General features: G+C 62.0%; 99 protein-coding genes and 1 pseudogene (2 of these 100 only partly in view). 42 read left to right on the forward strand and 58 right to left on the reverse strand.

Annotation, left to right across the window (positions count from 1 at the left end):
- The 5 genes in view from C5J24_RS24160 to C5J24_RS24180 are tightly spaced (at most 25 nt apart) and all read right to left on the reverse strand, a layout consistent with a single transcriptional unit that may run on beyond the window.
- Positions 1–960: the 5' portion of an ABC transporter substrate-binding protein gene (locus C5J24_RS24160; protein WP_105421533.1), read on the reverse strand. 306 nt of this gene lie to the left of the window's left edge; 960 of the gene's 1,266 nt are visible here — the first part of the coding sequence; its start codon is at positions 958–960; the stop codon falls past the left edge of the window.
- A 25-nt stretch (positions 961–985) separates the two neighbouring features.
- Positions 986–1,822: a carbohydrate ABC transporter permease gene (locus tag C5J24_RS24165; RefSeq protein ID WP_105421535.1), complete on the reverse strand. Its 837-nt coding sequence runs from the start codon at positions 1,820–1,822 to the stop codon at positions 986–988.
- Positions 1,819–2,751, reverse strand: a complete 933-nt coding sequence (locus C5J24_RS24170; RefSeq protein ID WP_105421537.1) for a carbohydrate ABC transporter permease — start codon at positions 2,749–2,751, stop codon at positions 1,819–1,821. The genes C5J24_RS24165 and C5J24_RS24170 overlap by 4 nt, the downstream gene beginning before the upstream one ends.
- Complete coding sequence (locus C5J24_RS24175) at positions 2,744–3,913, reverse strand: ABC transporter ATP-binding protein (protein WP_105421539.1); 1,170 nt, start codon at positions 3,911–3,913, stop codon at positions 2,744–2,746. Before C5J24_RS24175 ends, C5J24_RS24170 begins: the two co-directional genes overlap by 8 nt.
- Complete coding sequence (locus tag C5J24_RS24180) at positions 3,910–4,740, reverse strand: metallophosphoesterase (RefSeq protein WP_105421541.1); 831 nt, start codon at positions 4,738–4,740, stop codon at positions 3,910–3,912. Before C5J24_RS24180 ends, C5J24_RS24175 begins: the two co-directional genes overlap by 4 nt.
- A 267-nt stretch (positions 4,741–5,007) precedes the next feature.
- Here C5J24_RS24180 and C5J24_RS24185 point away from each other — a divergent pair, with 267 nt between their 5' ends.
- The gene (locus C5J24_RS24185; RefSeq protein WP_105421543.1) at positions 5,008–5,301 is read left to right on the forward strand and encodes a DUF982 domain-containing protein; all 294 of its coding nucleotides are present in this window, start codon (positions 5,008–5,010) and stop codon (positions 5,299–5,301) included.
- Between the two features lie 65 nt (positions 5,302–5,366).
- On the opposite strand, the gene C5J24_RS32060 is transcribed toward C5J24_RS24185, so the two are convergent.
- The 5 genes from C5J24_RS32060 to C5J24_RS24210 form a co-directional block, all read right to left on the reverse strand.
- Positions 5,367–5,699, reverse strand: a complete 333-nt coding sequence (locus tag C5J24_RS32060) for a hypothetical protein (RefSeq protein ID WP_172724124.1) — start codon at positions 5,697–5,699, stop codon at positions 5,367–5,369.
- Positions 5,700–6,530: 831 nt separating this feature from the next.
- The gene (locus tag C5J24_RS24195; RefSeq protein WP_105421545.1) at positions 6,531–7,793 is read right to left on the reverse strand and encodes a type II toxin-antitoxin system HipA family toxin; all 1,263 of its coding nucleotides are present in this window, start codon (positions 7,791–7,793) and stop codon (positions 6,531–6,533) included.
- On the reverse strand, positions 7,790–8,020 hold the full coding sequence (locus tag C5J24_RS24200; protein ID WP_105421696.1) for a helix-turn-helix transcriptional regulator: 231 nt from the start codon (positions 8,018–8,020) through the stop codon (positions 7,790–7,792). The genes C5J24_RS24195 and C5J24_RS24200 overlap by 4 nt, the downstream gene beginning before the upstream one ends.
- A gap of 226 nt (positions 8,021–8,246) precedes the next feature.
- Positions 8,247–8,573 carry a hypothetical protein gene (locus C5J24_RS24205; RefSeq protein ID WP_105421547.1) on the reverse strand — a complete coding sequence of 109 codons (327 nt, stop codon included), beginning with the start codon at positions 8,571–8,573 and terminating at the stop codon, positions 8,247–8,249.
- Positions 8,574–8,808: 235 nt separating this feature from the next.
- Positions 8,809–9,882, reverse strand: coding sequence for an ABC transporter ATP-binding protein (locus C5J24_RS24210; RefSeq protein ID WP_105421549.1), 1,074 nt, complete (start codon positions 9,880–9,882; stop codon positions 8,809–8,811).
- A gap of 97 nt (positions 9,883–9,979) precedes the next feature.
- Between C5J24_RS24210 and C5J24_RS24215 the strand changes: the two genes are divergently transcribed.
- The 7 genes from C5J24_RS24215 to C5J24_RS24245 all read left to right on the forward strand — a co-directional run bounded on the left by C5J24_RS24215 (position 9,980) and on the right by C5J24_RS24245 (position 16,609).
- A complete protein-coding gene (locus C5J24_RS24215) occupies positions 9,980–10,657 on the forward strand; it encodes a GntR family transcriptional regulator (RefSeq protein ID WP_046665516.1) in 678 nt (225 codons plus the stop codon).
- Entirely contained in the window at positions 10,654–11,637 is a 984-nt protein-coding gene (locus C5J24_RS24220) for an alpha/beta hydrolase (protein WP_245446769.1), read from the forward strand. The genes C5J24_RS24215 and C5J24_RS24220 overlap by 4 nt, the downstream gene beginning before the upstream one ends.
- 26 nt (positions 11,638–11,663) lie before the next feature.
- Positions 11,664–12,863: a sugar ABC transporter substrate-binding protein gene (locus C5J24_RS24225; protein WP_105401749.1), complete on the forward strand. Its 1,200-nt coding sequence runs from the start codon at positions 11,664–11,666 to the stop codon at positions 12,861–12,863.
- 66 nt (positions 12,864–12,929) lie between these two features.
- Positions 12,930–13,853 carry a carbohydrate ABC transporter permease gene (locus C5J24_RS24230; RefSeq protein ID WP_105421550.1) on the forward strand — a complete coding sequence of 308 codons (924 nt, stop codon included), beginning with the start codon at positions 12,930–12,932 and terminating at the stop codon, positions 13,851–13,853.
- Positions 13,850–14,680, forward strand: coding sequence for a carbohydrate ABC transporter permease (locus tag C5J24_RS24235; protein WP_105401751.1), 831 nt, complete (start codon positions 13,850–13,852; stop codon positions 14,678–14,680). Before C5J24_RS24230 ends, C5J24_RS24235 begins: the two co-directional genes overlap by 4 nt.
- A gap of 55 nt (positions 14,681–14,735) precedes the next feature.
- Positions 14,736–15,617, forward strand: a complete 882-nt coding sequence (locus tag C5J24_RS24240) for a sugar phosphate isomerase/epimerase (protein ID WP_105421552.1) — start codon at positions 14,736–14,738, stop codon at positions 15,615–15,617.
- On the forward strand, positions 15,614–16,609 hold the full coding sequence (locus tag C5J24_RS24245) for a Gfo/Idh/MocA family protein (RefSeq protein ID WP_105421554.1): 996 nt from the start codon (positions 15,614–15,616) through the stop codon (positions 16,607–16,609). Before C5J24_RS24240 ends, C5J24_RS24245 begins: the two co-directional genes overlap by 4 nt.
- A gap of 127 nt (positions 16,610–16,736) precedes the next feature.
- On the opposite strand, the gene C5J24_RS24250 is transcribed toward C5J24_RS24245, so the two are convergent.
- From C5J24_RS24250 to C5J24_RS24295, 10 genes are all read right to left on the reverse strand, one after another.
- A complete protein-coding gene (locus C5J24_RS24250; RefSeq protein ID WP_105421556.1) occupies positions 16,737–17,252 on the reverse strand; it encodes a ferritin-like domain-containing protein in 516 nt (171 codons plus the stop codon).
- Positions 17,253–17,316: 64 nt separating this feature from the next.
- Positions 17,317–19,953, reverse strand: a complete 2,637-nt coding sequence (acnA, locus tag C5J24_RS24255) for an aconitate hydratase AcnA (protein ID WP_105421698.1) — start codon at positions 19,951–19,953, stop codon at positions 17,317–17,319.
- Positions 19,954–19,983: 30 nt separating this feature from the next.
- Positions 19,984–21,318, reverse strand: a complete 1,335-nt coding sequence (locus tag C5J24_RS24260) for an aminotransferase class III-fold pyridoxal phosphate-dependent enzyme (RefSeq protein ID WP_245446773.1) — start codon at positions 21,316–21,318, stop codon at positions 19,984–19,986.
- A gap of 42 nt (positions 21,319–21,360) precedes the next feature.
- The gene (locus C5J24_RS24265) at positions 21,361–22,803 is read right to left on the reverse strand and encodes a M20 family metallopeptidase (RefSeq protein WP_105421558.1); all 1,443 of its coding nucleotides are present in this window, start codon (positions 22,801–22,803) and stop codon (positions 21,361–21,363) included.
- Between the two features lie 18 nt (positions 22,804–22,821).
- Positions 22,822–24,027, reverse strand: coding sequence for an ornithine--oxo-acid transaminase (gene rocD, locus C5J24_RS24270; protein ID WP_105421560.1), 1,206 nt, complete (start codon positions 24,025–24,027; stop codon positions 22,822–22,824).
- Positions 24,028–24,078: 51 nt separating this feature from the next.
- Positions 24,079–25,686, reverse strand: a complete 1,608-nt coding sequence (locus C5J24_RS24275) for a dipeptide ABC transporter ATP-binding protein (RefSeq protein ID WP_105421562.1) — start codon at positions 25,684–25,686, stop codon at positions 24,079–24,081.
- A complete protein-coding gene (locus C5J24_RS24280) occupies positions 25,686–26,501 on the reverse strand; it encodes an ABC transporter permease (RefSeq protein ID WP_046606521.1) in 816 nt (271 codons plus the stop codon). Before C5J24_RS24280 ends, C5J24_RS24275 begins: the two co-directional genes overlap by 1 nt.
- Complete coding sequence (locus tag C5J24_RS24285) at positions 26,498–27,451, reverse strand: ABC transporter permease (RefSeq protein WP_105421564.1); 954 nt, start codon at positions 27,449–27,451, stop codon at positions 26,498–26,500. The genes C5J24_RS24280 and C5J24_RS24285 overlap by 4 nt, the downstream gene beginning before the upstream one ends.
- A gap of 3 nt (positions 27,452–27,454) precedes the next feature.
- Positions 27,455–29,026, reverse strand: coding sequence for an ABC transporter substrate-binding protein (locus C5J24_RS24290; RefSeq protein ID WP_105421566.1), 1,572 nt, complete (start codon positions 29,024–29,026; stop codon positions 27,455–27,457).
- A gap of 36 nt (positions 29,027–29,062) precedes the next feature.
- Positions 29,063–30,223 (reverse strand): C45 family peptidase, encoded by a 1,161-nt coding sequence (locus C5J24_RS24295; protein ID WP_105421568.1) that lies wholly within the window; start codon positions 30,221–30,223, stop codon positions 29,063–29,065.
- Positions 30,224–30,327: 104 nt separating this feature from the next.
- On the opposite strand from C5J24_RS24295, the gene C5J24_RS24300 reads away from it, so the two are divergent.
- Positions 30,328–31,212, forward strand: a complete 885-nt coding sequence (locus tag C5J24_RS24300; RefSeq protein WP_105401761.1) for a GntR family transcriptional regulator — start codon at positions 30,328–30,330, stop codon at positions 31,210–31,212.
- A gap of 58 nt (positions 31,213–31,270) precedes the next feature.
- Here the strand turns inward: C5J24_RS24300 and C5J24_RS24305 are convergent, their stop codons facing one another.
- The 7 genes from C5J24_RS24305 to C5J24_RS24335 form a co-directional block, all read right to left on the reverse strand.
- Positions 31,271–32,149, reverse strand: a complete 879-nt coding sequence (locus C5J24_RS24305; protein ID WP_105401762.1) for a galactose mutarotase — start codon at positions 32,147–32,149, stop codon at positions 31,271–31,273.
- Positions 32,136–33,323, reverse strand: coding sequence for a galactarate dehydratase (locus tag C5J24_RS24310; RefSeq protein ID WP_105421570.1), 1,188 nt, complete (start codon positions 33,321–33,323; stop codon positions 32,136–32,138). Before C5J24_RS24310 ends, C5J24_RS24305 begins: the two co-directional genes overlap by 14 nt.
- 11 nt (positions 33,324–33,334) lie before the next feature.
- Complete coding sequence (locus C5J24_RS24315) at positions 33,335–34,567, reverse strand: mandelate racemase/muconate lactonizing enzyme family protein (RefSeq protein WP_105401764.1); 1,233 nt, start codon at positions 34,565–34,567, stop codon at positions 33,335–33,337.
- On the reverse strand, positions 34,564–36,324 hold the full coding sequence (locus C5J24_RS24320; protein WP_105421572.1) for an ABC transporter ATP-binding protein: 1,761 nt from the start codon (positions 36,322–36,324) through the stop codon (positions 34,564–34,566). Before C5J24_RS24320 ends, C5J24_RS24315 begins: the two co-directional genes overlap by 4 nt.
- A 7-nt stretch (positions 36,325–36,331) precedes the next feature.
- Positions 36,332–37,453 (reverse strand): ABC transporter permease, encoded by a 1,122-nt coding sequence (locus C5J24_RS24325; protein WP_105401766.1) that lies wholly within the window; start codon positions 37,451–37,453, stop codon positions 36,332–36,334.
- A gap of 9 nt (positions 37,454–37,462) precedes the next feature.
- On the reverse strand, positions 37,463–38,449 hold the full coding sequence (locus tag C5J24_RS24330) for an ABC transporter permease (protein WP_037085996.1): 987 nt from the start codon (positions 38,447–38,449) through the stop codon (positions 37,463–37,465).
- 140 nt (positions 38,450–38,589) lie between these two features.
- A complete protein-coding gene (locus tag C5J24_RS24335; protein WP_105401768.1) occupies positions 38,590–40,539 on the reverse strand; it encodes an ABC transporter substrate-binding protein in 1,950 nt (649 codons plus the stop codon).
- A 195-nt stretch (positions 40,540–40,734) separates the two neighbouring features.
- Between C5J24_RS24335 and C5J24_RS24340 the strand changes: the two genes are divergently transcribed.
- The 6 genes from C5J24_RS24340 (at position 40,735) to C5J24_RS24365 (ending at position 45,850) form a co-directional block, all read left to right on the forward strand.
- The gene (locus C5J24_RS24340; protein ID WP_105421574.1) at positions 40,735–41,019 is read left to right on the forward strand and encodes a hypothetical protein; all 285 of its coding nucleotides are present in this window, start codon (positions 40,735–40,737) and stop codon (positions 41,017–41,019) included.
- Positions 41,019–41,738, forward strand: coding sequence for a FadR/GntR family transcriptional regulator (locus C5J24_RS24345; RefSeq protein ID WP_105401770.1), 720 nt, complete (start codon positions 41,019–41,021; stop codon positions 41,736–41,738). The genes C5J24_RS24340 and C5J24_RS24345 overlap by 1 nt, the downstream gene beginning before the upstream one ends.
- 45 nt (positions 41,739–41,783) lie before the next feature.
- A complete protein-coding gene (locus C5J24_RS24350) occupies positions 41,784–42,614 on the forward strand; it encodes an NAD(P)-dependent oxidoreductase (protein ID WP_105421576.1) in 831 nt (276 codons plus the stop codon).
- Positions 42,611–43,492, forward strand: coding sequence for an SMP-30/gluconolactonase/LRE family protein (locus C5J24_RS24355; RefSeq protein WP_105421578.1), 882 nt, complete (start codon positions 42,611–42,613; stop codon positions 43,490–43,492). Before C5J24_RS24350 ends, C5J24_RS24355 begins: the two co-directional genes overlap by 4 nt.
- A 10-nt stretch (positions 43,493–43,502) precedes the next feature.
- Entirely contained in the window at positions 43,503–44,429 is a 927-nt protein-coding gene (locus C5J24_RS24360; protein WP_105421580.1) for a dihydrodipicolinate synthase family protein, read from the forward strand.
- A 284-nt stretch (positions 44,430–44,713) separates the two neighbouring features.
- Positions 44,714–45,850, forward strand: coding sequence for a polysaccharide biosynthesis/export family protein (locus tag C5J24_RS24365; protein WP_105421582.1), 1,137 nt, complete (start codon positions 44,714–44,716; stop codon positions 45,848–45,850).
- 2 nt (positions 45,851–45,852) lie between these two features.
- Here the strand turns inward: C5J24_RS24365 and C5J24_RS24370 are convergent, their stop codons facing one another.
- The 14 genes from C5J24_RS24370 to tssA form a co-directional block, all read right to left on the reverse strand.
- Positions 45,853–46,782 carry a serine/threonine-protein kinase gene (locus tag C5J24_RS24370; RefSeq protein WP_245437505.1) on the reverse strand — a complete coding sequence of 310 codons (930 nt, stop codon included), beginning with the start codon at positions 46,780–46,782 and terminating at the stop codon, positions 45,853–45,855.
- The gene (gene tagF / locus C5J24_RS24375; protein ID WP_105421584.1) at positions 46,775–48,139 is read right to left on the reverse strand and encodes a type VI secretion system-associated protein TagF; all 1,365 of its coding nucleotides are present in this window, start codon (positions 48,137–48,139) and stop codon (positions 46,775–46,777) included. Before tagF ends, C5J24_RS24370 begins: the two co-directional genes overlap by 8 nt.
- A gap of 10 nt (positions 48,140–48,149) precedes the next feature.
- Positions 48,150–51,647, reverse strand: a complete 3,498-nt coding sequence (tssM, locus tag C5J24_RS24380; protein WP_105401777.1) for a type VI secretion system membrane subunit TssM — start codon at positions 51,645–51,647, stop codon at positions 48,150–48,152.
- Complete coding sequence (tssL, locus tag C5J24_RS24385; RefSeq protein WP_105421586.1) at positions 51,644–53,188, reverse strand: type VI secretion system protein TssL, long form; 1,545 nt, start codon at positions 53,186–53,188, stop codon at positions 51,644–51,646. The genes tssM and tssL overlap by 4 nt, the downstream gene beginning before the upstream one ends.
- Positions 53,185–54,525, reverse strand: a complete 1,341-nt coding sequence (tssK, locus tag C5J24_RS24390; RefSeq protein ID WP_105421589.1) for a type VI secretion system baseplate subunit TssK — start codon at positions 54,523–54,525, stop codon at positions 53,185–53,187. The genes tssL and tssK overlap by 4 nt, the downstream gene beginning before the upstream one ends.
- Positions 54,515–55,711 carry an FHA domain-containing protein gene (locus tag C5J24_RS24395; protein ID WP_105421591.1) on the reverse strand — a complete coding sequence of 399 codons (1,197 nt, stop codon included), beginning with the start codon at positions 55,709–55,711 and terminating at the stop codon, positions 54,515–54,517. Before C5J24_RS24395 ends, tssK begins: the two co-directional genes overlap by 11 nt.
- Positions 55,701–56,765, reverse strand: coding sequence for a type VI secretion system baseplate subunit TssG (gene tssG, locus C5J24_RS24400; protein WP_105421593.1), 1,065 nt, complete (start codon positions 56,763–56,765; stop codon positions 55,701–55,703). Before tssG ends, C5J24_RS24395 begins: the two co-directional genes overlap by 11 nt.
- Positions 56,766–56,786: 21 nt before the next feature.
- The gene (tssF, locus tag C5J24_RS24405; protein WP_105421595.1) at positions 56,787–58,565 is read right to left on the reverse strand and encodes a type VI secretion system baseplate subunit TssF; all 1,779 of its coding nucleotides are present in this window, start codon (positions 58,563–58,565) and stop codon (positions 56,787–56,789) included.
- Entirely contained in the window at positions 58,558–59,067 is a 510-nt protein-coding gene (gene tssE, locus C5J24_RS24410; RefSeq protein WP_105401783.1) for a type VI secretion system baseplate subunit TssE, read from the reverse strand. The genes tssF and tssE overlap by 8 nt, the downstream gene beginning before the upstream one ends.
- The gene (locus tag C5J24_RS24415; protein ID WP_105401784.1) at positions 59,060–59,890 is read right to left on the reverse strand and encodes a type VI secretion system accessory protein TagJ; all 831 of its coding nucleotides are present in this window, start codon (positions 59,888–59,890) and stop codon (positions 59,060–59,062) included. The genes tssE and C5J24_RS24415 overlap by 8 nt, the downstream gene beginning before the upstream one ends.
- Positions 59,887–61,275, reverse strand: coding sequence for a type VI secretion system contractile sheath large subunit (gene tssC / locus C5J24_RS24420; RefSeq protein ID WP_105421597.1), 1,389 nt, complete (start codon positions 61,273–61,275; stop codon positions 59,887–59,889). Before tssC (C5J24_RS24420) ends, C5J24_RS24415 begins: the two co-directional genes overlap by 4 nt.
- 121 nt (positions 61,276–61,396) lie before the next feature.
- The gene (tssC, locus tag C5J24_RS24425; RefSeq protein WP_105421600.1) at positions 61,397–62,878 is read right to left on the reverse strand and encodes a type VI secretion system contractile sheath large subunit; all 1,482 of its coding nucleotides are present in this window, start codon (positions 62,876–62,878) and stop codon (positions 61,397–61,399) included.
- 123 nt (positions 62,879–63,001) lie between these two features.
- Positions 63,002–63,517, reverse strand: a complete 516-nt coding sequence (gene tssB / locus C5J24_RS24430; protein ID WP_046635796.1) for a type VI secretion system contractile sheath small subunit — start codon at positions 63,515–63,517, stop codon at positions 63,002–63,004.
- Positions 63,518–63,606: 89 nt separating this feature from the next.
- Positions 63,607–64,677 (reverse strand): type VI secretion system protein TssA, encoded by a 1,071-nt coding sequence (gene tssA, locus C5J24_RS24435; RefSeq protein ID WP_105401787.1) that lies wholly within the window; start codon positions 64,675–64,677, stop codon positions 63,607–63,609.
- 233 nt (positions 64,678–64,910) lie between these two features.
- Here tssA and tssH point away from each other — a divergent pair, with 233 nt between their 5' ends.
- From tssH to C5J24_RS24485, 9 genes and pseudogenes are all read left to right on the forward strand, one after another.
- Entirely contained in the window at positions 64,911–67,691 is a 2,781-nt protein-coding gene (gene tssH / locus C5J24_RS24440; protein ID WP_105421602.1) for a type VI secretion system ATPase TssH, read from the forward strand.
- A gap of 43 nt (positions 67,692–67,734) precedes the next feature.
- The gene (locus C5J24_RS24445; protein ID WP_041365441.1) at positions 67,735–68,211 is read left to right on the forward strand and encodes a type VI secretion system tube protein Hcp; all 477 of its coding nucleotides are present in this window, start codon (positions 67,735–67,737) and stop codon (positions 68,209–68,211) included.
- 136 nt (positions 68,212–68,347) lie between these two features.
- Positions 68,348–69,430: a hypothetical protein gene (locus tag C5J24_RS24450; protein WP_245441143.1), complete on the forward strand. Its 1,083-nt coding sequence runs from the start codon at positions 68,348–68,350 to the stop codon at positions 69,428–69,430.
- A gap of 94 nt (positions 69,431–69,524) precedes the next feature.
- Positions 69,525–70,370 (forward strand): hypothetical protein, encoded by an 846-nt coding sequence (locus C5J24_RS24455; RefSeq protein ID WP_172724125.1) that lies wholly within the window; start codon positions 69,525–69,527, stop codon positions 70,368–70,370.
- 28 nt (positions 70,371–70,398) lie between these two features.
- Positions 70,399–72,723: a type VI secretion system tip protein TssI/VgrG gene (tssI, locus tag C5J24_RS24460; protein ID WP_105421606.1), complete on the forward strand. Its 2,325-nt coding sequence runs from the start codon at positions 70,399–70,401 to the stop codon at positions 72,721–72,723.
- A gap of 7 nt (positions 72,724–72,730) precedes the next feature.
- Positions 72,731–73,798, forward strand: coding sequence for a DUF2169 domain-containing protein (locus C5J24_RS24465; protein ID WP_105401791.1), 1,068 nt, complete (start codon positions 72,731–72,733; stop codon positions 73,796–73,798).
- On the forward strand, positions 73,798–75,429 hold the full coding sequence (locus tag C5J24_RS24470; RefSeq protein WP_172724126.1) for a DUF4150 domain-containing protein: 1,632 nt from the start codon (positions 73,798–73,800) through the stop codon (positions 75,427–75,429). Before C5J24_RS24465 ends, C5J24_RS24470 begins: the two co-directional genes overlap by 1 nt.
- 1 nt (position 75,430) lies before the next feature.
- On the forward strand, positions 75,431–76,063 hold the full coding sequence (locus C5J24_RS24475) for a hypothetical protein (RefSeq protein ID WP_105401793.1): 633 nt from the start codon (positions 75,431–75,433) through the stop codon (positions 76,061–76,063).
- Between the two features lie 310 nt (positions 76,064–76,373).
- Positions 76,374–76,729: pseudogene (locus tag C5J24_RS24485) on the forward strand (transposase); the annotation flags it as partial.
- A gap of 177 nt (positions 76,730–76,906) precedes the next feature.
- Here C5J24_RS24485 and C5J24_RS24490 read toward each other — a convergent pair.
- On the reverse strand, positions 76,907–78,319 hold the full coding sequence (locus C5J24_RS24490) for a S8 family serine peptidase (RefSeq protein WP_105421612.1): 1,413 nt from the start codon (positions 78,317–78,319) through the stop codon (positions 76,907–76,909).
- 121 nt (positions 78,320–78,440) lie between these two features.
- On the opposite strand from C5J24_RS24490, the gene C5J24_RS24495 reads away from it, so the two are divergent.
- From C5J24_RS24495 to C5J24_RS24520, 6 genes are all read left to right on the forward strand, one after another.
- Entirely contained in the window at positions 78,441–78,983 is a 543-nt protein-coding gene (locus C5J24_RS24495) for an RNA polymerase sigma factor (RefSeq protein WP_105401796.1), read from the forward strand.
- A 29-nt stretch (positions 78,984–79,012) separates the two neighbouring features.
- Positions 79,013–79,720: a hypothetical protein gene (locus tag C5J24_RS24500; protein WP_245437503.1), complete on the forward strand. Its 708-nt coding sequence runs from the start codon at positions 79,013–79,015 to the stop codon at positions 79,718–79,720.
- A gap of 75 nt (positions 79,721–79,795) precedes the next feature.
- Positions 79,796–80,512, forward strand: coding sequence for a DUF6065 family protein (locus C5J24_RS24505; RefSeq protein WP_105421616.1), 717 nt, complete (start codon positions 79,796–79,798; stop codon positions 80,510–80,512).
- Between the two features lie 180 nt (positions 80,513–80,692).
- Complete coding sequence (locus tag C5J24_RS32065; RefSeq protein WP_172724127.1) at positions 80,693–81,052, forward strand: hypothetical protein; 360 nt, start codon at positions 80,693–80,695, stop codon at positions 81,050–81,052.
- Between the two features lie 32 nt (positions 81,053–81,084).
- Complete coding sequence (locus tag C5J24_RS24515) at positions 81,085–82,563, forward strand: SLC13 family permease (protein WP_119796990.1); 1,479 nt, start codon at positions 81,085–81,087, stop codon at positions 82,561–82,563.
- Between the two features lie 143 nt (positions 82,564–82,706).
- Entirely contained in the window at positions 82,707–83,882 is a 1,176-nt protein-coding gene (locus C5J24_RS24520) for a glycerate kinase (protein ID WP_105421620.1), read from the forward strand.
- A gap of 98 nt (positions 83,883–83,980) precedes the next feature.
- On the opposite strand, the gene C5J24_RS24525 is transcribed toward C5J24_RS24520, so the two are convergent.
- Complete coding sequence (locus tag C5J24_RS24525) at positions 83,981–85,021, reverse strand: LacI family DNA-binding transcriptional regulator (protein WP_105401879.1); 1,041 nt, start codon at positions 85,019–85,021, stop codon at positions 83,981–83,983.
- 164 nt (positions 85,022–85,185) lie between these two features.
- Between C5J24_RS24525 and C5J24_RS24530 the strand changes: the two genes are divergently transcribed.
- Together C5J24_RS24530 and C5J24_RS24535 are read left to right on the forward strand one after the other, a co-directional pair.
- A complete protein-coding gene (locus C5J24_RS24530; protein WP_172724128.1) occupies positions 85,186–86,133 on the forward strand; it encodes a dihydrodipicolinate synthase family protein in 948 nt (315 codons plus the stop codon).
- Positions 86,134–86,372: 239 nt separating this feature from the next.
- On the forward strand, positions 86,373–87,755 hold the full coding sequence (locus tag C5J24_RS24535; protein WP_105421624.1) for an MFS transporter: 1,383 nt from the start codon (positions 86,373–86,375) through the stop codon (positions 87,753–87,755).
- A 218-nt stretch (positions 87,756–87,973) separates the two neighbouring features.
- Here C5J24_RS24535 and C5J24_RS24540 read toward each other — a convergent pair whose 3' ends face one another.
- The 10 genes from C5J24_RS24540 to C5J24_RS24585 all read right to left on the reverse strand — a co-directional run bounded on the left by C5J24_RS24540 (position 87,974) and on the right by C5J24_RS24585 (position 100,935).
- A complete protein-coding gene (locus tag C5J24_RS24540; protein ID WP_105421626.1) occupies positions 87,974–89,260 on the reverse strand; it encodes a diguanylate cyclase in 1,287 nt (428 codons plus the stop codon).
- 88 nt (positions 89,261–89,348) lie between these two features.
- Positions 89,349–91,778 carry a PAS-domain containing protein gene (locus tag C5J24_RS24545; protein ID WP_105421628.1) on the reverse strand — a complete coding sequence of 810 codons (2,430 nt, stop codon included), beginning with the start codon at positions 91,776–91,778 and terminating at the stop codon, positions 89,349–89,351.
- A gap of 178 nt (positions 91,779–91,956) precedes the next feature.
- Positions 91,957–92,829, reverse strand: coding sequence for an N-formylglutamate amidohydrolase (locus C5J24_RS24550; RefSeq protein ID WP_105421630.1), 873 nt, complete (start codon positions 92,827–92,829; stop codon positions 91,957–91,959).
- Between the two features lie 10 nt (positions 92,830–92,839).
- Entirely contained in the window at positions 92,840–94,390 is a 1,551-nt protein-coding gene (locus C5J24_RS24555; protein WP_205836972.1) for a gamma-glutamyltransferase, read from the reverse strand.
- Positions 94,387–95,064: an RraA family protein gene (locus tag C5J24_RS24560; protein WP_105401808.1), complete on the reverse strand. Its 678-nt coding sequence runs from the start codon at positions 95,062–95,064 to the stop codon at positions 94,387–94,389. Before C5J24_RS24560 ends, C5J24_RS24555 begins: the two co-directional genes overlap by 4 nt.
- A complete protein-coding gene (locus C5J24_RS24565) occupies positions 95,061–96,713 on the reverse strand; it encodes an ABC transporter ATP-binding protein (protein ID WP_105421632.1) in 1,653 nt (550 codons plus the stop codon). Before C5J24_RS24565 ends, C5J24_RS24560 begins: the two co-directional genes overlap by 4 nt.
- On the reverse strand, positions 96,710–97,549 hold the full coding sequence (locus C5J24_RS24570; protein ID WP_105421634.1) for a creatininase family protein: 840 nt from the start codon (positions 97,547–97,549) through the stop codon (positions 96,710–96,712). The genes C5J24_RS24565 and C5J24_RS24570 overlap by 4 nt, the downstream gene beginning before the upstream one ends.
- Complete coding sequence (locus C5J24_RS24575; protein WP_105401811.1) at positions 97,546–99,123, reverse strand: ABC transporter substrate-binding protein; 1,578 nt, start codon at positions 99,121–99,123, stop codon at positions 97,546–97,548. Before C5J24_RS24575 ends, C5J24_RS24570 begins: the two co-directional genes overlap by 4 nt.
- Positions 99,124–99,164: 41 nt before the next feature.
- The gene (locus tag C5J24_RS24580; protein WP_105401812.1) at positions 99,165–100,004 is read right to left on the reverse strand and encodes an ABC transporter permease; all 840 of its coding nucleotides are present in this window, start codon (positions 100,002–100,004) and stop codon (positions 99,165–99,167) included.
- Positions 100,005–100,014: 10 nt separating this feature from the next.
- Positions 100,015–100,935 (reverse strand): ABC transporter permease, encoded by a 921-nt coding sequence (locus tag C5J24_RS24585; protein WP_105421636.1) that lies wholly within the window; start codon positions 100,933–100,935, stop codon positions 100,015–100,017.
- A gap of 125 nt (positions 100,936–101,060) precedes the next feature.
- Between C5J24_RS24585 and C5J24_RS24590 the strand changes: the two genes are divergently transcribed.
- The 3 genes from C5J24_RS24590 to C5J24_RS24600 all read left to right on the forward strand — a co-directional run bounded on the left by C5J24_RS24590 (position 101,061) and on the right by C5J24_RS24600 (position 104,250).
- A complete protein-coding gene (locus tag C5J24_RS24590) occupies positions 101,061–102,038 on the forward strand; it encodes a LysR family transcriptional regulator (protein WP_245446775.1) in 978 nt (325 codons plus the stop codon).
- A gap of 109 nt (positions 102,039–102,147) precedes the next feature.
- Positions 102,148–103,686, forward strand: a complete 1,539-nt coding sequence (locus C5J24_RS24595; RefSeq protein WP_105421638.1) for a tannase/feruloyl esterase family alpha/beta hydrolase — start codon at positions 102,148–102,150, stop codon at positions 103,684–103,686.
- A gap of 303 nt (positions 103,687–103,989) precedes the next feature.
- Positions 103,990–104,250 (forward strand): hypothetical protein, encoded by a 261-nt coding sequence (locus C5J24_RS24600; protein ID WP_105421640.1) that lies wholly within the window; start codon positions 103,990–103,992, stop codon positions 104,248–104,250.
- 64 nt (positions 104,251–104,314) lie between these two features.
- Here the strand turns inward: C5J24_RS24600 and C5J24_RS24605 are convergent, their stop codons facing one another.
- The gene (locus C5J24_RS24605) at positions 104,315–105,283 is read right to left on the reverse strand and encodes a tripartite tricarboxylate transporter substrate binding protein (protein WP_105401816.1); all 969 of its coding nucleotides are present in this window, start codon (positions 105,281–105,283) and stop codon (positions 104,315–104,317) included.
- Positions 105,284–105,363: 80 nt separating this feature from the next.
- Positions 105,364–106,755: a glucarate dehydratase gene (gudD, locus tag C5J24_RS24610; protein WP_371674814.1), complete on the reverse strand. Its 1,392-nt coding sequence runs from the start codon at positions 106,753–106,755 to the stop codon at positions 105,364–105,366.
- A gap of 154 nt (positions 106,756–106,909) precedes the next feature.
- On the opposite strand from gudD, the gene C5J24_RS24615 reads away from it, so the two are divergent.
- Positions 106,910–107,632 (forward strand): FadR/GntR family transcriptional regulator, encoded by a 723-nt coding sequence (locus tag C5J24_RS24615; RefSeq protein ID WP_105401817.1) that lies wholly within the window; start codon positions 106,910–106,912, stop codon positions 107,630–107,632.
- An 81-nt stretch (positions 107,633–107,713) separates the two neighbouring features.
- Here the strand turns inward: C5J24_RS24615 and C5J24_RS24620 are convergent, their stop codons facing one another.
- Positions 107,714–108,736 carry a GntR family transcriptional regulator gene (locus C5J24_RS24620; protein WP_105421641.1) on the reverse strand — a complete coding sequence of 341 codons (1,023 nt, stop codon included), beginning with the start codon at positions 108,734–108,736 and terminating at the stop codon, positions 107,714–107,716.
- A gap of 210 nt (positions 108,737–108,946) precedes the next feature.
- Here C5J24_RS24620 and C5J24_RS24625 point away from each other — a divergent pair, with 210 nt between their 5' ends.
- The 5 genes from C5J24_RS24625 to C5J24_RS24645 all read left to right on the forward strand — a co-directional run bounded on the left by C5J24_RS24625 (position 108,947) and on the right by C5J24_RS24645 (position 113,660).
- Positions 108,947–109,690 carry an SDR family oxidoreductase gene (locus tag C5J24_RS24625; protein WP_105421644.1) on the forward strand — a complete coding sequence of 248 codons (744 nt, stop codon included), beginning with the start codon at positions 108,947–108,949 and terminating at the stop codon, positions 109,688–109,690.
- A gap of 23 nt (positions 109,691–109,713) precedes the next feature.
- On the forward strand, positions 109,714–110,769 hold the full coding sequence (locus C5J24_RS24630; RefSeq protein WP_105421702.1) for an Ldh family oxidoreductase: 1,056 nt from the start codon (positions 109,714–109,716) through the stop codon (positions 110,767–110,769).
- Between the two features lie 62 nt (positions 110,770–110,831).
- Positions 110,832–111,827, forward strand: a complete 996-nt coding sequence (locus tag C5J24_RS24635) for a C4-dicarboxylate TRAP transporter substrate-binding protein (protein WP_105421703.1) — start codon at positions 110,832–110,834, stop codon at positions 111,825–111,827.
- A gap of 42 nt (positions 111,828–111,869) precedes the next feature.
- Positions 111,870–112,367 (forward strand): TRAP transporter small permease, encoded by a 498-nt coding sequence (locus C5J24_RS24640; protein ID WP_245446777.1) that lies wholly within the window; start codon positions 111,870–111,872, stop codon positions 112,365–112,367.
- 9 nt (positions 112,368–112,376) lie between these two features.
- Positions 112,377–113,660, forward strand: coding sequence for a TRAP transporter large permease (locus C5J24_RS24645; RefSeq protein WP_105421646.1), 1,284 nt, complete (start codon positions 112,377–112,379; stop codon positions 113,658–113,660).
- A 120-nt stretch (positions 113,661–113,780) separates the two neighbouring features.
- Here the strand turns inward: C5J24_RS24645 and C5J24_RS24650 are convergent, their stop codons facing one another.
- Positions 113,781–114,257: an Hsp20 family protein gene (locus tag C5J24_RS24650; RefSeq protein ID WP_105401822.1), complete on the reverse strand. Its 477-nt coding sequence runs from the start codon at positions 114,255–114,257 to the stop codon at positions 113,781–113,783.
- A gap of 205 nt (positions 114,258–114,462) precedes the next feature.
- Between C5J24_RS24650 and C5J24_RS24655 the strand changes: the two genes are divergently transcribed.
- On the forward strand, positions 114,463–114,687 hold the full coding sequence (locus C5J24_RS24655) for a hypothetical protein (protein ID WP_105421648.1): 225 nt from the start codon (positions 114,463–114,465) through the stop codon (positions 114,685–114,687).
- Between the two features lie 35 nt (positions 114,688–114,722).
- Here C5J24_RS24655 and C5J24_RS24660 read toward each other — a convergent pair whose 3' ends face one another.
- Positions 114,723–115,343 carry the 3' end of an amylo-alpha-1,6-glucosidase gene (locus tag C5J24_RS24660; protein ID WP_105421649.1) on the reverse strand. It continues 1,590 nt past the right edge of the window, so 621 of the gene's 2,211 nt are visible here — the last part of the coding sequence; its start codon lies beyond the right edge, outside the window; it ends in the stop codon at positions 114,723–114,725.

The following is a 115,343-nucleotide window of genomic DNA, read 5'->3' on the forward strand; positions in this document are numbered from 1 at the left end:
CTTGGCGAACTTCCAGGCGGCCTGCTGCTTTTCGGCATTGCGGGCGAGGATGACGACGGCATTGCCGCCGGTCGGCAGCTTGCCCTTGACCGGATCGATCAGCGGGATCTGCGCGGTGCGCAGTTCGAACTTGTCGCCTACGCTCTTGATCGTGTTGCGCAGGGCGCCGGTCGTCTTGAACTCGATGCCGACCTTGCCGGCGAAGAATGCCTGTTCACCGGCCTGGGCGGTGAAGACCGGCAGGCCGCCTTGCTTGACCATGCGGTCGAGGGTTTCGACAGCCTTCAGGCCTTCCGATCCGGCGAAAGCGACGGATTTTTCGTCGGCGCTCAGCATTTGGCCGCCGGCGCCGAACAGAAGTGCCGAAAACATCCAGTCGTCGCCCTGCCAGCGGAAATCGATGCCTTCCACGCCGTTGCCGAGCGCCTTGATCTTGGCGCCGAGCGCGATGACTTCGTCCCAGGTCTTCGGCGGAACGTCCGGATTGCCGCCCGCAGCCTTCACGAGGTCGGCATTGTAGTACATGATCGGGTTCGACGTGGCGAAGGCGAGGCCGACCTGCTTGCCGCCCACCTGCGCGAGCTTCAGGATGTTGCTCGAGAAGCCGAGCTTGTCCATGTCGCCTTCCTTGGCGACGAATGGGGCGAGATCGACCGGCAGGTCGCGCTCCTGAACCATGCGCAGGCGGTTGAGGCCGATGAAGGTCAGGTCCGGCATTTCCGCCGTGCCGGCCTGGCGCATGATCAGCTGGATGCCTTCTTCATAGGTCGCGGACGGGTTGGCGAACCGGATCTTGATGTCCGGATTTTCTTCCATGAACTTCTTCGAGATCGTGTCCATCACGTCCTTGAAGAAACCCGGCATCGGATAATGCACGGTCAATGTCGTTTCGGCATGGGCCGGAAGCGACACCGTCATGGCAATCGCCGCGGCGGCGAGGATGTTGGTGAGATGCTTCATCGCATAGTCTCCTGGTTGATGCCGGTCAGCCTTTGAGACCGGTCATGGTGATGCCCTCGACGAAGCGCTTCTGTGCCAGAAGAAAAGCAGCAACGAGGGGAGTGGTGATGATCAGCGTGGCGGCCATTAGGGCGCCGTAGTCGTCGCCGGCCTCGGCGGCGCGAAAATAGAGAAGGCCGAGCGGCGGCGTCGCATAGGTCTGGTTGGAAACGACGATCAACGGCCAGTAGAGGTCGTTCCAGTGGGCGACGACCGAGAAGATCGCGAATGCGGTGATCGCCGGCCAGGCATTCGGCACGATCACGCGGCCGATAATGCCGAGCTCCGACATGCCATCGAGCCGGGCGGCATGTATCAGGTCGTCCGGTATTGCGCGGAAGAACTGCAGGAAGAGGAAGATGCCGAAAACGGAGATGGTGAAGGGGGCAACCAGCGCGAAATAGCTGTTGAGCACGGCCATGCGGTCGAAGGCGACATAGAGCGGCAGGGCGGTGGCGTGGATCGGTACCAGCAGGCCGAGCATGACCAGCACCATCATCAGCCTTGCCGCGCGGAACTTCAGCTTCGCCATGGCGTAGGCGCAGGGAATGGCGATCATCACCTGGAAAACGAAGATCAGCGCGCAGACGGCGACGCCGTTGAAAAGCAGCCGCGTCATCGAGACGCGCGTCAGCGCCTTGGCGAAGTTGGCGACATAGGACCAGTGCTGCGGGATGAGCGACAGCGACGAGGAGAAGATGTCGCTCTGCGCCTTGCCGGCGGTCGAAACCATGAAGACGTAGGGGGCGAGAAATATCGCCGCACCGAAGATCAGGATCGACAGGCGGACAGCGCGCCCGAGGGTGAAAGCTGAAGCATTCATGAGTAATGCACCTGCTTGTCCTGGACGCGGTATTGCAGGAACATCAGCACCACCAGGATGGCCAGGAAGACGACCGTCATCGCCGAGGCGTAGCCGACCTTCAGGTAGACGAACCCTTCCTGGTAGATGGTGAAAAGCAGCACTTCGGAAGCCTTGTTCGGCCCGCCCTCGGTCAGAGTCTTGACCGTTTCGAAGACCTTGACCGCATTGATGATGCTGATCGTCGTGACGAACAGCGTTGTCGGTCCGAGCATCGGCCAGGTAACCAGCCGGAACCGGTCGAAGGCCGAGCGGGCGCCATCGACATGCGCGGCGTGATAGAGCTCGCGGGGGATTGCGGTGAGGCCGGCCAGGAACAGGACAAGGTTGAAGCCGACCGATTGCCAGATGCCGATGATCGACAGGCTGTAGAGGACGGATGTCGAGGCGCCGAGCCAGTTGGGACGCGGCAGGCCGCCGAGCGCCAGAAGCGCGTTGATCGGGCCGATCGTCGGATGGAAGAGATATTGCCAGACCGTCGCCATCGCGACGAGCAACGAGGCGACCGGCAGGAAATAGGCGGTTCGAAAGAAGGAACGGCCGATATTCTCGCTTTCGATCAGCATCGCAAGGCCGAGCGCCATGAAGATCGAGATCGGCGCGACGATCGCGGTATAGACCGTCGTGTTCCAAAGCGAGCTGCGGAAGGTGCGGTCGGTAAAAAGCTCGGTGTAATTGTCGAAGCCGACGAACCGGAAACCCGCATACCCGAGTTCGTAGTCGGTAAATCCGAACAGGATCACCACCGCGACCGGCAGCAGGATGAAGACGAACAGGAGAACCATAGCCGGCAGCGACAGCACGAGTGCCGCGCGCGCCTCCTGCCGCTCCGCAGCCGAACGGGCAGGTTTTCCGATGAGGGGGAGTGCAGCAGCGACCGCGTCAGCCATGGGCCGTCTCCCGCATGACGGCAGCATCAACCGGTGTCGAGGGCAGGCGATGGCCCTCCTCGGCAAAGACGAAGAGACGGTCGGCGGAGAAGTCGAGACGCACTGGCATGCCGGCGACAAGGCCGGCGCCCTCGGCGGGTGAAAGTTTGGCGACCACCGGTTCGCCGATCGCATCCAGGCGGCAATAGAGGACGATCTCGGAGCCCAGGAACTCGATGCGGTCAATGCGTGCCGGCAGGCCCTGCTGGCCAGTGCGGTGGACGCGGACGAATTCCGGGCGGATGCCGATCGTCACCGGCGCGCCGGCTGCGACCGTCTCGCGGGGCAATCCGACCCGGATATCGCCGAACGCTAGCGTGCCATCGGCCCCGACCTGCGACGGAAAGAGGTTGATGCGCGGCTGGCCGATGAAACGGGCAGCTTCGACATGCGCCGGATCGTCATAGATCACCTGCGGTGAGGCGAGCTGCAGCAGCGAACCGCCGATCATCACCGCAACGCGATCGGCCATGGACAGTGCTTCCGCCTGGTCATGGGTGACATAGAGTGTCGGCACGCCGGCGCGGCGGTGCAGTTCGACGATCTCTCCACGGGCGTGGACGCGCAGGTTGGCATCCAGGTTGGACAGCGGTTCGTCCATCAGGAAGACGGAGGGACGGCGCACCATGGCGCGGCCGAGCGCGACGCGCTGGCGCTGGCCGCCGGACATCTGGCCGGGTTTGCGATCGAGCAGGTGATCGATCTTCAGCGACACCGCCATCTCGCGCACGTCGCGCTTGATCGCCGCCACCGCCTTGCGCTGGCCGGGCATCAGCGGGCCGACCAGCGGCAGGCGCTGCGCCCGTGTCAGCTTGCGCATGACCATCGGCACGGCGATGTTCTGCGCCGCCGTCAGGTGCGGATAAAGCGCGTAGGACTGGAACACCATGGCGACGTTGCGGTCGGCCGCCGGCACCGGCGACAGGTCGCGGTCGCCAAGCATGATCTCGCCGGCGTCAGCGCTTTCGAGACCGGCGAGGATGCGCAGCAGCGTGCTCTTGCCGCAGCCGGAAGGGCCGACGAGGGCGATGAACTCGCCGGGACCGGCGTCAAAGCTGACGCCCTTGAGGATCGGATTGCCGGAGAAGGATTTTTCGATGCCGCGAAGCGAAAGGGCGGTCATTCGACGCTCTCCGTTTGCTTGGCACTGGTCGGGTAGACTTCCTCGATGACGTCGTCGAGGACATAGGCGGTCATGCCGGGCACGGCGACGATGTCGCTTTCAACGTCGTTGCCGAATTCATGCACGACCGCGCCGACCAGCCGCTCGCCCGGCATTTCGCGCACCAGCTTGTCGAGGATGAAGGCGGCAGACGGAGCCCAGGTAAGCGCGGTGTTTTCGAAACGGCCCTGCCAGGCCCAGTGCAGATGGCCGCTCGCGAAAAGCGCCACGTCATGGGCGGCGATCAGGTCGTAGAGACGCTTGCGTTGCGCCGGGCGGACGCTCCAGTAGCCCGTGTCGCCCTCATGCGGTTCATCGACGAACAGCGGCTTGTGGGCAAACAGCGCGATGCGGCGGCCACGACGCTCTTCGAGGGTTCCGCGCAGCCATTCGAACTGGGCTTCCTCCTCATCGTCCTCATGACCGAGCAGGAGCGAATTGAGGCCAATGAGACGCCAGTCGGCGGTGTCCTCGAACCAGCGGTCCTCGCCGACGAGGTCCCGCCAGCGGGCAAGGCGCTCGGCATTGACGGGCTGTTCGCAACCCGGCAGGTGGCCGACATCGTGATTGCCCGGCAGGATCAGCATCGGGATCGAAGTCTGCCGCATCAGGTCCATGCAGAAGGTGATGTCGCCCGGCTTATCGGCGCCATCGACGGTCAGATCCCCGGTATGGATGATGAGATCGGCACGGGTATCCTCGATCCATGTCAGCAACGGCGCCCAATTGCCGTTGAAATGCGACGTCTCCGGGCTGAAATGGGTGTCGGTAATCTGGATGATCTTCACGGCAGCTCTCCGGTCTCGCATGTACCTTCCGCAGGTGGGAAGGCTTTTACGGTTCCTTAGAGCGCTATCGTGTCAGGCCGGTTACAGAGTTTTCCAGCTTTCTTTCATTTCCGTCACAGGACTGTAAAACAGGCCGGTTTCCGCTTGGTGGATCGCTTCATCGCACATTCAAAATGCCCTCGGGCGAACAACCTCGGTGTCTTGAACCCACGGTCCCATTTCCTAAATCAATCTGCGGTCCACGGCGAAAAAGGAAAGGAGGTCGCGATGGCTAACACGTTGTTTGACAAACCGCTGTTTGTGAAAACATCTCGCTATGTTCTAGAGCTTGCCAGCCTGGAAGACGTCTTCGACTTTCTCGACGAGTGGCCGATCGACAAAAGGGGCGACACATACGAGGTGTTGTCGAAGGCTTGTCGGATGGCCGCTCAAGGCATCTTCCCCTTGCCGGCAATCCGAGAAAACGTGCGCCGGTTCCTGCTGAAGGAGCGCGTGTTGGCGAATATCGAGGAGGTGCCTCTGTTTACAGGGCGCACGACCGACCGCAATCTCGGCTCATGAGACAGAAAAGCCCCGCAGCCGGTTCGGGTTACGGGGCTTTAGACGAACGAAATTGCCCGGTCGTGTCAGCAGGAATTTGCCTGGTTGGTCGGGCTGTTCGGGTCGGAGGTAGACGCGTTGGTGCCGGCCGGCCCCGCAGTGGTTGGGCTCTTGCCGCAATTGGAGTTGCTGCTGCCGGCCGTACCTGCGCCCTGGGTGTTGGCGGTACCCGTTGCTGCCGTACCGGATGTTGCCGTGCCTCCGGCACCAGTGCCCGGGACTGCGGTCGATGTGCCGGTGCCCGAAGCGCCGGTCGAACCTGAACCGCTGGTGCTGGAACCGCCGCCAGCACCCTGTGCGAATGCAGAAGTAGCAAGACCGAGCGCGAGAGTGCTCGCAGTGAGAAGTTTTACGATCATGAAGTGTTTCCTCTCTGTTTTTTGTCACCGCCTCCTAACCGCGGGTCGTATCGAAAGTTCCCGTCACTGAACCATTCGGCCACAGGCTGGAACCGTGAGAGTTTCGGCGTTGCGTCAGGCACACCATAGGTCGCCTCCGCTAGCGGAACCGTGGGGCAATCGCCCGAGCTGCACCAGAACCTCGACCGGAATTCCGGCTCGATAAAAGTCGGACATTTTTGCGGGTTCATAGGCCTTGCGACTCAAAACCGGAATCTGGAATCCGTCTGGATTGGGCGGCGTTGGTTTAGTGCTGTGCCATCTTGGCATCAGACCAGCCGAGATTGCCATCGACGGATGTCGGTCGCGCCGGCCTCGGCGAGAATGGTTGCGGACGCCCTTTTGAGGCCGTGTGACGAGCATTCCGGCAAATCGGCATCTTGCGCCACTGGCGCATCTTGTTTCCGAAGCCGTTCCGCCGAATACCTCGCCGTGGTCGGTGATGAGGAAGGTCGGCTGATCATGCGTGATCGCGTCCAGCGCCTCGATTGGCTCGTCTGTGATGGGCAGGCTGAGAGACTGCGCATAGTTGCCAGAACCCTTCTCCGGCATGAAATTCGGTGCGCTCGCCGACCAGGTTCCGCCAGCCGAGCTTGACGAGATCGGACCGCCGGACCCCGAAATTGACCATGAGTTCCATCGCCAGCCGCGCAGTCCTGCCGAGCGAATAGGCGGCGCGAAAGCGCCAGTTCCGCCTTGCTTTAGGTGTGGAAACCGGGCGATCTGTGAATTTTTGTGACGCTGTTTGCCGGATTGAAGGTCGCATCTGCGGAGATGGCTGGCACCGTTGAGCTAAATGGTCAGCGCTACGAGTTTCGCACGGTTCGCAATCAAAGCTGTCACGTGATTTAGTGGCACAGGATCTGCGGCAATTGGCGATATCTTTTCTGATAATTGGGAAATCGCTTTTCCTGTGGCATCGGCTAGCTCCTTCACCCGCCGGCGTACCAAGAGCAGGCCGACACCCGTCTCCTTCGAGAAAGCCTGCCAACCAGCGGCGTCCATTTCTGCAAGCGTTGCGCGTTTTCCGACCCGCATAGCCATTTTCGGAGAAAGGCCTGGATAGGCCACCGTCGACAGCAGATCATACAGCGGAGCCATTCGTGCTCCCCGATCATCATAAAGGATTGAGAAATTCTTGCCGTGAGCGTCCGCATTTCCGACAATGAGATTGAAGATCGCAGCATCCAGGAGATTTGCGATGTCCGAGCCCGGCCGCTCAGATACCCGCCGCAACAGCTCAAAACAATCCCTGAAGGTCGGCCCGCCCTCGCTTGCGTACTTTGATTCAGGTGGCACACCGAGTGCTTGGCAAAAGTCTTCCTGATGGATGCGGCGAGCCACACCGTCGGCATCGCGGTAGCGATCGTATCGCTCGACCGAAAGGAAAGGGCGACCATTCGCGGACTTCGGCTCGACAGGAGCAACGGCGAGCCCGATTGCGGCAGCAAGCCTCATCACCAAGGCCTCATTCTCGGTGGTCCCTGGAAGTCGCGCAATTGGTGGCTTCAGGATGTGCGTCGTCGCCTGGCCTGGAAGCGGAAGCGCGACTTGGCCATCGATGAGAAGAACTGGAACTTTTGATTGGGCGCCCGCAAGCGACAGCCTCAAGCCCTCCTGGCCGGCCAGTAGCGGCCGTGTCGGAAGTGCGTCCATTATCCGAACGATTCCCGCCTCATCCAGAGGTGCCGTTTGCTGATCCGCAATCGGTCCTGCCCCGATCGGTTCCTGATCTTCAGGCAAAAGCTGAAGCGCGCCGGCGACGTCGCCGCCCAAGCGATCAAGAAGCGCGAAGTCGTTGGCAGGTGAAACACCCAACGCCTGCGCCGCAACAAGACGCTGGTTTTCTTCGGGCAGCAGACCGCCGAAAAATGGTCGGCATTCAGGGCGAGAGAAACGCTCCGGACGCTTTGGAAGTGAGACTGACAGTGGAAGCGTCTTTTCGTCATCAAGCCAAGCTTCAGTGTAGGCGAAGCCGATATCGCCATGCTTATCTTGGGTGAATTGTCCGACAATGCGAGCATCCCACCAGACGTTGAGAACCCTTGCCGTCATTTTTTACGTTCACCAGGGGCCAGAATATCAATCGAACAACCGAGCGTTTGCAGAACCTGCAAAACCTTTCCTATCTGAGCTGTCGGCTTGCCGGCTTCCAGGTCCACAATGAACCGGAGGCCAACTCCAGAGACCCCGGCAAGCTCGTCCTGTCGCAAGTTTTGCTCCTTGCGGGCGCTGCGTACCAAGGCGCCGATATCGGCTGGATTTTTAACTCGTTTCGCCATCTTTATTCCCGATCGGGAAAACAGCAGCACATCAGCCGTCTTGTCGAGAGAAATTTCCCGATCGGGAAAATGGCCCACCCAGATGGTCCATATCCGGAAAAATTTCCCGATCGGGAAACTCAAGTGGACCCGTGCAATACCGTGAACTTCGGCGGATTGGGAGTTTAGGTTCTGCTGATTGGGAATGGCATCGGTTCCTGCCCCTCCGGAAGCCTTGCAGACCGAATCACACCACCGGATTTCCATTCAACGGCACGTAGCCACGGCTTTTTCGGTCCAGCCAGTCGAGCCTGGATTTACCGGACGCCCGGAGATAGGCGGCTGCTTTGAGGACAAGCGGATGACGCAAATCCTGTTTTTTCAGCCAGTTCCTTGCTTTGCCCCTGTACCACCCCATCAGGGCGGCCTTTTCCGGTTCGTCGCTGTATGCGCGCACCAGAAGGGTCAAAACTCCGTCTGAAAACTCATAGACATCGTATTCGTAATGGTAGTCGTAGAACCCGTCGCCGTCAGGTTCGGATGCATCGATATGATGCGAGACCTCCACCGTCATGGGCCACGCCGGGGCGCTCTGCCCGCGGAGGGCGGAAATCCGCCACAGGGCCACCCGAACCGGGTAATACAGTCGTTCAATCTGGGACAAATTCACCCGCCAACAAGTTTGCCTGCAAGGCACTGCATTTTACCCAAAGCGCTCGAAACCGCCGCCACGACTTCAGTCCTCCCGGCCTGTACCTCTACGATGGTCGTCTTCGATGGCTGCCAGACGATCACCAACGGCTCCGGGCTTAGTTCAGCCTTTTGCCGGTCTCGGCGTCGAACAGGTGCGCCCTCTCGGGATTGCCCTTCACATGTATCATTTCGCCGACGGCGATGTCGCGGTCTCGGGGGAACTCGACGGTCAGCATTTTCGAATGGCCGACTTCGACATAGCCGTAGGTCTGGCTGCCGAGCCGTTCGGCCACCATCAGTTCGCCGCTGAACCAGGCCTGTTCGGGGGAACAGGGGGTCAGTTCTTCGGGCCGAATTCCGAGCGTGACTTCCTCGCCGGCAAGCGTCCTTGCGCCTGGAATGCTGCCGGCCGCCGTCTTTCCCAGAAGTTTCAGGCTTTCTCCATCGGAGGCGATCTCCGCTGGCAGGGCGTTCATGGTCGGGCTGCCGATGAAGCGGGCGACGAACAGGCTCGACGGGTTGTGATAGAGATCGAGCGGCTTGCCGATCTGCTCCACCACGCCGCCGTTCATCACCACGATGCGGTCGGCCAGCGTCATGGCCTCCACCTGATCGTGCGTGACATAGACCGTGGTCGCCTTCATGCGGTTGTGCAGTTTTGCGATTTCCAGGCGCATCTCGACGCGCAGCGCAGCGTCGAGATTGGAAAGCGGTTCGTCGAACAGGAAAGCCGCCGGCTCGCGGACAATCGCACGGCCCATGGCGACCCGCTGGCGCTGGCCGCCCGACAATTGTGCCGGCCGGCGATCAAGATAATCCCTGATCTTCAGGACATCGGCAGCCTGACCGACGCGGCTTTCGATTTCACGGTCGTCGCCGCCGCGCATTTTGAGGCCGAACGACATGTTTTCCCGAACGCTCATATGCGGGTAAAGAGCGTAGTCCTGAAAGACCATGGCGATATTGCGCTCGGCCGGCGGAAGCAGGTTGACCGTGCGGCCTTCGATATCCAGTTCGCCGCCCGAGATCTCCTCCAGCCCGGCGATCATGCGCAGCAGCGTCGATTTCCCGCATCCGGAAGGGCCGACGAGAACCAGGAATTCGCCGCTTTGGATCTCGATATTGATGTCGTGGATGACCTGCAGGGCGCCATACGACTTCCGGATCTTCTTCAACGCTATGCCAGCCACGAGGTCCTCCCGAATATTTTTCAAGCTTGACGTCACTTATCGATATCAATATCGATAATGATAACTTTGGAAATGCGCAACCGGCTGGATGAGTGAGATGGCCTATTTTTCCGCTAGATCGACATCGGTCAGATCGCCCAAGGCGGGCGCCGCCTTCAATGCGTTGAAGCGCGACATCATGCTCGGGACGCTGGCGCCGGGGACCGGCCTTACGGAATTGGAACTGGCGGCCCACTTCCAGTGCAGCCAGGGCACCGTCCGGGAAGCGCTCCTGCAACTGCAGGAGGAAGGGCTGGTCCGTCGTCGCGGGCATCGTGGGACGCAGGTTTCCGAGTGCACGGAAGACGAGGCAATCGAGATGTTCCGGCTGCGCCAGCAGATAGAGGGCAACGGCATGGCGCGCGTCATGCGCGCTCGCAGCCGCACGCTGGTCAAGGAACTCGAGAGCCTGCTCGACAAGATGCTGCTTGCGGCTGCGGCGGGTGACGAGTTGGAGCTTGCGGCCTTCGACCGCGATTTCCATCGGCGCATCTTCGAGGATGCCAACCTGCCGGCGCTTGATCCGATCCTTCATCGTTGCCTCGTGCATAATCACCGGTTCAAGATTTCCCGCAGCCCGATGGCGCGGGATCTCGAGGCGACGGCATTGCGGCATCGCAGCATCATCGACGCGATCGAAAGCGGTGATGCCGGGCGGGCGACCGCCGCCATGCGTCATCATATCGCGACCATCGTCGATCTCGGGCCTGAAGTTTTCCCGGAGGCGACACAGTGAACGACCTCTCTCAACTGTCGGACACGCTTTCGGACGAAATGCTGGCGCTGACGCAGCGGGTTGCGGCGGATCTCGGACCTCTGCCGGATCCGACGACCCTTCCGCCGGCGGAAGGTCGTGTACAGACGCTTGCCGCCAATGTGCGATGGAATGTCAATCTGCCAGCCATGGCAAATGTCGGGGAGGTTTGGGTAGCGGAAGATGCGCGCCTTGGTTCGGCCCGCTGTCGCCTCAAGGTGTTCGTGCCGCCGGATGCCGCGGATGGCGCCATCCTGTTCGTGCATGGCGGCGGCTTCGCCTTCTGTTCGCCGGAAACCCATGAGCGTTGCGCGCGGGTTCTTGCGCTGGAAAGCGGCATGCCGGTCGTGATGCCCGATTACCGGCTGGCCCCGGAAGCGCCCTATCCGGCCGGGCTCATGGATGTCGTTGCGACGCTCCGAGGTCTTTTCGAGGCGACCGCCGGCGAAGGCGTCCGCCCTGGCCCCCTGGTCATCTCCGGCGACTCGGCGGGAGCCAACATTGCTCTGGCAGCGATACTGCATGAACAGGCCGAGGGCCGACGGCTGCCGGATGCCGCGCTGCTCTTTTACGGCACTTATGCGCGCTCTTTCGAAACGGCATCTTATGTCCGTTTCGCCGAAGGCCCGGCACTTACGCGCGGCAAGATGCAGCGCTACTGGTCGTTCTATGCCGGTCAGCGCGCAGTCGAGGACGATCCGCTTGCCTGCCCCCTTGCGGCGTCCGATGCGGCCTTGGTGGCGCTGCCGCCGCTTTATCTGATGGCGGCGGCGGTGGACCCGCTGCTTTCCGACACCGTGAGCCTGAGCCAGCGTCTCAGGGCTCTCGGCCGGGACGACGAGCTGCACGTCGTGCCGGGCGTCATCCACGGTTTCCTGCAGAACACCAATGAACTTTCGGCCGCGCGGGAGGCGTTGGCGGCCGCAGGCAGTGCAGCAAGGCGACTGACACAACGTCGATGACGTGAACGGATCAAGAGGAGGAGACTATGAAATTTCTGAAGACACTCGCGCTTAGCGCCGCTCTTGCGGCTTCGGCCGCATTCGGTCAGGCGAAAGCGGAAACCGTCCGCTTCTGGTACCATTTCGACAACCCGGCAAACCCGATGTCGGACCTGGTCAAGAAGTTCGAGACAGCCAATCCCGGCATCAAGATCGAAGCCGAGAACGTGCCGTGGAACAGCTACTACGACAATCTTTACACTGCGCTGGTTGGCGGCAATGCGCCGGATGCGGCGATGGTGAAGCTCTTCGCCCAGCCCCGGCTTGCGGAAATGGGAGCGCTGGAGCCGATCGGCAAGCAGCTGGACGCGTGGAAGGGCAAGGCCGACCTGCTGGACAACCTGCTCGACCTGAACAAAGGTCCGGACGGAAAGCAGTATTACCTGCCGATCCAGTACGTGGTCCTTTATCTCTATTACCGGACCGATCTCTTCCAGGCGGCCGGTCTGCAGCCGCCCAAGACCTGCGAAGATTTCCGCAATGCGGCGATCAAGCTCACCAATGCGCCGCAGACCTACGGCTTCGGCCTGCGCGGCGGCAAGGGCGGCTGGGACCAATGGGGCGCTTTCGTGCTCTCCCAGGGCGCCGAGCTGAAGCCGGGTGGCCTGACCAAGCCCGAGGCGATCGCCGCCAACCAATGGCTGGTCGACCTCTTCCAGAAGGACAAGGTCATTCCGCCGTCCGCGCCGAATGACGGTTTCCAGGAAATTGTCGCCGCGTTCAAATCCGGCAAGACGGCCATGACCATCCACCATATCGGTTCGTCCAAGGATCTCGTTGCGGCTCTCGGCGACAAGGTGTCCGCCGTGCCGGTTCCGAAATGCGGCAATGGTCAATGGACGTCTTACGGCGATGAGTCGCTTGCGATCTTCTCCTCGTCCTCGGTCAAGGACGCTGCCTGGAAGTGGATCTCCTTCCTGGCCGAGGGCAAGAACAACGTCGCCTTCAACGGCGCGACGGGCCAGCTGACCGTCACGAAGAGCGGCTCTGCCGACTGGAAGCTCCATGAGCGCCGTTTCGTCGAAGCGACCGTCCAATCCCTGCCGTTCGCCAGGGTGCTGCCGCAGAACTCCGCGGTCTCGGAATTCGTCAACACGGCCTGGCAGACCAACATGCAGCGGGCGTTGACCGGCCAGATCACGCCCAAGCAGATGATGGAACAGTTGCAGACGCTGTTTGCCCAGTAAAAGTCGCCTCCGGCCCCGGCACGTCCTGTGTCGGGGCCTCTTTCCCCGCCTCGAGGCTGGATCCGCATGTCCCGATCGAACCATTCTACCGTGGAGCGCCGCACGCTGTTCCGCTGGCATTCGGAACGGCTTCTGCCGTACTGGCTGCTTGCACCGGCTGTCGTGGTGACCCTCGTCATCGTCTTCATGCCGATGGTGCAGGCCGTCTTCACGAGCTTCTACGACTTGATCCTGTTTCGCCCCAATGCCAGCAAGTTCGTGGGCTTCGGCAACTACGTCAAGCTGTTCAACGATCCGGTCTTCTGGACGGCGTTGTGGAACACCGTCATCTGGATCGGATTGACCGTGCCATTGCAGATGGGGCTCGGGCTTGTCGCGGCCCTGCTCCTCAATCGCGAGTTTCCCTGGCGTGGGTTGGCACGGGCGCTCATCATCATTCCCTGGGCGCTACCGAGCGTTGTGATCGCGCTGATGTGGCGCTGGATCTATGACCCGAATACGGGCGTGCTCAATGACATCCTCATCTACCTGTCGATCGTCCAGTCCGCAGTTCCGTGGCTCGCCGATCCCAACGTGGCGATCTATGCGATCATCGCCACCCTGACCTGGCAGGGCTTTCCTTTCTTCGCGGTGATGATCCTTGCCGGCCTCCAGGGTATTCCGCGCAGCCAATATGAAGCGGCGTCGATCGATGGCGCCTCCACCTGGCGGCAGTTCGTCCATATCACGCTGCCGGGCATCGCGCCGGTGCTCGCAACGGCCGGTTTGCTGCGGGTGATCTGGGTCGCCAATTCCATGGACGTCATCTTCGTGATGACCGGCGGCGGCCCCGGTTATGCCACGCACACCCTGCCGCTTTATGCCTTCATCAAGGCGCGCCAGAACCTCGATTTCGGCTACGGCACCGCGATCGCCGTCACCTTCACGATCCTGCTCGGCGCCTTCGTGGTTCTCTATCTCTCCCGTACGATGCGCGAGGTGGAACGATGAAACAAAGTGCACTTCGCCGGATCATCACCACCGACCTTCCGGTCCTGCTGATCGTCCTCTTCGCCATGGCACCCTTCGCCTGGATGATCCTGACATCGCTGACGCCGACCGCGGTGTTGAATGCCACGGGCGTGTCGCTTTCGCCGCTCGGCTGGAGCCTCGACAACTACGTGCGGCTCATCGAGCAGACATCCTTCCTCAAGAACATGCTGGACAGCCTGATCATCGCCGCCGGCACGGTTGTCGTCGGGCTGATCGTCTCGGTCACGGCGGCCTATGCCTTTTCGCGCTTCCGGTTTCCGGGCCGCAAGCTGCTGATGCTGCAGTTCCTTCTGATCAACATGTTCCCGATCGTGCTGCTCATCCTGCCGCTCTTCGTGCTGATGCGCCGTTTCAACATCCTCGACACCCATTTCGGCCTGATCCTCGCCAATGCGACGGTGGCGATCCCGTTCGCGGTGTGGATGCTGACAAGCTATATCGGCGCCATCCCGAAAAGCCTCGACGAAGCGGCCATGACCGACGGATGCTCGCGCCTGACGGCGCTGCGCAGGATAGTCCTGCCGCTGACCATGCCGGGCATCATCTCGACCGGCATTTACATCTTCATCACCGCCTGGAACGAATATCTCTACGCGCTGACGCTCGGCGGGCGGAACGTGCGCCCGGTCACGGTCGCGATCCAGACGCTGATCGGCGAATACCAGATCGAATGGGGACTGCTGGCGGCAGGCGCAGTGGTCGGCGCAATGCCCGCGACCATCCTTTTCCTTCTCGTGCAGCGGCGCCTGATCGGCGGGCTGACCCAGGGCGCGGTCAAGGGATAAGGGCAAGGAATGGTCGGCGTAGCCGACGAAGCGGAATGTAAAAGAGGACGTAACAATGAACCCCATCGGGTTGATTTCCATGCAGTATGCAAGGCCCTTCACGGCCGAGCATTTTCCGCTGTTTGCAAAGATGCGTCAGCACGGTTTTGACTTCGTGGAGCTTCTGGTCCCGGAAGCCGGCGAACTCGACATCCGGGAAACGAAGAAAGCGCTCGATGATGTCGGTCTCGGCGTCGTGCTCGCCGCCCGCGTCAACCTGCAGCGCAACCTTGCGTCGGCCGATGCCGAAGCCCGTCGCGCCGGTGTCGAATATCTGAAATATACGGCCGATTGCGCGGCAGGCCTCGGTTCGAAGATCGTCGGTGGGCCGCTGACGGGCAATCCTCTCGTGTTCGCCGGCCGTGCCCCGCAGCCGGTCGACGAGGCCGAACGGCTGGCCCGCAAGGAGCGTTGCGTCAAAGGCCTGAAGGAAGCCGGAGACCACGCAGCCAAAATGGGTGTTTTGCTGGCCGTCGAGCCGCTCAACCGCTTCGAAAGCGACGTTCTTTGCACCACGCATCAGGCGATGGAACTGCTGGATACCGTCGATCATCCAGCCGTCAAGCTGATGCTCGACACTTTCCACATGCACATGGAGGAAAGCTCGATCGCCGAGGCCATCCGGCTTGCCGGTGACCGGCTGGTGCATTTCCAGGCCAATGAAAACCACCGCGGCTTCCCAGGCACGGGTTCTACCGACTGGGTCGACGTCTGCCGGGCGCTCCACGAGATCGGCTATAAGGGGCCGGTTTCGCTGGAACCGTTCCGGCGCAACGACGACCGCTTCGGCGTGCCGTTCGCCCAATGGCGCCCGCCGCACGAGGATGAGAGCGATCGCCTCGCGGCCTCGAGCGCATTCATGAAATCCCATCTCCTGCTTACGGAATATCGTCGATGACTTTGAAAATCGGTTGGATCGGTTGCGGCGTTCATGCAACCCAGATGCTGCTTCCCCAACTCGTGCGCCATGACGTCGAGATCGTCGCGCTGTGCGATATCGACGGCAAACGCCTGAAGGACGCCGGCCGGCAATTCGGCGTTGCCAACCTGACGACGGACGCGCAGGCCCTGCTTTCGACCCGCGGCATCGATGCGGTCGGGATGGCCGTCGGCCCGGATCAGCACCTCGCCTTCGGCAAGGCGGCGCTCGAACGAGGCTTGCCTGTCTTCATGGAAAAGCCGCCATCGGGTTCCGCCGCCGGGGCGCGGGAACTTCTGGCCGCTTCGGAAAAGGCGAACAAGCCGCTGCTGCTCGGCTTCATGAAGCGCTATTCGATCGGCAACCGCATGGCGGCGAATATCGTCAAGTCCGGCCGCTTCGGGGAGGTATTCGGCTTGACCGGTTTTTACATGACGGCACCGGGCTATTTCGCCGGCAATGTCGATTACACCGGCTTTTTCCTGCATCACTGCGTTCATTACATGGATCTGGCGTCCTTTCTGGTATCGCCGGTTCGTTCGATCTCGACGCGCAAGGTGGAGAAAGCTCCGGGCCGGCTGCTGTTCCATGTCGCCTTCGAGTTCGAATGCGGAGCGATCGGCAACATTGCCATGGGTACGATCCAGTCACGCGGCACGCCGGTCGAGCGGATCGAGCTGATGGGCGACCACCAGCGTATCGAGGTGGAGGACGTGATCGAAATCCGCTGGCATCGCAATCCACCCTTCAAGATCGACGACCTGGGCGCGACGCTGAAGGAGGACTGCGACACGCTGACGTGGAAACCGAACTTCACCGCCGCAGCCAACGAGGATCCGAAGGGTTACCATTCGTTGCTGGCCGATGTGGTTCCCGCGCTCGGGGGGGCGACGACACCCGCGCCGACGATCGCCGATGGCGTGATTGCCATGGAGCGTCTGGAAACGGTTCGACGCGAGCTCGCGCTTTGAAAAAGATCGAGCCCCGATTTGCCGTCGTCAGGCATGTTTCCGCTCCTTCAGGGATACCGGCAGTCGGGCCGCAAAGTCGATCCTGCGGGTTGGCCCGCAGGATCGACCGGGAAAGGAACGGCGTTGGTCAGATCTTGGCACGTTCGCCCGCTTCCTTGAGCGAGGCGAACTTCATCGTCACGCTCTTCAGATTGTCGTCCAGCCATTTGGCCATGGCGATCTCTTCCTCGAGATTGCTTTTCAGCGCTGGCGCCAGTCCCGGAAAGCCGCCATGTTCGGCGATGGTGATGAGCGACTTGTAGGCGGCGATCTCGTAATTCTCGAAAGCGAAATTGGCGAGCGAGTTCTTGATGATTTCGTCGCCGGCAACGCTGTGTCCCATCGCCGCCATGCTGCCGGTGAGGGACAATGCCATGTCCTTCAAGCTCGAATGATCTTCCGCCAAGCTCTTGAGAACGTCCTCGATCCTGGCGATCTGGCCCTCCGTCTCACGGATATGCTGCTCGAGCCGCGCCGCCACCTCCGGATAGTTTTCGATCCGCGAGACCTGCGGCTTCATGATCGACAGGGCCTGGTTTTCCATGGCGTGCGCGTTCTTGAGGCCGGTCACGAAGATGGAGCGGGTTTCGGATGTATCTGCCATCGCATTTCCTCTTTGGTTGTGTGGGACCCACTAACTGAGAGAAGGAGCGATAGTTCCAGGACGCTTAGGCCCGGAGAAATTCCGGGGATCCAGCGCCGGGTGCCGACTTGGCAAGGTAACGCCTGAGGATCAGCGGAAGGATGCCACCGGCGCGCAGCAGTTCGACCTCGGCATTCGTTTCGATTGCAGCCGACGTCTTGAATATCCTCGAGGAGCCGTCGGTTCGCCTGACAGATACCGGCACGTCGCAGCGCGGAGAAATCATCTCCGGTTCAGCCTGGACGGTCAGGACATCGCCGGGGCGGAGTTTGAGTGTCTCCGGCGCCTGATCATGCGGAAGGCGCAGAGGAAGGATGCCCATGCCGATCAGGTTCCAACGGTGAATGCGCTCGAAGCTGGAGGCCAGAACCGCCCGCACCCCGAGGAGCGCCGCACCCTTGGCCGCCCAATCGCGGGACGAGCCCATTCCGTATCGTGCGCCGGCGACAATGACGACGGACCTGCCTTCGGCCTTGTAGCGCTGCGCCGCATCCCACAACGGCAGCGGTTCTCCCGACCCGGCATGGACTGTGAAGCCCAGCGTGATATCCGGCGCCAGGAGGTTGCGCGCCGCCTTGTTGGTGAACAGGCCGCGGATCATGACCTCCCAGTTTCCGCGCCGCGAGGAAAAGACGTTGAGATCGCTGGGGTTTTCGCCGCGCTCGATGAGATATCGTCCGGCCTCTCCCTGTGCCGGGATCGCACCGGCCGGCGAAATATGGTCGGTCGTCATGTCGTCGCCGAGAACAAGGATCGGATAACCCTGGTAGGTGCCGAGCCGGGTTCCTTCCCCGAAGCTCGCGAAGGGCGGGCGCCTTACATAAGTGGAGTTTTCATTCCACGGGAACAGGATGCTCGACGGGGCGGCGAGGTCTTTCCAGGCCGGGCTCGTCTCCGCCGCCTCGTAGGTCGCCGCGAAGTCGCTGACACTCGAAGCCTTGGCGAAAAGCAGGTCGATTTCCTCGGCGCTGGGCCAGAGCATCGCGAGCGTCACGGGCGTGCCGTCGGCGGAAACGCCGATCGGGTCGTGGAGGATGTCGATCTCGACAGTTCCGGCGAGCGCGAAAGCAACGACCATCGGCGGCGAGGCGAGGAACCCGGCTTCCAGCTGCGCATGAACCCGGCCGGGGAAGTTCCGGTTACCGGAGAGGACCGCGACGGGCAGTATCTGGCGCTCGGCCATCGCGTCTGCGACGGGCTTGGTCAGAGGACCGGAATTGCCGATACAGGTCGTGCAGCCGTAACCGACGATGCCGAAGCCGACCGCTTCCAGGTCATTCAGCAGGCCGGCGCGGACGAGATAGCGCCCGGCGGTTGGCGATCCCGGGGCAAGCGAAGTCTTCACCCAATGCGGCGGCCGCAGGCCATAGCCGCGAGCCTTGCGCGCGAGAAGACCGGCGGCCACGAGAAGCCGCGGATCGGAGGTGTTCGTACAGCTGGTGATCGCGGCGATCGCCACCGCTCCGTCGTTTGGTCTGCCTTCAAGGGGAGGATTTTCCCGGGTCCCCGTTATTTTCCGGATGGCTGCTCGCGTTTCGCCGACGGCGATCCTGTCCTGCGGACGGCGCGGGCCTGCGAGGCTGGGTTCAACGTCGCTGAGATCGAGGTTGAGCGTCGAGCTGTAGCGGGGATTGGCCTCCGGATCGAACCAGATGCCAGCCCGTTTCGCATAACATTCGACAAGCCGCACGTGCTCGTTGCTGCGGCCGGTTTGCAAGAGATAGTCGATCGACCGGCGATCGACCGGGAAGTAGCCGCTATTGGCACCAAACTCAGGGGCCATATTGGCCACGACCGCGCGGTCGCCGGCGGCCAGATTGGTGACGCCAGGCCCGTAAAACTCGACGAACTTGTCCTGGAGGTCGATCTGACGCAGCAGATGCGTCACCACGAGCGCGAGATCGGTCGCAAGAACCCCTTGTCTCAGCTTTCCTGTCAGGCGAACGCCGACGACGTCGGGCACACGCAGCGTGACCGGCATGCCGAAAAGGACGCTCTCCGCTTCAAGACCACCCACACCCCATGCCAGAACGCCGATCCCGTTGATCATCGGCGTGTGGCTGTCGGTTCCGATCAAGGTATCCGGGATAGCCCAAAGCCGGCCATCCCGCTGATGCGCCGACACCACGGTCGCCAGGCGTTCGAGATTGAGCGTGTGCATGATACCGGTGCCGGGCGGATGGGCGCGGAAACCGGTGAGCGTATTCGTCGCCCATTTCATGAAGCTGTAGCGCTCGGCATTGCGCTCATATTCCCGCTTCATATTGTGTTCTGCGGCGCCGGTCGTCCCGAAAACATCGACCGCCAGCGAGTGATCGGTGGAAACGTCGACGGGGACGACGGGATTGAGCAGCGCCGGATCGCCTCCTGCTTCCGCCAGTGCGGAACGCATGCCGGCGATATCGACCAGCGCCGGGCCGCAAGTGGTGTCATGCATCAGGACGCGGTTCGGCAGGAACGGGATTTCGACGTCGCTCTGGCCCGTCTTCAGCCATGCGGCGATGGCGGCCTTGGCCCGCAAAGCATCCTCGCCGGCCGTCCTTAGAACGTTTTCCAGCAATATCCTATGGATATACGGCATGCGTGCGAGACCGTCGCCTGCCTCGGCCGGCAAGTCGATCAGATCATAGCTCAGGCCGTCGATCTCGATTTTCGCACGCATACCGGTCAGCAATGCCATCCGCCGCCCGCGCTACAATGTCTTCAAGCCGGCCGCGATGGCTGAAAACAGCATATCGATTTCCGTCTCCGAAATGACAAGGGGAGGAGAAAGAACGATGGTGTTTGCCACAGGCCGTATCATCACGCCCTGCTCGAAACAGAAATCGTAGACCTTCCTTGCCATGGCCTTGCCGACGGCGACGTCTTCGCCAAGTTCGATGCCGGCAAGCAGCCCGAGATTGCGGATGTCCACCACGGCAGGCAGGCCCTTGAGCGAATGGGCCTTCTCCTGCCAGACCGGCTCGATCGCCGCTGCCCGCTCGAACACGCCGTCGTTGAGATAGACGTTCAGCGTCGCCAGGGCCGCCGCGCAAGCCAGCGGATGACCTGAATAGGTATATCCATGCGAGAACTCCACGGCACCTAGCGGGGCGATTTCCATCAGCGTTTCGTAGATATTGTTGGGACTGATGACGCCGCCCATCGGGACCGCACCGTTCGTCATGCCCTTGGCGATGGCGATGAGGTCGGGGGTGACGCCAAAACGGTCGGCCGCGAACGGGCGGCCGAGGCGGCCGAAGCCGGTGACCACTTCGTCGAAGATCAGCAGAATGCCGTGGCGCGTGCAGATTTCCCTCAGCCGTTCCAGGTACCCAGCCGGCGGGATCAGCACGCCTGTCGAGGCGGCAATCGGCTCCACGATCACCGCTGCGACCGTCGATGGATCGAAGGTCTGCAGCATCTGTTCGAGCGCGTCGGCGATCTCCGCGCCGTGATCCGGCTGGCCGCGGCTGAAGGCGTTGCGGGCGGGATCATGCGTATGGGGCATGTGGGCCGCACCCGGCAAAAGCATGCCGAACTGCTTCTTGTGCGGTCCCATGCCTGCCGCTGAAAGCCCTCCGAAACCGACGCCGTGATAACCGCGCTGGCGACCGACGATGCGCTGCCGCTGTCCTTCGCCGCGCGCATGGTGATAGGCGAGGGCAAGCTTGAGCGCTGTATCGGTGGCCTCCGACCCGGAATTGGTGAAGAAGACGTGATCCAGCCCTTCGGGCGCGACGGCTGTCAGCCGGCTGGCATATTCGAAGGCGAGCGGATGGCCGAGCCCGAACGAGGAGGCGAAATCAAGCCGTGCGGCCTGTTCCTGGATCGCCTCGACGATCTTTGGATGCCCATGCCCCGCGTTCACGCACCAGAGACCGGCGATCCCGTCCAGAAGCCGGTGGCCGTCACTCATGTGGTAATACATGCCCGACGCGCCGGTGATGATCTGCGGCTTCTTCTTGAAGTCCCGGTTGACCGTGAAAGGCATCCAGTAGGATTCCAGCGAATTGGCGTTGAGCTGCTGCATGTGCATTGCTTTCATTCTTCGATCAGATGAAGTCGGTCTTCCTGGGTATCTGCACCGTCACTCCGCCGCATCCAGCCGGTCGACGGAGGGTGGTGGTATCGGCGGCATCACGTCGTCCGGGATGGGGTTGACGAAGGGATTGCCATCCAGCCGGTCCCGAAGATCCGCCTTGGCCGCCTCGACCAGCGCCGGATTACGGATGAGTTCGATGGCGGTGCCCGCCATGACCTTTGCGGCATGCGCCATGCCCTTGTGGGCGGCGGGTAACTTGCCCTGGGCAACGAGCTGCCACGAATGGCCGGGCGTGCCGATCGCATATGTGGCCCCGCGCATCTGTACGGTCGGCACCACCCAGCTCACGCTGCCGACATCGGTCGATCCGACCATCGATCCATCGCCTGCATAGAGCGGAACGATGAGATCGCAGAGCGGTTCGTCCTTCTTCGCTCTGAGATGGAAGCGGGCGTATGACGAGGCGATCTCCTCCGGCGTGAAGGTCGCCTGGAATTTTAGGGCGGTCGCCTTGTCGGTTTCGTCGAATACGACAGGACCCAGGCGCTCAAGCTGCGCATGCATGCATTCCTCCAGCGGCTCGTTGCCCATCAGGTTGGCATCGCCGGATATGATTTCCTGCTTCATGGTCGTTTCGGTCATCCAGGCGGCGCCTTCGGCTACACGCTTGACCCGGGCGACGAGCGAAAGAAGCTCGGGAAGCGTTCTCGCCCGCACGAGATAACGAACCGTGGCATTGGCCTGGACCACGTTCGGCGCCGAACCGCCCGCATCGGTAATCGCGTAATGAATACGGGCGGTCGTCGGCATGTGTTCCCGCAGGAAGTTCACACCGACATTCATCAACTCGACCGCGTCGAGGGCGCTGCGCCCGAGATGGGGCGTCGCCGCCGCATGCGAAGCGCGCCCGCAGAAATGAAAGTTCATCTCGCTGCAGGCAAGCGAGATCGGGTTGTTGACGCCGCTGAAGGCGGCGGGATGCCACGAAATCGCGATGTCGACATCGTCGAAGACGCCGGCACGCACCATGAAGCCTTTGGAAGACCCGCCTTCCTCCGCCGGGCAGCCGTAATAGCGGACGCGGCCCTTCAATCCGTGGGCAGCGAGATAGTCCTTCACCGCGGCGGCGGCCAGCATCGAGCCGGCCCCGAGAAGGTTGTGACCGCAGCCATGGCCGTGGCCGCCGGCAACGACGGGCCGCGGTTCGGGGACGCCTGCCTCCTGGCTGAGCCCTGGAAGCGCGTCATACTCCCCGAGAATGGCGATGACCGGACCAGCCTCGCCGGCCTCTCCCATGACGGCGGTCGGAATGCCGGCAATGTTGCGCTCGATCCTGAAGCCCTCGGCCTCGAGAAGCCGCAGATGTTCGGCTGAGGAACGGAACTCCTCGTAATTGATCTCCGGCGTCCCCCAGACGCGGTCGCTGAGGTCAAAAAAAGCGGCGCTTTTGTCGTCGACGATTGTCCAGATGGATTGGGAATTCTGCATCGCGTCCTCGTTTCCTGATCAGTGCATGCCGCTCAGAACCGGCGTCAGCCGTTCCAGCGCCCAGTCTATCTGCCCGCGCTCGATCACCAGTGGGGGCGCAAGACGAATGGTGTGATCATGCGTCTCCTTGGCGAGGATGCCCGACATGCGGAGTAGCTCGCAGTAACGGCGTGCGCCGCCGGCCTGCGGATCAAGTTCCACGGCAAGCATCAGCCCGCGCCCGCGCACGTCGCGAATGGAGTCGCTGCGAATGTCCTTCAGCCCCCGAAGGAAATAATCGCCCTGCTCGGCGGCATTCTCGATCATGCCCTCTTCTGTCAGCGCCCTCAGTGCCGCGCGGGCGACAGCACAGGCGAGCGGGTTGCCGCCGAAGGTCGAACCATGCTGCCCCGGTTTCAGCGTGCCCAGCACCTCGTTGTTGGAAAGCACCGCTGAGACGGGATAGAAGCCGCCGGACAATGCCTTGCCGACCAGGGTCACGTCTGCCTCGATCGCCTCATGTTCTTCCGCAAGCAGCTTGCCCGTGCGTCCGAGGCCGGTCTGGATTTCGTCCAGGATCAGCATGACATTGTTTGCCGTGCAGAGTTCGCGGACCTTTGCAAAATAGCCCGCCGGCGGGATCAGCACGCCCGCCTCGCCCTGGATCGGCTCAACCAGGAAGGCGACCGTGTTTTTATTGATCGCCCCCTCGAATGCCTCGGCATCGCCAAACGGCACAACCCGGAAACCGGGCAGGAAGGGACCGAAATTCCTGCGTGCCGTCTCGTCGGTGCTGAAGCTGATGATGCCGAGCGTCCGGCCGTGGAAATTGTTGGAGCAGACGATGATTTCCGCCTGTTCCTCGGGAATGTTCTTGACCTCGTAACCCCACTTGCGCACGGATTTGACGGCGGTTTCGACGGCTTCCGCGCCGCTGTTCATCGGAAGCACCCTGTGCGACTTGGTCAGCGCCGCGAGCTCCTCGTAGAACAGCGCGAGCTGGTCGTTGCGGAATGCCCGGGAGGTCAGCGTCAGCTTGCCCGCCTGCTCTACCATCGCCGCCAGGATCTTTGGATGGCAATGTCCCTGGTTGACGGCGGAATAGGCGGACAGGCAGTCCAGATAGCGGTTTCCGTCCGTATCCCAGACATAGACGCCGGCGCCGCGCGCCAGAACCACGTCGAGCGGCTTGTAGTTGTTTGCGCCGAGCCGGCCTTCGATCGCGATGAACTCTTCCGTTAACATGGTGGATTTCTCCTGCCCCAGAGAGGCGATACTCGTCGAATTTTTATCCCGTTACGCCGCGACGCCGAGGGTCGGCGTCGCCTTGAGCAGAGCCTGCGTATAGGGGTGTTGCGGGTGATCGAGGATCTGGCCGACGCTGCCTTCCTCGACGATCAAACCCTGCTGCATGACGACGATCCGGTCGGCGACGCGGGAGACGGCGCCGAGATCGTGCGAAATGAAGAGGCAGGCGAAGCCGTGGTATTCCTGCAGTTTGCGGAAGAGATCGAGAACCTGCTTCTGGATCGTCATGTCGAGCGCCGAGACGGGCTCGTCGGCGACGACGAAAGCGGGATTGCGGATGACCGCACGCGCAATCGCGACGCGCTGCCTCTGCCCGCCCGACAAGGCATGCGGATAACGGTCGCCAAGTCCGGCAAGGCCGACTTCGTTGAGAATGTCACTCACCCGCTCGCACTTTTCCAGGCCGCTGAGTTTGGGGCCATGTACCAGCGGCTCGCCGACGATTTCTGCAATCTTCTGCCGCGGGTCGAGGGACGAATAGGGATCCTGGAAGACGAGTTGGCACTGCAGGCGATAATCACGGGCAGCGGCCCGGTCGGCGGATGCCATCGAGTGCCCGCGAAACAGGATGTCTCCGCCGGACAATGGCAGCAGGCCCAGCATTGCCCGCCCGAGCGTGGTCTTGCCGGAACCGGAGCCGCCCACGACGGCGACCACTTCGCCCGGGCGCACGCCAAGCGAAACATCCCTCACGGCAAGCTTCTTTTCCGCCGTGCTGAACATGTTGCCGGCGCCGGAGAAGGTCACCTCAACACCGCGGGCCTCGATGAGCGGCTCCGCGTCGGCGGGTGGCGCGCGGCCGTGGTCACGTTTCGGCAGGGCGTCGATCAGCGTGCGGGTATATTGCTCCTTCGGCCGATGCAGAACCTCCTCGACCGGACCGGACTCGATCAGTCTGCCCCGCTCCAGAACGAAGACCTTCTTCGCGTATTGGGCGACGAGGCCGAGATTGTGGGTGATCAACAGAACCGAGGTGCCGAAGGTGCGCGTCAGATCGACCATGACCTCCATGACCTCGCGCTGGGTGAGCGTATCGAGCGCCGTCGTCGGTTCGTCGGCGATCAGCAGTTTCGGCCGAAGCAGCATGACAGAGGCGAGCATGATGCGCTGGCGCATGCCGCCCGAGAACTGATGCGGGAATGCGGCCAGGCAGGCTTGGGGGTTCGGGATTTTCACCCGCTCCAGCATTTCCGTCGCACGTGCGCGCGCCGCCTCGAGGCTCAGCCTCTCATGCAGCCGCAGCCCCTCGACCAGCTGTTCGCCGATCGTCATCGCCGGATTGAGCGATACCATCGGCTCCTGGAAGACCATGCCGATCTCGGCGCCGCGAACTTTGCGGATCTCGCCGCCTGTCATCTTCAGGACGTCATTGCCTTCGAACAGGATCTTTCCGGAGACCGGCGTGATTGCCTTTGGGAGCAGCCGTATGGCTGCGCGTGCGGCGACCGTCTTGCCGCTGCCGCTTTCGCCGACCAGCGCGACGATGCTGCCCGCCTCGACGTCGAACGACACGTCATGGAGGATCGGGTGCCCGTTCGAGGTCGTTACGCGGAGATCGCGAACGTCGAGCAATGGCCGGGAAGTGTCTGGGTTCATCACCGTTGCTCCATTCTTGGGTCGAAGCGGTCCCGCAGCGCATCTCCGAGCAAATTGATGCCGAGCAGCGTCATTGAGATGCAGATGCCGGGGGCGAGCCCGAGCCAGGGGGCCTTTTCGATATAGGTACGCGCCGCAGACAGCATGTTGCCCCAGGTCGGCGCCGGCGGAGGCACGCCGAGGCCGAGGAAGCTCAGGCCGCTTTCCGCCAGCACCACCCAGCCGAACATCGAGGTAGCGAGCACCACGATCGGCGCGGTGCAATTGGGCAGGACATGGCGAAACATGGTGGCGAATTCGGAATTGCCGATGACGCGCGACGCCTCGACATATTCCCGCTCTCTGGCCGACAATACGCTTGCCCGCACAACACGCAGCACGGAAGGGGAATAGGCGATCCCGAGCGCCAGGATGATGCCGTATTTGTTGGGGCCGGAAATCACCATCAGGCCGAGCGCCAGCAAGGTGCCGGGAAAGGCGAGGAGCGCGTCGCTGAAGACCATCAGGATCCGGTCGACCAGCCCTCGCGTGTAGCCCGCGATCAGGCCGGTGATCGTGCCGACAGTGATCGCGAAAGCGACCGTCAGGATGGCGACCGTCATGCTCTGCACCGCCCCGGTCATCAGGCGGGAGACGACATCGCGGCCGAATTCGTCGGTGCCGAGCCAGAATTGCGCCGATGGCGGTTTCAGCTTGGCAACGAGCTTGATCGCCGCCGGCTCGTAGGGCGTCCAGAACAGAGCCAGAAGAGCCATGCCCCCGATGAAAATCAAAAGGGCTGAGCCGATGATGAGGTTTGCGGGCTGCCTGATCATGAAGCGGTGACCCGCGGATCGAACAGCGGATAACACAGATCGACGATCAGATTGACGATCACGTAGATCATGGCCGTGAACAACAGACATCCCTGTACCACCGGATAGTCGCGAGCAAAGATCGCATCGACGAGGAGGCGCCCGAGGCCGGGCAAGGTGAAGACGGTTTCCAGGACCGCGATGCCGCCGAGGAGCCCGCCGAGCACCAGCCCGATCATCGTCCAGGTCGGGGCGAAGGCATTGGGCAGCACGTGGCGAAGCAGGACCTTTCGTTCCGAAAGACCCTTGGCGCGGGCGTGCATGACATATTCCAGCCGCAGGATCTCGATGGCGCTGGCGCGCATCATGCGGGTGAGCACGCCGACTTCGATCAGCATCAACGTCACGACCGGCAGGATCACGTAGGTGATCGCGGTCCAGGGCTTTTCGGTGAACGGCACGTAGCCGACGACCGGCAGCCATCCGAGCTTCAATCCGAAGACCAGCAGAAGGACGAGGCCGAGCCAGAAGCTGGGAACCGACATCAGCAGCGTCGAGGCGGCGACGATGGCGATATCCACATGCTCGTTCTGCCGCCATGCCGCCACAAGGCCGGCCGGAACCGCGATCAGCGTTGCGAACGCTACGGCGACCAGAACGATTGTGGCGCTGACCTGGAAGCGGTCGAGCATCAGGGGCAGGACCGGCGCGCCGTTGGAGATGGAATGGCCGAGATCGCCCCGCAGGACATTGCCGAGCCAATACAGGAACTGCACCGGCACCGGCCGATCGAGGCCGAGATTGGCGCGCAGGTTGGCAAGCTCGTCCGGGCTGGCGCTATCGCCGAGGATCAGCTGGGCGGGGTCGCCGGGGATCATCCGCACCAGGAAGAACACCATTACGACCACGATCAGGAGTGTCGGAAGCGTCCATAGCAGTCGCTTCGCGATATATTTCGAAAGGGCGTGCATCAGCTATTTCCCTTGTGCGAAGGAAACGCCCCACATGCGCGGATAACCGACCGGCCACGTCTTGTATCCTTCCACATTGGCGCGCACCGCACCGATGCGGGTGCCGGAATAGAGCGGGATCAACGGGACGTCGGCGCGGATCATGCCTTCCAGCTTGTCGAACAGCACCTGCCGCTCCTTGGCATCGCCGATCGTTGTGCTCGCGGCGATCAGCTTCAGGCCTTCCGGATTGTCCCACACCTTGTTCGGGCTCTTGTCCTTGCTGCCGCTGACCATGTCATAGGAGAGCGAGGGATCGAGGCGTGCGGAATAGGTGAACGACATGGCGGAGTAGTTGCCGGCCGTGTAGCGGTCGAGCAGTGTCGCCCAGTCGAGTGTCTCGATCTCGATATTGATGCCGGCTTCCTGCGCCATCGCCTGGACCAGAACCGCGGCATCGAAGAGCGACGGATAGAACTTCGTCGCCAGCCACTTGATCGGCTGGCCCTTGTATCCGGCGTCCGCCAGCAGCTTCTTCGCCTCGTCGAGATTGCGGGCCGGAATTTCCTTCTGCAGCTTGCCGGAATAGGGGCTCGGGACCGGAATGACCGAGAGGTTCGCCGGCGACTGGCCGTTCGTCAAGGCTTCCGAGATCTGCGCGATATCGAGGGAAAGCAGTAGCGCCTTGCGGATACGGATGTCCTTGAGCAGCGGATCGCGGGTCTGGAAAAGAAGACTGGTCAGGCCCATGCTGGCGACCTTGTCCACCTTCAGCTTGTCGCTGCCGGAGAGTTCCTCGACATCGGCGTTGTTGACGTCGCTTAGCACGTCGATATCTCCGGAATAGAGCGCGGCCTTGGCCGCAGCATCGTCCGGAATGACCATGAAGCGCGTGGCCGCGATCTTCGGCTGCTTGTCGCCGACATAGCCGGTGCGCGCGCCGCCGGGCGAGACGTAGTTGGGATTGGCGGCGAGCTGCACATACTGGCCGCTGCGCCATTCCTGCAGCATGAAGGGGCCGGTGCCGACAGGCTTCACCCACTTGCCCTGCGCATCGAGCGAGCTCTTGTGGTAGATGCCGGTGCCACCGCAATCGGTGCGGGCAATGGTGGCGAGGAAGAGGGCGGTCGGCTTCTCCAGCGTGAAGACGACGGTTGCGGCATCCGGCACAGCCACGTTGGTGACATTGGCGACGCCGGATCCCGTCACGTCCTTGAGGCACCGCCAGGCGGTCTTGGGATCAACGTAGCGCTGCCAGGAGGACAGGACATCGGCGGAGGTCAGCGGCTCGCCATTGCTGAACTTCAGCCCGTCACGCAGCTTGAACGTATAGGCCTTGCCGTCGGGGGAAATGTCGACCGACTTTGCCAGCAGCGGCGCGATCGAGGCGTCGTCCTTGTACCCAACGAGGCCCTCGACCATGTGCAGGACGATGGCGTCGCTATTGGCGTCGCGGTTGACGCCGGGATCGGTCGAGCGGATGTCCGCATTGATGCGCACCCGCATTGTCTTGTCCTGCGCCAAGGCCGTGCCCGCGGCGGTCGTGGCCAGCAGCGCAATCGCTGCCGTCGTCTTCAACAGACTTTGAACTTTCATTGGAGGCTCCCGTATTTGTTCCCTTATTGATTTTGGTTAGGCCGCGTTCGTTTGAGCCTTGCGGGGCTCTTCGACGGGCCTGATCCTCATATCGAGGCTGTAATTCCAAAAGTGCGGCCCAAGCGCCGGCAGCAATGCCACCTCCATGCGGCCTTCTCCCGGCACCATGACGATCATGGCGACCGTTGCGGACTGATTGTTGGACAGCGATTTGCGCGGCGGGCGGCAGACCGACCAGGGACTTTCGAACGTATCGGAAAGCGCGGTCTTGACGGTGTCCACCGTGACCTTGCCGACATGCGGTTCGATCAGCTGGCGGACGCGCAGGTCACGGTAGAGCGAGTCCGGCATGTTGACGACGCCCTTGTCGAGCAGCTTTGACAGCGCAACCTGGCTCTGGAAATGGTTGGCATGCACCAGCACGCCGTTTTCCGGGTGAACCAGAAAAGTTTCGTCGGGCGCGCATTCGAAATCGATTGCGACGCCATGGGCGTGGCCGATCATCATGTTGTTCGACGCCGACTTGCGGGTTCCGTAAACCGCCTGCATCGCCATCGCCAGATGGTCCTGTTCCAGAACCTTGCGGCGGATGATGGCGAGCGGCACGCCGAGTTCCCGATAGTCCCGGTCGGTTTCGAGGTAGTTGCCGCTGATCGAGATACCGGCGGCGTTGAAGCCCGTACGCGCAAGGCCGCCGGCTTCGGTGAAGGTGATGATATCGGGTCCATCGCTGCGTTTGATCTTGAGCACGATCGCCGTTTCGGCGCATTCAGCCTTCCAGTCCCAGTTCTGGGCGTGGATGAAGACGTTGTCAGGCGTGGCGGAGGGCATGACGAAAACGCCGGTGCAGCCGTCCGACTGGATGAAGTCCGCCTGGCCCTTTTCCCGGCGGCGCGCAAGCTTGAGGATTTCGGTGCGTGCATTGAGCAGCAGGATTGCGGCCAGATCGGCATTCACGGCCTTGGCGATGCCGCGCATCTCCTCGATATACTGGGGGCCATAGTCCTCGATCGCGCTGGCAAAACGGTCGATCATCGCCGCCAGGTCGCCGTCTTTCAAGCCGGAGGAATGCAGCTGGTCCTTGTAGTGCCCGATGCCCTTGAGGATACGCTGCGCCGCCTGTTCGCCATATTGTTGGCCGCGCTCGAATGGCGTACCAGAAATCTCGATGAGCGGGCAGGCAAGAGGCAAGGTCATGGTGGCGTGTTCCAGATGCTGTATGGCGGCAGGCCGAACGCTTGCCTTCACCTAAAAAGTATTTCATACAACAAAAACCAAAAAAATCGGAAAGGCAAGCGGAAATGTCAGACGCATCCACGCCTCTTCAGCAGGACCTGATGCGTCGCATCGTCGACGTCATCCACGAGGACAATCTTCAGCCAGGGGCGAGACTTCGCCAAAACCAGTTGGCGGACCGGCTGCGCGTGTCCCGCACGCCGGTTCGAATGGCGCTCGAATTGCTGAAATCGCGCGGCTTCGTGCAGCACGAGCAAAACAAGGGGATGACGCTTTCGGCAATTCCTCCCAAGGTAGAGACACTGGAGGCGCCGCCCGCCGATGAAGAACTTCTCGTCGCGATCGCCAAGCTGCGGCGGGACGGCGAATTGCCGGAGCAGTTCGCCGAGCTGGAACTGATGCGGTTGACGGGGCAGGAGCGGACGCCTGTCCGCCAGGCGCTGATCAAGCTGGAAGGCCTCGGCGTGATTCAGCGCCGAAAAGGTTATGGGTGGCAGTTTTTCGACCCGGTCCGCGACGTGCGTGCTCGAGAAGAAAGCTATGATTTTCGGCTGCTTATCGAATGCGCAGCCATCCTGTCGCCGGATTTTTCGCTTTCCGCCGATTGGATCAGGTCGATGCGATCACGGCACGAGGCAATGCTGAGTGCGGCCTGGACCGACGCGTCCAGCGTCACCCTGTTCGAAATGAACGCGGAATTCCACCTCGGCATCAGCGCAGCGTCGGGAAACCGCTATATCGAGGAGGCGATGAACCGCCAGAACCAGCTTCGTCGTCTATCCAACTACAACTGGCAGCATGGCGCAGATCGCGTAGCCGTCACCTGCCGGGAGCATCTGGAAATACTCGAGCGACTCGCGGTGGGCGACAACGAAGTCGCGGCGGCTCTCATGCGCAAGCATTTGACCGGCGCCCGCGGGACCTCGAAGGCGAGAAACGGCATTTTGTAGTATAAAAACCCATAGTGAGACTATCGCACCGCTACAGTGGCCCGATCTCCCGGCGTTCTCAAAAGACCTTGAAAGAAAAGGCAAAGCTTGCCGAGCGCTGTTCCCCCGCCCGCAGCACGAAAAGCCCTGAACCACTGCCAAGGGGAAAACCGAAGGCGCCGGCAACGTGCGATACGGGTTCGAGGCAGACATAGTCCGCAGTGCGATGAGCGACGAGGTGTTTCAGTTCCGGCCCAGCCGTCAACGTGGCCTCGATGCCTCCGTTGGTGACAACCGTGGCCCGCTGCCAGTCCGAAAGAAAAAGGGTATGAGCCTCGTTCGGCAGCAGTTTCGCATTGCGCGCTTCAGATCGGGCTCCGTCTGGAACGCCCGCGTCACCTGGCGGCCAAATCTTGCCGGCATCGCAGGATGCCGGCCTGCCGAGATCAGCCGCAAAATACGGATGCCAGCCCAATCCACCGGGCATGGAGGCCCGTCCTGTATTGGTCATTGAAAGCTCGATATCGAGCCGGTCGTCGCCGAGCACCAAGCGCTGTACAGCGCGAAAGTCGAAGGGCCAGTCCGGATCGGCGCGGTAGTCCAACACCAGTTCGATCCGATCGGTGCCGAGCGAGGCCACCTGCCAGGCGCGGCGATGGGCCGGGCCGTGCTGGGCATCGGTCCGAAGCGCCGGGTGCGGCAGAACTTCATGACGCTTGCCGTCATGCAGGAAAGCCGCACCGAGGAGCTTGTTGTGATAGGGAAACAGCGGATAGGCGCCGGCCTTCGGCCAGTTCAGCGGCTCGAACGCCGGACCGGCGGTCGGCACGAGGATATCGCCCAGCCGGTCATGGACGAGATGGGTCATCCGGCCGCCGTTTTCGGGCAGGAAACGGGCCGCAAGCGGCCCGCTTCGAATGCCTGGCCAATCCTTCTCCGTCATGTCAGGCGAAGGCATAGGACCCGTCCGGCCGCTTCGGCACGCGACGTTGCCAATGGACGTAGCCGTCCTCCTGCATCGCCTTTTCGTCCATCTCGACGCCCCAGCCGGGACGGTCCGGGCGAAGCTCGAGATATCCGTCCTTCGGCAGGTAGGGATCGGCGACGTAACGCGCCGACGCTTCCCGGGTCTCGACTTCGGTCCCGCCATAGACGTAGGCCTGGCCCGTTGGTAGGCGGTATTCGAGGATCCTGAAATTCTGCTGGGCGGCCGAGAAATGCACGTTGACCGCGGTTGCCAGAGGTCCCATCGGGTTGTGCGGGGCCACGCCGACATAAAAGGCCTCGGCAAGCGTCGCGATGCGGCGCATTTCCGAAAGCCCGCCGACGACGCAGATGTCCGGCTGGATCAGATCCGCGCCCTTCACCTGCAGTAGACGCAGGAATTCGTAGCGGCTGTAGAGGCTTTCACCCGTCGCCAGCGTGCATTCGAGCCCCTGCTTGAGTTCACCCCATGCCTCGATGTTTTCCGGCCGGAGTGGCTCCTCGTAGAACAGCGGGTCGTAGGGTGCGAGTGCGTTGCCGAGCTGCCGGGCGGCGGTGGGCTCGTAGATCTTGGCATGCGCATCGAAGGCAATCTCGTAGTCGTCGCGGACCGTCTCGCGGAGTTGGCGAAAGTAGTCGGCCGACGCCTTCACCACATTGCCCCAGCGGTTGGTATGCATATCGATCCGCCAGGGGCTGAGCTTGAACGCGGTGAACCCCCAGCCTTCGTTCAGCCGATCGAATTCATCGCGCGCCGCCGGTGCATCCGGCGCGGTGTAGACGCCGGCATAAACCTTGATCTTGTCGCGCACCTCGCCGCCGAGCAGCTTGTAGACGGGCAGGCTCGCAGCTTTCGCAGCCAGATCCCAGAGGCAATGGTCGAGGCCGGCGATTGCCGCAAGCCCCATGGCGCCGGGAGGAAACCGGCTCTGCTGGATCATCAGATTGACGAGGTAGTCCACCCGCGTCGGGTCCTGGCCGGCAACAAAGCCGTAAAGATAGTCGAGAAGCGGCGGCAGCGCCTTGTCCGGACCGTGGTTGTAGCATTCGCCCCAGCCGGTCAGGCCGTCGTCGGTATCGAGCGCGACGATGACACGCGGGCGGTCCTTGTCGCGGGTCATGAAAACCCGCATCCGGTCGATCTTCATCTTCTGTGTCCTTACTTGCCGAAATACTGCCGACGCGACACACGCGTCTGCACATAGAGATGTTCGCCCCAGGTGCCCGGCGCATAGGCGCCGCTATCCGGCTGAACCTGTAGGGAAAGATTGCCCTGGCTCGGGTAGCGGGCAACGAATTCCTCGTCGATATCGCAGCCCAGTCCCGGCGCGTCCGGCACCACGATCAAGCCGTTTTCCTGGACCGGATGCGGCACGATCACGCTCTTGCGTCCCTCCCAGTCGTCGTCGAGGCGTTCCAGGATCAACGCATTCGGGATCGCGGCCATCAAATGCAGAGCGGCATATTCGGCGACCGGCCCGAGCGAGCCGGAATGCGGCGCGAACTGGATGTGGTGCGCCTCCGCCATGGCGGCAATCTTCTTCATCTGGGTAATGCCGCCGGCACGTCCGGTATCCGGCTGGATGATGTCGACCAGTTCCTTCTCGATCAGCTCGCGCTCACCGAAAATCGTGGCGCTGCGTTCGCCGGCGGCAAGCGGCACATGCGCTGCATCGCGGATGCGGCGGTAGCCGTCTACGTTCTCCGGCGCGATCGGGTCTTCCACCCACATCAGCTCATAGGGTTCGAGCTTGCGCACCAGCCGGCAGGCATCGGCGGGCGTCATCCATGGCGCACCGTGAAGGTCGATGGCGATATCCACTTCGTCGCCGACCGCTTCGCGCAACGCGGCGACCTTTCGGACTGGATCGGAAACGCCGCCGCATTTGATCGCCTTGATGCCGCGGCTCTTCACGGCAAGCGCCTGTTCCACGGTATTGGCATGCGAATAGATCGGAATATGGTCGCGAACCTTGCCGCCGAGCAGGTTCCAGACGGGCACGCCGAGCGCCTTGCCCTTGATGTCCCAGAGCGCCATGTCGATGCCGGTCATGGCACCGCCACCGACCGTGCCGAGCATGCCGTGGCCCATCATGGCGATCATCATCTTCTGCCACAGCTTTTCGATATGCGTCGGGTCCTCGCCGATCAGGAGCGGCGCGAGATCCTTGATCGCCGTCTCGATGACGCGCGGCCAGCCGGAGCATTCGCCGATGCCGGTAATCCCCTCGTCGGTATCGATCTTCAGGAACAGCCAGTTGCGGGTGCCGCCGAAATAACCTCGTTCGGACGATCCCGGACCGGAAGAAGCAGATGCGTCGTCGGACGCCCATTTTGAACGGTGCGGCTGGCCCACATGCATGAGAAAGGTGCGGATTCCCGTGATCTTCATCGCACAGAACTTCTATTCTTGACGTTGCTGGGATCGATATGGGGGCTTGGCTCGATGTACCGGAACCGCTTGGAGCGATCGCGATCGCGGGGATCCGGCCGGGGGATGGCCGAAATCAATGCCTGCGTGTAGGGGTGATCAGGGTTGTTGCAGACCTTGTCCGCTTCGCCGACTTCGACAAGCCGGCCGCGATACATGACGCCGACCCGGTCGCACATGTAGCGAATGACGCCGATATCGTGGCTGATGAAGATGTAGGCGAGCTTGAGCTCGTCCTGCAGCCGCATCAGGAGATCCAGAACCTGGAAGCGCACCGAGACGTCGAGCGCCGAGGTCGCCTCGTCCGCGACGATGATGCGCGGATTGAGCGTGATCGCCCGCGCGATGCCGATGCGCTGGCGCTGGCCGCCGGAAAAGGCGTGCGGGTAGCGTTCCCGCCCTGCCGGGTCGAGGCCGACCTGATCCATCAGGTGGCAGACCCGCTCGTCGAGTTCCTTGCCCTTCGACAGGCCGTTGACCAGCAGCGGCTCGCCGATCACCTGCGCGACCGTCATGCGCGGGTTGAGCGAACCGAACGGGTCCTGGAAGACCATGCGCAGCTCGCGACGGGCGGCTTTCAGTTCGCGCCCCTCAAGCCTGGCGAGATCGACCACCCTGCCATCGGCGCGGCGGTAGTGCATCTCGCCGGATGCCGGATCGTAGAGCCGCATGATCGAGCGGCCCAGCGTCGTCTTGCCGGAACCGCTTTCGCCCACGATGCCGAGCGTCTCGCCGGGCAGGAGAGCGATCGACACGTCGTTCAGCGCCTTCATCTCCCCGAAATGCATGGACAGGTTGCGGATGTCGAGGATCGGTTCGGCGGTCGTGTCGAGCGGCGGTCGGGCGAGGCGGATTTCCGCCTTCTGCTCCAGCTTCAGCACGGAGCCGATAAGCATCTTCGTATAGGGATCCTTCGGCGCATGGAAAATCTGGTCGACCGGCCCGTATTCCTTGATGACGCCGTGATGCATGACCAGCACGTCGTCGGCAATCTGTGCCACCACGCCCATGTCGTGGGTGATGAACAGCACCGCCATTCCGGTCGTCTGCTGCAGGCGCTTGATCAAGTCGAGGATTTCCGCCTGGGTCGTCACGTCGAGCGCGGTGGTCGGCTCGTCGGCGATCAGCAGCTGCGGCTTGCACGCAAGCGCCATGGCGATCATGGCGCGCTGGCGCATGCCGCCGGAATACTGGAAGGCGTAGCGGTCGAGCGCCTGTTCCGGATTGGGGATTTCCACCTGCCGCAGCAGTTCGGCCGCTTCCTTGCGGGCCTGCGCCTTGCTCATGTTCAAATGCAGCCGCAGCACCTCGGTAATCTGGTCGCCGACGGTGTGCACCGGCGAAAGCGACGACATCGGCTCCTGGAAGATCATCGCGATGTCGCGGCCGCGGACGGCGCGGATCGCCTTGCTGCGCGGATCAAGCCTCGCCAGGTCGACCGACGTGCCGTCCTGGCGGTTGAGGATGATCGAACCGGAGGCGATGCGACCGGGCGAGTCGATGATCTGCAAGATCGAGCGGGCGGTGACGGATTTGCCGGAGCCGCTTTCGCCGACCACGCACAGGGTCTTGCCGGGCTCGATCGAAAACGAGATGTCGTTGACCGCCTTGAAGATGCCGGTGCGAAGTGGAAACTCCGTCACCAGGTTCTTCACGTCGAGCAGCGTCTTGCCCGCTGCCATCGAAGGACGGGGCGTGATGGATAGGATATCGGTCATCCGCGCCTCACTTGTTGTACGGGTCGGCCGCATCACGCAGACCGTCGCCGAAAAGGTTGAGTGCCATGACGGCGATGACGACCGCGAGCCCGGGCATGAACAGCCATGGCGCGGTGGCGATGGAGCGGATGTTCTGCGCCTCGCGCAGAAGAACGCCCCAGGAAACTGTCGGTGGCTGCAGGCCGAGGCCGAGGAAAGAGAGCGATGTCTCCGCCAGGATCATCGCCGGCACGGCCAAGGTCATCGAGGCGATGATATGGCTCGAAAAGCTCGGCAGCATATGGCGGAAGATGATGCGGCCCTCCGAGACGCCGTCGAGACGAGCGGCGGCGACAAATTCCTCGGTTCGCAGCGACAGGAAGCGGCCGCGCACGACGCGGGCAAGCTGGGCCCAGCCAGTGAACGACAGGATGATGGTGATCATCATGTATTGCAGCGCCGCCGGCCACCCCTGCGGCAATGCCGCGGCGAGCGCCAGCCAGATCGGAATGGTCGGCAGCGACAGCACGAAATCGATGACGCGCTGCATGACGAAGTCGATCCGGCCGCCGTAATATCCGGAAATGCCGCCGAGCACGATGCCGAGCAGCAGCGACAGGAACACGCCGACCAGGCCGATCGACAGCGAGATCTGTGCCCCCTGCACCGTGCGGCTATAGACGTCGCGTCCGAGACGGTCGGCGCCGAAGAGATAGAGCGGCTTGCTGTTGTCGGTGGTGGCGATGAGGTGGATGTCGGTCTCGAACAAGCCGAGTACCGAATAGGTGTAGCCACGCCCGAAGAACTGGATCGGAATCTTCGTATTGGTATCCTTGACGAAGATGGCGGCAAGCGTGTTCGGATCGCGCGTCAGCTTCATCCCGTAATAATAGGGGCCAAAACTGAACCCGTTGGCCGTATCGAGGAAATGAATGCTCTGCGGCGGATGGAAGGTTGAACGGGCGTTCTGCAGGATCGGGTCGTTGATCGCGAAGAAGCCCGGGAAGATCGCGACAATGTACATCGCGACGGTGACGACAAGGGCGGCCATGGCGAGCTTGTGCCGCTTGAAGGCCCACCAGATCAGCTGCCATTGCGCCGCGACGGCGACGCGATCGGGGCGATCGTTAAGGATGGTTGCATCGACCATTCGGGCCTCCTATTCGAGCCGGATGCGCGGATCGACCAGCGCAAGCAGGATGTCGCTGATCAGCGAGCCGATCAGCGTGAGAGCGCAGATCAGGAGCACGAAGGCGCCTGCGAGATACATGTCCTGCGCCATCAGCGCCTGGAGAAGCAGGGGCGCCGCTGTCGGCAGGTTGAGCACGATCGCCACCACGACCGAGCCGGAGATCAGGTTGGGCAGAAGCCAGGCGATCGTCGAGATGAATGGGTTGAGCGCGATGCGCAGCGGGTATTTGATCAGCAGCCGGAACTCCGAGAGCCCCTTGGCACGGGCGGTCGTGACATAAGGTTTGGGCAGCTCGTCCAGCATGTTGGCGCGCATGACGCGGATCAGGCTCGCAGTCGAGGATACCGCGAGGATCGCCACCGGCAACCACAGACGCGACAGAAGGTCGAGCGTCTTGGCAATGCTCCAAGGCGCCGTCTCGTATTCCGGTGAGAAAAGGCCGCCGACATCCGCGCCGAACTCGACGGCGGCGATATACATCAGCACCAGCGCCAACAGGAAAGACGGGATCGACAGGCCGAAGAACGTGAAGGCCGTGAATGCATAGTCACCGATCGAATATTTCTTGACCGCCGAGTAGACGCCGATCGGCAGCGCGATCGCCCAGGTGGCGATCAGGCTTGCGAGCGCGAGGACTAGGGTCAGCGCCATGCGTTCCCAGATAAGGCCGGAGACCGGTTGCTGCCATTCGAACGAGATGCCGAAATCACCGCGGGAAAGAATTCCCCAGATCCATTTCAGGTATTGCACCAGCATGGACTGGTCGAGGCCGAACCGCTCGCGGAGTGCGGCTGCGGTGTTCTGATCGACCACTTCGTTGGAAGAGGCAAGCGTCGCGATATAGGTGGTGACGAAGTCGCCCGGCGGAAGCTGGATCAGAACGAAGGCGAGGAAGCTGACCGCAAACAGCGACGGGATCATCCATAGCAGACGTTTGATGATAAATTTCAGCATGCAAAGCTCGCAATTCGGATTGCACGGCATGCCAATACGAAAGCCTTCGACCATCGTTCGGGCAGGTGATGCAATGGGACCGGAAGGGTGCCGCCGCCGGTCGGGCGGCGGCACAGTTGGAGTAAATCAGCTCGTGCCGCTCAGCTCGTGAACGTGAACTGCTGCGGCAGGGCAGGGCCAGGGTTCGGCCAGGACCAGCTGTCCGGCTGTTTTTCCGGAACGTTGCGCAGGTTGTTGCGGATCACGCCGAAGCCACCCACAGCGAGGCAGATCCCCATGACTTCGAATTCTTCCGCAGCGATATCGAAGACCTGCTTCATGATCGCGCCGCGCTTGTCGACATCGGCCGTGGAACGGGCCTCGTCATAGAGCTTGAAGCGCTTCTTCTGGCTTTCCGGGGGCTCTTCGCCCTTGGCGCCGTTGGACGTGTACCAGAGCGTCCACGGAATGGCGTAACGCGATCCCTGCGGATGGAAGGCGAAGAAGTCGCGCGGATCGAGCATCGGGTCGAGGCCGCCGGGACCCGGCCAGACCTGCGCATCATGGGCGTTGTCGTCGCCTCTCGTATAATAGAGCGCGCGTTCGATGGTGTTGACCTTCATGCTGATACCGATCTTCACCCAATGCGCCTTCACCAGTTCCAGCACGTCGACGAGGTCGGGATAGAGCGTCGGGATGACGTCGACCGCGAAGAAGAGCGGCTGGCCGTCAGGCCGGAGACGGATGCCATTGGCATTCTTCTTGTCGAGGCCAGCCTTGTCGAGCATGGCATTGGCCTTGTCCGTCGCAAATTCGGTGAACTGCCGTGCCAGCTTCTCGTGATACCACGGGTGGCCGGGGCGCGGGCCGGTCTGGTAGCCCTCGCTCTGCCCGAAGTAGACGATGTCGATGATTTCCTGGCGGTTGATGCCCATCGACAGCGCCTGGCGGAACGACTTGTCTGCAAAGATCTTCCGCAGCACCGGATCCTTGTGGGTCATGTTGAGGTAGAGCGAGCACTGCTGCGCCGCCGACGGTACGAGCGACAGCAGGCGGTAATCGCCCTTCTTCATGTTCTGCGACAGCGTCGGCTTGTTCGCGAGCGAGTTGATATGACGCTCCTGAATGTCGATCTTGCCGGAGATGACGTTGAGCATCAGCGACTCGACGTCCTGCGAGATGCCGAAATTCAGCTCGTCGACATAGGGCAGCTGGTTGCCCTCGGTATCGACCTGCCAGAAGTAAGGATTGCGAACCATCAGCACCCGGGTCGCGCCGCCGGAATAGGCCTCCTTGATCATCCAGGGATCGAGCACCGGCTTCTCGGCATTGCCCCAGCGCTGCGGAATTTCGATGTCGCCGCACTTGGCGCGGAAGAGGTCCGGCCAGCTCGATGAACCGGCCGCTTTCACGTCCGCGTCGAGGTTCGGGTTGTATTTCGGCAGGAACTTGCTGCAGTAGTGCTTGGCAAACAGCGTCGGATGCTGGCCGAGCGGGGTCGCAAGGTTTTCCAGATAAAGCGCGTTGGCTGCGGCGAAGGTGAACTTGACGGTGTAGTCGTCGATCTTTTCGACCACGACCGGCTTGCCCGCCACGGAAATCTGCGCCGGCGTCGAGCTGTAGAGTTCCTTGTTCTTGACGACATCCTCGATGGCGAACACCACGTCGTCGGCCGTGAACGGATGGCCGTCCGACCACTTCACGCCCTTCAAGAGGTGGAAGGTGAACTGCGAAGCATCTGCATTGACTTCCCACTTCTCGGCGAGATTCGGCAGAGCTTGGGTGAAGTCCATGTTCCAGCGCACCAGGCCCTGGTTGCCGACCATGCGCAGGATGCCGTTATGGTCAGACGAGCCGCGAAGGCCGCGCCGCAACGTGCCGCCGTAGGTGCCTATCTTTTCCCAGGGTTTTACGACCATCGGGTTCTTCGGAAGACGTTCGGCAAGCGGCGGAAGCTTGCCGTCCTTGACGAGGGCCGCAAGCTGCGGCGCCTCCTTGGTCGCAGCCGCGCTGGCGCTGCCGCCCGCAACTGACAGGGCAACCGCCCCGCCAACGCCTGCGAGGAACGTCCGGCGGGTAACGCCGGAAGACATATTTTCGTCGTCGCGCATTAATTTCCTCCCAAATGAACCGCCGACCTGAAAGGCGATCGATGACAGGTTCCCTACCGCCACGACCGCCGAGGACCTCCATCCCATCGGCTAAAACGACCATAAGCAGGTTTTCAGATGATTACAAGTATTGACAGATTTTTACAGGTTAAATACTGCTGGTTAAAAAGAGCCATGTCGACAGGGAGGAGACGCATGACTTTCAGCGAAGACTCGCGCCAAAAATTGAAGAGCGTCTCGACAGCCACGCTGACGTCGGTGCTTCTGAAGCACGGCCTGCGGAACGTCTCCATTCGCAACGTGCACAAGATCAACAAGGGCGCTCCGCGCCTTGTCGGGGCTGGAACCTTCGAGCAGACCGTTTTCGAGGATTTCGCCGAAGAGCGTGTGAGGGCGGGCGAGGGCATCTTCGGGCTTTATCCGCCGGAAGCCGAAGCCGAGCAGGCGTTTCGCGCATGGAGACGTGAAAAGGGACGGTGATGAACCAGTCGGGCGTGATAGCGGCCGCCAAGGCGGAACCTCGTTTCAGCGACATCATCTACGAGAAGATCGTAGGCATGATCGCCGACGGCCGTTTTCCCATCAACGAGCGCCTTCCCTCCGAGCCGAACCTTGCAGTTCTGTTCGGGGCATCCCGGCCCGTGGTGCGCGAAGCCCTGGAGCGGCTTCGCAGGGATCAGTTGATCGTGTCTCGCAAGGGATCCGGCTCCTATGTGCGGCAGCGGCCGGATTCGTCGGTGCTGAGGCAGGTGCCGGTCGGATCGCTTGCCGATGTGCAACGGTTCTTCGAGTTCCGCGCCGGACTTGAGGCGGAAGCGGCAGAACTGGCGGCCCGCAACTGGCAGGCCAATGACAGGATCCGTATCCTTGCGGCGCTTGCTGCCCTCGAACACTGTCTGGAAATCGGCGAACTCGGTGCGGAAGAGGACCAGTACCTGCACGACGCCATCGCCGCGGCGACCGGTAACCAGTTCCATGTCACTGTCCGCGATTGGTTCAGGCCACATTTTTCGATCGGCATGTCGGTGACCCGCAGCCTCAGCCTGAAGCGGACGCCGCTGCATGTGCGGCACGTGCAGGACGAGCATCAGGCGATCGTGGAGGCGATCCTGGCACGGCGGGAAACGGCGGCCCATGACGCCATGAAGAACCATATACTGAATGCACGCGCCCGCATGTTCCAGGGCGTGGGAGGCTAGGAGACCTTCGATTTCATGCGATGCGAGGCATCGCGAGGAGGGGTGTTGAAACGGATTGCGATAACGGGTGGCGCGGGCAATATCGCCACGCAGCTTCGGGGATTTCTGCGCCTCGAGGCGGAGCATATCAGGCTGATCGACATCAGGCCGGCGGAAGAACTCGCGTCGAACGAAAGCTTCTTCGAGGGCGACCTCGCGGATGCAAGCGCCATGCGTGCCGCACTCGAGGGCATGGACGGCGTCATTCACCTCGGCGGGCTTCCCCGCGAGGCCGATATCGGCGACATGCTGCAGGGCAATATTCTTGGCACGTACAATCTGTACGATGCCGCCCGGGCCAACGGCACGAAGCGGGTCGTCTTTGCGTCCAGCAACCACGCGACCGGCTTCTATCCCCGTTCGCAGACGATCACGCCCCTCGACGTGCCGCGGCCCGACACCCGCTACGGCCTGTCGAAATGCTGGGGCGAGATGGTCGCCGGGTTTTATTACGACAAGGCGGATATCCGCACGCTGTCGATCCGCATCGGCAATGCCGGTCCCTATCCGAACAGCGAACGGGCGGCGGCGATCTGGATCAGCCCGCGCGACCTGTTCCAGCTCGTGAAGATCGGTCTCACCCATCCCGACATCGCTGCTGCGGTCGTCTACGGCATGTCGCGCAACGACGTCGGCTGGTGGAAGGATGAACTTGCCGAGCGGCTCGGCTACCGGCCACAGGATTTCTCGCGCGATCATCTGCGCCTCGAGCCGGTGGATGAGAGCCCGGTTGCCGCATTCTTCCAGGGCGGAGGTTTCTGCGATCCTCAGCACGACGGGACAATCCGGCTCCGGGACGAGAACGGACTGATCGTATTCACGGAGGCTGCGCGATGAGCGAAACAAAGATCATCACACCGAAGGTTCGCCGCGTCATCGACTTTCCCCTTAAGGTCGGAGAATCCCCTACCTGGGACGCGCGCACCGGCGATCTCTGGTTCGTCGATATCCTCGCGCCCGCGGCAATCTGCCTGCGGGCCGGCGGCGCCGTTAATCGGTTCGAGATGCCGGCGAAGATCGGCTGCCTGGCTCTTTGTGAGAATGGCGAAGTCGCGGTGGCGCTGGAAAGCGGCGTATACCTGCTGAACCCTCAAACAGGTTCGATGAAACTGCTTTGCAACCCGGACGGCGGGCGGCCGGACAGTCGGCTCAACGACGGAAAGGCCGGGCCGGACGGCTGCTTCTGGGTCGGTACCCGCGACGAGGCGATACCGCAGACGGGCAATGGCCGCCTTTACCGGGTGAAGCCGGACGGGTCGTTCGACACGGTGATCGATGGCGACCTGATGACCTCCAATGGTATCGCCTGGAGCCCGGATGGGCGGACGATGTACCATTCCGACAGCAGTGGGCTCTACGCGCAGATCTTCGATTTCGATCCGGCGCACGGCGTCACAGGCCGTCCTCGCCGCCTGCATGACTTCACACCGGAGGAAGGACGGCCGGACGGGGCCGCCGTGGATGCCGACGGGTTCTATTGGATCGCCGGCCAGCAGGGGGGACGGCTCAACCGCATCTCGCCGGATGGAACGGTTGTCGAGGCCTATCTGATGCCCGCCAAGGGGCCGAGCATGCCCTGCTTCGGCGGACCCGATCTCGCTACTCTCTACGTGACCACGCTCTCGACCGACAACAACGGTACTTTCGAAGACGGCACGATCTACGCCTTCGAGCCGGGGGTCTGCGGCACGCCTGTTCATCGCTTCGCAATCTGAGGAAAAGCTTATGGATATCCTGACATTCCGCGAAATCCTGACCGGCATTTCCGGCGTACCGATCACCGCCTACGGAGCGGATGGCGAGGTCGACATCGGTGTCACCCGTGCGATTTACGGGCGGGTGGCGAAAGCCGGCATCCACAATATCGTCGCGGCCGGCAATACCGGTGAATTTTATGCGCTCACTCCGGCGGAAATCACGGTCGTCACCGAAGCGGCAGTGGCGGGCGTCGATGGCAAAGCGCCGGTGACGGCTGCCGTAGGGCGCTCGTTGCGAGAGGCGATTGCCATGGCAAGGACGGCGAAGACGATCGGTGCGTCCGCCGTCATGTCGCATCAGCCGGTCGATCCTTTCGCGGCACCCGCCGCCCAGATCGACTATTTCCGCAATCTCGCCGATGCCTCCTTGCTGCCGATGGTCGCTTACGTCAGGGCCGACGGTTTCAGCCTTGACGACCTGCTACGGCTCGCGGCTCACCCGAACATCGCCGGCATCAAGTTCGCGACGACCGACATCCTGCTTTTATCTCGGGCCGTCGCGGCATCCGCTGCCGGCAACGCGCTGTTCATTTGCGGTCTGGCGGAAAGCTGGGCGCCAGCCTTCACCGCTGCCGGCGCCCGCGGGTTCACCTCCGGTCTCGTCAATGTCGCGCCCCAAATTTCGCTGGCGATTCATGCCGCACTTGAGGCTGGAGATTATCAGGAGGCTCGCCGGATGATTGACATCATCGAGCCCTTCGAGCGGATGCGCACGCAATACCGCAACGGCGCAAACGTTACGGTCGTCAAGGAAGCCGTGGAAATAGAGCTTGGCGTTTCGGTCGGCGAAGTGCGGGTTCCCGGCCTGCCGCGGCTCGCTCCGCAAGACCGGGTAAAATTGACCGAAACGCTCGGCCAATGGCCATCTCTGATGAGCCGAGCATCCGGCTATTGAAGTCGGGGGCATCGGCCGAGCTTCGCGCGAAACTTCGGGCCGAATCAGGGTGCCGCCCGTCGCAAATTCCTCGCTTGTAAGCGCACCAAGCGAGGCCGATTGGGGGCAATTATCAAGGCTGGTTCGGGATCGGACAGGCCGACCAGCGGGGGTAGAGTTGCACATCAACCACAGGTACTCGCCCCCAAGCTGTCATAATGGCTTTTTTGTGCCCGGTTCGTATTGCGGTGAGGCATCGACTTGATACTTGTCAAGGAAACGAGGCTTTTCCAAAAGGATACGGGATGCGGAAGCTTGCCCCTTGCGTCTTTGTTGCGTTTCTCAGCGCCTGCGCCGCACCGTCGGACGGCCCGACAGCGGGCAGGTTCTACGACGCGACGGATCCCCAGACCGGCCAGAAGATTCCCGTCGTGCGGCTGGCGAATGCGCCGATGGAACCGTTCAACCCTGCTCCGCTTGGTTATTCCGCGACCGATCAAGGCCTGAGCGTCCTGCGCTCAACAGGTTTTGCGGATAGCCGGCTGCGCCGCGGCGACGTCATCGAGGTCACCATCCTCGATACCGGCGAGGAAGGCATGTTCTCCTCGACCCAGAGCAAGACGCTGAATCTGGGGCGCTTCACCGTCGATTCCGCCGGCACCGTGACCCTGCCCTTTGTCGGAAAGCAGCGTGTGCTGGAATCCTCGCCGGAGGCGCTGCAGGCGCGGATCGCATCCGGCCTGAAGGGTTCGGCAGTCAACCCGCAGGCGGTGGTCTCCGTGGTCGAAAAGCCCACGACCGGCTTCACGGTCAATGGCGATGTCCGCGCGGCTGGCCGGTTTCCGCTCACCGCACGCAAGGAGCGTGTTCTCGACGCCATCGCTCTCGCAGGCGGGGCCTCCTCGGCGCCGACTGCCGCGACCGTGACCGTCATTCGCGGCAAGCAGAGGGCCAGCGCGCCGCTCGAACGGGTGCTCAACGAGGATCGCCAGAACATCCACCTCCTGCCGGAAGACCAGGTCTATATCGGCAAGGATGCGCCCTCGTTTACGGCTTTCGGGGCGTTCAAGAGCGTCGGGGAGTTCGAGTTCGAGCCCGGCAAGCTTACCCTGATGCAGGCATTCAGCCGTGCGGGCGGGCTGCTCGACGACCGGGCCGACGCCAGCAATTTCTATGTGGTGCGTAACCAGCCGGTCTACAGCCAGGTTACGGTGGCAAACGCTGCCAAGAACCCCGGCACGGCCGTGATGACGACCAAGCCGGTCATCTACCGCGTGGACATGAAGGACGTCGCCAACCTGTCGCTGATGCAGCGGTTCAAGATGGCGGACGGCGACATTCTCTATGCCAGCAATTCGGGCCTGGTGGATTTCGCCAAGCTCTTCACGATCTATCAGAAGAGCGCGCCGACGGCCGCCGCGCCGCTGCCCGGCAGCAACTGACCCTAACTCCGGTTTTCTTTGCCAAGGCCGCCCAGCAGATGCAGGGCGGCTTTCGCGTTTTCGGGCCTCTCCTGCGGTTCCGGACGCGCCAGTTCCGCAGCGAGCTGGCGCAACCACTCCACCATCGCGCCAGCCTCCCGGCAATGATCGAGAAGCGTCGACAGAATAAGGCCCGCTGCGTGGAGATCGGAACGGCCGTCAAGGGCCAGTCCCGCCAACTGTTCCGGGGGCGCGAATTGCGGGCGGCCGGCAAAGGCGATGTCGAGATCCCGATGACGCCGCCCCGTTTCCAGCGCGATGCCGAAATCGCCGATCTTCAGTCGTAAAAGATCACCGTCGCGACAACGAAGATTGGAGAGCGAAAGGTCGCCATGAACGAAGCCGGCGGCATGGATCGCGTCGAGCCCTTTCAAGATGGCGGCGGTGATATGCGTGATGTCGTCGACCGAGAGCGGTGTCTCCCCGACAAGATCGGCGAGGCTGTGGTCGATCCATTCAAGGACCAGGGCCGGCCGGCCGTCGGCAAGCCGCAGTAGTGTCTCCGTGGCGGCCACGTTCGGGTGGCGGATGGCGCCGCCGACTCTCGCCTCGCGCAGCAGGAGTTCTCGCGCGACTGGGTCGTCTGCCTGGTCGGGGCGGAGCGTCTTGATGGCATGCAGGCTATCGAGGTCGCGATGACGGGCGCGATGGATCCGTGTCGACGTGCCCTCGTGGACCACGGCTTCGAGTACGAAAGTATTGGCGACGATCGTGACATCGTGGCCGGCGAGGCGGTCTTCGCCCCTATCGAGGGCGTTGCGGACCTGATCGATCAGAGAGCGGCGCCATGCTGGGTCGCGGACGCTGCCTCCGGCGGCGGCGAGCGCCTGCCAGAGCGCTGCAAATTTGCGCGCGACCTCTTCAAGATCTGCGTTTTCGGGATGATCATCCACGATCGGCCTTCACGTCAACAACCGTGACGCTGAGGTTTTCCCGGCAATTTCCGATCAGGGCTTCCTGTGCCAGCACGGCGGAAACCTTGCCGAGTTCTGTCGAGAGCATGATGTTCGCGATGCTGCGTTCGGACAGGACCTGGGGCATGGGACTGCTGCAGAGCAGGAACCGGTCGCCGGGATGCAATCGGCCCGAGACAACATCGGGTACCAGTTGGCCTTTCAGGCCGATCCCTCTCGCCAGCGAGCGCCTGAGACCGATTTTGGTGTGGTCGCGCGTGAGGCAACGCATCATGCCGTCGCGCAACAGATAGCAGCGGGCATCTCCTGCCCACAGAACCGCAAAACTCTCATGCAGCGATGCCAGAACGACGATGCTCGCCGAGGGCGCCGATCGCTCCGAGGTGAGGTGGCCGGATTGCAGCACTCCATGGGCCTGGCCGAGCTTTCCCTTGATTTCCCGGACGAGAGCCTCGATCGTCTCCTGGGACGCCGCGTCCCCCAACATGCCGGCGGCGATCTTGCTGGCTTCGACCGCGCTATTCCCATCGCCAACCCCATCCACAATCGCGAACATCGACGGTACTGAGGAGATGAAGACGGTGTCGGCGTTGACAGACAGGCGGGTTCCGGGATGGCTGGCATAGCTGTGGAGAAGCTTCAAATGTCCGGGAGCTTCAGCCGTCGCCTGTTGTCGGCGGGCGGCGGCTCCAGGTTGCTCCGCCTCCCTGACGGTGTCTTCGGCAAACAGCCTCAGGAAATCCGACGGGCCGGGAGCGCCGCTGACGCGGAACCCCTTCATTCGCCGGTCTTGCGAATTCATTCGCCACCAGAACGTTCCCGGCAGCGTGAAGCTGTTTTGCTTCACCCCGTCATCGAACTGACCGGGCCTTGGCGGTCTTAGCTGTTTCAGGCTCGCCGTGAAGGTGTCGATGTCGAAATCGCGGCGAGCTGACGTCTCGGCCAGTCCCTCGGTTGCAACGAACCACGTATCATCGAGGCAAAGGCGGCGCGGATCTCCGGAAAACCCGTGAAGCTGGGCGGCAACCACAAGCGGAAAGCTGCGGCCGACGCGGTCGAGGCTCGGCACGATGACACCGGCGACGGTGGCCGGTACCCAGAGGTCCTGCTCGACGATGAAACGCCAGGACGGCATGGATCTGAATCGGCGTTCCCACTGGCTGCCGAACTCCGCCTGGATGGCCTCAAGACTGGATTGCAGCCAGGCATCGATCGCGCCGTGCAGTTTTCGCCCCAGTCCGGTCCAAACGAAATCGCCATGGGTCGGCAGCTTGCCGAAGAAGCCGATACGGTCAGCGTCTGACGAAGTCTGGCCCAGCGTCGCGCGTTCGTTCATGGCGTGCCGATCAGAATTGCGTGGGGCAGGAGAAGGCATTGAGGGCCTCCAGGCGGAACGGGTTCAGGACGGAGCCGAACTGCACGTCGAATTCCGCCGTCCGTCCATTCTGCTGGAACCGGGCGCGGAAGAGGTCGTCGCCCTGCATGGCGATATTGGCACCATCGAAGAGCCTGAAAGGCGACCAGTCGCCGTTTTCCGTCATTGCCTCCTGCCAGCCTCCTGGCTGGAAGGCGATACGCGAAGCGTTGCTCGGTCCGGTCGAGGGCCAGGTGATGGATTTCGACTGGATCGGTCCATGGAAATAGACGACGCGCTCTCCTTCGATCTCCAGCATGACGGCATTGGCGCTATCGGTCAGCGAGACGGGCTTGATGTTGATGGCGACCGACGGTGTCTCGCTGTCTGCGGAAAAGAAGGCACGGTTGATCTTGTCGGCATTCTCGAATTGGGCGATCGCCTCGCTCGGAATGCTGGCGGAGCCGAAGGTACCTTTCCAGCCCCAGGGCGAGGAGCTGGTATCGACAAAAGCGGCGAGCCTGTCGTTGAAGAAGGTCTTGAACAGACCCTTCGGACCGAACAGGCGGACAAAATCGCTCATCGCGACATCGCGCGGCGATTCCCGGTCGAAGGGGTAGCGGCCGGTGACCACGCTGGAGCAGAAATTGGCACCCTCGGCGGTCCATGCATTGCTGATGCGGGTGCGGGCGGACTTGACCGCCAGCGAACCGACATCCGCGGCAAGCCCGGCCATCCAGGTATCGACGGGCGCCGGCAGGCGACGCGCCTGCTGCAGCAGATCCTGGTTGGCGTTGGTCAGCTGACTGTCGACATCAAAGACCTTTGCCACTTCGGCGGTGGAAGTCGCGGCACGCGATAGCTGCTCATGCACTTTTTGCAGGACCGGTTTCAGCTGAGCGACCTGAGATTTGGGTGCGTCCTGCGCCTGACCGGCCGGCAGCTGGGCGGTGGACAACGGATCGGATTGGGGCGGTTCGAGCGCGGCGCGCAGCGGTGCGAACGGGTCGGGCGCGTTCGCAGCGCTCGCAAGCGCGGTAGTCGAGGCGGGCAGGCTGTCATTCGCAGCAGACGCAACCTCGGCACCGGGCCGACGAAGATCGGTCGCCGCGGCGATGGACTTGGCGATACTTTCCACCGGGTTCGGCTCGCCTGCGAGGATGCGGGTCGTCTCGGCCGCATTGCCGATCGTCTGCGACGGCTTGACCCTGAGGTCCGCCAGCAGCCCTGTCCAGCGCTGTTCGAAATTGTCGAAGTAGAGCTGCAACGCGGCCTGGGCGACGGTATCGACGGTCAAGCCGACCGCGTTGGCCTCACCGCGCACCCAATGTTCCTCGAGCGCCGCGCGGGCCGCATCGGTAATCTTCGGCAGAACGACCTGCCGGTAGCCTGTGCTGGAAAAGAGCCCGGGCACGCCTTCCCCTATCGGTGCCTTGGATAGGCGTTCGAATGCCTGTTCGCCGAGCGGGCCCAGCGCACCGGCGGGCGTCCAGGCAGGCAGCGAGCGCGACTGACGGTCACCGGCGAGAATATCGTAGGCCCGGCTCGGGACGCTCTGGGAGCGGATTGTCTCGCGGGCCTTGGCGATCAGGGCGCTGTCGAGTTCGATCGGTGGGAGCGACCCACGCGCCATGGTGCCGGCATGCGTAATCAGCGCCTGCCGCGCCGCTGATCGACCTTCGCCGGGATAAAGCCTGGCGAACATTTCTTCCGCTTCCAGTGAAACGAAATCCGCATCCATCGGGCCCAGCCCGCCAAGCATGCCGTAGAGCTTGAGGGCGTCGAAGGTCGCCGCCCGCTCCTTGCTCTCGGTCATTTCCCTCTGTAGCTGAACGAGCATGCGGGGCAGAAGCAGCGCGTTCAAGGCGCGCTGGTAAGCGTCGCGCTGTCGGCCGGCCACCTTGTTTTCCTGGTCGAGGCCGAAGCCGACCGGCCACACGCGGGTTCGCGAAAACTCGCTGGTGACGGCGGCGAGATTGTCGAGTGCCGGGAGCACGCGAAGGAAATCGCTATCCGTCACGTCACGGACGGGCACCCCCCGCGCCAGCTCTTCATAGGCGTCGATGCGCCGCTCGGCGCTGGCAAGTGCTGCGGCATTCTGGAAATAGGTGGCGGTCCAGCTGGTGAGCACGACGGCCAGCGCCAGAACCGCGGCGGCATAGGCCGTGCGGCGGAAAAACACCTGTCGGCGGGAAAGCCGCTTGTCGCGGGCGACCAGGGACGCCTCGTCGAAAATGACGTCCTTGAAGAGCCGCGACAGGAAATAGCTGCGGCGCGGCCGTGCCGCTGAAGGCAGGCTTGTCTCTTCGGCCTGCGTGCCGGAGGCAAAATAGATGCCGCGCAGCATTGGCGGTTCGACCAGCTTGGAACCGGAGCAAAGCTCCGTCATCACCTCGTGCAGCCGCTCCTTCAGCGCGGCGAGTTCCGCGGGGAAACGGAAGATGCGGCCTCGCAGCTCCGGATTCGGCTCCTGTTGAAGACGCTCGATCAGCATGGCGCCGACGCGTTCCTGCAATAGGGCGAATTCCTCGAGGAAACGGTCCGGCAATCTGGCGGCCGTGTAACTCTCCTCCAGGCCGAATGTCGTGCCCCAGACCTGTTCGCGATCGGTCTTGCTGAACCCGTCGAAGAATTCCACGAAACCGGTGAGGAGGTCTGCCTTGGTCAGCACGAGATAGACCGGAACGCGGGCCTGCAGGTGTTCGTCGAGTTCCGAAAGCCGCTGGCGGATTGCCCTGATCTCCTCCCGCTGCGCTTCCGCGTCGCGGGTCAGCAGATCGCCGATCGAAAGTGTCAGCAGAGCGCCATTGATCGGCTGTGAACGCCGGTATTTGCGCAGCAGCCCGAGGAAGCCTTCCCAGCCGGCCTTGGCGGTGCCGTCCAGATCGTCCTGGGTCGTGTAGCGACCGGCGGTGTCAATCAGGATCGCTTCGTCGGTGAACCACCAATTGCAATTGCGGGTGCCGCCGATGCCCTGGACGGAATTGCTGCTCAGGGCATCGCCCAGCGGGAATTTCAGGCCGGAATTGGTGAGAGCGGTGGTCTTGCCGGAACCGGGCGCGCCGAAGATCACGTACCAGGGGAGTTCGTAGATATAGCCGAAACGCTTGCGGGTGATGCGCCGCAGGAGCTGCAATGCTTCCTTCAGGCGGTTGTGGATTTCACCCACCTCCGCCTGTTGGTTGGCGGCGGCCTCCGCCTGCCCATCGCGCTCGATGCTCTCGACCAGCTGCTTGTCGCGGCGGCGGTCGCGGATGACCGTGAAGATGAGATAGCCGAGCCAGACGGCAATGACCACGCCGATCAGAAGCAGGCGGGAATTGACGCTGGCCAGCGGCTTGAAATTCCCATAGGCGGCCAGATATCCGTAGAACCAGATGACGACGCAGATTGCCGCCACCCAGATGACGGAGATGAAGCGGCGCCCGATAAGGCCCGCATAGGCCTCCACATAGGAGCGCAGCGTATAGAAGAAACCTAACGGGTTCATCGTGCCGCTCCTCCGGCTGCCGGCGGGATTTCGGGCTTCGGCCTTTCAGCCTGAACCGGCGGCACCTTGAGGCCCGCGTCGCTCAGTCTTTCTGTGGAATCCGTGAGGACCAGGATTTCCGTACGGCGGTTCATCTCGCGCCCTTCGGGCTTGCTGTTGTCGGCGATCGGATCGCTGTCGGCGCGGCCTTCGGTCAGGATCGCATCCGGCCCGGCATAGGAGGCCAGAATGTCGCCGACCGCCTTGGCGCGCGCTTCGGACAGATGCCAGTTCGAAGGGAACTGGACAGTGCGGATCGGTACGTTGTCGGTATAACCGACGACGACGGCACGGAATTTTTCCGCGGCGAGGGCGCTGCCGATCCGCTGGATGAGATCGTGGAACTTCGTGCTGACTTCGGCGCTGCCGGTATTGAAGAGACCGGAATTGTTGATCCGCACCAGCAGTCGGCCGTTCGAATCCGACAGCGTCACGAGCTTCTTTTCCACCTCCGGCTGGAGGAAGGCGAGGAGATTGTCGAGGCGGCTCGGCGGCGCTGGCTGCTTCGGCGGGGGCTCGACCGGCGCGGGCTTGACCTCGACGACGGGCTGGTCCGGTCCAGGCGACTGCGTTGGCACCTTGATCAGCACGCTCGGCGTCTCGCGCGGCGGCAGGCTGGCCAGGCGCTGGAACGTTCCGTCGGAGGCGCTGTTGAGCGACAGGGTGAAGAAGAGATAACCGAGCGCGAAGGCGAGCGCGAGGATGGAGAGCAGCGTCCAGAGCGCCACGGCGGTGCGCAACGGCTTGTGGCGGGTCGAAACACCTTTCCAATGGGGCGACAGCTCCCGCTCGAAGACACCATACTGGCTAAGCAGCGTCTTGTAGAGGCTGTCGCGGATGCGACCGAGTTCGAGGCTGCCGCGCGGCGAAACCCGGGTGCGGCCTTCGAAGGCAAGCGACAGGCTGAGATAGATGAGAAGCAGCAGATCCTTGTTGGCGCCGGGGCTTTGATGGAAATGGTCGAGCAGGTCGAACACCCGGTCGCCGCCGGTCACGTCCATGTGGAAGGTGGAGACGAGGCCGGAGCGCGCCCAGCCGGCGCGCACGCCCCAGGGCTTGCTCAGGACCACGTCGTCCACGGTGGCGCAGACGACATAGTGGGCGGCGCGGGCCCGGTCCGGACTGATGCGAGCGCTGGCCAGATCGCGTTCGTAACGCCCGATGGCCTCGACCGCGATCTTGCGGAGCTGATCGATGTCCGGTTGCTCCTCGGCGTGGCGCAGCGCGTGGGCCAGGTTGAGCAGCGGAGCCGCCGAACGCACCAGGGTCGGCACTTCCTCCCCTCCGAAACGAAAATCCCTGACCAGCGTCTCGACCGACCAGCCTCCCTTGCGGGGAGGTGCCTGCTGCAGGTCCTTGCCCGAGGGGCTTTCCGAGAACTCGAGGACGTCGTCCAGCATTTCTGCCATCTTTCGGGCGGATTGCTTTTTTTTGACGCCGTCCTCGGTGAGTTCGACGATGGTTGGCAGGTTCTGCCAGGCGGATGCGGGTTCGTTCTTCATTCTCTAAGGGCCCACAGTTCCATTTCGAGGCCCGGGAAATCGCCGGCAAGATGCATGGCGATGGCGCCCGAGGTGTCGAGTTGCTTCCAGAGAGGATTCTTGGTGTCGAGTTCGAAGTAGATCGTGCCGGATCGGTAAGGCAGCTGGCGCGGCAGGACCGGCAGCGGCCGGACGGGAATACCGGGCAGTGCCACGTTGACGAGATCGGCAATGCGTTCCACTGGACCGACCTTGATTTGGGCCGGCAGTTTCCGGCGAACATCCTCGGCCGACATTTCTGCCCGCACCGCCAGCACGAAACCGGCATCCTTGAGCAGCGAGCGATCGTTGATCGTGCCGACGCGCACGCCATGGCGGCGCTCGGCAAGTTCGATTGCAACGGCCGCCTGTTCGAGAACCGCGGAGAGCGATGCGCGCAGGTCGTCGAAGACGGCTGCGAAGGTCGCCTTCAGGTCGTCATGCCGGTAGGGCGGAAAATCGGTCGCTCGCTTCCGCTCGGTCGTAAAGGTCGCGAGCTCGCCGGCAAGCTGGATGCAGGTCTCGTAGAATTCGATCGGATGGATGCGCGTCGCATTGGAAAGGATATGTTTCAGCATCGGATCGGCGCGATTGAGGATCTGCAGCAGGAAATAGTCGCCGACCTCCGCCGTGCCGCGGATGGTGGGATCGCCGATCCTTTCGGCGATCGCCTCCGCACGGTGGCGGACGATGCCAAGCAGTTCGGTCATCAGCTCTGTGAGGCGCGCCTCGGCCGCGCAGTTGAGGCTCGGCGCGATGAATTCCGGATCGAGGATGACGGCGCGGTCGGAGCGCACCTCGATAATCCGGGCGAGGCCGACGAGCTCGTATCCGCTGAGTTCGTCGCCGGTTTTGAGATAACGCATGCTGAGCCGGCCGACATCGATCGGCGCCATGAAATCCGTCTCGACATTGGCATCGGGTGCTTCGTAAAGCGAGGCGACGAGGCGGACGCTGTTGAGCTTTGCGCCGCCGTTCAGCGTCACATCGGCTTTGCCGGGCTGGCGGGCGGGAAGGGCAAGATAGACGATGGCGTTCTTGGTGTTCTCGTCGAGGTCGAGCGGCGGCGGCAGATCGGCATCGATCGGGGCCTCGAAAGGTGTGCCGTCCGGCATCATGCCACGCAGGTTGGAAAGAGCGAACTGGCCGATCGCCAGTGCGCTGCGGTCGATGCCGATTTCGGACACACCCCAGGGATAGGGGGCGAGCCCGCGCGTGGTGGTGCGGACCAGCCTTTCCGTCCAGCGATCCGCCTGCTGGAAGTGCTGCACGCGCAGGAACATGCCTTCGCTCCAGGCGACCCGGTTTTCATTCCTCATATCGGCCGTTTCCCTTTCGTCCTTTCGGCATGGCCTCGCGCTGTCCGCTGTCCGCCGCCCGCATCATTGCGTCGCGAAAGACCTCGCGGATCGATTGCGTCCTGCCGTTCTTTTCGAATTGCGCCTTGTAAGCCTGCCAATAGTCCCGATCGCGGGAACCGAAGCGAAGGCCGCGAGACCCGGCATCGATCCGGGCTTCCAGGACGCGCGGTTCCATCTGCCGCCCGGCTTCCCGCACAAGCTCTTCCAGCGCCGCATTGAGCCTCATCTGCCGGTCAAGCAGGGCCTCGGCGCGGATGATGAGCGCCTCCTCGCGGCCGCGGCCAAAGATATCCGGCTCCGAAGATGGTAGCGGGGGCTCCATATCGAAGATGGCAAAGGCGTTTTCCAAGGCTTCATCGAGCCGGCCGAGCAATGGCTCCAGCCTCTCCGCAAGCTCGCCGGTCCGGCCGATCGAGAGGCGCGGGAAATCATCGATCAACGGCTCGGGCGGAGGTATATTGTCGTTGACGGTTTCCAATGTCTCCACGGGGCGGACACGCAGTGCCGGTGCGGACACATGGGTGGCCGATCCATGTTCCAGACGGCTCCCGTAGTCAGACCCTTCGTCTGCATTCCAGTCGTCCGGAAGGAAGTTGGTGGCGGACCCGATTTCGGGCGGGCCGTTCCAGCCGATTTCGACATTGCGGGATGAGCCGGAGCCCTCCTTCTCGGTCGCGACCAGTATCGACCAGTCCTCCGCGACGCGCTCGCCGAGAATGCCGCCGGCAGCGCGGCCTCCAGGTGCGATATCCGCCAGGATGGCGGAGATGGTCAGGGATTCGTCGCTGAGCAGGAGCCCGGCATCGGGATCCTCCAGATCTTCATCCCGTTCGCCGGAGATGCGGACCTTGAAAGCCAGATTTCCGACCTCGACCATCGACTGGTCGGCGAGCCTTGCCGATTCTCCTTCATGGACGATATGGCCATCGACCTTCGATCCGTTGGCGCTCTGATCATGCAGCAGGAAACCGTCGCGATCCCGTTCGATCGTGCAATGGAATTTGGAAACCGAGCGCTGGTCCTCCGGCAGCCGCCAATCGCAATCCGGCGCTCGCCCGAGCGTGCGTCGGCCGCGTTCGAAGTACCATTTCCTTGCCGCTGGCGACGTATCGTCACCATCGATCTGACGCAGTTCAAGCCGCATGTCCGCCTCCTTCCAAGTGTCGCGGGCGTTCGACGATCACCGCATCGCCGCTGTCTTTCGCGGCCGGGGCGACGCGCGCCCAGCTGTTCCAGCCGAGGCGCGGCGGGTCGCCGGCCTTTTCGCCGCCAAGCTGGCAGAACGGGACATCGTCCTTCCTGAGGATGACCTGAATATCGAAGTCGAGAGCGGAACCGACATAAAGCCGCGTGAGTGCGAAGAGTTCGGTGATGTTGCGACCGCCGGGCGCGAGGGACAAATAATCGGCGTACCCGAGTGGACCGATGACGATGCGGAAACCGCCGCTGAAATCGCGGATAGCGGCGCCGGCGGTGGCATTGATACCGAGTTGGACGCCGCGCGGCTGGCCCAGACGGCTGCGCTCCTCCTGCGGAATGGTGAGCCAGCGGCCGCGAAAGAGCTCGACTTCGATCGGCAGACCGCTGAATTCCTCAAGCATCGCGCGCAGGTTCGCCGCATTGCGATTGCGGGCGGCAAAAAAGCCGGAGAAGCGCAAGACGAGATCGTCATCGACGCCGCTTCGTTCGCTCAGGCCTTTGGTACCAAAACCGGTCAGGGCAAGGAGGGTCGTGATGAAGGCATTGTCCTTGCGGTTGCCGTTCCAGCGCAGCCGGCGTGCGATGCGATATTTCTCGCAGGCATCGACGAACAGCTCGGTCATGCGGGCGCTGAAAAGATCGAAGAAGCTTGCCAGAGCCTTCGACCTGTTGCGCTCTTCGCGAAGGATGATTTCGTTATAAGCGGATGGCATGGAGCCGAGCGGGCCGATCAGGCCGGCAAGCGCGCTCTTGACCGACGCGCGCATGCCGTTCCGCTTGAAGCCGTTGACCGCGAGCGGTGCGGGAGAGACGCCGACATGGGATGAGACATCCAGCTCCAGCCCTGGATATTCAGAGACCGCCGCCTGCGCCACGCGAAATGCCGTCACCGGTTCGAAGCGGCCCGGGTTGCGTTCGAGCAGGTCGGAGAGAGCGTTCGCTGGGGCACCAGACAAGACACCGGATGGTGCGTCAGGCTTGCGGGTGGCAAGGTCCATGATCGGTTCGTAATCCTTTCGTCAGAGCAATGGCCGCTCGGCGGCGCGTGCCGGCCAGGTGGCGATGGGTTTTGATTGCCCCTTCATCGACACGGTCAGCCGGGTGAAGCTGTTGACCGAGGTGTAGAGGCTGAAGAAACGGTCGAGCACCGCGCCGAACAGGAAGGCGGATGGCCGGTCGATGGCGGCGGGATCGAATTCCAGCGCGATCTCGGTGCCGGGCACCATGCCACCGCTGCCGAGCCGTGCCGTCGAATTGCCGGCCTTGATGCGGATCAGCGCATCGACGAGCTGTTTGGTTTCCGGGCTGTCGCGGAAGGCGTAGAGCGACAGGATATCCTTCAGCGCCGCGCCGTCTTTGTCGAACAAGGAGAGATGATTGAGCAGCAGGTGCGACACGAGCCGCCAGTTGCGGCCGCCCTGATCGTTCATGCGGACGGAAGGGGTCGGCGGGATCAGCGCTTCGACGCCGGCGACCGCCTCATGGCCCGAAGCCAGCTGCAGGAAAGGATGGCCGCCGCCGAAGGGCAGCTGTTCCGGCAGGTCGCGGTTGAGGCAGAGCGTATCGACGCTCGCCACCGCATCCATCGGCCCCGCGAAGCGGCGATTGCGGTCGACGAAAGCGATATCTATGTCGCTCGTCCCGTCCTCGTCGAAGCGGCGATAGGCCTGCCAATAGGAGGCACTGTTGCCCGCCCGCTGCGAGCGGCCGAAGAACGGCTGGCAGAATTCTTCCTGCCCGCGGGCGCCGGTCAGGAGCACGCGGTCGACCGCATAGATTTCGCGCGTCCTCTGACGGCGGGCGTCCGGCAGGAGGCGATATTCGGTGCGGGTACCATCGACCGAAATCGGCTCGCAGGTCTGGCGGAAGAGGTTGACAACCGGCGTGGCATTGAGGGTGAAATCGCGGGCCGAGACGGTGCGTTCGAGCTTCGCGTCCGTCTCGTCCAGATAGATGAAGATCTCCAGCGCTTCGCTCTTCCAGGCGTCGAGCCCGTCGAGGTCGAGGAACAGGAATTTCTGCGGCAAGGCAAAAAATTCGGTCAGCAGCCGGTAGCCGATGAAGCTCGGCGCCGGATAGGGCAGCATGGCCTGTTCCGGTTCGAAGCCGACCGGCTTCAGGTTCCGGGCCGGCAGGAAGATCGCGTTGCGATCGTCGGCGTGTTTTGCAAGCGCGATGCCGAGCGTGTGGTTGGCAAGCAGTTCGTGGATCGCGACGGCCTGCTGCCAGGGCGACGGGACATGCAGCCGCAGTCTGCCGACGCCGAGAGCTCCGAAGGGCTGGCGCGGGTCGAGCGTGCGGACCGATAGTCGCAGGCAGCCGGCAACGCCGGAATAGGGAGACAGCGGCGCGTTGATCGGCTGGCCCGACAATGCGGCACCGGCGATCTCGATCGGCGCCACATCGACATCCTGGGTGGTGCGGAACCGGCAGGCCTCGCCGCCGATCGGCTCGGCGAGGATTTCCGTATGGCGGGGCACTGTCTGCACCGAGGCAAGCGTGCCGCTGGGCTTGAAGCGCACGATGCTCATCGAGGGGAGCGGTGCGAGATAATGCGGATAGAGCGTTTCGAGCAGTCCGTCCGTCAGTTCCGGGAATTCGTCGTCGATCTTTTGGCGGACGCGGGCGGCGGAATAGGCAAAGCTCTGGATCAGTCGCTCCACATGCGGATCGTCCGCGACGTCGCCGGTCATGCGCAGGCGGCCGGCAATCTTCGGAAACGCATCCGCAAACCGCGCCGCCCGCTGGCGCAGCGCCAGCAATTCGTCATTGTAGCGGTTGAGGAAGCCTTCAGCCATTCGCCGCCTCCACCAGGAACCGCTGCGTCGACGGATCGATCGTGGATTCGAAGCTTATCGGCGGCATGCCTTCATGCAGGCGAAAGCTCGCCTGGATGCGCATGCGCAGCGCCCGCTCCGTCATCGTCCGGCTCTTCAGGATCGTTACGCGAACATCGGATAGGCGTGTTTCGAAAAGCGAAATGCGGCGCTCGATCATCTGGGCGAGCTTGAGCTTGGCCTCGTCCGTCACGAGGTTGGCCGATACCATGCCGTCGACCCCGTAGCTCACCAGCGCGTCCTTGAGTTCGCCGAGCACGATCGGCGGTGCGGTCGGGCAGCGGCGCGTGTTGAGCAGGGCTTCCAGGTCGCGGCGGATCGATTCCCGCATGTCGCGCACCTGGTCGACCAGGCTTGCCGGTGCGTCGAAGGCGCGATCCGGTGCCTCGTCGATCAGCCGGTCGAGGATCGAGCGGGCAAGAATGCGGTCGCGCGGCCGGTAGCGTTCGAGTGGGTCAGCCATGGACGACCTGCTTGCGACGGGCCGCCGTCGCGACGGTTTCGAGGTTTTCGGTATCGTGGAAGGAGACGAGTTCGTCTCCGGCAAGGAAACAACGCTGGCCGCGGCCGGTGGTGATCCCCGTCGGTTCTTCGATCCAGTCCGTCTCGCGGCCGAGGATCAGCGCTGGATCGGACGCCGTGCCATGATAGATGGCGGGCAGCAGCACGGGCGCCACGGCGCCGTCTATCAATGAGAGTTCGGCGCGCCGGAAGGCGAGGTCGCGCGGCCTCGCAATCGGTTCGACCGTCACCGTTGCGATCTTGGCATAGTCGATCCACAGATAGGCGCCGCCCGTCATGATGACTTCCAGGGCATGGGGGATCCGGTCATCGAGATCGCGGAAGTCGGCAACCCATTTGCCGTTCCAGAGCATCGGAAATTCGCCGCGCTGATCTTCCAGGGCCGCGAGCATCTCCTTTGCATCGGTCTCATCCCGCATCCGGTGGGCGAGGCCGAGGCGGACCGCAAGCTTGTCGAGATTGCTTGGCCCTCCAGGGAATTCCGGCACGGCGCTGCTCCGGAACCAGGCGTCGCGTGCCGCCATGCCGCGCAACTGATTGCGCAGAAGGGCAAAGCCCATGGTCGCGTCGGGGGCGAAGGTGACGGCCAGGCTGCATTGGGTGTCGGCGCGCTCATAGTCACCGGCAAGCACCAGCAGGTCGATATAGAGGTGGCGGGCCTCCTGGTCCGAGGGATTGGACTTCAGGTGCGCCTTTGCCATGTCGAGCGCAGCATCGAGTGCATTGTCGCTCAAGCGGTTGGCGATGCTTTCGGAAAGCGTCATGCGGACATCCTCTCGGTAGTGGCGACGGGGCGGCGAACGATCTGGTCCGGGTTCGCGGTGTCGGCGATGAGGTGGAAGCTCGTGGAGACGTCGTCGAGCTGGAAATGCGGCTGCAGGCGAACGGTGCAGGAGAAGGTGCCCGGCTTTCCCGGGATTTCCGCGACGGTGATGCCGGCCGAACGCAGGGGAAAGCGGGTGCGCAGCGAAAGATCGGCGTCGTCATTGCCGAGCGTATAACCGGTCAGCCAGTCCTCGAGCTTCCGCTGGATGGAGTTGGCGTCGGAGAGCTGGCCGATCTCGTCGCGCATGATGACCTTCAGGTAATGCGAAAAGCGCGAGGCGCAGAGCACGTATTGCAGCATGGCGGCGAGCCGGGCGTTCTGGCATGCATGCTCGCTGGAATAATGCGGCGGCGCGTGCAGCGACTGATTGGAGTTGAAAATCGCCGAGGCGGAGAGATAGGTCGTCGCGACGGGGATCAGGCCGAGATCGCAGAACTGTTGCTCCTGAACGCTCGTCAGGCGGATTTCCACCGGCGCCTGGGCTGAAAGCCCGTTGCTTTCGGTGCCGAAGTCATAAGGGCGTAGCTCCGACGTGCTCAACAGACCGCCGTCGATCCTGTCCTGGGTGACGCCGCGGATATCGGCGAACCAGCCGGAATCGATAAAATTGCGGATGACGATGGCGCCGAAGGCGAAAGCGCCGTTGCCCCAGAGCAGCGAACTGCCGTCCGCGGCGATCTCCTCGCGGAAGGGAAAGCCGTCATTGCGCCGACGGTCGTAGGGCTCGAGCGGCGAGCGCATCAGGATTCGCGGGCCGACGAGGCCAAGGAAACGCGAGTCCTCCCGGGCGCGAAGCGCGTTCCAGCGGATACGGGTCGGATCGTTGGCGAGCCAGGAAAAATCCTGGACGCGGCCGAGTTCGTCAAAGTCCTCAAGCCCGATCGCCTGGGGCGAGGCACCGGCAACGAAGGGGCAGAAGGCGGCCGCAGCCACCATGCCGAGCTGCGTCAGGAGGCTGACCGCGTCTCCGCCTTGCGGCTCGCTCGGCGAGAAGTGGTAGTCGCCGATCAGCAGCCCGTGGGGTTCGCCGCCCGGCGTGCCGAATTCGCGGCTATAGATCAACTCGAAAAGATGGCTCTGGTCGAAATCCGAGGCGCGTTCCATGTTCCGCGCAAGTTCCTGCGAACTGATGCTCAGAAGCTTGACCTTCACATCGCCGCTCGGTCCGGATGCGCGCACCAGCATGGCAAGGCCGCGCCACCTGGCCTCCATGGCCTGGAAGTCCGGGTGATGCAGGATCGCGTTCACCTGGCGGTTCAGGGCGTCGTCGATCAATGCGATCAGCCGGTCCGCCCGACGCCTCCATTCTGTACAAGAACCCATCGTCATCCTGGTGTCAAATCCGGTCAGTCCACAAAAGCCTAGTCGTGTGCCGGTCCGGAACTGCGTGAAAACAAATGCGGGAGGGTCACGCGCGGCGAGGGGACGCCGCGCGTGCGTCGCATCAGGATTTGGAGGGGATCCGAGCGACCATCCGCAGCGAGGTCGTCAACTCCTCCATCTGCAGCCAGGGGCGCATCCAGGCGACCGCATTGTAGGCGCCCGGCTTGCCGGGAATCTCCTGAACGGTCACCCGGGCATCGCGCAGCGGATATTTGGCACGCGATTCCTCGCCCGCCTCGTCATTGGCATTGACGTAATTGGCGATCCAGCGATTGAGCCAGGCTTCGCAGTCTTCTGCTTCCATGAAGGAGCCGATCTTATCGCGGCCCATGACCTTCAGGTAATGGGCGAATCGCGACGTCGCCATCATGTAGGGCAGGCGGGCAGAGACTGCCGCATTGGCGTTGGCTTCAGGCCGGTCGTAGAGCTTCGGCTTATGGGCCGTCTGCGCGCCGAAGAACACGGCATAGTCGGTGTTCTTGTAGTGGCAGAGCGGCAGGAAGCCGAGTTTGCCGAGTTCGGCATCGCGGCGGTCGGTGATGCCGACCTCAGTCGGGCACTTGAGGTCGAGATCGCCATCGTCGCTCGAGAAGATGTGCATCGGCAGGCCCTCGACCTTGCCGCCGTTTTCCGCCCCGCGGATCGCGGTGCACCAGCCGCTCTTGGCGAAGGCCTCGGTCAAACGCGTGCCCATCACATAGGCGGCGTTCATCCAGCAATAATTGTCATGCGGCAGTTCGCCGGTATCGGAGCCGCCCGTCTCATCGTAGTTGAACTCGTCGATGGGGTTGGTCTTCGGGCCATAGGGCATGCGCGCGAGGACGCGCGGCATGGCGAGCGTCACGAACCGCGAATCGTCGCTGTCGCGGAATCCGCGCCATTTGGCGTACTCGACCGTATCGAAGATTTTTTCGAGGTCGCGCGGCTTTGCGACTTCGCGGAAGTCCTCGAAACCGAACATGCGCGGGCTGGCAGCCGAGATGAACGGCGCGAAAGCGGCCGCGGCGATCATCGACACGCCCTGCAGCAGCTGAACGTCTTCAAAGGAATTGTCGAATTCGTAATCGCCGACCAGCGCGCCCATCGGTTCGCCGCCCGGTGTGCCGAACTCGTCTTCATAGACCGACTTGAAAAGGCGCGACTGATCGAATTCGACCGCTTTGGCCAGATCCTTGGAGATGTCGCGCTTCGAGGCGTTCAGCACGCGGATCTTCAGGTTGACGCTGGTCTCGGTGTTCTTGACCAGATAGTTGAGGCCGCGCCAGGCTCCTTCGAGCTTCACGAACTCGGGTGCCTGCATGATCGCCGCAAGCTGCCGGGAGATCGTCTTGTCGATTTCCGCGATCGCGTTGTTCAGGGTGATGGTCAGATTGCGGTCATAGGTGACCGTGCCTTTCAAGGCCTGGTCGGTGAGGGTGCGCAGCAGGTCCTGCGCGCGGTTCGGCTCCGTCTGGCGGGTCGCCGCGACCACCTTCGTGAGAAGGTCCTGATCCGGAACGAAATCGATCTGTTCCGCCGTCTGCAATTGCGTGTCAGTGCTCATGTCTCAAATCCTTTTCAGGGAAGCAGCGGTCTCGAAGTGTTGACGCCTTCGAGCAGGCGGCTGCTCCAACCAACAGATGGGCAGGAATTTCAAAGCGCGCAGTCGGCCGCGCGCGAACGACACTCAGTTCACTGCGTCTTTCTTCTTGTCGTTGCCGAGCTCGGCGACGAGCTGGGAGAGGTCGGCCTTGTTCTGAAGGATGTCTTCGAGCAGCCGTTCCAGCTCCTCGGAACGGTCGGCCTTGCTCATCAGGTCGCGCAGTTCGTTGCGGGCGTTGAGAAGGGCTTTCAGCGCGGGCACCTGGTTGACGACGGAGCCCGGCTCGAAATCCTCCATGCTTTCGAATTTCAGGGAAACCGGAAGCTCGGTTCCGTCGTTCTGCAATGTGTTCTCGACGGAAATGGTGAGACCCGGGGTCATGCGGCGCATCACGTCGTCGAAATTGTCCCGGTCGATCTGGACGAACTTGCGCTCGCCGAACGGTTTCAACGGCTGGGTCGGATTGCCGGAGAAATCGCCGAGCACACCGACGACGAAGGGCAATTCCTTCACCACCATCGCGCCTTCGGTCTCCACTTCATATTTGATGTGGACCCGGGGTTTGCGAACCCTCTCCAGTTTCTCATGCACGCTTGCCATCGGGATTCTCCTTCCTGCCATCGGCAGATTACGAATTCAGACTGTTGCAGATTGCTGTCGGGCGGCAGCCCGTAGCGGTCGTAGACCCCTCAACCTCCCCTGTCGGCTGAGGGCTGGATGCCGGCCGCCGTCAGCACCGCATTGCGCGCATGCTGTTCGGGCAGAAGCTCGGCAAGAAGCTCGGAAAAATCCATGCGGCCGCGGCGCACGAGCGTCTCGATCGACATGGAAATCGGTGAATGGGGTTCGGTCCGGCGAAAATAGCGCGCCACCGCGATCAGCAGCTCGAAGGCCTCCTCGCGGGAGCGAAGAGTTTCGGCGGTGACCTGACGGGGCTGGGCTGCAGGTTCCGTCTCGGCCTCGTTCGTGTTGGCGGGGCGGAGGTCCGGCTTGTGCGGCAACTGTTGTTCCGGCGCGAGAACGACGGCTTCGATACCCGCCAGAACACGAATTGCAGAAGCCGCCTCATGCAATACATTGCGTGTATTCGAACTCGGTGGCGCCTGATCACCGCAGCGAGCATCAAGTATAGCGACCAGACGGTCGAAAGCGGCAATGCATTCCGTGAGTACCGTCAGGTGGCCTGACATGCGTGCGACACCGGCTTCCGTCGCCGCCTGCTGTAATTCCTGGCGCCGCTCGCTTTCGGTCGCCCGCTGGGAAAGCTGGAAATCCCAGAGGGAAAACTGAGCGAACTTTCCGCCTGGAATCAATGAAGTCAGGCGGATCGCCTGAATGATCGTCCCTTCGCCGCCGACGCCGTTCAGGCCTGCGAGAGGCGCAAACCGTTCCTCGAAATCGGCATCGCCGATCGAATACAGAGAGTCAAAATGATTGTCTAAAAGCGACACCATGGCTTCGTAAACGTCGCGCAGACCCTCGAAGCCACGCAGCCGCAGCTGAGCCTCTGCCAGCCAAGCCAATACTTCGATGTCCTTGCTCACTGAAGAAAGAATCTGCAATCCAAGATTGCTGACATCATGCCAGGCAGGTGAAAGACCAATAGCTTCACCTGGAACAGTTCCCCGTTCGGCGGTCCTTGCGGCGTTTCTCGCATCCTTAATTCTATAGTATATTTCGCGCACAGAAGTATTATCTCGAAGATTTTCTCCGCACGGGCCGCCTTCTTCAAATGGGGTGGCTATTTTTAGCACATTCACGCTATCATATTCTCCAAAAACGGGAGCATAAATTTGCAGATCGTCATCTTGTGAGCCATATACTGGCTTGTCAAGCTCCGGAAGCAGGTGACATTTTCATGACAACTATCGTAACCGCTATTTTTTGACATAGCGCAACTTTTGATCTGGACAAGGTCCGGTAACCGCCCTAGTTGTTGCCTCGCATCTCGAAAGAACACTGCACCTCGATCAAAAGATACAGGGCTTGCCGGATGTCGCACATCGATCTCAGCCGTCTGATTAGAACGCTTGAGCCAAATTTGCGTGTCGGTCTTGAGACAGCCGCTTCGCTTGCTGCACGTCATCAGCAGCCTGTCGTCGAGGTCGGTCACTGGCTTCGCGCGATTTTGGATATCCCTGAAGTTTCAGCTGTATTCGAGGATCTCAAGGTTCCTTCGGAAACGCTCCGCACCGAGCTCGATGCGGCGATTGCCGATATACGCCGGGAAGACGGCGCGTCGCTCGTGCTCTCCCAGAACCTGCTTTCGCTGGCTCGCGAAGCATGGCTTGTTGCCTCGCTTCAATTCGGGCGCAGTACCATCACGCTGGCGGATCTGCTGGCTGCACTGACCGCCGATCACGCTCTGCGATCCGTCGTGCGCGGGATTGCGCCTTCGATGCGCGGCCTCGACCGGACGCGTCTCGACGAGAAGCTCGAGAAAGCGACGATCGATCAAGCGGGTAACCCATCCGAGCCGGCTCTTTCGAGGCCGGCTTTTTCGTCGGCGGAGAACGAATTTCTGCGCCTTTATACCCGCGACATGACGGCTGATGCGCGTGCCGGAAAGCTCGACCCCGTCATCGGTCGCGACCGGGAGCTGCGCCAGCTGATCGACATCCTGATGCGGCGGCGGCAGAACAATCCGATCCTGGTGGGCGAGGCCGGCGTCGGCAAGACGGCGGTCGCCGAAGCGCTCGCCCTGGAGATTGCCGCTGAACGCGTGCCTGAGCGGCTGAAGCAGGTGAAGCTGCAGCTTCTCGATCTCAGCCTGCTGCAGGCCGGGGCCGGCGTGAAGGGCGAGTTCGAACGACGGCTGCATGGTGTCGTCGATGCCGTGAAAACCTCACCCGAACCAATCATCCTGTTCATCGACGAAGCCCATGGGCTGATCGGCGCGGGCGGACAGGCCGGGCAGGGTGATGCTGCCAATATCCTGAAGCCGGCCCTGGCGCGGGGCGAGCTGCGGACAATCGCGGCAACGACCTGGAGCGAATACAAGCGCTATATCGAGAAGGATGCGGCACTCACGCGGCGTTTCCAGATGGTACAGGTGCAGGAGCCGGATGAAGAGACGGCGGTGCGCATGCTGCGTGGGGTGGCCGAGAGCCTGAAGACACACCACAAGGTGCGGATCCGCGACGAGGCGCTGGTGGCCGCCGTTCGCCTTTCGGCCCGGTATCTGCCGGCCCGGCAGCTTCCCGACAAGGCGATCAGCCTGATCGATACGGCTGCAGCCGGGGTTGCGCTGGCGCGGCAGACGTCGCCGGAAGCGTTGAAGCTGCTGAACAACGAGCGGGATCTTCTGGAAACCGAAGCCAGATGGTTGTCGGGCGAGCCTGAAACACCGGGAAATGTCGCCCGGCTTGCCGAGATTGCGCGAGAACGAGACGAGATCGGTGCCGAAATCGATGCTCTGGGGGCGAAGTTCGACGAGGAGATGCGGCTTGCGCGCGAAGCCGATCGCCTTGAAGACGTCTTTTCGCATGACCCCGCCATCGTGCCGTTGTCTGCGGCCGGGGAGGCGAGCGGCAGCACCAATATCGCGCCTTTCCCGCCGCAGGCGATGACGCCCGAAAGCGCCCGCACCGCCTTTGCCGGCACCGAGCGAAGCCTTGTGGCAGTTGCCGGGGAGGCACCGCTCATGCCACGTGTTGTCGACAAGGAGGCGGTCGCGGCAGTGGTCGCCCGCTGGACCGGCATCCCGGTCGGCAAGCTTTTGTCCGACCAGGTCGAGACGGTGAAGACGCTCGATGTGCGGCTGAAGGAGCGCGTGCTCGGCCAGAATGCGGCCATCGAACGGATCGCCTCGACGATGCGTGCTGCCCGCGCCGGTCTCACCGATCCGCGCCGGCCGCCGGCCGTCTTCCTGCTCGTCGGCATGTCCGGTACCGGCAAGACGGAGACGGCGCTGTCGCTTGCCGACATGCTTTATGGCGGCAGCCGATATCTGACGACTATCAACATGTCGGAATTCAAGGAAGAGCACAAAATCTCGATGCTGCTCGGCTCGCCACCCGGTTATGTGGGCTATGGTGAAGGCGGCGTCCTGACGGAGGCGGTGCGGCGCAGGCCCTATGGGGTGCTGCTGCTCGACGAGATCGACAAGGCGCATCCGGGCGTTCAGGAAATCTTCTACCAGGTGTTCGACAAGGGAACGCTGCGCGACGGCGAGGGTCGCGACATCGATTTCAAGAACACTACGATCTTCATGACGGCCAATACCGGTTCGGAACTGCTTGCGGCGCTTGCCGCGGATCCGGACACGATGCCGGAAGGCGAGGCGCTCGAAGCGCTTCTGCTTCCCGAGTTGCAGAAACATTTCAAACCGGCCTTCCTCGGACGCACCACGGTCCTTCCCTTCATGCCGCTCGGCCGCGGGACGTTGTCCGGCATCGTCGATATCCAGATCGGACGCATTCGCGACCGCGTTGGCGCAGCCTACGGCACGGCGCTCGACCTGTCGGCCGACGCGCGGGAAGCGCTGGTCTCCCGGGCGAAAACCAGCGAGATGGGCGCCCGCGCCATCGAGATCATGATCGCTCGCGATCTTCTGCCCGTGCTTTCCACCTTCTTCCTCGATGCCGTCGCGGAAGGTAGCAAGAGCGCCGGCATCACCATCAATTTCGACGGTCAACGCTTCGGCATCGATACCGAAAGCGCGGCCGTCCAGCACAAATTCGCCGAACCGGATCATAGCCGGCAGGCGGATGAAGAACCCTCGGGCCGCAAGCGCACCCGGGGAGGAGCAAGACGAAAGGCAACTGCGCCTTAGACGCAACTAGGCATTTTAATCCGATAATAGGAGAGCTGATAGCATGCCGATTTATCTGCAGATCGACGGTATTCAGGGTGACGCAACCCATGAACAGCACCGCAAGTGGATGGATATCGAAGCCATCCATTGGAACGTTGCCCGCAACATGAACACGTCTGCCGGTTCCGCGGCAAACCGTGAAGCTTCCGAGCCGACTGTCTCGGAAGTCATCCTCACCAAGGTCAGCGACTCCTCGTCGACCAAACTTTTCCAGGAAGCCTGCTCGGGCCGCACCGGCAAGCGCACGGTGATCCACCTGGTGACCACGGGTAACCCGGGCGACACGTATATCGAATACTCGCTTACCAACACGCTGATCGCCAGCTACTCGATCGATTCCAACGGTGACCGCCCGATCGAAACGATCAAGCTGAACTTCACCAAGATGGAGGTGAAGTACACGCCTTACGACGAGAATCATTCGCCGCAGTCGCCGATGATCGCGTCCTACGATCTTTCCACGGCCAAGGCCGCCTAAGGCCGCTCAACATTGCCGGCGCCGGCCTTTCGGCCGGCGTCGCATCCATGCGCTACCCCACCCGTCTACGCTTGCGCGGGTGACGGACGTTTTCGCAAATAGTTGAGAGATATTTTTTGGCTTTGGACGATGGGAGATGATCGTGGCATCCGCAAATCAACGCTTGAGCGATATTCTTGTAAAGCTTCCCAAACATAAGTCCCAATGGGAGCTGAACGTCGCCAGCCCCTACGTGCGCGCATATGACGCCGCGGTATTGAGTTACAATAACGAAATGAAGGCCCAAGGAGAGCGCGATCGCGCCACCGCCGAGATGTTTGTGCTGGCGGCTTCGATCCTGACCGGCAGTGTCATGATGGCCGCCTTCGCCACGACCTCGGTACGCGTGCTGGCGGGCCGCGCGATTGTCCGCGTGATCTGCAATAACAATCTCAACCGCACTTTCAATCTGATGGCCGCCGCGAACAATAACAAGGCGTTCATGTTCGCGCTGGGCGGTGTTCTGGACGAGGCCAAGAAGGTCGCCAACAAGCAGGTGACAAAACTGGTGGAAGGCCTGACGAGCACCGGGACACAGGTCTCCGCACCGACCTCGGTCAACTACGAGTCGCGTCTCATGGACTTCATCCGTGCCAGCCATATCTGCACGCATGAGTTCATCGAAGGCGTGAAGGAAGACAATTCCATCAGCGAGGCACACAAGGGACAAGTTGCGGACATGGCCGCCAGGATCCCGTTCTGCAACCCGCCGACCGGCAGTAGCGTCGACGAGAGGAAGCTGGCCGAAAAGATGGAACTGCTCTTCTACATGAGCGCAGTCTTGGATTCCGACAGGCTCGTCACCTACGCACCGTCTTATGGCGGAAGCGTCGGTGCCATAGGCCGCGAAACGAAATACGGCGAAAAGTCGATCTCGCAGATGCCGTCCGACCCCCGTTACCCGAAGGCCGTTCATCCCCGATTCAACGGCAGGCCTTTTGCGTCCTACGATCCGGGCCAGCGCATCGAATACGAGAGTATCGGTTCCGGTATCCGGGAGCGCGTCAACAAGCTCAGCATCAGCACCGGGAACGGACCGTTCTATCCGAACCAGAGTTTTGTGGAGAGGAAGCTGTTCGACCCGACTGGCCACGCACAGATGATGAAGGCCGAGCAGATCATCAACAAGCTCTACAACGACGCCCGCCCCAGGCAACTGACAGAAGTGCGGATGATCTGAGGTGCGGTGGATGAAGTTGATCGGTTTTCCTTCGCCATCGGTTCGGGCAGGCACCATTCCGCGACGGTCGCGGAATGTCGCCCTGGCATTTTTAATGACGGTATCGGCGCCCGCCATCGCATCTGCTTCGGGCGAAATCGACGAGGCTCTTCTTCACATAGAGCAGATCGGCGCACGCCTTTCGGCAATGCCGTCGGAGGTTGAAAACGTCGTGAAGGCCGCGACCGATCGAGGAAAAGCCGAGGCTTCGAAGGCGGGGCCTATCCTTGAACCGGCCGTCCGCGCTTCGTTCGATCCCAAAGTCATGGTGGCCGAGATATCGGACAGCCTGGCCGAGGTGGCTGACGGGAAAGTCGACCGCGCGGCCTTGGCCAAGGCCGCCATGGCGTTCGAGGATGGCCGCAAGAAAATCATCGCGATGTACGAAAGCCAGGATCGGTTGACCGCAAAACAGATCGAGACCCGCATCTCCGGCGCCGATGACGGTCCCCGCATCAAGCAGTTGGCGGACCTGATGGCGTCGCCGGACCTGGCTGCCGAAACCGCTCTCACCATGCAGGTCATGTATGTCTCGCTGGAGGCATTTTCCGACGCGAATTCGGCTGAACTGGCATCCGCGTCACCGGAGAAACTGAAGTCCGAGCTTGGAGGCGTCATCACATCCCTGCGCGACAGGACCGAGAACGAAAAGCCGGTGCCCAAGGATGTTGCGCGGATGGAAGAAAAGGCGCGGCTGACGTTCATCCTTGCCGCTTTGCCAAAGGAAGATCTTTCGGTTCTTTCCGATTTTTATCAAAGCGCAGAAGGCAAGGCTAAGCGGCAAGCGCTTGTTGACGCTTACCAAAAGGTATCCGACCAGGCCAATACCAGGATGCTCGAACGATATTTCCCGGCATTGGCGGGATATTTCAAAACTCATCCCCGACCGCAGCAACAGTAGTTGAGCGTTTTTAGACGGGACTTGACGTATGGACGATTTGCAAACCTTTGCCGCCGATTTCATCCAGGCGAGCCGCATTCTGAAGGTCGTTTCGCCGCTCGGTGAGGACCAGCTTCTGCCGGAGCGGGTGACGATCGAGGAGGGCGTTTCTTCGCTTTTCGAGATCAAGCTGTCGGCGCGCGCCAAGAAACCGACGGTCAAGCCGGAAGAGCTTATCGGACGGTTGATGGATGTTTCGGTGGAGGTGCAGCAGGGCGAAGGGGAGGGCGGCGTGCGCCGTCCGTTCAACGGCCTGGTGACCGAACTCAACGAAGGGCCGCCGGTCACCCGTGGCCTCAGATCCTATTCGATGGTGCTGCGGCCGCAGATGTGGCTTCTGTCGCGACGTTCCGATTGCCGTATCTGGATGGACAAGACCGCGATCGACATCGTCGAGACGCTGTTTTCCGAGCACGGCATTCCGGCGCCCGATACGTCCGGCATCGTGACGCCACCGCCGCCGCAACATTATTCGGTGCAGTGGAACGAGACCGACCTTGCCTATCTCACCCGCCGTTTCGAAGAGGACGGGCTGTTCTACTGGTTCAGCCATGAGGACGGAAAGCACAAGCTGCATGTGGGAGACAATGCCAGTTCCTGGCTTGGTCCATCTCCCTCGGCGCAGGGCGAGGGACGGGTACGTCTGGCGCAGGGCTCTTCCGACCGCAATCATATCAACGACTGGAGCCGGCGGTATTCCTACGTGCCCGGCCAGCGCGCCGGCGCCGACTGGAATTTCGAAACACCGCGTATGGTGCCTGGCACGATGACGCCGTCGCTGGTGCAAATGCCCGAGGCGATCAAGCGCGAGCTTTACGAATACCCGGCCCGCATATCCACAGTTGCTCAGGCCGAGCGTGCCGAAAAGCTGCGCATGCAGGCGAGCGAGGCCGATCACGACCGCGTCTCGAGTTCGTCGACATCGCGCATCCTCGAAGTCGGACGTCGGTTTACGCCCTACGAAGTGGCCCATCCGGACCATGTTTACGAGGAGCATGTGGTGACGAAGATGACCCAGAAGGTCGTCGATCGCTCCTATGAGACCAATACGAACGAGCCAGAATATACCAACACGTTCGAAGCGACCCCATCCCGCGTGCCGATGACGCCGCATCGGGAAACCAGGCGTCCGCGGATCGAAGGAACGCAGGTTGCGATCGTTGCAGGGCCGGCCGGCGAGGAAATCCATCCGGATCAGTACGGCCGCATCAAGCTCTGGTTCCCCTGGGACCGCAAGGCGAAGAAGGACGGCTCCGACACCTGCTGGGTGCGCGTGGCGCAGAACTGGGCCGGCTCCGCCTGGGGTGGACAGGTCATTCCGCGCATCGGCATGGAGGTCATGGTCGCCTTCATCGACGGCGATCCGGACCGCCCCCTGGTCACGGGCGTCGTCCCGAACCCCTCGAACGGGGTGCCCTATGACCTGCCGGCCAACAAGACGCGCATGGTGATGCGTTCCAATACCCATAAGGGCAACGGCTTCAACGAGATGACGTTCGAGGACGATGCCGGCCGGGAGAACATGTTCTTCCATGCCCAGAAGGACCAGACCACCCGCATCCTCAACGACCGGACCAAGCGCGTCGACAGGCACGAGGTGTCGGCGATCGGTTCCAATCGCACGGTCGAGGTCGGCGGCAACCAGAAACACGAGGTCGGCGGCTCGATGAACACCGTCGTCGGTGGCACGGGGCCTGCAGCAATGGCGCTAATGTCCGCGGTGCAGGGGCTTGCCGGCCAGACTGCGACGCTTCTCGGCCAGGCAGGTCAGATCGCCGGCGGCGGCGGACCTGGCCTTGCCGCATTCGCGGGTACGCTTGCCTCCTCGGCGCTCGGGTTCCTGAATGCCGGCGGTCTCGGCAGCCGCCAGGGCGTCGTTTCCGGTCCGAGTCCTCGGGCCGACGCCGGCACCGCGCTGGCCGGCTCCGGCAGCGGTGTCGGCGATGCGGCCTCGAGCCTCTTTCCGCTGTCGGGGATCATGAACACCATCGTCGGGTCGTTCAAATCCGACACGGTGGGGGTCGCCCGAGTGGAGCAGATCGGTGTCAGCAAGGTTACGAATGTCGGCCAGACGTCTCTCGAAAAGGTCGGGAAGTTCAAGAAGGTGATCGTCGGCGAGGAGTTCGTCATCGAATGCGGCGCCTCCAAGTTCATCATGCGCCAGGACGGCACCGTCATCATCCTGGGCACGCATTTCAACTTCACCGCATCGGGCCCGACCCAGATTAACGGCAAGGTCGTCGACCTGAACAAGCCGGGCGGAGGATTTTCGGAAGCATCGCCTACCTCGTCCGACACGACAGCAAAGGGCTGACGCTCCGATGTCGGTCGATAATCGCACGCCTTTCCCAGCGCTCGCGTTCCGGCAGTACGGCCTGGAAGGAGAGCTCGCCGGCATCGTAGTGGCTCGCGGCACATTCAAGCTGACCGATGGTGGGCCCCTTCAGGTCGCGGAGGAGCAATATCCTCTGGTCATGTCGGACACCTATGAAGGTGACCCCCATGAAACACCGCAGATTGCCTGCACCGATTTGGCGCCCTTCAAGCCAGGAACGGACGTTACGTTTCTCGGCGCGACGTTTTCACCGGGCGGAGAAGCCGCATCCTCCTGGACCTGCGGTCTCAAGCTTGGACCGGTCAGCAAGCGGTTGCGTGTGCATGGACCTCGCGTCTGGCGCGCCCATACACGTAAAACCTGGAAGGGCCTTCTCGATCGAACCAAGGAAGATGCCCTGGATCATTGGGAACTTACTGAGGGAGAGCCGATCGAGTATCTTCCTATCGACTGGAGGCTGGCATTCGGCGGTCGGGAAGCGAACGAGACCGAAAAGCCGCCGGCAAGAAACCCGATAGGCAAAGGCCTTATCGATCCGACCATCTTTTTCAAAAGATCGGAATGGCCGGCTCCGCAGATAGAAGACGAGTCGCAGCCGATCCTAACAGTCGACGATCAGCCGGATCCGGCCAGTCTTGGGCCGCTGTCTCCCTTCTGGAAAGATCGCGCCCAACGCGCCGGGACCTATGATGACGCATGGCTGAAGGAGCAGCATCCGCTGCTGCCGCGGGATTTCGATTATCGTTTCTGGCAGGCTGCTCATCCCGACCTGGTCGCCGAACCCTGGCTTCAGGGAGACGAAGAGTTTGAGTTGCAAAACCTGCTGCCACGGCGGGAAACGCTCAAAGGGCTTCTTCCGAACATAGGGCTCTACGTCGAAATCGATCAAGAGCCGGTATCAAGCGAGGGATGGATGGTGCTCGATGGCGTGCACTTCGACATGCGCCCTGGGATCGGCCGCGTCTTTCTCACATGGCGCTGCAACTTTCCTTGGCCCGAGCGGCAGGGGCAACCCAAGCTCAGCATGGCCAGGCTGACGGAGAGTGTCAGCTAATGGCCGAAAACGAGCCCGCCGTCTCCGATCCGGAGCCCATGGAATATGTCCGGGTCGATCCGGTCAGCGGCAAACTCCTGCCATTGGAAGGGCAGGGGGGCAACAAGGCGCCTATTCAAAAGCCTACGGCGCCCGATCCGCCGCCGCCGGAAATCATCCCCAAGGAAAGCACCGCGCTGGCGATCGTGACCTCGCCGGATGTGTGCCGCTCTCCGCAGACCCCGATCCCTTACATGACGTGGGGAAAGGGCTCCGACAATCTGAATTATTCTCCCGACGTCCGCGCCAATGGCCAGGTGATAAAGCTCCAGAGTTCCAAATTCTGGTGTTGCTACGGCGACGAGCCGGGCGTCGGGCGCGGGATCAAATCCAATACTGTCGGCGACGTGGTCGAGCCGGTGACGTCATCGACCATCGTGCGGGCGAACGGCCAGTGGGTTCAGCGTCATACGGACCGCTGCACGCTCAACAGAGGCAACGCTCCCGGCGAGTATATTTTCGTAAAGTCGGTTCAGACAGACAAGGCACCCGACGGAAACGACAAGCAGGACAAAACCCGGGACGAGCAGATCGCGGAGTATGCAGCGTCCAAAGGGTGGACACGTGCGGCCGATGGCGGCTGGAATACCAATCCCGGCGGATTCGGTTGGGCTTCCAACGACAAGGTCGGGGAGGAAATGGACTACGTGAACAGCGGCCGGGGCAATGTCCAGCCGTTTTCGATGGGCTCGGGTCCATCGGAACTCAAGCCTTACACACCGTCATGGACGGAGAATATCGAACATTCCGTTCAAGACCGGCTGATGTCCTGGGGCATGGACAAGTACGAGGCTGGCGAATACGGACGCAAGGTGGGCGGCCTGGCCGGTTTCGTGCCAGGCCTCGGAAACGGGCTTTCCGCCAACGATGCTTCCCGCTCTTTTGGTTCGGGCCAATATCTGCTGGGAGGCATCCAGTCGATCGGCGCCGTCATCGGCATTGGTCCGGGGCGGCTGTTAACCAAAGGTTTGGAGAAAGGCGCAGAGAAGGTCGTTCAGAACCAGGTCGAACGCGCTGCCGTGAAGGCTCTCGAAGAGAAGGCTGCAAAAGAGGCAGCGGAGGCGGCGGCAAAGAAAAAGGCGGAGGACGAAGCTGCTGCTACGGCCGAAAGCGGTGCAAAAGGTGGAAGAGTAACTCGACGGCTGCGGACTAAAGAAGAGTTGCTTCCTAACGGTAGCGTGCCAGGTAATCGTAACGGCGCGTTCGCACGCTGGTTTGACGACCTATCGCCGGATGAATTGGATATGCTCTGGAAGGATGGTAAAATTCGTGACGCCATCGAGGACAGAATCCGCAGCCCAGGCAATCTTCATGAATGGTTTATGGTGTCGCGGACTCCGACCTTCAAAAGGTGGGGCGTGCCCATGAGCGATATTAAAGATCTGAGAACACTTACTAGCGAGACAGGGGGAATTAATCCTGATTGGGTTCACGGCGGGGTAGGATCGACAACAGCCCACAACGAGCTCCTCAATATCATTGACAACTCCCTGAGCCGAGAAGACTTTACGCGCCAATTGAATAATTGGGCAAACTACCGCTTGACCAATGGTGTGAATGATCTTCCGCCGGGACTTCGTTTAGGAAATTAAAATGAGTTTACTCGACGATTGGACGATATTTTGCAGCGATGCAAATGCATTTCCCAATGGGCATTTTGCAAATCTCTTCCGAGAGCATCAGAGCTTTGCAGAACTCAAGACGATTTTTGCACCATTCGAGCAAGGCGAAGCCGCCACAAGCCGATTGCATGCGTTCTTCGAAGGGAACGTCAATCGCGGTTATTGGAGGCCGGATGAAAACAAGCGGGTTTCAAGTGCTGAGGCGTTAGAGATCGCAGCAAAGTTTCAGCTAGAAGTCACGAAACTTTTGTCAGACAAAAATCTCAATGACCTCAGCGATGAAATTCTTGCGCTCCCGGTATCTTTTGTGACTAATTCCAAAGAGGTGGAAGATCACACTAGACGAGATGACATTATTCACGCGGACTATGTGGATTTTATATCAGATATGTTTAGAGATAATTACTTGGTTTCCGAAGAAATAATGCTTGAACTCAAGGAAGCTGTGTATCAACTTTCCACAAATTTGGACGTAACGCGGTATTTGCTATCTCCGTTAACGTCTTTGGCTAATTCTTTCGATGAGGCTTACAGGCTCTGGTCGGCGGGGGGGGTTTACTGCTTCATGAACGACGCTTTAGAAGTTTCGATACTTCCTCGTTAGAAGTGAAGTTCTCTATCGGAAACAAAGGCTGCTCGCGTTGAATAATGCGCAAGAGGGGCTTCCCGACGATATCCACGACCGCGTCACGGAACTTTCCGAACAGGGAAATGATCTGTTTGATCGCGGAGATGCGAAAGCGGCAATATCGGTTTGGCGCTGGGCTCTCCAGTTGCTGCCGGAGCCGCGCTGTAAGTGGGAGGCGGCCGTCTGGCTTCATGCTTCCATCGGCGAGGCGCAAAGGGTAATCCTCCCCGTGAATAAGGGTCTTCAAAAGTAGAATTTTCTCGGCAAGATGCTCGAGGAGATTTTGATGAAGAAAAGCCGATTTACCGAAGCGCAGATCATGGCGGTGTTGCGCCAGGCGGAAGGCGGAGTTCCTGGGCCTGAGCTTTGCCGGGAGCATAGCATCAGCACTGCCAGTTTTTACAAGTGGCGGGCGAAGTATGGCGGTATGGACGCTTCGATGATGAGCCAGATGAAGGCTCTTGAGGAAGAGAACCGCCGATTGAAGCGGATGTATGCCGACTTGAGCATGCAGGCGGATCTGCTGAAGGAGGCTCTCGGAAAAAAATGACGCGGCCATCTCAGCGCTGAGAGCCGGCCGAGAAAGCAGTGGCGCAACGCGGTGTGAGTATAGCGCTGGCATGCCGGACATTTGGCGTCAGCAGGGCGCTTGAGATGACCGATAATATGATCCGCAAGCCTGCGCCTTTTACCGGCATAATACCTCCAAATATATTGTTCCCGGCTGAAACACGGCTATTCCTCAGCACCACGTTCCAGCTGTTCCCGCCTGAAGGTTTAGACCTTCAGATTCTGGACACGAGCGCCCGACGCTCGGGCTCATAGGGCGGATGGCTTGATCTCGCCGTTGCCTTTGCAAAGCTCACTTGCGTCTAGGAGACCCCAACCGAACACAGGGTCTTTCCCGGGCTCCCCAATGTCGTCCGTCAATTGACTTATCTTGGCTTCCAGTCTTTCAAGCGACATACCCGGCTCCTCAGCAATCAACATCGAGACTGCTGCCGTTACGAAGGGTGCGGCGAAGGATGTTCCGGTTTTCTGTCGGGCACCGGAAATGGACGCCGCAGTCCAGACGCCGACGCCGGGAGCAGCAATGTCGATATGATCGCCCCGGACGGCACGTCGGTAAGGGTTGCGCGCCTTGTCGACTGCCGTCACGGCAATCACATCGCCATAGGCCGCGGGGTAAACGGGCTTGGCATTTGGACCGTCATTGCCGGCGGCCGCCACGAGGATCATGCCGCGGCCGGTCGCCGCTTCCACTGACCTCTCCAGCAGCGCGTTTGCCGGACCGGTCAAGCTCAGGTTGACGACCTTGACGTCACGTTGGCTTAGCAGATCGAGCGCGCGCACGAGATCATACGTGCTGGCAATATCCGCCGATCTGCCAAAGCGCCGAAAGGCATCGACGGCGATGAGCTCGGCTCCCGGTAGCAGGCCTGGAACCCGACTGTCTGAGGTGCCGACCAGAAGGGCGGCGACAGCAGTGCCATGCTGCGCCCCGGATTTCGTCTCCTCCTCGTTACCGAGACGAATGACCTCCAGCCGGCTGTTCATCAGGGCCATGTGGTCGATATTGATCGCCGTGTCGATGAGACCGATGCGGTGTTGCTTCGAACATCCCGCGACCTCGCCGGCCGGCCAACCAACGATCTCGCGGACAAGGGCACAGCCATGCCCCGTGCAGCCTCCTCTGGTTTCCGTTTGCGGCTGGTAGAAGTGGTTGAAATCGACCGACGCCGTCGCGCTGCGAGCAACAACTGCAGCACGCGCTGCAGCGAGCGTCATGTTACGCGGCACGGTAAGCCGGACCATTTCGCTGCCAATGATCGAAACCTGGGTGCGATCTTCAATGACGAACCCCTCCTGGACCAACCCGATGATAGCGGCTTCCTCAAGGTCCATCGCGACAAGCTCGTTCTGCGAACGGACTGGCACTGGGATCGCACCGCTCGCGGGTGCACGACGCTCCCGGGAAGGCCAGCGAAAGAGCGAACGTAGGTCGGTTAACCCGCCTCCACCACGATAATATCCGTCGCTGCCACCGCGTCCTCCACTTTCACCGCCGCCGTCATCGTCGCCACCATCGTCATCTCCATCGTCGTCATCGGCAAGCGCGGCGGGAATGGTGAATGCAACTCCGCTCAGGGGCAGGGGCAGGGCCATGATTGCTCCCACGGTGACTATGGCAGCAAGACAGCGCAATGATTTTACTATGACTATGAGCAGCATGATCTGTCTCCGTGGCAGCTTTCCCGATCCAGTTTCTCAGACTGCGAAGCTGCTTCCGATTAACCTATCCCGGAAGTACGTTTGACTCGACAGCTTATTCCCTGCCATGCAAAAAAGTGGGATGGCCACCGACATGCAGACAGTACCGGAACGGCTGGTTGCCTTCCTGCCGAACCTGAGACGGTTTGCGATATCGCTCTGCCGCTCAAGGGAGCTTGCCGACGATCTGGTGCAGGCGGCGTGCGAGCGCGCGATCCTTGCCGCTGACAGTTTTGCGCCCGACAGCAGGTTCGACGCGTGGATGTTTCGCATTCTACGCAATCTGTGGATCGACCATCTGAGGCGCCAAAAAACGGCCGGTCCTCAGGCCGACCTGGAAGAAGCAAGCGGGATCTCCATTCCATCCGGCGAGGCCGCATCGCTTGCTCGCATGGACCTGCTCCAAGTCATCGCTGCGCTACAGAAGCTGCCGGACGAGCAGCGCGAAGTGCTGGTGCTGGTCTGTGTCGAAGAACTGAGCTACCACGACGCAGCCGACGTGCTGTCGATCCCGATTGGAACTGTGATGAGCCGTCTCGCCCGGGCACGAAAAAATCTTGCAGAGCTGACAGGAATAAGTTTCGGGGAACGACGTTCGTCCGATGCGAAAGGCGGCATCGTATGACCCGATATGATTTTGACGACGAGACATTGATGGCGTTCGCAGACGGCGAACTCGATGAGGCGACAAGCGTCAGGCTTGAAACAGCCCTTGCGGCGGACGAGGCACTGGCCGAGCGGCTGGCTGTGTTCCTCGAAAGCCGCCTGCTGGTCGCCAGCGCGTTGAAACCGTTGATCGACGAGCCGTTGCCGGAGGCGCTGCTGGCATCCGTGCGCCGCATGGCGGACGAAGCGCAAGGCAGGCAATCCGAAGGCAGCAACGTCGTGGCCTTGCGCCCGAGGCAGCAACAGGTGAAGCGCTGGGCAGAGCACCGCTGGGTCATGCCCCTGGCGGCAGGCATTGTTCTGGTGATCACCGGTGTTGTCGGTTTCACAATAGGTCTCAATCGGAACCCATCCGCGATGAATTCCAGCGCCCAGGTCGCCGGGGTGCTGGACCGCGAAGCCTCCGGCCGGGATATTGCGCTCGGGTCCGGAGAGATGCTGCATATCATCGCCACCTTTCGCGACAAAAACGGCTCTCTCTGCCGCGAATACGAATTGAAGCAAGCGTCGGGCAGCACGCTCTCCATCGCCTGCCGACATGATCAAGCCTGGGTGACACAGCTCGCGCTGACATCTGCGACAGCCGAGGGCTATGTGCCGGCCTCCTCGCAAGAAACGATCGATGTATATCTTTCGTCGATCCAGGCCGGTACACCGCTGTCCGCCGAAGAGGAGCGAGCGGCCCTCGCACCCTGACGATTATTTTCGCAAATCAGGAATAAATCTTTCCCGGCGTCGTTCTTCTCGCATCAATTCATGAGGAGAACCGCCATGGCACTTACCCTTCTGAGGAAGCCACAGCCCCGACTGATCTTTTCGTGCCGCAAGGAAGACGAAGGAGTGATCCCGCCGCCGGTTCGGGCCAAAACGGCGCTCCCGGACTGGTTCCGGAAGCTTCCACCGGTGGACCACGCCCATATCTCCCCCACAAACAGCGGCCTGACGGTGAAGCGCTGCATGCCATTCCTCGATGCCATGGCAGCTGGCTGGATTATCGGCCTGTCAGCCACTGTCCGGCTGGAAATTTCTGCTGACGGCAAGAACGTCGATTGCGGTTGGGATTTCGACCGGACGATGGTCAGCAATCACGCCGGCCATCAGGTTGCCGGCCATCCGCGTGATTCAATGCCGCCCTGCAAATTCCACAACCACTGGACCATCCGCACTCCGCCCGGCTGGAGCTGCCTCTTCGTACCGCCGCTCAACCGCCCGAACGGTGTCTTCGAGGTCGTCGCAGGCGTCGTCGACACAGACACCTACCAATCGGAAATTCACTTCCCTTTCTTCGCCACCGGCGAGGACGGCCTGCATGTGCTGGAACGTGGCACGCCGATCGTCCAGGTTATCCCCTTCCACCGCGAGACATCCGACCTCGCCGCCGATATCCGCGCCGAAAGCGCTGCCGAGGGCACTGTGCGAAAGACGATCTGGCGAAAGACGCTTGCCGCCGATGGCTGGTATCGCCGGTTCGCCCGCGCCCAGCGATGACCTTTTCAACGAGGACCGCCCGATCTGCCCGTCGCTGACTCGCACAGCGGCGGCGATGCCGCGTGGATCCTGTCTATGGCCTATCTTGTTGAAAAATATTCTGTTTTGCCTGGAATAATCCTCGCCCATTGCCGTTTCTCACTCGCAGCCAACGAGGCTGTCCCTCAAAGGAGAAGTGCCATGAAGAAGTTCATCTCAGCCCTGAGCGCATTCCTGTTGATCGGCGCCGCAGCACCTGCACCTGCTGTCGCCGACGACCCGGTGCATCGCTTTTTGCAGAAAATGACGCGCGGCAGCACGGCGAGCCACGTCCGCTACAGCCGCAGTCGGGATGACGATCGGCGCGGTGAGTGGAGCTCGAACCGCAATTCCAACAGCTCGTCGAATTCCTCGAGCAATTCCAGCTCGAACTCGAACTCCAACAGCAATTCCAATTCGTCGAGCAATTCCAGTTCGAACGGCTCGTCTAACTCATCGAGCAACTCAAACTCGAATTCTTCTTCCAATTCCTCTTCGAATTCGTCGTCCGACGACGACTGAACCGCAGCCTGAGAGACTGAAAGGAGGGTATGATGGCCCTTTATGCAATCGCCCCTCCCGGACCCCACGCCGATCGGCGTGGGGAACCGTCTGCGACCTTGGAGCGCACGGTACCGCTCACCCGCGTCAAGCAGATCGCGGCGGCAATCGTGCTCACGTTCAGCGGCATGCTGATCTTCCTGGCAATTGACGGCCTCACCATGCCCATGCGGCTGACGCTCGCTGTCTTTGTCGCAACGACGACCGCCTGGACCATCCTCGACCTGCCGGATACGCCCGTTGCACTCGCCGGTGCTGCGGTTCTGGCTGTCTTCGGCGCGATCGACGAGGACGTGCTCTATCGCTCCCTCGGCAATGAAATCGTCTGGTTGATGCTGGCAGCGTTCGTCGTTGCCGGTGTGCTGCGGCAGGTCGGCGTGATCGAACACATCATCCGCCGGCTGCTCGCCCGGTTCGGGACCGTGCAGGGCCTGTTCTGGGCGCTCACCTTCTTGATCTTCGCCACCGCCTTCATCATTCCCTCGACCTCGGCCCGAGCGGCAATGTTGGCGCCCGTTTATCTCGGGCTCGCGGCGGCGATCGGCAATGCGCGGGTCAACCTGGCACTCGCGCTGCTTTTTCCCTCGGTCATCCTGCTCTCCGCTGGAGCGTCGCTGATCGGCGCCGGCGCTCACCTCGTCGCCGCCGGCATGATGGAGCACCTGCGCGGGCAAAGTCCCGGCTTCTTGGGCTGGATCGCGCTGGCCGGCCCGTTCTCGCTGCTGTGTTCGCTCGGCGCCTGCGCGGTGCTGCTGCGCCTTTTCCTTACCGGGGACGAGCGGGCGATGGCGATCGCGAAGCCGATCGCCGACGAAACTCCCACCTCCCTGACACCCCAGCAATGGACCGTGCTCGCCATCACCGGCGCAATGATCCTCCTCTTCGCGGCCCAGCCCATGCACGGCATCGGCATGCCTCTGATTGGCATCGCCGCGGCTCTTCTATTGGCCAACCAAAGGGTCTCCGGCCTGCCGCTGAAAACAGCTCTCAGGGGCGTGGAGTGGAACCTCCTGCTCTTCCTGGCCGGCACGCTCGTCATCGGCGAGGCGTTGCTTGAGACGGGGACGGCGCAGGTGCTGGCCGAGCGGGTGGTTGGGCTTGCAGGCAATGGCATTGCCACCTGGCCTGCGCTGATCGTCGCCTTCGCAGCAATCGTCTCGACGCTCTCGCACCTCGTCATCACCTCGCGCACGGCGAGGGTAACCATCCTCATACCTGCGCTTGCCTTGCCGGCCGCAGCTCTCGGTGTTGATCCGCTCAATTTGGTGATGGTCGTCACACTGGGAAGCGGCTTCTGCCAGACGCTGATGGTATCCGCCAAGCCGGTGGCGCTATTTGCCGCAATGGATCCGCCGCCTTTCGGACAAGCCGACCTGATCCGGTTTGCCGGTTTGCTGATCGTTCCGTTCGTCGCGCTGATCGTGGTCTTTGCCACGCTCGCCTGGCCGCTGCAGGGCCTGCCGCTGCACTGAATGTCGGGGCAACACAAGGGAAAGGTCGCCCGCGTGCGGCCTTTTTTATTAGTCGGCTAATTTATTTTGTCGCTGCCGGAATAGACCAGGTTCTCCCCCGTTCCTCCCCTGTCACATCCTTGTCACAATGGAAGGAACACCCAATGGCATTCACGGTTCTCGTCGCGCCCTCCGGGTTTAAAGAAAGCCTCTCGGCCGATCAGGCGGCGGACTGCATCGAGACCGGCGTCCTGCGCGCTCTTCCCGGCGCGACCGTTCTCAAGGCGCCAATGGTCGACGGCGGCGAGGGGTTTACCAAGGCGCTCATCAAGGCGACCTGCGGCACCCTGCATCATCTGACGGTGACCGGTCCCGTCAACAATCCGGTCGAGGCACATTTCGGCTTCTTGGGCGGCGACAGCGAGCCCACTGCCGTGATCGAGATGGCCGCCGCCGCCGGACTTGGCCTCGTGCCACGCAACCAGCGCAACCCCTGCCTGACGACAAGCTACGGCGTTGGCGAACTCGTCCGCGCCGCGCTTGACAGGGGCGCGCACCGCATCCTTCTTGGCTGCGGTGACAGCGGTATCAATGACGGTGGCGCCGGTATGGCCGAAGCACTGGGTATCCGGCTTCTTGACGTGTCGGGCGAGGTTTTGCCTCGTGGCGGCGCCGCACTTACCCGCCTCGCCGCAATTGATGCGAGCGGCCGGGATCCGCGCCTTGACCGTGTGCGCATCGACGCTGCCGTGAACTGGCACAATGTGCTTCTCGGCGAACGGGGCGTCGCGCGGATCTTTGGACCACAGAAGGGAGCCACGCCGGAACAGGTGGAATTGCTCGCCACTGCCATGGAGACGTATGCCGGCGCTATTCAAAGCTCGACGGGTTTCGATGTCGGCCTGGCGCCCGGCTCTGGCGCGTCGGGCGGGCTCGGTGCCGCGGTCCTCGGTCTCCTTGGCGGCAGGCTGCACCCACGCTACGATATCGTCATGCAATATCTGGAGCTCGACCGTTTCATCCGGCAGGCCGACTTGGTCATCACCGCGGAAGGCAGTCTTGACGGGCAGACCCCTTTCGGAAAGGTCCCGGCCGAAGTGGCTGCACGGGCAAAAGGTGCCGGTGTGCCTGTCATCGCGCTCGCCGGGACTATCGGAAAGGGCGTACGGCTCAATTTCGAGCACGGCATCGATGCCTTCGCCTCGATATTGAGCAGACCTTGCTCGTTGGAAGATGCCATTTCGTTCGCGCCAAAACTGCTTGCGCGGGCGGCGGAGGATGCCGCTCGTATGGTTATAGTGGGCATGAAAGTCGGGGCACGATGGAGGCAGGTAGCGTGAATTTGGTCCCATCCAGACGCGGCAGTCGGAGCTGCGCGTCCATTGAACGGCCGGCGCACGGCGCTGCCGTCTTGCCAAGCGATCAGCAGGGCAATAGTTCAACGCCCTTCAAGAACTGGGCTGGCGGACGATTTTCTGGGTATGAGGGTCGGAGCCGAAATACGGATTCGATCGTCAGCCGAAGTGGCGCCAATCGTGAGCAGATCCAAAGCATTTGACGCAATCTGCTCGAAGGGGACGCGCAGTGTCGTGAGCGGTGTCGGAAGATGACTGACGATCGGGATATCGTTGTATCCGACGACTGAAACATCATTGGGTACGGATATTCCGAGGCGTGACAGGCCGGAAAGAGCACCGATCGCGGTGTTGTCGTTCACGGCAAAGATCGCCGTCGGACGCTCTTCGAGGCGCATGAGCTGCAGGGCCGCATCCGCTCCGGCGTCGATCCCGAAGGTCGACGGCACAATGCAATCCGGGCGGACCGAGATCGCGGCCTCTTCCAGTGCCTGCCTGTAGCCTTCGACGCGCCCGCGCGAGCTGGAAGCATATGAAGGACCGGCAATTACTCCGATACGACGATGACCGAGATCCAGGAGGTGGCGCGTCGCCAGATAGCCGCCCAGCCTGTCGTCGCCCACCGAAGACAGGCTCCGTCCATCGGTACGCAAAGCCAGGACGAAAGGTACACCCCGGGCCCCCAGCTCGTCGGGAAAATCGTCATCCTCGCGTGCAGTCGAAAGGATCAAGCCGTCGACGCCTCGTTTCAGAAGAGACTCGGCAGCAAGTCTGTCGGCCTTGGGCTTGTCATCCGTCGTTGCGACAATCGCGAAGCGGCCACTTTTGCTGCACGCTTTTGCCAGGGCTTCATAAAGCATTGCCATGACGGTATCGGTCAGCCGGGGAACGATCACGCCGACAGTCATCGTGTTGCCGCGTCGGAGGCTCGCCGCGGAGATGTCTCGGACATAACCCATGTCTTGGGCGATTTTCCGGACGCGGCGCGAGGTCTCGTTGTCGGATCGGGGAAGTCGTTCATCGAGGATGCGCGATACCGTCGATTTCGAAACGCCAGCTGCCGACGCAACATCAAGGATGGTCACCCGTGTCTGGCGGCTCGCTTCTTCGGGTTTTGAATCCATTTCGCTTTTTTCCATCTGCGGCGTTCTCGTGATCAACGCGCCAACCATGCAACAAAAAAAATCTTGACTCCAGTAAAATCGGAAACGATAGTGGGAACGTTCCCATTAACGATCCCGTCGCTGATCACGAAGGCGGACAGCGGCTATCTAGGAGGAGACAATCTATGCCAACGATGGATCTGAGAGGCCTGAGCCCGGCACCCGTTACCGCGTTTACCCGCGACGGAGAGGTCGATTATCCGGCCAATGCCCGTATTGCCAAATGGCTTGCCGGCATGGACGGCGTCAAGAGCCTGGTTATCCTTGGCCATGCCGGCGAAGGTACGTTCCTGACCGAGGAAGAGCGCCTGAAGCTCATCCGCACCTATTTCGAAGCCGTCGATGGTCGGGTTCCAATCATTGCTGGCATCACCGGCGAGGGCACCAGGGTCGCCGCTGAAGAAGCCAAGAAGTGCAAGTCTGCCGGCGCGACCGGTGCTCTTGTCTATCCGAACCACGGCTGGCTGCGTTTCGGCTTCCAGAAAGGCGCCCCGCAGGATCGCTACAAGGCAATCTGGCAGGAATCGGGCCTGCAGTGCATCCTGTTCCAGTACCCGGATGCGACCAAGGCTTCCTACGACCTGGACACCCAGCTTGCGATCGCGACCCAGGATGGCGTCGTCGCCACCAAAAACGGCGTTCGAAACATGAAGCGCTGGTACGTCGAGATTCCGGAACTCAAGAAGGCCAACCCGAACCTGCAGATCCTGAGCTGCCATGACGAATGGCTGCTGCCGACCATGTTCGATGTCGACGGCCTGCTTGTCGGCTACGGCAATATCACGCCGGAGCTGCTGATCGACCTGATCGAGGCAGGAAAGGCGCAGAACTATCCGGAAGCCCGCCGGATCTTCGAACGTCTCCTTCCGGTCACCCGTGCCGTCTACCACCGTGGTTCCCATATGGAAGGCACCGTCGCCCTCAAGCTTGGGCTTGTCCATCGTGGTGTGCTTGACCATGCCACGATCCGCGAGCCGCTGAAGAACCTCGGCGAAAAGGCCGAAGCGGAGATCTTTGCAGCCTTCGATGCTGCCGGCATTGGCCGGGTTGAGCAGCTTCTGGCAGCCGAGTGACTGAGGACGCCCCCGCCTCTCAAGCGGGGGCTTTTTACGGATAGGGGATCGCGGTCGCATCGGGGAGTGATGCGCGGCCGTCGCACCGTCTGTCACGCTGGTGCCCGGTTGGCCGATGAGAGAGAGCCATGCCTTCCGGATCCACAACCACAGCATGCCAAAGGGTCCCGAAGTTTAAGACATCCAACACGTAGGTTCGACGCCAGGCCGGGAGAGTGGGCCAGGCAGAGGGAGGAAACATGAATATCGAACAACGGATGGCCGCGCAGTCGCCGGCCGTCGATACCCAAGCTGAAATCAGCGCCCGCCTGGAACGGCTGCCAGTGACCCGGGAGGTCTTCTGGGCTCGAAATATCGTCGGCGCAGCGACGTTCTTTGACGGCTACACCGTCATTGCCATAGCCTATGCCATGCCGGTTCTTGTCCGCGAGTGGGGTTTGACCCCAGGACAGACGGGAATGATCTTGTCGATGGGCTACCTGGGGCAGTTGATCGGCGCCATTTGCTTTGGCTGGCTTGCCGAACGGATCGGCCGTCTCAAAGTGCTGCTATTCACCATCCTGCTATTCGTCAGCATGGACGTCGCATGCCTTTTTGCGGCCGGCGCCGGCATGATGATGGCATTTCGTTTCATCCAAGGCATCGGAACCGGCGGAGAAGTTCCGGTCGCGAGTGCATATATCAACGAGTTGATCAGCTCGAAGGGGCGGGGCCGCTTCTTCCTGCTGTATGAGGTCATGTTTCTGCTCGGTCTCGTCGGCGCAGGCCTGATCGGCTATTTCATGGTCCCGGCCTATGGCTGGAAGGCGATGTTCGTCGTCGGCCTGATCCCGGCCGTCCTGATGATCCCGCTGCGCTGGTTCCTCAATGAATCGCCTCGCTGGCTCGCCGCCAACGGCCGCTATGAGGAAGCCGACCGCATCGTCACCAAGTTGGAGAACAGCGCTCGTGCTGCCGGCAAGGAGCTGCCGGAGCCGAAAATCGTAGCCGCCCCCGTCCGTCGTCGATCGGACTGGCGCGAACTTTTCCAGGGCATCTACCTCAAGCGCACGCTGTCGATCTGGGCGATGTGGTTCTGTGCCTATATAGTCGCCAATGGGACGATCACCTGGCTTCCGACCCTCTATCGCCAGACATTCAACCTGCCGCTGGAAACCAGCATCCTATACGGGTTCATCACCTCGGTCGGTGGCGTGATCGCGGCGGTAATCTGCGCATTGCTCATCGACAAGGTCGGCCGCAAGCGCTGGTACACCGGTGCCCTTCTGATCGCGCCGATCCCGCTTGCCATCCTCGCCTGGCTGGGTGCGACGTCGGCAACACAGGTCCTGATCCTGGCCGGTCTCGCCTACGCCATCGTCCAGACCGTCACTTTCTCGCTCTATCTCTATTCGGCGGAAATCTACCCGACCCGCCTTCGTGCCATTGGCACGGGCACGGGCAGCGCCTGGCTCCGTCTCGGATCCTCCGCAGGCCCTATCGCGGTGGGTTGGGTCATGTCGTCGATGGGCATCCAGTATGTCTTCGGCGCGTTCGCAGCGATCCTTCTCGTTGGTGCCCTGGTGACGGCCCTCTTCGCGGTCGAGACCAAGGGCCAGGTTCTGGAGGAACTTTCGCCGTAAAGGGCACTAATCTTTCGAAGAGGGGATGATGGCTTGGCGTGCAACCGCCAAGCCATCATCATATGTAGACTTCGATGTTGTAGGCTTGGCTCGCCGGCTTGCGGTTGATCGATATCCGGGTTCGTCAGTCCTACTCAAGGAGGATTTCGCTGGCTCGGTCGGCAGACGGGATATTGGAACTTGATTTCGTCCCCGACCAACCACCCGAGTGGGCAGGTTTAATCGGAGGGTTGCCCGGTCTCCGGGACATGGACTATCAGACAGTTCCGGCCGGCCTTCTTGGCAAGGTAGAGTGCGGCGTCCGCCTGGCGCTGAAGATGCTCCGCCGAGACGGGTTCACGGTCCTGCATCAGCGCCGCTACTCCGATGCTGACCGTGACATAAGGAACGACGCGGGAGGTGGGGTTTGGAAGCGACGCCGCTTCTACGCGGCTGCGAACTCTTTCGGCGACAATCCTGGCCTCCTGTTCATCCGCGCCCGGGAGGAAGACGAGAAACTCTTCGCCGCCGTAACGGGCGACCTGGTCCCGTTCGTCTCTCATGCTGCTCTGAATGATGCCGGCAACCTTCACCAGGCAGCGATCGCCTTCGGCATGCCCGAGACTATCGTTGAGGCGCTTGAAGTCGTCGACATCGCACATCAGCATCGCCGCGCCTCTGGTTCGTGTTAGGTCCTCGTTCCAGAAACGATAGAGCGTTTCCATCATCGAGCGCCGGTTGGCGACACCGGTCAGCGGGTCGGTTCGTGCAAGCAGTTCCAGCTGGGAATTGGCGTCAGCAAGCTCGGCGAGGCGACTTCGGTCTCGCAACTCGAGCAAGAAGCTCTTGTGAGCCAGGATCGTTGCGGTGCGTCGGGCAACGATGGTTGCTGCCACACCGCTCGCGAAAAACAGAGCGCTGGCCAGAGCACTTCCCACCTCGATACCTGGATTGTGCAGTTGAAACACGAGGTAGATACCAAGGGCCGAAGCACCGATCGCCATGGCCCAGCCAAGCAGGATGGGGAATATGATGATGGCAGTGACGGCCACAAAAAGCATGATGGTCAGATGGCGCTCATAAAACTCGCCACCGGCGCTGACGCCCACCAGGGCTACGGACAGGAGGATGAAAAACACAGCCGAGAGTAGGAAAACTCCCTGCAGCCACAAAGCGCGCGGCTGCAGAAAGACCATAGCGGCGACGAGAGCTGCGGGGGGAAGGATGGATGCCGGCCAAAGCATCAACATCACGGTTTCGGTCGGAAGCAGGATCGCGTAGAGGCCCAACGTCAGGACGTCGAGCACGCTGACCCAGATCATCCAGGCGCGGATGATCTTGGCGGTCTGCGGCCAGGAGCGTTCGCGAAAAAGCCGGGCCAGCTCGCCATTGAGCCGGATATTCCGCGTGCGCCCACCCAGTAGGCGCTCAACTTGTTCCACAATGGCCGGGCTCGGCCTCTGGAGAGGTTTCCGCGAAGACGGGCTTGCCGATTTGGTAGAACCTGTGATTCGCTCAGCGTCCATGTGCCGGATCTAGGGCCCAGATGACCGGGGACAAGACGGCCGATCACAGCCGGGGTCCGCAATCACGCTGAGCCGCGTGTTGTTACTTTTACGTCTGGACCTCGATCGGCAGGCCCATCTGACCGGTCAACGTCTGCGCCGCGTCGTTGTCCGTTTGCTCAGGCGTGGCGATCGGCAGCTTGATTGTAAACACGGTTCCTTCACCCTTGACGCTGTCCACGTGAATTTCGCCGTGATGCAACTCGACCACCTGTTTCACCAGGTTGAGGCCGATACCCGTCCCGGCGATGCCGGATGAACTTCTCGCCCGGAAATAGCGCCCGAACATCTTGGGCAAGTCGTCCGCGTCGATACCTATGCCCTCGTCGCGAACGGTAATCTGAACACAGTCGTTTTGCTGCCACCCCGTGACATAGACGTCTGGAGAGTCCGGCGCGTATTTTACCGCATTCGAGAAGAGATTGGTGAATACCTGCTCCAGCGCCGCACCGTCGCCGTAAATCGTTAAGGGAAGCCGCTCCAGATCGAGCAGGAACCGGTGCGATTTACGTATGCTTTCCTGCCGCGCACTGCAGGTCCTGATGATGTCGCCCAGCGCGCATGGCTTGCGGACGATGTCGATGTGGCCGTGATCCAGGCGGCCAACCGCGAGGATGCTTTCCATCAGTTCCAGCATTCGCGAAACCGCGCTGCGGATCTGCTCCGTCTTCTCACCGATGAATTCCGGCGTCACCGCGTTCTTGCGGCGAACGAGACGTTGCGCCGCGCCATCGATGATCGAAAGCGGTGTCCGGAATTCGTGAGACGCCATGGAGACGAATTGCCGCTGCAGTTCGTTGACCTGCCGCTCCTGATCGAGCATCCGTTCCAGTTCCGCAGCCTGACGGGCAATTTCCGCCGTTCTGCTGCGCACTGTTTCCTCCAGATCGTCGCGATGCTGAAGCAGCGCCCTTTCCGCGCGTTTTCGCTCGGTGACGTCGACTGCGGCAATCAGTGAGGCCGGATGGGCGTCGAAGGCAAGTTGGCTCGAATAGATAAAGACCTCGATTTCGGCGCCGCACGCCGTCCGATGCCGCTGAGAACGATTGGCGTCGCTGACATGCTCCGTACCCGGGACCGCGGTTTTCATTCTTTCCCGGTCCTCCGGTGAAAGGATGTCCAGGAGTGTCATGGAAAGAAAAAGGTCGCGATCATAACCGTAGTGATCAAGAGCCGCCTGGTTGACGTCGAGAAATTGAAGGCTCTCCCGGTCCTGAACCCACATCGGCAGGGGGTTTCCTTCGAACAACAGCCGGAAGGAAGCCTCGCGCATCTTCAAATCCGTGATGTCGACGCGGATCCCCACGCTTCCGCCGCCGGAAACGCGTCGTTCCTCTATCCGGACCCATCGGTTCCCCGGCAGGCGCTGCTCATGGGCGCTGTTTGGCTCCGCATGACGAGTCAATCGGTCGGCCAGCCATTCCTCCTCGCGGCCGATCGCGTCGGGATACTGGCCACGCTGCAGCCCGCTGCGAAGTCTGTCCTCGAAACCCATGCCCTTGACGAGGGGGGCACCGCTATCGGCGTAAAGCTGCTCGTAGCGGCGGTTCCACATCACAAATCGATCATCTTCATCGAACAGTGCCAGGCCTTCCGGGACGACTTCGAAGGCGGCCAGCAGGCGTGCATGGGCGGCTCTTGCCTCCTGCTCTGCGCGCTCGGCCTGCGCATGAGCTTCAGCAAGAGATCGTTCGGCGAGTCGCGCCTCGGTCACGTCCTCATGCGTCGATACCCATCCGCCGTCAGCCGTACGCTGATGACAGCCCCGGATGACCTTGCCGGATTTAAGTTCCCTTATCCAGACTTGCGACGAAGCGCCGGCGTTCGTGTCCTGCGCCCATTCGAGGTATTCCTCCATGGACATCTTCGGAACGGCTCCGACTTCGTCTCTCAGCTTGATGATGTCTTCGAGCGACTGCCCGGGATGGATCAAGGCTGGGTCGACGCCGTAAACCTCGGCGTAGCGACGGTTGGACAAGGCCAATGTACCGTCCGCATGGAAGAGGCAAACGCCCTGGCTCATGCTGGCGAGTGCGGTCCGAAGCTGTTCGTCCTGGCTCAGAACCTGCTTGCGGCTGCGGCTCGATGCGAGTTGCGCGTTGAGGCGCGCACCAAGTTCCCGGCTGTCGATCGTGCTGGAGACACAGTCAGCCGCCCCGGCCCCAAAACCTGCGATCCTTCCATCGATATCGCCCTCGGCAGTGACCAGGATCACCGGTATTTCAGACGTCACCGAGCTGTGTTTCAGCTGGCGGCAGATCTGGACGCCGCACAAGTCTGCGAATTGAATGTCGAGCAGGATCAGGTGGGATTGTGACGCCTCCACGATCGTTTGCAGGTTCTCCAGGGTGTCGCACCCTGGAACAACCGAAAGCTCGATGTCTTCTGCTGGAAGCTGCGGGAGGTCCAGCTTGGCCGCATCGGTGCCTATGACGAGAACAGCCGTGCGTCGATGACCGATGTTCTGGGCGACCAGCATCGGAGTAGCCCAGCCGTCCGGAGCCGCGGGCAGCGATGAATGTAATCGAAGGGGAACCGCTGTCGTCAATGAAGGTCGCCTACCATTCCGCGCTGGCCTGTTGCACGCCCACAATACGTATTGAGCGTTAAGGAGAGCTTATGCGCGCTGTTGCGGGATTGGTGGCGCCCGATGCCTCTCAACTTTTGTGCATGACGTAGTCGCGCATGACCGTGCCGAGCCTGGCGAGATTAACTTTCAACTCGTCATAACCGGCGATCTTCTCACGGGTATCCTCGTCCATGTAGAGTTTGCGGTTGAGTTCGATCTGGATGCTGTGGCGGTTTTTGCCAGGCGAGCTGTAGGCCGATACCAGCTCGGCGCCCTTGAAGGGCACGTTGAGCGACACCGAATAGCCAAACCCTTCCAGCGTCTCGACCACGAGTTTCACGAGGTCCGGTTCGCTCGACACGCCTTCGTAGTCGCCGACCACGATGTCCTTGCGGACGGTGCCGGCCGGATCGGGCGAGAGCACGTGGCCGATCGCCGGCATCGAGTGGCAGTTGACGTGATAGACCTTGCCGAAGGCCGCATGGGTTTCATCGAGCAGCCGAACCAACTGGCGGTGGTAGGGTCGCCAGTAGGTGTCGATGCGGTCTTCCAGCTCCTTCACCGTCAACTTGCGGCCATACATTAGCGTGTCACCCCAGGCGTAACGCCAGGTGATGCCCATGCCGCGGCGTGCCGAGGCACTGTCACGGACCGGATGCGGCCACTCGCCCTCGACCATTTCCAGGTCGACATCCTTCAGCGACCGGTTGAGGTCGAGAAAACTCCTCGGAAAATGCGCGATCAGCAGCGGCGCCCCGATCGACGGCGCAAAGCCGAAGAGGTCGTCCACATGGGTGTCGGCGGCGACGCGCACCAGTTCGTCTGAAACCGTGCGCTCGAAATCCGGCAATGTCAGGCCGCTATGGGGCGAGTCGAACACCAGCGGTACGGCCGGTGCCGTCGGCGGAATGATCTTGAGAACGCCGTCGATATCGACGGGGGCGAAAGTCAGCTCTGTCATCTTGGTCTCGTCAGGCTGTGGCGGCGTAAGCGGCGGGATAGGTGATGTCGGGCATGCCGACAAAGGCATTGCCCCGACGGCCGACCATGCCGGGCGCGGCGAAGGGCCGGGGATAAACGACCGCTGCGGCGGGCTTCACCGTGGCGATCCTTTCGAGCGCCTCGATCTGGTCGGCGGGCATGTCGACATTGACGATGATGTCGTTATGCGGGCCGGTCGTCATGCGCGGCAGGTTCATTGCCTCTTCGATGTCGAGGCCGGCATGCAGGATCATGCCGGTGAGCTGGGCCAGCGACGGCACGATCTGGTTGCCGCCGGCGGCGCCGAAAGCCGCGAAGGCGCCGTTCTCGTCGGTGATCGCCACCGGGCACATGTTGCTCGGCGCATAGGCGTTCGGTGTCAGCGAGTTGGCGCGACCGGGGGTCGGGTCGAACCAGGACATGCCGTTGTTGAGCAGGATGCCCGTCGATGGCGACAAGGCGCGGGCGCCAAACCGGTTGAGCAGCGTGAAGGTGATCGCCACCATCCGGCCTTCGTGATCCACGGCGTTGACCTGCGTGGTGCTGGTCTTGTTGGTCGTCTCGGCCGGATTGAGGCGTTTGCGATGGGCGCCGAAACTTTCCCAGAGGGCCTCGGCCATGGCCATGAAGAAACCAGCGTCGACCGGGCCTTTTCCGCGCGTCCTGTCGAAGTGATCAAGCGCGTCGAAGAGCCGCTGGCCGGCGCTGGTTTCCCCCGCCACATGCACGGTCTTGCCCTGCAAGGGCATGGTCCGGGACGGGTAGAGGAGGGGGGCGTAACTGGCCATGTCCTCCAAGGTGATCGAGCTGCCGCCGGCATTGAGATCGGCGACTAGTCTTTCGCCGATCGCGCCGCCATAGAGCGAATCCGGGCCTTCGCTGGCCAGCTGCTCTAGCGTCTGGGCGAGCTGATCGAGTGGTAGCGTCACTCCAGGCTCCGGCGCGTGGCCACTGGGGAGAAAGATCGACCGGGCGCCGGGATCCATGGCGAGCTCGCCCTCGGCGATCGCGATCGCCAGCGTCGTGTGCCAGTCGACATAGATGCCCTTGCGGGCACGCTCGATCGCGGGCGTCAGCGCCCGGTCGAAGCCGATCGTACCGTAACGCTTCAGCGCTTCCGCAAAGCCGCGCACGCATCCGGGTACGACGGCTGCGGTAAAGCCGCGGACATTGCGGTTGTCGACCGATGCCGGGTGGCCGATGAAGGTCTTGATGCTGGGATCGGGCCTATAGAATTCCTCGTCAAAATACGAAGGCACGCGGCCGGTGAATTCGACCACTTCGACCTTTCCGTCCGGCTGGGCGACCAGCATGTAACCGCAGGCCGCCAGACTGGTCATCCAGGGTTCGACGGTCTGCAAGGTGAAGGCGGCGGTCACCGCAGCGTCGACGGCATTGCCGCCCGCCGACAGGACCGCCGCCCCAGCCTCGGCCGCCGCGTAGTGCTGGGAGGTAACGACGCCGCGTTCGCTGATGCCGGCGATCTTGCGATAGACGCCACGCTCGACGCGCAGATAATTGTATTGCGGATTTTCCATCATTTCGGCTCCAGTGCGGCGGCAACCAGACGGCTGGCTCCGGAGAGGTCGCCGAGCTTTTCGCCGGCAGCGATCTTGTCCTTGTTGCGGCCCGCCCGTGCCTGACGCGCGATTGCCTCCTCGACGACGTCTTCGGCCTCATCGACCGGGATCACCACGATGCCGCTTGCATCGGCAACCACGATATCGCCCGGCAGGACCGGAACGTTGCCACAGGAAATCGCCAGGTTGAGCGAGCCGCCGAGATCGTTGAGCCGTGTGGTGATGCCGGAGACGCCGCGTGACCAGAACGGCAGATCGAGTTCGAGGATTTCCTCCACGTCGGTGCAGGGACCGTCGAGCACGACGCCGACGGCGCCGGCCGTCTTGATCGCGAAGGCGACGCCGCCGCCGATGCAGGCGTGCCGGTCGTCGCCCAGCCTGTCGACGAACAGGAAATCGCCGGGGCGGATGAAGCCGATCGCGTGATGGAGAAGGGTGGAGTCGGTTGCCGGGATCGCCACCGTCACCGCCGTGCCGACCAGCGTCCTGCCCGGCTCGACGACGGGGGAAATCGAATGATGCACGAAACCGCGATGGCGAAAATGGCCGATGGTCGCCACCTCGACGCTTTCGAACCTGGCGATGAGTTCCGGGTCGACCTGTTTCGGCATGCTGCCGATGTGATATTTCTTCATGGGGTTTCCTCCCGGGATTTTGCCGTCCCGGCCTCGGTTTCACGGGCGTGACGCTGCCAGCCCTTGCCGGGCACGGCGGCGAGCAGTTCCTTCGTGTAGGTTTCCTTCGGCGCGCCGAACAGCGATGCGGGATCGCCGCGTTCGACGATCCGGCCGTTGCGCATGACGGCGATATTGTCGCAGATCTGGCTCGCGACCCTGAGGTCGTGGGTAATGAACAGGATGCCGAACCCAAGCCTCTCCTGCATGTCGGCCAGCAGTTTCAGCACCTGCGCCTGCACCGAGACGTCGAGGGCGGAGACGCTCTCGTCGGCGATCAGCAGTTCCGGCTCGACGGCAAGCGCGCGGGCGATGCAGATGCGCTGCCTCTGGCCGCCGGAGAACTCGTGCGGGAACCGGGTGGCCGAGGCACGGTCGAGGCCGCAGGCTTCGAGCAGGTCGAGCGCGCGGGCCATCGCCGCGTTGCGGTCGAGGCCGTGGATGACGGGGCCTTCGGCGATGGAATCGCCGACCTTCTGGCGCGGATCGAGAGCAGTATACGGATCCTGGAAGACGATCTGAACCTTGCGGCGTGCCTCGCGCAGCGCCTTGCCATTGAGGCCGGCGAAATCGCCGCCGGAGATCAGGATGTCGCCGCTTTCCGGCTGCACGAGGCGGATGATGCATTGCGCCAGCGTCGACTTGCCGGAACCGGACTCGCCGACCAGGCCCAGCGTTTCGCCGCGGCGGATGGTGATATCGACGTCGTCCACGGCCTTCACGGTGCGGCCGCCGCCAAAGAGGCCGGAGCGGGCGAATGTCTTGACGATGTTCCTGGCGATCAGCACCGGCTTGCCGAGGCCTTCGCGTTCCTTTCGTGGCGTCAGCGTCGGCACGGCGGCGAGCAGGTGGCGGGTATAGTCTTCTCTCGGATGGTTGAGGATTTCGTCGCGCGTGCCGATTTCGACCAGCCTGCCTGTCTGCATGACGGCGACGCGGTCGGCGATCTCGGCCACCACGCCGAAATCATGGGTGATGAAGATGATGCCGGTATCGTGCTTGGCGCGAAGCTCCAGCATCAGCTTGAGGATCTGTGCCTGGGTGGTGACGTCGAGCGCGGTGGTCGGCTCGTCGGCGATCAGCACCGAAGGATCGAGGGCAAGGGCGGTGGCGATCATCACCCGCTGGCATTGGCCGCCGGAAAGCTGGTGCGGATAGGAATGGTAGATCTGCTCGGGATTGGGAAGCTGAACCTCGCGGAAGAGATCGATTACCTTCTTGCGGATATCGGCGCCACTGAGCGACGTGTGGATGCGGAATGTCTCGGACACCTGTTCTCCGACCCGGAAAATCGGGTTGAGCGCCGCCGTCGGCTCCTGAAAGATCATTGCTATACGCCGGCCGGTTATGTCCCGGCGGGACGCCTCGTCGAGGGTGAGCAGGTCCTTGCCCTCGAACATCACCTTGCCCGCAGGCTTGCCGAGGTTGCGGGGCAGGAGCCCCATTGCGGCCAGCGCGGTCAACGATTTTCCGGAACCGGATTCGCCGACGATGCAGAGGATCTCGCCCTTGCTGACCGAGAGCGACAGGTCCTCGACCGCAAAGGCGCGATCGGCGCCGCGTGGCAGCGGCACATTCAGGTGTTCGATGGAAAGCCGCTCGTTGTTCATGAGGCCGCCTTTTCTTCTTGTGGTGAAAAGGCCGTCACGGAGCGCATGTCGCAGCGGCGCAGGTGCTCCACGAACCGGGCGCAGAAACCGACGAGATGCTCGACCATTTTTGCGCCCTTCTCGGCACTGGCGAGCAGCGGATCGCCGCCGAGCATGCCGTCGGCATTCACCTCGTCGCAATTGAGCGGCACATGCACCGGCATGCCCTCGAACTGGACATTGTTGACGCCCCCGGTCGGCAGGCCGAAGGCTTTTTCGCGCACGGATGGGCGGGCAAGGTCCATCCGCATCAGTTCGGGGAAAAGATGCAGGTAGATCGAGGTCAGCGGATCGCCGCCATGGCCGCGGGCCGCCGCAACCGAGGAGCCGTGCAATTCCTTCCAGAGCGCATCCGGGATCGCCTGCCAGAGATTGATGAAGGCGACGGAGACGCCGCGCTCGGCGCGGATGCGGCGAAGCGTCTGGTCGAAGAGCGGCGCATTGCTGGTATGGCCGTTCAGGATCAGGATATGCTCGACGCCGTGATCGAGAAAAGCGGTCACGGTATCCTCGACCACGGCCGAGAAGGTCGAGGCCCGGAACTGGATGCCGCCGGGAATGGTCTTGAAAAAATCGGCATAACCGAAGGGGGTGATCGGCGCGACGATCGCGCCGGAGGCTTCCGCCACCTTTGCCGCCACCGCTTCGGTCAGCATGAAATCGCCCATCGGGGCATGGGGTCCCTGTTCCTCCTGACTGCCGAAGGGCAGCAGGATGACGGGCTTTTCGGAAAGGCGTTCGCGGAACTCCGCGAACGTCATGTCCTTCAGCGCATGCTTGCGTTTGATGCTCATCATACGAACTTGAAGTAATCGCCGTAGATGCGCATTTCGCCGTTCGGCTTGAACTTGAACTCGATGCCGGCGCGATGGGCGCAGTTATAGACACTCTTCCAGAGATAATAGCCGGGCGTGATGCGCTGCCATTCTTCGGAAAGCGCGAGATAGGCTTTTTTGCGCTCCTCGAAATCCGTGGTGGCATCGAACTTCTTGCCGAGTGCGATGAATTCCGGCGATGGGTCCCAGGTCTTCCATGTGGCGGTCGAACGCGATGCCGTCGGACCCCAATCGAGCCACAGCGGCTGGTAGGGATCGCCCGGGATGAAGTCCGAGCTCATCGACATGTTCATCATGTGATAGGGGCGGCGATAGACGAGCTCGAAATTGTCCAGGATTTGCGCCTCGACATTGACGCCGATCTCGCGCCACTGCTCGACCATGATTTCGGCAGCGGCTTCGTAGTTCGGGTAAAACTGGCGAGTGATATGCCACAGCAGCTTCTCGCCCTTGTATTTGGTCTTGGCGACGAGCGCCTTGGCGGCCGCCACGTCGTAGGGGAGCTTCACCGGCAAGTTCGGGTCGTAGAATTTGCCGTATTCCTTGAAGTTGAACGGAACTGCCGGGTGTTCCGTGGTGCCGTTGAACAGCGCCTGGACGATCGCGTTCATGTCGATCGCCTGGACCATGGCGTAGCGCAGGTTCGGATCGACCAGCGGATTGTCTTCCGGATCGGGACGGGTGTTGAAGGCGAGAGCCGGGTAGTTGTCGGCCAGAACGCGCTTCAGCGTCACGCCCTGGTATTTTTCGAGCGCGGCTTCCTGGTCGGTCGGAATGTTGACGATGAAGTCGAATTCCTTGGAAACGAGACCGGCCATGCGGGCGGCGAATTCCGGGACGATCTTCCAGGAGATCTGCTTGACGGGCGGCGGACCGCCCCAATAGTCGTCGAAGGCGTCCAGAACCATGATCTCGCCGGAGCGGAAGGTTGTCACCTTGTAGGGACCGGTGCCGATCGGTTTCTGGCCGAAGGCGTCGACGCCGACTTCCATGTAATATTTCTTCGGCACGACAAAGCCGATATAGCCGGTGAGCTTGCTCGGCATGTTCGGGTCCGGCCGCTCGGTCTCGATCTCGAACGTGTATTTGCCGGTCGCCTCGACGCGCTTGAAGCCGGCGGTGAAAGTCTTGCCGCGCGGCTCGAAGGGTTTTGCGCCCCAGAGACGTTCCGGCGACAGCGTGAACACCGCGTCTTCGGCCGTCATCTCGGTACCGTCATGGAACTTCACGCCCTCACGCAAAGTGAAGGTCCAGATATTGCCCTTCTGCTCCCATTTCGTCGCGAGCTTCGGCGCGAAGATCAGGCCGTTCTCGTCCTTGATGTAGTCGCGGTCGACGAGGTTGTCGTAAAAATTGGGAAAGATACGGCGCGACGTGGTCGAGATGCCGTTGATCGTCGCCATATTGGCCCAGAGATTGTCGACCGCGATATTGAGCGACGGCCTGTCTGCGGCATTTGCTTTCGGCAGGCTGCCCACCATCGACAGCGCCCCCGCTCCGAGAATGAGATTTCCCACTTCACGTCTTGTAAACATCGTTCCACCTTCCCTTGTTCATCTATGTTCGAACGGCATTTTCAGGTTGTTCGGGCACGCAGCATCGGATCGAGGCGGTCACGCAGCCAATCGCCGACGATGCTCATCGAAAGCGTGACGAGAAAGATGACCAGGCCAGGCCAGATCGAGATCCACCAGGCGGTCGAAAGGTAATCCCGGCCATCACCGAGGATCTGGCCAAGGCTGGTCTGGGGCGCCTGGATGCCCAGCCCCAGAAAACTCAGCGAGGTTTCCAGAAGGATGATCTGCGGGAACGTCAGGGTTACCTGGACGATCAGGGCGCTTGCCACGTTCGGCAGCACATGTTTCAGATAGAGCCGGCCGTTGCCGGCGCCGAGCGCGACGATCGCCTTGGCATAAGGCTGGTTGATCGCCGACAGAACCACGCCGCGGGAGAGGCGGGCGTATTTTTCCCATCCGAACAGGCCCATCAGGATGATGAACAGCGTCATGCTGTTGCCGAAAAAGGCAAGCAGCGTCAGGGTGATGAGGATGAAGGGCAGCGACGCCTGGAAGTCGACCAGCATCATCAGCACTTCCTCGACCCAGCCGCGGAAATGCGCAGAGATGAAGCCGATGACGGAGCCGAAGACGGCGCCGATGATCGTGCCGGCAATCGCCACCGAAAGCGACATCTGCAGGCCGGCAATCACTCTTGCCACCATGTCGCGGCCGATGCGGTCCGTGCCGAGCGGGAAGTTTGGATTGCTGCCGGTCATGAAGGCCGGCGGCTTCAGGCGGGCGAGCAGGTTCTGCTGCGACATCCCGTGCGACGTGAAGACATTGCCGATGATGGCAACGATGACCGCGATCGCCAGAATGACGATGGCGAAAACCAGAATGGGGGAAATGCGCTTCATCCGCCGGCCCTCAATTCTGCACGCGAATGCGCGGGTCGAGCAGGCCGTAGAGCAGGTCGACGACCAGGTTTGCGAGCACCATCGTCACCGCCATGATCAGCACCAGCCCCTGCACGACCGCAAGGTCGCGCGAAGAGACGGCCGTTACCAGCAGGCGGCCGACGCCCGGCCATGCGAACACGGTCTCGACGACGATGGCGCCGCCGATCAGTTCGCCGAGATTGAGGCCGATGATGGTGACGAGCGGGATGCTGGCATTCGGCAGCGCATGGAAAATGATGCGTTTCCAATAACCGACGCCCTTGGCGGCGGCGGCGCGGATATAGAGCTTGTCCAGCACTTCCAGCATTGCCGAGCGGGTGAAGCGGGCGAGCGTGCCGGCCGTGAAGGTCGCAAGCGTGATGGCGGGCATGATCAGGTGCAACACGGTGCCGGTGCCGGAACTCGGCAGCCATTGCAGGCTGAGCGAAAAGAGCAGGATCATCAGGATGCCGAGGAAGAAGTTCGGCAGGGCGAAGCCGAAAACCGCGGTCGCCATGATCAGGTTGTCGAAGGTCGAACCGCGCTTGATGGCGGCGATGATGCCGGCCGGCACGCCGATCAGGATGGCCCCGATATAGGAAAAAAGGCCGAGGATCAGCGTCCACGGAACCCGTTCGGCGATGATGTCGATGACCTCGCGGCCGTCGCGATAGGAAATGCCGAACTGGCCGGTCGCCATCTGGACGACGTAGCGGAAATACTGGATCCACAGCGGATCATCGAGACGCCAGAGCTGGCGGAACTGTTCGACTTCCTCAGGCGTGGCATCGGCGCCGACAAGCGCCACGACCGGATCCCCGGACGTTCTCAGCACCACGAATACGAAAGTCACCACGAACCAAAGCGTCAACACGGTCCGCAGAATTTTCAACACCCAGAAACGCGTCATTCACGCTCCGTTTCGGAAGCCGAAGCTCCAGCTGTTCCAATTCTTGTTGTCTTTTTTTTAAAACTAATCACGGGAATAAATTATTATCTATTACAAAATCACGCGGGTATTGATATGTTTCGGATATGAAATACGGCATCGAATTTCGTCACCTCCACTATTTCGCCTGCGTCGCCGAAGAGCTGCATTTCAGCCGCGCCGCCGACAAGCTCGGCATGGCGCAGGCACCGCTCAGCCAGCAGATCCGGCAGCTCGAAGATCGCCTCGGCACCAAGCTTTTCCGCCGCACCACGCGCCGCGTGAAGCTGACGCCGGCCGGCGAGATCTTTCTGCGTCACGCCCAGGAAATCCTAGGCGGGATCGACAGGGCGGTCACGCATACCCGTTCCATTTCCGGTGACGATAGCGGAACGATTTCCGTCAGCGGCGTGCATGTGGCGCTATCGCATGTCCTGCCGCCGGTCATTTCGGACTTTCGAAAACGCTATCCGGCGATGACCGTCGACGTGCAGGTGCTGGGCACGGCGCAGCAGCTCGAATTGCTCCAGAGCAGCAAGGTTCAGGTGGCCTTCATCCGCCCGACCAACCCGGCCGGTTTCCTGAAGACCGAGCATATCCTGCAGGAAGGTTTCGTGGCGGTGCTGCCCAGGGAGCATCGGCTGGCGCAGAAGGAAGACCTGACGGTCAAGGATTTCGCCGGCGAGCCCATCATCACCTATGCCCCGACTGTCGGGGCGAGCTACTATCATGCGATCATGGGTGCACTGCGCCGCGCCGGTGTCTATCCGGTCATTGTGCAGGAGGTGTCGCATACCTTGGCGATCGGCACCCTGGTGGCGGCCGGCGTCGGGATCGCGATCGCGCCGTCCTGGCTCGCCCACAATCCAAGCCCCTACCTCGTATACAGGCGGCTTGACGACATCCCCGCCGAAGTCGAACTGCTCGTCGCCTGGCATGCGGAGGAAAAATCGAAAATCGTGCTCGATTTCGTCGAGACGACGCGTCGGATAGCAGCAATGAAGGATGTGAGAACCGCTATCAAGTGGCCGGCCATGTCCGTCCTGCCGGCGCAGTTGGAAACGATCGGCGGACAGCCCGAATAGCCGGCCGGGGCAGGCAAGCAGCGCCGCCGTTGATTGACAGGGAGCCTGAAATCTGGTGCGATTGCCGCGCGGCTTGAGGAGGCTGCGTCATGGAGGAGGACGATCGGATATGATCAGGCTGGTTGTTGCCACAGCGTTTGTTGCCCTCGTGCCCGGTTTGACGCCGGCCGTCGCCGCGGATTCGTCGCCCGAAGCCAAATGCTCGGCGGCGAAGACCCTGCAGCTGGCCGGGTTCGACATGAAGGTCGCGAGCGCCGATCATATCAAGGACAAGGGACCGGCGCATTGTCTTGTCAGCGGGTCGTTCGAACACCGCACCGGCGCGGACGGCAAGCCTTATGCCATCGGTTTTTCCATTGCCTTGCCGGACAGTTGGACGGCAAGGTTTCTGGTCCAGGGCGGCGGGGGCCTGAATGGCGTCGTGCGGCCAGCCCTGGGAGACGTGGCCGCCGGAACGCAGAACGGTCTTTCCCGTGGGTTCGCCGTCATTTCCCATGATAGCGGCCACAAGGGCGAGGCCTGGGACGCCTCTTTCAGGGCGGATCAGATTGCCACGCTGAATTTCGCCGGATGGTCGGTCGAGAAGGTCACGGTGCTCGGCAAGGCACTGGTCGCCGCCTATTACGGCAAGGTCGCCGATCGCTCTTATTTCGCAGGATGTTCGACCGGCGGGCGCGAGGCGATGGCCTCTGCGCAACGCTTTCCCATGTTGTTCGACGGCATTATCGCCGGGGCTCCGGCCATGCGTACAAGCCGTTCGAACATGTCGCTCGCCGCCAAGAACATTGCGATGAACAGGATATCTCCGGCCGGCCCCGACGGCGCGCCGGACCGAGCGAAGGCCTTCTCGGATGCCGATCGCGACCTGGTTCTCAAGGGGATACTGAAGTCCTGCGATGGCCTTGATGGCCTTGAAGACGGAATGATCGCAAATCCGGCCGCTTGCAAATTCGATCCGGCGAGCCTTGTCTGCCCTGCCGGTAAAGCCGACGGCTGCCTGACGAAACAGCAGGTGGACGTGGTGAGTGAGACGTTTTCGCCGACACTCGATGCATCAGGTCGGCCCGCCTATGTGGCGTTTCCCTACGATACGGGCGTCATGAGCACGGCAGATCCCATTCCAGGGCTCATGCGGTTCGATGACAAGCGCAACCGGCAGTTCAAGAACAACGCCATAAGGTTCGATGTGGACGATGCCGTCGAGAAAGCCGATATCGGCGATCCGCAGCAGCGGCTGATCAACGCCGATCAATGGACGGACCTCAGTTCCTTCGCTGCCCGGGGAAGCAAGATCATTTTCTTCCATGGAGTGAGTGATCCGTGGTTCTCCTCCAACGATACGGTCGATTTCTTCAACCGGATGAGCACGGCGACCAAGACCGGCAAGCCGGTGGAGGACTGGGCCAGGCTCTATCTCGTTCCGGGCATGGCCCATTGCCGTGGCGGTCCCGCCGGCCTCGACCAGTTCGACATGTTGACCGAGCTGGTCGACTGGGTCGAAAAGGATGAGGCTCCACGAAGTGTCGAAGCTTCAGGCAAGGCTTTTCCCGGCCGGACCCGTCCGTTATGCCCCTACCCGTCCTACGCGCACTACAAGGGGGATGGAAACGTCGACAGCGCGGCAAGCTTCGACTGCCGGAACCGCTAACATGGGTCCCTTGGCCTTGCACGATTGAGCGCAAGCGACTGGATTCCGGACTCCAGTCGCGAGGCGGGACCATTGCTGATGGTGGGGGTCTTCCCGCATCGCCATCATTGTTGACTGCTGGTGATTCGCATATCCGCCAGACGATCTATTTCAGCGTCCAGATGCGGGAGTACAGGAGCTTGTTGTGGACATGTCCACCCGGCACCACCGAAAGGAGCAACCGGGCCTACCTCGTTTTCTCGATTTGAAATGATGTGTTCCGCTCGATCTTATGGGCTATCCGAAGATCGCGTGGAGTTGTGAATGTTTCTGGTGGCAGTCGAGGACAGTGACGATTTTTTTGCTGAAGACATCAGGATTGAAAACGGGAGATTGTACACAACCGTGACTGACGGTGTCCGATCGTTCAAGTTGTCAAGCGTGCTGGAAGTCGTACCGGTCGAGCCGGAGAGCCGCAGCCCCGTCGAACGGATCGAGGATGTGGTCGCGTCGATCAAAGATCTCTTTCACATCGAGGTCGCCGATGGGGGACCGGATGCCGGAAAAGTCTCTTACAGACCTTGAGGCGACTTCCCCGATGTTGCGAGGAAGCCGCTCAAGGGACTGAGGCGGCCCGTGAATCCACGGATTACTCCGCGCTGATATTGCCCTTTTCGATGACGTCCTTCCAGCGCGCCATCTCCTTGTTGAGATAGGTGCCGAATTCCTCGTTGGAATTGGCGACGACGTCGAAGCCCAGCTTGTTGAACTTGGCAACGACCTCGGGGTCTTTGAGCGAGGCCTGGATCGCCTGGTTGAGTTTTGCCTTGACGTCGGCCGGCAGACCTTTCGGGGCTGCCACGCCCTGCCAGGCGTTGACGACGATATTGCTGTATCCGAGTTCGGTGAGCGTCGGCACGTTCGGCAGCAGCGGATGGCGTTTCTCGCCCGTCTGTGCGAGCGCCTTCATCTGCCCGCCCTGCACGAAATTGATGATCGCACCGAGGTTCTGGAAGGACACGTCCACATGGCCGCCGACGAGATCGGCCTGTGCCGCAGAGCCTCCCTTGTAGGGCACGTGCACGCCCTTGGTGCCGGTCGCCTGCCAGAAGAGAGCGGCAGTCAGGTGATCGGAAGAGCCGGTGCCGGAACTTGCGAAGGTAACACTTTCCGGCTTTTCCTTCATCGCCGCCACGAGTTCCTGAACGCTGCTCGGCTTGAATTTCGGCGTGGCGACCAGCACGTTGGGCGTGCTCACCGCGACCGTCAGGAGATCGAAGTCCTTCACCGGATCGTAAGAGAGCTTCTTTTGAAGATAGGGGTTGGTGGCGAAGGTACCGAGCGAGGCGACCATCAGCGTCTGGCCGTTGGCTTCGGCATCGGCGACCAGGCCGGCGCCGATCGCGCCGGTGGCGCCCGGCTTGTTTTCGACGATGATGTTCGCTCCCAATACCTTGGACATGTGCGGCTCCATGAACCGCGCGGTCGTATCGGTCGCGCCGCCTGGCGGGAAGGGCACGATAATGGTGATCGGGCCGTCGGGGAACGCCCTGGCAACCCCGGCGGCAAGAGCGATGCCGAGGCTAAGCGAAATAGCAAGCAGTGTTCGCGCTTTCATGGTTCATCCTCCTCAATGATCCTTGACGCCGCGTCCTGGTGATGGCCGCCGCGGCGCATGGCGACCCTGTGGTTCTTTCGTCAGCGCACCAGGCACGGCCGCTTGTTGTCGAAGCGCCAGTCCTTGATGAGATATTGCATGGCGGTCGCGTCGTCGCGCGCGCCGAGCCCGTGCTTCAGGTAGAGCTGGTGGGCTTCCTCGACGCGCTCCATATCCAGCTCGACGCCGAGCCCCGGCCGGTCCGGCACGGCGATATGTCCGTCCTCGATCTTCAGCGGCTCGCGGGTCAGCCGCTGTCCGTCCTGCCAGATCCAGTGGGTGTCGAGTGCCGTTACGCGTCCGGGCGCTGCCGCGCCCACATGGGTGAACATCGCCAGCGACACGTCGAAATGGTTGTTGGAATGCGAGCCCCAGGTCATGCCGAAGGTCTGGCAGACCTGTGCGACGCGCACGGAGCCCTGCATGGTCCAGAAATGCGGGTCGGCGAGCGGGATGTCGACCGATTGCAGCTGGATCGCGTGCGAGAGCTGCCGCCAATCGGTGGCCACCATGTTGGTGGCGGTCGGCAAGCCGGTGGCCCGGCGAAATTCGGCCATGATCTCGCGGCCGGAATAACCCTGCTCGGCACCGCAGGGGTCTTCCGCATAGGCGAGTACGTCGCCGCGTCCCTTGCAGAGGCGAACCGCCTCCTCCAGCGACCAGGCGCCATTGGGGTCGAGGGTGACGCGGGCCTCGGGGAAGCGGCGAGCGATGGCCGTCACCGCCTCGATTTCCTCGTCGCCTCGCAAGACGCCGCCTTTCAGCTTGAAGTCGCGAAAACCGTAGCGCTCCTGCGTTGCCTCGGCGAGCCTGACGATGGCTTCCGGCGTCAGCGCCTCCTCGTCGCGCAGCCGCAACCAGGCATCGGTCTCGCCTTTGCCATCACGATAAAGGAGGTCGGTCTTTTGGCGATCACCGACGTAGAAGAGGTAACCGAGCATTTCGACCCGGTCGCGCTGCTGGCCGTCGCCGAGAAGGGCTGCCACCGGCACGCCGAGATGCTGGCCGAGAAGATCGAGCAGCGCCGATTCCAGCGCCGTCACCACATGGATGGTCGTGCGCAGATCGAAGGTCTGCAGCCCGCGGCCGCCGCTGTCACGGTCGCCGAACGTCTTGCGCACCTGGTCGAGCAGGCCGTTATATCCACCGATCGTCTGGCCGATCAGGAGAGGGCCTGCTTCCTCGATCGTCCGGCGGATCGTTTCGCCGCCCGGAACCTCGCCGATGCCTAGATGACCCGAATCGTCTTCGATGATCGCAAGGTTGCGGGTGAAGAAGGGAGCGTGCGCGCCGCTGAGGTTGAGCAACATGCTGTCGCGTCCCGCAACCGGGATCGCCCGCACGGAAACGATCCGCGGCGTATGCCGGGCGAGATGGCTGTTGGCGGCGTGGGTCGACGAATTCGGCTCGATGAGCATCCAGTCCTCTGTCATGTCGGGCACTTCTCAGGTCATGCGGGTTTCTGGCCAGCTTGGCGCGGCAATCCCCAACTAAGTCGCGCAAGCGAACTCATTTGTCAATATAAGTAAATATTAGTAAGCTGTCGACCCACTTGGAAAGGGCGGATACCGGAGATAGGATGTGGCGATGGATGAGATAATTCAGCAAACCCGCGCCGTTAGGGACCTGTCGTCGCATGTGTTCGCCCGGCTGGAAGCAATGCTGGAGGCGCCGGCCTGGCAGGGGGGCGGACGGTTGCCTCCGGAGGCGGAGCTTGCCCGTCAATTCGGCGTATCGCGTCCGGTCCTGCGAAAGGCGCTGGTGAAGATGCGCGACGCCGGCCGGATCATTTCCCGGCGAGGCTCGGCCAATTTCGTGCAGCCGCGGGCGGATGTCGTGCCGTCGGCCGCCGATATTCAGGGGCTGTCGATCCAGACGGTGTTCGACATGAAGCGCTGCATGCGGTTTCGCCAGGTGGTGGAATGCGCGGCAGCGGAGGACGCGGCGCGGCTTTGTGATCCCGAAGGGATCCGCGGCATCGAGGACGCGCACCGTCGGATGCTGACCCTGCCGCCCGGCGAGGGCGTTTTTGAAGCAGACTTCGCCTTTCACATGGCCGTGGCGCAAGCCACTCGCAACCCTTATTTCCCCTTTGCGCTCGGGACGATGCGCAACCAGATCAAGCTGATGATGGAGTTCACCCGCAAGCTGCAAGAACGGCCGCCGGACCAGGTGGCGCCGCGTGTCGTCGAAGAGCATCAGCGCGTCCTTGAAGCGATCAAGGCCGGCGACCCGGTGCAGGCACACGAAGTCATGAGTTTCCACATGAGCCAGAGCGTCATTCGACTTCTGGTCGAAGACGGCGCGTGAAGCGGCATCAAGTTTCTGCGCAAAGATACCCGATATCGGCGAAGTAGCCCGGTCGCCGGTGCTGCCGCTTTGCGCGGAGGTTCAGTCGAATTTTTCCAGATAGGGCAGGTCATGCGGATGCACTTCCCGCGTGACCCGCGTGATGCGGTCGATCGCCCGCTGACGCGAAACCTGCAGATGCTCTCGCAGGGATCTAGCTGCGTCTCCCACCCTGCCGGCCTGAAGCCGCTCGACGATTTCCATATGTTCCGGCAGGAAGGGCTCCGAACCGAACAACCGCGGCATCCACTGATAGAGGAAGCGATGCGCGACGAGCAGCGCCTGCGGCAGGCCGATCGCCTGCATCAGCGTGCGGTTGTCACAATGGCCGAGCAGGGTGACATGCAGCTCCTCCTCCAGCCGGTCGAGATCCGGGCCCGTAAGCTCGGCCGCGTTGTCCATCGCCGATTGCAGATGGTCGCGCATGGCGGCAAGGACTTCGGGCGAAACCCTTGGCGCCGCCTTTTCAAGCGCCACGGGCTCCAGCAGCCAGCGCAGTTCGTAGAGTTCACCGACGTGATCCGGCGTCATGGCAGGCGCGACCCAGCGTGCCCGCTCATCCTTACGGACGATGCCGCGTTGCTGCAGCCGACCGACGACATCGCGGGCCACCGTGCGGCTGACGTCGTAGAAGCGGGCAAGTTCTGCCTCGTTGACGCGCCAGCCGGCGAAGAAACATCGTGCGGCAATCTCGCTTTCCACCTCGCCGTAGATTCTTTCCCAGCTTGACAACTGGGTGAGGCGCGGCTCTTCGGCCATATGGGAAAGCTCCGCCGGTCGCGCTGCTTTTCCCGGCTCCGAGGCGCTTACCTGATAGCCGCGGCCCGCCGATTTTTCGATAAACCCTTCGCGCTCCAATTCTGCCAGAGCCTGCCTCGCCGGCGCGCGGCTGATCCCGAACTGCTCGGCGATCGCGCTTTCGGTGACGCGCCTGCCCGGCGGAAGCACGCCCTGCGATACCTGCCCTGCAATGATCTCGTAGACCTGCTGGTAGAGACGAGGCGCCGCACCGCCAGCGACCTTTGGCCGACGCTCCTCCGCATTGGCCACGCGCCCGTCCACCATCTTGCCTCCCTGCTTCCGGCCCCCGCTTTTGACGCCTGGGCGGCCTTCAGGTGAGGAAACTATCAGGTGGAATGCATCCCTTCAATTCGCCGGCTTCACTGCCCGAACCGAAGCTCGCCATGTCGTGATCCACAAACCGTCTTGCCAAACGTCAAATGATGTCTAGTGTACACACTAGACATTTGATGCGCCTGTGGGAGAGGAAGGTGGATGGTCGGTCGTTTGGCAAAGAAGCGCGCTCTGGTGACAGGTGCCGGCCAAGGCATCGGCCGGGCCATTGCCGTCGTCTTTGCCGAAGATGGAGCGACGGTCGTGGCGACGAGCCGCACGCCGTCCAAGATGGCCGATCTTGCCGATCGTTCGTCCGCCATCGAGATCGTCGGCCTCGACGTCACGGATGCTGCGGAGGTGAAGGCGGTGCTTGGCAAGGCCGGGCCGATCGACATTCTCGCCAATTGTGCCGGTTGGGTTCACAACGGCTCGATCCTCGATTGCGAAGAAGAGGATTGGCAAAAAAGCATCGACCAGAATGCGACATCCGCCTTCCGTACCATGAAGGCAGTCCTGCCCGGCATGATCGCGCGCGGCAGTGGCGCAATCGTCAATGTCGCCTCGGTGGCCTCGAGCATTACCGGAGTTCAAAACCGGGCCGCCTATGGCGCAAGCAAGGCGGCGCTGATCGGCCTTACCAAGGCCGTGGCGCGGGACGTGATCGCGACCGGTGTGCGCGTTAACGCGCTTTGCCCGGGCACGACGCTTTCGCCCGGCTTGCAGGGTCGGATCGACGAGGCGGCCGATCCGGAAGAGATGCCGCGCAGCTTCATTTCCCGCCAACCGATGGGCCGGTTGGGCACAGTGGAGGAGATGGCGGCGGCGGCCGTTTTTCTCTCCAGCGACGAAGCAGCATTCATGACCGGCCAGATACTCGTGATCGACGGAGGACAGACGCTTTGAGCCAGACTTCAGCCACCGAGGATATGGTCCATGCGGAAATCGGCGATGTCGAGCGGTTCTGCCGCGTGGCTTTTGTCGCCGCCGGGACGGATGAGGCGACCGCGGATGCCGCGACCCGGGCGATGATGCATGGCTCGCGGCTCGGCGTGGATAGCCACGGAGTGCGCCTGCTCGACCATTATATCACCGTGATGACCGGCGGCCGGGTGAACAAGCGCCCGAACATCACTGTGACTCAGTCCGCGCTGGCGGTAGCTTTGCTCGATGCCGATCACGGCCACGGGGCGCTTGCCGCCTATCGCGCCATGGACAAGGCGATCGAGCTTGCCGACACATGCGGCATAGGCGTCGTCTCGATCCGCAACAGCTCGCATTTTGGCCCGGCCGGCGCCTATGCGCTCGATGCGGCGCAGAGAGGGTATATCGGCGCTGCTTTCTGCAATTCGGACAGTTTCGTACGTCTGCACGACGGAGCGATGCGGTTCCACGGCACCAATCCGATCGCGTTTGCCGTGCCTGTCGCCGGTCAAAGGCCCTGGCTGCTCGACATGGCGACGAGCGCCATTCCCTATAACCGCGTGAAGCTCTACCGCAGCCTCGGCCGAGAGCTTCCGGCGGGCGTCGCCTCGGATGTCGAGGGCCGCGACATCCGTGATCCGTCGCTGGCCGAGATGCTGGCGCCGGTCGGCGGCGAGTTCGGGTTCAAGGGTGCGGGGCTGGCGGGCCTGGTGGAAATCCTGAGTGCGGTTCTGTCGGGCATGCGGCTGAGCTTCGACCTCTTGCCGATGAACGGCCCGGATTTTTCCACGCCCCGCGCTCTTGGCGCTTTCGTATTGGCCATGAAGCCCGGCGCTTTCGTGCCGGAAGAGGTCTTCACCGCCGGCATGCAGCGTTATGTCGAGGTGTTGCGCTCTTCGCCGCCTCGCGAGGGCATGCGGGTGATGGCGCCGGGCGACCGCGAATGGATGGTCGCCGACGAGCGTGAACAGCGTGGCGTTCCACTGGATCCGGCAACGCGGGAGGCGTTCGTAAAGCTTGGCGAACGCTTCGGGTTGGAGACCCCCGCGCTGTTGCCGTGACGACTGCCGGCGAAGGAGCCGGCAAGGCAAAGATGTCCAGAAGACACGAAGAGGAGGAGAGCATGCGCATTTCTGCAAAGAGACTGCTGCCGCTTCTGGCGGCTGCCGGTTTGGCCGCGCTGACGACGGCGCCGGCAAGCGCCCAGCAAAAATTCACCCTGCGCTTCAACCACGTTCTGGCGCCGAGCGAACCGTTTCATGCGGGTTTCCAGGCCTGGGCCAAGAAGGTGGACGAGCGAACCAGGGGCGGGTTGAAGCTGGAGGTGTTCCACAGCGCCCAGCTCGGCGTCGAGGAAGACATTATCGAACAGATCCGCCAGGGCGCCAATGTCGGCCAGAACACCGATTCCGCCCGTCTCGGCAATTACGTGCCGGGCATCGCGGTGATGAACGGCCCTTATTTCGTCGACACGCTGGAGGATGTCTGGAAACTTTCGGAAACCCCATCACTGAAGAAATGGCAGGACGAGCTCGCGTCCAGCCATGGTCTGAAGGTCGTCTGCTTCGACTGGGTGCAGGGTTTCCGCCATTTCTTCACCAACAAGCCGATCAGGACACCACAGGACCTCGCTAGCCTGCGGATCCGCACGCCGCCTGCACCGATCTGGCAGGAATCGATCCGGGCGCTGGGTGCAGCGCCGACCGCCATGGCCTTTGGCGAAATGTACCCCGCCCTGCAACAGAAGGCGATCGACGGGGTCGAGCTCGTTTATGCCAACATTCCGGGCGGGCGCTTCTACGAGGTGCTGAAATACGCCAACGAGACCAAGCACATCATGCTGATCAACTTCCAGGTGGTCAGCGCAGATTGGTTCGCCAAGTTGCCACCGGAATTCCAGACGGCGCTCGTCGAGGAATGCAGGGCGGCCGGCCGCGAGACCTCGCAGAAGATCTCGGCCTCGGCGGACACGATCAAGGCCGATCTCCAGAAGCGCGGCATGCAGGTCGTGAGCGACATCGATCTTGCTGCGTTCAAAAAGGCCGGCGAGGCCGCCTATTCGAAGCTCGGCATTCTGGAGGCCAGGAACGCCGTCCGGGCGGAGCTCGGCAAGAAATAGGAGCCGCGGTTGGAGGATCGGAACGGCCCGCGAAAGGACGAGATGATGATACGCTTTTACGATTTCATCGGAAAGATCGAGGCAATCGTCGCGGGTACGTTTCTGATCCTCATGACCTTGCTGATCTTTGTGGGCGGGCTTGCCCGCTTCTTCAGTTATCCGCAGAATTGGACGATCGACGTGGCGACCTGCCTGTTCGCCTGGTCCTGCTTCCTGGCCGCCGACATCGCCTGGCGCAAGAACAGCATGATGGCGCTCGACGTGTTCACCCTGCGGATGCCGGAAAAGCTGCAGAAGACGCTGCGCCTGGTCAACTATGTGCTGATCGTCGCCTTCCTGCTGTTCATCATGTATTACGGGTTCACCCTCACCTGGATCAGCCGCATCCGCTCCTTCCAGGGCATTCCATGGGTCAGCTATTCCTGGGTGACGTCAAGCCTTCCCGTGGGCGCGACACTTCTGCTTGCCACCACGCTCCTTCACATCCGGGCGGACCTGCGCGGTGGACACGTCGCCAATGCCGCCGTCGACGTGGTGTGAGGGCGCGTCATGCTGCTTGTGGCGATCATATTCACGATCCTCCTCGTCATCGGCATGCCGATCGCCTTTGCGGTCGGCATTTCCGGTGTGATCTTCTTCCTGCAGAACCCGGACCTGCCGCGCACCATGACGGTTCAGCTGACGGTGACGGAGACGCAGAATTTCGCGCTGCTCGCCGTGCCGCTCTTCATCCTCGCGGGAAACTTCCTGAACTCCTCGGGCATCGCCCATAACCTCCTGAAGCTCGCGTCGGTGCTGACCGGGCGACTGCAGGGCGGCCTGGCGCAGGTGTCGATCGCGCTTTCGACGCTGATGAGCGGCGTGACCGGCTCGTCGATCGCCGATGCGGCGATGAATACCCGCCTGCTCGGCTTCGAGATGCTGAAGCGCGGTTTTTCGAAAGGTTATGCGGCCGGCGTGCTGTCCTACGGTTCGCTGATGGCGCCGATCATTCCGCCCGGCATCGGCTTCATTCTCTACGGCACCGTCGGGCAGGTCTCGATCGGCCGGTTGTTTGCTGCAGGCATCATTCCGGGTTTCATGCTCTGGGCGGCACTTGCCGTAACCATCTCGATCACCGCCCGCAAGCATGGCTACAAGCCGGAACTGGACCGCGCACCGACGCCGTCCGAGGTCGTCAAGGCCTCGATCGCCGGCAGCTGGGCGATCCTCTTCCCGATCATCCTGATCTTTGGCCTGCGCTTCGGCGTCTTCACACCCTCGGAAATCGGCGCTTTTGCCGTCGTCTATGCGTTCCTGGTCGGAGTCTTCGCCTATCGGATGCTGACCTGGACGAGCTTCAAGCAGGCGGTCGAGGCCAGCCTGATCGACGTGGGCGCGGTGATGTTCCTGCTCGCGCTTTCGGCCGTGTTCGGTTACGGCATCATCTTCGAGCGCATTCCGGAGGTGATCTCCACATGGATGCTCGGCATCACCGATGATCCGACCATCGTCATGGTGATCATCGTGCTGTTCATCCTGGTGGCCGGCACGTTCATGGAAGGCTCGGTGCTGATCGTCATGCTGACGCCGATCTTCATGCCGCTGATCCAGCAATACGGCATCGACCCTGTGCATTTCGGACTGGTCTTCATCATCGCGGCGACGATCGGCAATTATACCCCGCCGGTGGGTGGGGCGATGTTCGTCGTCTGCCAGATCCTCCGATGCCCGATCGAAGATTACGCGCGCGAATCCATGCCCTTCCTGATCGCGGTATCGCTGGTGACGCTCATCCTGATCTTCATGCCCGGGATCGTGCTCTACATGCCGAACCTGCTGTTCAATCCGTGAATCCGGGTCAGAGCAGGTGTCACCGCTATGCTATAGAATCGCAAAGATAGGCTCCAGATACAACAATGCCCAGGTGCGGGGCAGTATCCGGCACCTGGGCCCGTTCGGTGTTGGAAAGCCTTACGCGGCGGTTTTCTCCGCCTCGACATAGCCCGTTTCGAGCCGCGGAAGAGCGGAATCGGCCGCGATCTCGATCCTGCGCGGCTTCATCGCTTCCGGGATTTCGCGCTTGAGATCGACGGTCAGCAGACCGTTTGTAAGGCTGGCGCCGACGACCTTGACGTGGTCGGCAAGCTGGAAGCGGCGCTGGAAGCTCCGCCCGCCGATGCCGCGATGCAGGTACTGACCTTCATCCTCCTTGGCCTTCTGACCGGAGACAAGCAGCATGTTCTGCTCCTGCGTAAGGGTCAGTTCGTCCTGTGCGAAGCCGGCAACCGCCATGGTGATGCGGTAATCGTCTTCGGTGGTCTTGAGAATATCATAGGGCGGCCAGCTGTCGATCACGTCGAAGCTGCCTGCCTTTTCCAGCAGGTTGAACATTCGGTCGAAGCCGACGCTCGACCGGAACAGGGGAGAGAAATCGAGGTTTGTTCTCATAGCCATATCCTCCTTGGAAGCAACATGGAACAGGAGACGCTGCCAGCGCCTCCGGACTTTGTGTCGATCCCCTCAGGCGATCGACATTACTGATATAATTCAGCGGGTTGACGTTTCAAGACTCTCGAATTCCTCAAGCAAAAAAAATGGAATTTTGCCTTCTCGCCTCCATATAAGCGGGTGGAAGCATGGAAAGGAAGAGATCATGACAATGACTTCAGAGGACGTCATCGCCGTACTCGGCCCCGTCGATCGGACACTTGTGACCGAGGTGATCGCAACCGGCGCGACCCAGGCCGAACTGGCCGAAGCCTGGGCCTGGATCAGCAACGACGAAGCCCTGATGGGCGAAGGGCGGCATCTGCCGATTGGCAGGGTTGCCGTCCTTGTCGATCTGCTCGCCGCCGGCGAGGAAGAGCAAGCCGAATAAACCCGGCAGTGGTTCCGATCGGGCCTGGTGCCCGCTCACGCGATCGTCAAAACCCGAACATCGCCCTTGCGGTCGACGACATCGACCACGACCTGGCGGCGTGAGCGGCGGATGGTAACGTCGGCCGAGCCGGTACCGATCATAAGATGCCGCAGGGTGACCTCGTCGAGGAATGCCGGAAGCTGGGGCTCGTTGAAGCTGATCTGCAACGCATTCGGATCGAAGTCGAGACCGAGACATGATTGCAGCAGTGAAAGCGGAGCGGCCGCGGCCCAGGCCTGCGGTGAACAGGCGACCGGGTAGAATGTCGGACCCTGGGCGCGCTGTCGGGGCAATCCGCAGAAAAGTTCGGGAAGCCGCCGCATGTCGATATAGGTCGAGGCTCCAAACAGTCCGTCGAATATCCGCGCCGCTTCCGCGCGAAAACCATATCGCGCCAGACCGCTGGCGATCAGCGCATTGTCATGCGGCCAGACCGAGCCATTGTGGTAGCTCATCGGGTTGTAGCGCGCCTCCCTCGACGCGATGGTGCGAATGCCCCAGCCGCAGAAGGAAGATGCACTCATGAGCGTATGGGCGACCCGTCCCGCCCTTTCTGGATAGGCAATGCCGGTGAAAAGCGCGTGGCCGGCATTCGACGATCGAACCCGGCACGG

Source organism: Neorhizobium sp. T25_27 (genome assembly GCF_002968565.1).
In the GTDB taxonomy this organism is placed as follows: domain Bacteria; phylum Pseudomonadota; class Alphaproteobacteria; order Rhizobiales; family Rhizobiaceae; genus Neorhizobium; species Neorhizobium tomejilense.

Bases quoted from the DNA above. Each gene is read 5' to 3' on its own strand.
- tagF (WP_105421584.1), bottom strand. From the start codon at position 48,139: ATGAACGAACGCGCGACGCTGGGCCAGACTTCGTCAGACGCTGACCGT.
- C5J24_RS24580 (WP_105401812.1), bottom strand. From the start codon at position 100,004: ATGAAGCGCATTTCCCCCATTCTGGTTTTCGCCATCGTCATTCTGGCG.
- C5J24_RS24555 (WP_205836972.1), bottom strand. From the start codon at position 94,390: ATGATGGAAAATCCGCAATACAATTATCTGCGCGTCGAGCGTGGCGTC.
- C5J24_RS24490 (WP_105421612.1), bottom strand. From the start codon at position 78,319: ATGCTGCTCATAGTCATAGTAAAATCATTGCGCTGTCTTGCTGCCATA.
- acnA (WP_105421698.1), bottom strand. From the start codon at position 19,953: ATGCGTGCGAAAATCGAGATCGACGGCCTGAGCTATGATCTGATCGAC.
- C5J24_RS24600 (WP_105421640.1), top strand. From the start codon at position 103,990: ATGTTTCTGGTGGCAGTCGAGGACAGTGACGATTTTTTTGCTGAAGAC.
- C5J24_RS24630 (WP_105421702.1), top strand. From the start codon at position 109,714: ATGGTCCATGCGGAAATCGGCGATGTCGAGCGGTTCTGCCGCGTGGCT.
- tssG (WP_105421593.1), bottom strand. From the start codon at position 56,765: ATGGACCTTGCCACCCGCAAGCCTGACGCACCATCCGGTGTCTTGTCT.
- C5J24_RS24235 (WP_105401751.1), top strand. From the start codon at position 13,850: ATGAAACAAAGTGCACTTCGCCGGATCATCACCACCGACCTTCCGGTC.
- C5J24_RS24175 (WP_105421539.1), bottom strand. From the start codon at position 3,913: ATGACCGCCCTTTCGCTTCGCGGCATCGAAAAATCCTTCTCCGGCAAT.
- C5J24_RS24305 (WP_105401762.1), bottom strand. From the start codon at position 32,149: ATGCCTTCGCCTGACATGACGGAGAAGGATTGGCCAGGCATTCGAAGC.
- C5J24_RS24395 (WP_105421591.1), bottom strand. From the start codon at position 55,711: ATGCGGCTTGAACTGCGTCAGATCGATGGTGACGATACGTCGCCAGCG.
- C5J24_RS24640 (WP_245446777.1), top strand. From the start codon at position 111,870: ATGATGATACGCTTTTACGATTTCATCGGAAAGATCGAGGCAATCGTC.
- C5J24_RS24245 (WP_105421554.1), top strand. From the start codon at position 15,614: ATGACTTTGAAAATCGGTTGGATCGGTTGCGGCGTTCATGCAACCCAG.
- C5J24_RS24560 (WP_105401808.1), bottom strand. From the start codon at position 95,064: ATGAAGAAATATCACATCGGCAGCATGCCGAAACAGGTCGACCCGGAA.
- C5J24_RS24515 (WP_119796990.1), top strand. From the start codon at position 81,085: ATGGCCCTTTATGCAATCGCCCCTCCCGGACCCCACGCCGATCGGCGT.
- tssK (WP_105421589.1), bottom strand. From the start codon at position 54,525: ATGAGGAATGAAAACCGGGTCGCCTGGAGCGAAGGCATGTTCCTGCGC.
- rocD (WP_105421560.1), bottom strand. From the start codon at position 24,027: ATGTTAACGGAAGAGTTCATCGCGATCGAAGGCCGGCTCGGCGCAAAC.
- C5J24_RS24470 (WP_172724126.1), top strand. From the start codon at position 73,798: ATGGCCGAAAACGAGCCCGCCGTCTCCGATCCGGAGCCCATGGAATAT.
- C5J24_RS24315 (WP_105401764.1), bottom strand. From the start codon at position 34,567: ATGAAGATCACGGGAATCCGCACCTTTCTCATGCATGTGGGCCAGCCG.
- C5J24_RS24355 (WP_105421578.1), top strand. From the start codon at position 42,611: ATGAGCGAAACAAAGATCATCACACCGAAGGTTCGCCGCGTCATCGAC.
- C5J24_RS24605 (WP_105401816.1), bottom strand. From the start codon at position 105,283: ATGAAAGCGCGAACACTGCTTGCTATTTCGCTTAGCCTCGGCATCGCT.
- C5J24_RS24200 (WP_105421696.1), bottom strand. From the start codon at position 8,020: ATGGCGAAACGAGTTAAAAATCCAGCCGATATCGGCGCCTTGGTACGC.
- tssC (WP_105421600.1), bottom strand. From the start codon at position 62,878: ATGAGCACTGACACGCAATTGCAGACGGCGGAACAGATCGATTTCGTT.
- tssL (WP_105421586.1), bottom strand. From the start codon at position 53,188: ATGAAGAACGAACCCGCATCCGCCTGGCAGAACCTGCCAACCATCGTC.
- C5J24_RS24290 (WP_105421566.1), bottom strand. From the start codon at position 29,026: ATGAAAGTTCAAAGTCTGTTGAAGACGACGGCAGCGATTGCGCTGCTG.
- C5J24_RS24205 (WP_105421547.1), bottom strand. From the start codon at position 8,573: ATGACGGTGGAGGTCTCGCATCATATCGATGCATCCGAACCTGACGGC.
- C5J24_RS24295 (WP_105421568.1), bottom strand. From the start codon at position 30,223: ATGACCTTGCCTCTTGCCTGCCCGCTCATCGAGATTTCTGGTACGCCA.
- C5J24_RS24545 (WP_105421628.1), bottom strand. From the start codon at position 91,778: ATGCTGGTCGCCCAGAACATCGGTCATCGACGCACGGCTGTTCTCGTC.
- C5J24_RS24570 (WP_105421634.1), bottom strand. From the start codon at position 97,549: ATGATGAGCATCAAACGCAAGCATGCGCTGAAGGACATGACGTTCGCG.
- tssE (WP_105401783.1), bottom strand. From the start codon at position 59,067: ATGGCTGACCCACTCGAACGCTACCGGCCGCGCGACCGCATTCTTGCC.
- C5J24_RS24585 (WP_105421636.1), bottom strand. From the start codon at position 100,935: ATGACGCGTTTCTGGGTGTTGAAAATTCTGCGGACCGTGTTGACGCTT.
- C5J24_RS24300 (WP_105401761.1), top strand. From the start codon at position 30,328: ATGTCAGACGCATCCACGCCTCTTCAGCAGGACCTGATGCGTCGCATC.
- C5J24_RS24195 (WP_105421545.1), bottom strand. From the start codon at position 7,793: ATGACGGCAAGGGTTCTCAACGTCTGGTGGGATGCTCGCATTGTCGGA.
- tssC (WP_105421597.1), bottom strand. From the start codon at position 61,275: ATGGGTTCTTGTACAGAATGGAGGCGTCGGGCGGACCGGCTGATCGCA.
- C5J24_RS24535 (WP_105421624.1), top strand. From the start codon at position 86,373: ATGAATATCGAACAACGGATGGCCGCGCAGTCGCCGGCCGTCGATACC.
- C5J24_RS24170 (WP_105421537.1), bottom strand. From the start codon at position 2,751: ATGGCTGACGCGGTCGCTGCTGCACTCCCCCTCATCGGAAAACCTGCC.
- C5J24_RS24615 (WP_105401817.1), top strand. From the start codon at position 106,910: ATGGATGAGATAATTCAGCAAACCCGCGCCGTTAGGGACCTGTCGTCG.
- C5J24_RS24445 (WP_041365441.1), top strand. From the start codon at position 67,735: ATGCCGATTTATCTGCAGATCGACGGTATTCAGGGTGACGCAACCCAT.
- C5J24_RS24360 (WP_105421580.1), top strand. From the start codon at position 43,503: ATGGATATCCTGACATTCCGCGAAATCCTGACCGGCATTTCCGGCGTA.
- C5J24_RS24620 (WP_105421641.1), bottom strand. From the start codon at position 108,736: ATGGTGGACGGGCGCGTGGCCAATGCGGAGGAGCGTCGGCCAAAGGTC.
- C5J24_RS24465 (WP_105401791.1), top strand. From the start codon at position 72,731: ATGTCGGTCGATAATCGCACGCCTTTCCCAGCGCTCGCGTTCCGGCAG.
- C5J24_RS24340 (WP_105421574.1), top strand. From the start codon at position 40,735: ATGACTTTCAGCGAAGACTCGCGCCAAAAATTGAAGAGCGTCTCGACA.
- C5J24_RS24260 (WP_245446773.1), bottom strand. From the start codon at position 21,318: ATGAAAGCAATGCACATGCAGCAGCTCAACGCCAATTCGCTGGAATCC.
- C5J24_RS24335 (WP_105401768.1), bottom strand. From the start codon at position 40,539: ATGCGCGACGACGAAAATATGTCTTCCGGCGTTACCCGCCGGACGTTC.
- C5J24_RS24575 (WP_105401811.1), bottom strand. From the start codon at position 99,123: ATGTTTACAAGACGTGAAGTGGGAAATCTCATTCTCGGAGCGGGGGCG.
- C5J24_RS24185 (WP_105421543.1), top strand. From the start codon at position 5,008: ATGGCTAACACGTTGTTTGACAAACCGCTGTTTGTGAAAACATCTCGC.
- C5J24_RS24595 (WP_105421638.1), top strand. From the start codon at position 102,148: ATGATCAGGCTGGTTGTTGCCACAGCGTTTGTTGCCCTCGTGCCCGGT.
- C5J24_RS24500 (WP_245437503.1), top strand. From the start codon at position 79,013: ATGGCGTTCGCAGACGGCGAACTCGATGAGGCGACAAGCGTCAGGCTT.
- C5J24_RS24540 (WP_105421626.1), bottom strand. From the start codon at position 89,260: ATGGACGCTGAGCGAATCACAGGTTCTACCAAATCGGCAAGCCCGTCT.
- C5J24_RS24275 (WP_105421562.1), bottom strand. From the start codon at position 25,686: ATGAACCCAGACACTTCCCGGCCATTGCTCGACGTTCGCGATCTCCGC.
- tssI (WP_105421606.1), top strand. From the start codon at position 70,399: ATGGACGATTTGCAAACCTTTGCCGCCGATTTCATCCAGGCGAGCCGC.
- C5J24_RS24230 (WP_105421550.1), top strand. From the start codon at position 12,930: ATGTCCCGATCGAACCATTCTACCGTGGAGCGCCGCACGCTGTTCCGC.
- C5J24_RS24265 (WP_105421558.1), bottom strand. From the start codon at position 22,803: ATGCAGAATTCCCAATCCATCTGGACAATCGTCGACGACAAAAGCGCC.
- C5J24_RS24450 (WP_245441143.1), top strand. From the start codon at position 68,348: ATGATCGTGGCATCCGCAAATCAACGCTTGAGCGATATTCTTGTAAAG.
- C5J24_RS24365 (WP_105421582.1), top strand. From the start codon at position 44,714: ATGCGGAAGCTTGCCCCTTGCGTCTTTGTTGCGTTTCTCAGCGCCTGC.
- gudD (WP_371674814.1), bottom strand. From the start codon at position 106,755: ATGACAGAGGACTGGATGCTCATCGAGCCGAATTCGTCGACCCACGCC.
- C5J24_RS24250 (WP_105421556.1), bottom strand. From the start codon at position 17,252: ATGGCAGATACATCCGAAACCCGCTCCATCTTCGTGACCGGCCTCAAG.
- C5J24_RS24215 (WP_046665516.1), top strand. From the start codon at position 9,980: ATGGCCTATTTTTCCGCTAGATCGACATCGGTCAGATCGCCCAAGGCG.
- tssF (WP_105421595.1), bottom strand. From the start codon at position 58,565: ATGGCTGAAGGCTTCCTCAACCGCTACAATGACGAATTGCTGGCGCTG.
- C5J24_RS24240 (WP_105421552.1), top strand. From the start codon at position 14,736: ATGAACCCCATCGGGTTGATTTCCATGCAGTATGCAAGGCCCTTCACG.
- C5J24_RS24415 (WP_105401784.1), bottom strand. From the start codon at position 59,890: ATGACGCTTTCCGAAAGCATCGCCAACCGCTTGAGCGACAATGCACTC.
- C5J24_RS32060 (WP_172724124.1), bottom strand. From the start codon at position 5,699: ATGATCGTAAAACTTCTCACTGCGAGCACTCTCGCGCTCGGTCTTGCT.
- C5J24_RS24635 (WP_105421703.1), top strand. From the start codon at position 110,832: ATGCGCATTTCTGCAAAGAGACTGCTGCCGCTTCTGGCGGCTGCCGGT.
- tssH (WP_105421602.1), top strand. From the start codon at position 64,911: ATGTCGCACATCGATCTCAGCCGTCTGATTAGAACGCTTGAGCCAAAT.
- C5J24_RS32065 (WP_172724127.1), top strand. From the start codon at position 80,693: ATGAAGAAGTTCATCTCAGCCCTGAGCGCATTCCTGTTGATCGGCGCC.
- tssM (WP_105401777.1), bottom strand. From the start codon at position 51,647: ATGAACCCGTTAGGTTTCTTCTATACGCTGCGCTCCTATGTGGAGGCC.
- C5J24_RS24320 (WP_105421572.1), bottom strand. From the start codon at position 36,324: ATGACCGATATCCTATCCATCACGCCCCGTCCTTCGATGGCAGCGGGC.
- C5J24_RS24520 (WP_105421620.1), top strand. From the start codon at position 82,707: ATGGCATTCACGGTTCTCGTCGCGCCCTCCGGGTTTAAAGAAAGCCTC.
- C5J24_RS24550 (WP_105421630.1), bottom strand. From the start codon at position 92,829: ATGACAGAGCTGACTTTCGCCCCCGTCGATATCGACGGCGTTCTCAAG.
- C5J24_RS24310 (WP_105421570.1), bottom strand. From the start codon at position 33,323: ATGAAGATCGACCGGATGCGGGTTTTCATGACCCGCGACAAGGACCGC.
- C5J24_RS24495 (WP_105401796.1), top strand. From the start codon at position 78,441: ATGGCCACCGACATGCAGACAGTACCGGAACGGCTGGTTGCCTTCCTG.
- C5J24_RS24325 (WP_105401766.1), bottom strand. From the start codon at position 37,453: ATGGTCGATGCAACCATCCTTAACGATCGCCCCGATCGCGTCGCCGTC.
- C5J24_RS24345 (WP_105401770.1), top strand. From the start codon at position 41,019: ATGAACCAGTCGGGCGTGATAGCGGCCGCCAAGGCGGAACCTCGTTTC.
- C5J24_RS24525 (WP_105401879.1), bottom strand. From the start codon at position 85,021: ATGGATTCAAAACCCGAAGAAGCGAGCCGCCAGACACGGGTGACCATC.
- C5J24_RS24645 (WP_105421646.1), top strand. From the start codon at position 112,377: ATGCTGCTTGTGGCGATCATATTCACGATCCTCCTCGTCATCGGCATG.
- C5J24_RS24650 (WP_105401822.1), bottom strand. From the start codon at position 114,257: ATGAGAACAAACCTCGATTTCTCTCCCCTGTTCCGGTCGAGCGTCGGC.
- tssB (WP_046635796.1), bottom strand. From the start codon at position 63,517: ATGGCAAGCGTGCATGAGAAACTGGAGAGGGTTCGCAAACCCCGGGTC.
- C5J24_RS24225 (WP_105401749.1), top strand. From the start codon at position 11,664: ATGAAATTTCTGAAGACACTCGCGCTTAGCGCCGCTCTTGCGGCTTCG.
- C5J24_RS24565 (WP_105421632.1), bottom strand. From the start codon at position 96,713: ATGAACAACGAGCGGCTTTCCATCGAACACCTGAATGTGCCGCTGCCA.
- C5J24_RS24590 (WP_245446775.1), top strand. From the start codon at position 101,061: ATGAAATACGGCATCGAATTTCGTCACCTCCACTATTTCGCCTGCGTC.
- C5J24_RS24530 (WP_172724128.1), top strand. From the start codon at position 85,186: ATGCCAACGATGGATCTGAGAGGCCTGAGCCCGGCACCCGTTACCGCG.
- C5J24_RS24505 (WP_105421616.1), top strand. From the start codon at position 79,796: ATGGCACTTACCCTTCTGAGGAAGCCACAGCCCCGACTGATCTTTTCG.
- C5J24_RS24655 (WP_105421648.1), top strand. From the start codon at position 114,463: ATGACAATGACTTCAGAGGACGTCATCGCCGTACTCGGCCCCGTCGAT.
- C5J24_RS24625 (WP_105421644.1), top strand. From the start codon at position 108,947: ATGGTCGGTCGTTTGGCAAAGAAGCGCGCTCTGGTGACAGGTGCCGGC.
- C5J24_RS24280 (WP_046606521.1), bottom strand. From the start codon at position 26,501: ATGATCAGGCAGCCCGCAAACCTCATCATCGGCTCAGCCCTTTTGATT.
- C5J24_RS24475 (WP_105401793.1), top strand. From the start codon at position 75,431: ATGAGTTTACTCGACGATTGGACGATATTTTGCAGCGATGCAAATGCA.
- C5J24_RS24285 (WP_105421564.1), bottom strand. From the start codon at position 27,451: ATGCACGCCCTTTCGAAATATATCGCGAAGCGACTGCTATGGACGCTT.
- C5J24_RS24455 (WP_172724125.1), top strand. From the start codon at position 69,525: ATGACGGTATCGGCGCCCGCCATCGCATCTGCTTCGGGCGAAATCGAC.
- C5J24_RS24165 (WP_105421535.1), bottom strand. From the start codon at position 1,822: ATGAATGCTTCAGCTTTCACCCTCGGGCGCGCTGTCCGCCTGTCGATC.
- C5J24_RS24330 (WP_037085996.1), bottom strand. From the start codon at position 38,449: ATGCTGAAATTTATCATCAAACGTCTGCTATGGATGATCCCGTCGCTG.